Genomic DNA, 113,368 nt, shown 5'->3' on the forward strand with positions numbered 1-113,368 from the left:
CGTGCCCCGCTCGCTCAGCTGACCCTCTTGTAGTACTTCTTCGCGGTCACGAGGCACTTCTCGCGCTCCGCCGAGGTCTTGTGCGGCTCGACGGCGCACTGCCGCTTCATGTCGAAGTAGAACGCCTTGTCGACGCGCCGCTCGTGGGTCGAGCCGGCGAACTTCTTCTTGCCGATGAGCGCCTTGTAGTTGCGGTAGCCGAAGTCGTGGCGCGCGCAGGGGAGCCGGAAGTCGAAGCCGCCGGGCTTGTCCGCGAGGCGCGTGCACCAGTCGGTGTCCCAGCGGAAGTTCCACCGGTCGACCCCGGCCTTGGCGAGCTTCCGCGTCTGGCGCCAGTCCTTGAGGCTCTTGTTGGAAGAGCGCGTCAGGGCGTACAGGCGCTTCATCTTGGCCGGGCTGGGTGCCTTGGCCGCCGCGGCCGACGCCGTCACCGTGTGGCCGGACTCCGGCGCCGCCGCCGTGGCGACCGCGCCCGAGCCCGTGGCCAGGACGCCCGCCGCGGCGAGCGACGCGACGGTGATGCGCGTAGTGAGCATGTGGTGATCCCCGTTCTTCGATGTGCCTCTGATGAGGGCGCATCGAGCGTATGAACGAGCGGTCACCGGGGGGTAGTGGATCTTTGGGCACTGCCCCAAAGGGCAGTGCCCGCTCCGTTCTCTAGGCCGTGGCCCCCGCGTCCGGGCACAGCAGGTCGTGGTGGACCACGGCGACGACGACGGCGTCGAGGCGGGTGTGCAGCCCCAACTTGCCGATGATGCGCGCGACATGAGCCTTCACGGTCCGCTCCGCTATCCCGAGCCGCCGGGCGAGCACGGGGTTCGGCAGCCCCGCTCCCAGAAGCAGCAGCACCTCCCGTTCACGGACCGTCAGATCGCTGACGGCCGGGGGTGCCACGGTCGAGTGGAGTGCGGACCGGCACGGACAGTGCGCTTCCAGCGCGTCCAGCCCGTCCAGAGACTCGTTGCAGAGGTGCCCTTGCTCCGTGTCCTGAATTGTCACAGCGATTGTCACCTTTCCCCGTTCCCCGTTCCCCGTTGTATGTGCTGCAACAAGCACTGTATGGCAGGGAGTTCGCACTAGTGAGCCCACAATTCCGTCTCACGTGGCACTCGGTTACGGCATCATGTCCGGTGTGACCAGTGAGCTTTCCCGACGCCTCGTATCCGACCAACTATGGGATTTGGCACGTCCGTTGCTGCCTCCGTTCGCCGCGCGCCCCCAGGGCGGCGGCACGGCTCCGCGCGATGAGCGCGCCGTCTTGACAGCGGTGGTGTACGTGCTGACCAGCGACTGCGCCTGGCGGCAGCTCCCCTCCCTGTTCGGCGTCCCGGCCGCCACCGCACACCGCCGCTACGCCGCGTGGACCGAGGTTCACCTGTGGCGACGACTGAAGGACGCGGCCAGGAAGGCGGGAGTCGACCCCTCCTGGGCAGCGACGATCGCCGCGTCGGCGGATCGGCGGGCCTCGTCGACCACGTGAGATGAGAGCCGCATGAAACTCGTTACGCCATCAGGACGGGCCCCGGAAATCCCCGGAATCAACAACTCCACAATGTCGCGATTAGTGGCCATCTGAGGCCCGCTGCCAGGCATGTTGACTGGCTGTGGGCCAACCAACGCAGGCATTTGAGGTAGATTTGAGATAGCGGCCGGAGGCGCCCGCGAGCACCTCCGGCGACGGTCACCAGTCGGGACAAAGAGCGCAAACTCCGGCCAAAGCACCGGATTTGCTATTACGACGCGCACACAGCGAAGCTCTCATGAGCTCCCCCGCCACCGGTCCGCCCCCACTTCCCTTTGAGGCATTGCCCCTTCGGCCAATACCGAGCGCCCGTTACACGTAATACCTTGCGGCGGTCGTTCATTTCTCGCGAGATTGGGGATCCCCAAGTGGCCGGAAACCATGGGCGGATGACGGCCGTCGCCGCCCTCTCCTCCCTCGCCGTCCTCGCCGGCGGCGTCGCCCAGGCCGAGGCGGCGGGGAACCCGTCGACACAGGGCGTGACCGCGACCGCCAAGGCCAAGAAGTGCAAGCTGAAGCGGCACCTCTACCACCCGGTGCGCACCACCGTGGTGGTCGGCAACGTCTCGGTGCGCTGCTCGAAGGCGTCCAAGGTCACCAAGGTCAAGAACATCCTGACCCTGTACCGCAACGGCAAGGTGGTCGACCACCTCAACGTGAACGGCCCCAAGGGCAAGCGCTACGCGGACGCGCAGACGTCGGCGCAGATGTCGGGCAAGCACTGCCAGAAGTGGAAGCTCAAGGTCTGGACGCTCGCCTTCAACAAGAAGCACAAGCTGGTCTACGAGTTCGCCAAGACCTCCAGGGCGAAGAAGATCTGCCCCTGAGATCGCTCTGCCCCTGAGATCCCGGCGCCGGCGCGACCGCGCACGACCGCCGCAGCTCCAGGAACAGGTCCAGGAACAGACCCGGGAACAGCTCCGGGAAGAGCTCCAGGAAGGAATCATGCTCACTCGCAAGCACCGCATACGCCTCGGCGTATGCGCCGCCGCCGTGGCCGGCGCGGCGCTCACCCCGATGGCCATCGGCAGCGCGTCCGCCGCCCCGGAGGGCGCGAAGCCCGCCGCCGTGACGGCCGAGGCCAAGACGGCCAAGGCCGCCAAGGAGATGCAGGCCGCCAAGGTCAAGGGGTTCCACTCCAAGAAGGGCGTCAAGTCCTGCGCGAAGCGCGGTGAGACGGTCTTCGTCTCCATCAAGGCGGCCCTCAAGTACCGCTTCACGTGGAAGAGCCCCGGCGGCAAGCTGCACTCCCAGCACTACTGGAACGCGAGCGACGGCACCATCGGCATCCGCAAGATGCCGACCTGGCGCAAGGACGTGTACTGGAAGGTGACGTCGCTGCCGGGCAAGAACACCAAGGCCCTCGTGAAGGTGTACGCCTACTGCAGCAAGACGGGACTGTGATCCGGACATGAAGAAGCAGCTCACCACCGTCCTGCTCGCCGCCTGCGCGGCCGCCGCCCTGATCCCCGGCTCGGCGGCCCACGCCACCGAGTCCGAGAGCGGCACCAAGCGCTGCGGCAAGGGCCAGCAGGTGATCATCTCGTCCTTCGCCGGCGGCCACGTCATCCACAAGTTCAAGACCCCGGGCAAGGGCCACCACGTCTACACCCACGACTTCGGCGGCACCCAGGGCTGGCTGTTCACGGTCCGCTACACGCCGACCGGCAAGCGGGCGATCACGTACAAGATCATCGCGAAGGACACCAAGAAGGTGAAGAACGCCTTCGTACAGAAGAAGCACCTTCTGTGCAAGAAGTTCTGACGTAGCGTCAGGCGGTCTCACGAACGCGCGTCCGCGGCGGCGGACGCGACGGAGCCCCGCCGCCGGAATCCATCCGGTGGCGGGGCTCTGCCGTGTGTGCGGTGAACTCCCCCGCTACGAGGGCTACTTCACCGGCGCCATCTTGTCGACGATGTCCGGGTGGGCGTCCACCCAGGTCGCGACGCCTTCTTCCTCATGACCCGTGCCGGCCTTCTGCACGGCCTGCTCGAGGCTCATCAGGTCGTCCGGGCTCATGTGCCAGTTCTTCAGCCAGCCGTTGAGCTCCGAGTACTTCTTCGGGAAGCTCTTGTGGGCCAGCGTCTTGATCTGGTTGTTGGCACCCCAGGTCTTCTTGGGGTCCTCGAGCCGCTGGAGGTCGTACTTCTTGTAAGCCCAGTGCGGCGACCAGAGCACGACCGCGATCGGCTCCTTCTTGGAGTAGGCGCGCTCCAGTTCGGCGAGCATCGAGCTGGAGCCCGAGCTCGTCACCTCGAAGTCGTCGAGGCCGTAGGCGGGCAGGACCTTGTCCTTGAGGCGCATCATCTGCCCCGTGCCCGGCTCGATGCCGACGATCCTGCCCTTGAACTTGTCCTTGTTCTTGCGCAGGTCGTCCATCGTCTTGACGCCCTTGACGTACGACGGGACCGAGACTTCCAGCGTGGTCTTGTCGTACCAGGCCCCGACGTCGACGAGGTTCTTCTTGTACTTGTCCCAGTACTGCTTCTGCGCCACCGGCAGCCAGCCGTCGAGCTCGAAGTCGACCTGCCCGGTGGACAGGCCCGTGAACAGCGGGCCCACGTCGAGCTTGGTGGTCTTCGGCTTGTAGCCGCGCTTCTCCAGGACGTTCTTCCACAGGTACGTGGCGGCGATGCCCTCGTCCCACGCGGGGTAGCCGATGTTCGGCGCGGCACCGGCCTGCTTGCCCGGCGCGTAGCTGTCCTTGGCGACCGGGGCGAACTTGTCGACGATGCCCGGGTTCTTCTTCAGCCAGTTCTTGACGCCCTGGTCCTGGTTGCCCTTGCCGGCGTCCTGGATGGCGCCTTCGAGGGAGGTGAGCTGCGCCTCGCTGAGCTTGAAGTCCTTCAGCCACTTCGCGACCTGCGGCTCCTGCTTGGCGAAGCCCTTGCGCGCGAGGGTGTGGATGCCGTCGCCCGAACCGAAGGCGCCCTTGGGGTCCTCCAGCTTGGTCAGCTTGTACTTGTCGTACGCCCAGTGCGGCGACCACAGGGTGACCGCGATGGGCTCCTTCTTCTTGTACGCGCGGTCCAGCTGGGCCAGCATCGCCGAGGTGTTGGACTTGACCAGCTCGTACTTGCCCTTGAGGCCGTACTCGTTCTGGACCTTGTCCTCGTAGAGCTTCATCTCACCGGCACCGGGCTCGATGCCGTAGACCTTGCCCTTGAAGAGGTCGCTCTTGCCCTTGAGGTCGTCGAGCGTCTTGACGCCCTTGACGTACGACGGGACGGCGATCTCCAGGGAGGTCGGGCCGTACCAGCTGCCGTAGTCCTCGAGCTTGTCCTTGTACTTCTTCCAGTACGGGGCGTGTGTGGCCGGCAGCCAGGAGTTGGTCTGCACGTCGATGCTGCCCTGCGCCTGGCCGTTGTAGAGGGCGCCCACTTCGAGGGCCTTCACGTCGGGCTTGAAGCCGCGCTGCTCGAGGATGTTCTTCCACAGGTAGGTGGAGGCGGTGCCCTCGGGCCAGTCGATGTAGCCGAACTTGACGGTGCGGCCGTGGCCGACGTCCGCGGACACCTTGGTGCCCTCGTCGTCCTTGCCGAAGACGTTCATGCCGCCCGCGACGAGCGCGAGGACCAGGACACCGACCATGGCGACCGGCGTGGCCGGCTTCCACTGCATGATCTTCAGGCCGCCGAGCGCGGCGTTGGCCTTGGCGAGCGCGCGCCGGCCGAGCGGCGAGACCCGCTGGTTGAGGGCGCCGGTCATGCGGTCCAGGTACATCGCGAGGATGACCACAGCGATGCCGCCCTCGAAGCCGAGCGCGACGTCGACGGAGCTGATGCCGTCGTACACGGTGGAGCCGAGGCCGCCACCGCCGACCATGCCCGCGACGACGACCATCGACAGGGCCAGCATGATCGCCTGGTTGACGCCCGCCATGATCGTGGGCAGCGCCAGCGGGAGCTGGACGCGCCACAGGGTGCTGCGCGGGTGGGTGCCGAACGCCTCGGCGGCCTCGACGAGTTCCTCGTCGACCTGGCGGATGCCGAGCTCGGTCAGGCGGACGGCCGGGGGCATGGCGAACACGATGGTCGCGACCATGCCGGGCACCGGGCCGACGCCGAAGAAGAAGATGCCCGGGATCAGATAGACCATGGCGGGCATGGTCTGCATGAAGTCGAGCACCGGGCGGATCAGACCGCTGACGGTGCGGCTCTTGGCCGCCCAGATACCGATCGGCAGGGCGAACACAAAGATGATCACGCAGGAGACGAGCACCAGCGACAGCGTGTTCATCGCCGGGTCCCACTGCTCGATCGAGTCGATCAGCGCGAAGCCCGCGAAGGCGAGGACACCGGCGAGCAGACCGCGCAGCCAGAAGGCCAGCACGGCGAAGATGCCCATGAGCAGCAACGGCTCGGGCGAGGTGAGGACCGCGTTGACGCCGTCGTAGGCGTTCCCGACGACCCACTTGATGAAGTCGAAGAGCCACTCGCAGTTGTCGCGCAGCCAGTCGACGCCGCGCGCGACCCAGTCGCCTATGTGGATCCTAGGCATCGGCGATCACCTTGCTCACTTCGCTGCCGCCGTCGCTGTCCGCCTTGTCGGCGCCGCTCTGGGCCGGCAGGACGGCCGGGTCGACGTCCTGCGGCTCGCTCTCCGGCGCCATCGGCTCACCGAGCACGGCGAGCAGCCGGGAGCTCGGCACGACGCCGACGAGGGCACCGGAGGCGTCGGTCACGGCGACCGGCACGGTGCTGGTGGAGCAGGGCGTGAACAGCTCGATGATCGGCGTGTCGGCGGACACGGCCGCGGGGGCGGCGGCCAGTACGTCGTCGGCCGTGCGCAGCTCGGCGCCCTTGGCGGTCTTCGTGCCGAACGCCGTCTCCGGCTCGGCCATGATCGCGCCCGCGGTCAGCACCCGGGCGCGGTCGACGTCCTGAGTGAAGGAGGCCACGTACTCGTTGGCCGGGGTGACCAGGATGTCCTCGGCACTGCCGGTCTGGACGATGCGGCCGTCGCGCATGACGGCGATCTGGTCGCCCAGGCGCATGGCCTCGTTCAGGTCGTGCGTGATGAAGACGATGGTCTTCTTCAGCGTCTTCTGCAGCTCGAGGAGCTGGTCCTGCATGTCGCGCCGGATCAGCGGGTCGAGCGCGCTGAACGACTCGTCCATGAGGAGCAGTTCGGCGTCGGTGGCGAGCGCGCGGGCCAGGCCGACGCGCTGCTGCATGCCGCCGGACAGCTCGTCGGGCCAGGACTTCTCCCAGCCCTTGAGGCCGGCGAGCTCGAGCGCCTCGGTGGCGCGCTTCTCGCGCTCGGCGCGCGGGACGCCCTGGACCTCGAGGCCGTAGCCGGCGTTCTCGAGGACGCTGCGGTGCGGGAAGAGCGCGAAGTGCTGGAAGACCATGCTGATCTTCTTGGAGCGCACCTCGCGCAGCTCGCGCGGGCTCAGCTCGGTCAGGTCCTGACCGTCGAAGAGCACGTGCCCGGCGGTCGGCTCGGACAGTCCGTTGAGCATGCGCAGCAACGTGGACTTACCGGATCCCGACAGACCCATGACGACGAAGATCTGGCCCGGCTTCACGGAGAAGGACGCGTCGATCACCGCCGCGGTCGTGCCGGCCGCGCGCAATTCCTCCCGGTCCGCTCCGTTACGGAGCTTCTCCACAGCGTCGTCGGGTCGTCTGCCGAACACTTTGTACAAGTGCTCGGCCTGCAGCCTGGACACATACACCTCTCGGGTCGAACGAAGACGGCCCGCCTCCCCCGCCGGCGGGCCGTGGAGCGGCACGGGGTCTGCCCGCTTGCCCTGTCAAATAGTTGAATCTCGACCGGGTCCGCTCCGCGTGCGCGCCTGCCCTCGCTTACACAGGCCAAACCCAGAAGTGCCCCAGCTCACATTTGTTGCACATCCGGAAGGGTGTTTCGCGATGCGCAACGGGTCCCGTGGGCAACCTCCTGGGCGATACCGGTACCCGTGGGCAGCCTCCCAGGCGGTCACGCCCGCCCCCGGCCGGGCGCCCCGGACTGTCAGCGGGGTGCGGCATGATGCCGAACGTGACTCAGCAAACGCGACGGCTCATGCTCCTCGACACCGCCTCCCTCTATTACCGGGCGTACTTCGGAGTCCCCGAATCCGTGAAGGCACCGGACGGCACGCCGGTCAACGCCGTTCGCGGCCTCCTCGACTTCATCGCCCGCCTCGTCCAGGACCACCGCCCCGACGACCTCGTGGCCTGCATGGACGCGGACTGGCGCCCCCACTGGCGCGTCGAGCTGATCCCCTCGTACAAGGCACACCGAGTGGCGGAGGAGGTCGAGCAGGGCCCGGACGCGGAGGAGACCCCGGACACCCTCTCCCCCCAGGTCCCGGTGATCGAGGACGTCCTGGACGCCCTCGGCATCGCCCGCGTCGGCGTCGAGGGCTACGAGGCGGACGACGTCATCGGCACCTACACCGCCCGCGCCACCGGCCCGGTCGACATCGTCACCGGCGACCGCGACCTCTACCAGCTGGTCGACGACGAGCGCGGCGTCCGCGTCCTCTATCCGCTCAAGGGCGTCGGCACGCTCCAGACCACCGACGAGAGCTGGCTGCGCGAGAAGTACGGCGTGGACGGCCCCGGCTATGTCGACCTGGCCCTGCTGCGCGGCGACCCCAGCGACGGCCTGCCCGGCGTCCCCGGCATCGGCGAGAAGACGGCGGCCAAGCTCCTGGACGCGTTCGGGGACCTGGCCGGGATCATGGCCGCGGTCGACGACCCGAAGTCGAAGCTGACCCCCTCGCAGCGCAAGCGCCTGGACGAATCCCGGCCCTACGTCGCCGTCGCACCGAAGGTCGTGCGGGTCGCGAGCGACGTCCCGCTGCCCGACGCCGACCAGGCACTTCCCCGCGAACCCCGCGACCCGGCGGCCCTGGACGAGCTCGCGGCGCAGTGGGGACTCGGGGGCGCACTGCAGCGCCTCCTCTCCACTCTCACGGACTGAGGTGTTAACTTAGGCAAGCCTAAGTATCATGGATCAGGGGAGGCCGCCATGGCAGAACGTCCGGCACGCAAGGCACCGAAGGCCCACGAGGCGCAGGTCGTGCGCACCGAGCGGCTCACCCCGCACATGCAGCGCGTGACCCTCACCGGCGACGGGCTCGCGGCCTTCACGGCGGGCGACTGCACCGACCACTACGTGAAGCTGCTGTTCCCGGTCGAGGGCGTCACCTACCCCGAGCCCTTCGACATCCAGCGGATCCGCGAGGAGTTCCCGCGCGACCAGTGGCCGGTGACCCGCACCTACACGGTCCGCTCCTGGGACGCCGAGACCCGCGAGCTCGCCCTCGACTTCGTGATCCACGGGGACGCGGGTCTCGCCGGACCGTGGGCGCGCGACGTCGAGCCGGGTGCCACGATCCGCTTCCTCGGCCCCGGCGGCGGCTACGCCCCGGCGGCCGAGGCCGACTGGCACCTGCTCGCCGGCGACGAGAGCGCCCTGCCCGCGATCGCCGCCGCCCTCGAAGCGCTCCCCCGGGGTGCGCGGGCACATGCGTTCATCGAGGTCGAGGGCCCCGAGGAGGAGCAGAAGATCACGACGGACGCCGAGGTCGTCTGGCTGCACCGGGGCGGGCGCCCCGTCGGCGAGGCCCTCGTCGAGGCGGTGCGCGCCCTCGACTTCCCCGCGGGCACGCCGCAGGCGTTCGTGCACGGCGAGGCCGGGTTCGTGAAGGAGCTGCGCCGCTACCTCCGCATGGAGCGCGAGATCCCGCGCGAGCAGCTCTCCATCTCCGGCTACTGGCGCCTCGGCCACAACGAGGACGGCTGGCAGGCGTCGAAGCGGGAGTGGAACGCGCAGGTGGAGGCGGAGCAGGAGGCCGCGGCGTAGGAGAGCGCCCGAAGGGGCGCGGGGAACTGCGCGACCAACCACAGCGGACCGCCAGTTCCCCACGAACCTGCGGCAGCTAGACGGAGCGCTGATACGACCTGAACGTGCGCGTGGAGAGCCACACAGCCCCCACCGCGAGGGCAAGCAGCGCACCACCTCGGCCGGCAACGGTTCCCCAGTCCGGCTGCGAGGACATCGCCGAACGACCAGCGACCATCGCCCAGTTCAGCGGATTGAAGTCCGCGAGATGCCGCATCCACCCGGGCATCTGGGCCGGCGCCATGAACGCCGACGACAGGAACGTCAGCGGCAGCAGCAGGAACGTGTTGATCCCGATGATCGACTCCCGCTGCCGCACCAGCATGCCCACCGCGTTGGAGAAGGCCCCGAAGACGGCGCCGAGCAGCACCGCCGCGACCACGAGGACGAGGATCCCGCCCACGCCGCCGGGGTACTCGGCGCCCCCGAGCAGTCCGAGCAGCACGATGATCACGGACTGCACGGCGGTGCTGATGCCGTTGTGCACGACGTTGGCGTTCATGAGCGCGCCCCGGCTGACCGGGGTGGTCAGGAAGCGGTTGAGCGTGCCGCGTTCGATCTCCTCGAGCGTCCCCATGCCCGCCCACATGCTGGAGCTGAGCGCGCTCATCACGACGACGCCCGGAACCAGGTAGTCGAGGTAGGAGGAGGTGCCGAAGCCGCCGAGCTCGACGACCTTCTTGAAGAGGTTGCCGAAGAGGAAGAGCCAGACGACCGGCTGGATCAGGGTGATCAGCAGGTAGGCGGGCTGCCGCGCCACCGCCATCAGTTGACGCTGCGTCATGTACCAGGTCTGGGTGAGGGAGTTGCTCATCGCGCACCTCCCGCGGCGGCCAGGGCGGCCTCGGGCGCGGCGCCGGCCGCGGCATCCGCCTCGGCCTCGGCGTACCGCCGCCCCGCGTACCGCAGATAGACGTCGTCGAGCGAGGGCCGGGCGACGGTGGCCGCGGCGACCCCGACCCCGCTCCGCTCCAGCGTGGCGAGCAGGACGGGCACCGCGGCGGCCCCGTCCTCGGCGCGCACGCTGACCCGCCGCCCGTCGACGAGCACCTCGTGCACGCCGGAGAGCCCGCGGAGCGCACCGGTCAGCAGCGTGCGGCCCGCCTCCCCGACCGGCTCGGCCAGCTCCAAGTGCACCGCGTCACCGCGCAGTTCGCCCTTCAGCTCGTCGGGCGTGCCGGTGACGACGACGTGCCCCCGGTCGACGATGGCGATGCGCTCCGCGAGCCGGTCGGCCTCTTCGAGGTAGTGCGTGGTGAGGACGATGGTGAGCCCCTCGTCCCCCGCGAGCCGCCCGATCTCGTCCCACATCGCGGCGCGTGCCTCCGGGTCGAGTCCGGTCGTGGGCTCGTCGAGGAAGAGCACGGCGGGCCGGTGCACGAGACCGAGGGCGACGTCGAGGCGGCGCTGCATGCCGCCCGAGTACCCCTTCACGGGCCGCCCGGCGGCGTCGGCGAGGCTGAAGCGGTCGAGGAGTTCGGCCACCCTCCGGTTCAGCTGCTGCCCCTTCAACCCGTAGAGCCTGCCCTGGAGTTGGAGGTTCTCACGCCCGGTGGCCACCGGGTCGGCGCCGGACCGCTGCGCCACGACGCCGATCGCGCGGCGCACCCGGTCGGGGTGGCGCAGCACGTCGTGGCCCGCGACGGTGGCGGTGCCGGAGTCGGGGCGGGCGAGGGTGGTGAGGATCTTGACGGTGGTGGACTTGCCCGCGCCGTTCGGGCCGAGGAGCCCGAAGACGGTGCCTTCCTGGACGGTGATGTCCATGCCGCTCAGCGCGGTGCCACCACCCGGATAGGTCTTGGTCAGTTGCTGTGTGTGGACAGCGGTGGTCATGACGGCTGTTCTCCGTATTTGGGTACGTGCGTACCCGAGGTCTCGGGTACGTGGGTACGCCGAGCCGGATCACGTGCTGAGCGCCGGGCTATCCTTGGTGTGCCGCACCTCGATCGCCCGGCCCGCCGCACGGTGGGTCCGGTCCGGGGTTCGAGACCCTGGCGGGGCTGCTGCAACAGCACCGCCGGGGTCTTTCTCGTTCAGCGCTTCACTGCTTCACTGCTTCAGCGCTTCACTGCTTCACTGCTTCACTCGCTCTCGAGCCGCTCCCACTCCCCGGGCACGAGGCCCGACTCATGGAACCGCCGCCAGGCCGCGACGCCGTCGAGCTCACCGCTCCTGAGCTCCCTCAGGAACCCGCGGATCCACTCGGCCTGGGCCTCGGCCATGTGCAGCTGATACTCGTTCTCCACGAGGAAGACGCGCGGCAGCGTCTCGTAGAGCTTCTGCAGCACGCCGCGCCCGCTCGCCGCCTGGACGTCGAGCGAGGCGAGCCGCTCCTCGAGGAGCCGCACCACCTCGTCGGGGTGGATGATCCCGACGAGCGAGAGCGCCGTCTCGAAGATCGGATACTCCCGGGCCGGTACGGCCAGCAGGTCCGAGAGCCACTCGATGGCCTCCTCGCGCCCCGCCTCCGTGATGCCGTAGCGGGTGCGCTCGGGGCGGTTGCCCTGCCGCTCCACGTCCTTGACCTCGACGAAGCCGTGCTTCTCCAGGTTCTGGACGACCGTGTACAGGGAGCCGTAGTTGATCTTCGTGCTGGCGTCCTTGCCACGGCTGCGGAGCGTCTGGGCGATCTCGTACGGATGCATGGGCTTCTCCATCAGGAGCACCATCACCGCGAGCGCCAGCGGGTTGTTGAGCTTGCGCCGCTGGAGGGCCATCAGGTTCACCTCGCATTCGAATATCCGTAGACGAATATATTGCGAGTGCGGGCGCGGGTCAATCCGCGATGTATCGCGAATACGAAATTGCCTTCCACGCCGGCGGCCACCGCTGCCACGATGAGCCCATGCCCTTCAAGATCCCCGACGTGGTCGCCCCCGGCACCTTCGCCGCCCGGCAGCAGCCGACGATCCCCGCCCCCGGCGGCATGGTCCTGCGCCCCTGGTCGACGGCGGACGCGCCCGCCGTCCACGAGGCGTTCCAGGACCGGACCCTCCAGTACTGGCACGGCTACGCGTCGACGTCCGCGGACGAGGTCGTCGGGCTCATCGAGGGCTGGCGCGCGGAGTGGACCGAGGAGCGGGACGCGTACTGGGCGATCGCCGACGCCGGCTCGGACGCGCTGCTCGGCCGGGTCGCCCTGCGTCAGATCTCGCTGAGCGACGGCCGCGCCGAAGTGGCGTACTGGACCGTGCCGCCCGCCCGCGGCCGCGGCATCGCCCCGCGCGCGGTCACCGCCCTGACACACTGGTCCTTCCATGAAATCGGCCTGCACAGGCTGGAGTTGACGCACGCGACGGGCAACGAGGCGTCGTGCCGCGTGGCCCACAAGACCGGCTTCGTCACCGAGGGCACCAAGCAGAGCGCCCTGCTCCACGAGGACGGCTGGCACGACATGCATCTGCACGCCCGCGTGCGCGACGACGCCGCACCCCGCACCGATCGGCCCGCCCCCGTACGCTGAAGCGACCATGAGACGCAAGCCCAACGTGCCGCCGCCCCCGCTCCCCCAGCGGAGCGGCATCGACCCCCGGCGCGTCCGGCTCCCGCAGACCGGGCCCTGGGACAGCGTCCGCGACTATCTGATCGAGCGGCTCAGCGGCGCCGGGGCCGACGTCATCGACGGAATGCTGGGCGAGGGGCGGATCGTCGGCGCGGACGGGGTGCCCCTCGCGCCGGACGCCCCCTTCACGCCGGGCGCCTATGTCTGGTTCCACCGCGAACTGGCGGACGAGCCCACGGTTCCGTACCGCATCGACATCGTCTACCGGGACGCGCACATCGTCGTCGCGGACAAGCCGCACTTCCTCGCGACGACGCCGCGCGGCAGCCACATCACCCAGACCGCGCTCGCCCGGCTGCGCACCGAGCTCGGGCTGCCGACGCTCGGCGCCGCGCACCGGCTCGACCGGCTCACCGCCGGGCTCGTGCTCTTCACCGTCCGGCCCGAGGAACGCGGCGCCTACCAGCGGCTGTTCGGGGACCGGCAGGTGTACAAGGAGTACGAGGCGGTGGCCGCCCACGACCCGTCGCTCGCCCTCCCGCGCACGGTGCGCAGCCACATCCGGAAGGACCGCGGGATCATCGCCGCCTACGAGATCCCGGGCGCCGAGCCGAACAGCGAGAGCCGCGTCGAACTCGTCGAGCACAAGGGCGCGTGGGGGCGCTACCGCCTGGTGCCGCACACCGGACGCACCCATCAGCTCCGGGTCCACATGAACGCCCTCGGACTGCCGCTCCTCGGCGACCCCGTGTACCCGGTGGTGGCGGATCCGGTGGCGCCGGACGACTTCCGGCGCCCGCTCCAACTCCTCGCCCGCGTCCTGGAGTTCACCGATCCGGTGACGGGCGTCGCCCACCGCTTCGTCAGCGGCCGCGAGCTCGCCGCCTGGACCTCGTACGAGAACTGGCGGGACGCCCCCGCGCCACCGGCTCAGTAGCCGCGCCACCAGGTGACGAAGCGGCGCCAGGCGCCCTGCCGGGGCACCGGGGCGGACGCCGGGGCCGCGGGCTGCGCGGGCGGGGCCGCCTGCGGCTGCGGTACGGCCTGCGGCATGGGCGAGGACACCTGCCACTCCTGGCGCTGCGCCGGCATCGTCGCCATCGGGTGCGCCGTGACGTCCTGCTGCGGCTTCGGCGCGAACTGCACGGGCAGCGCCACCAGGTGCCGGGACAGGATCGACGACGTCCAGCGCAAGTCGGTCTCGGGGACGGACAGTTCGACGTCCGGGAGGCGCATCAGGAGCGCGTCGACTCCGGTGTCCGCGATGGCGCGCCCGATGTCCTGGCCCGGGCACTCGTGCGGACCGCTGCCGAAGGCGAGGTGCGAGCGGTTGCCCTGCATGTTGGCGGCCAGGTCGGGGCGGACGACGGGGTCGACGTTGCCCGGCGCGATGCCGAAGATCAGTCCGTCGCCCGCCTTGATCCGCTTGCCGCCGAGGTGGGTGTCCTGCTTGGCGAAGTACCCGACCATCGCGCTGAACGGCGGCTCGTCCCACAGGGACTGCTCGACCGCCTCGGGCACGGTCATCTGACCGCCGCTGAGCTGGGCGCGGAAGCGGGGGTCGGTGAGGACCATCCGCAGCACGTTGGCGATGAGGTTGGCCGTCGCCTCGTACGCGGCGATGAGGACGAGCCGCAGGTGCGCCGTGACCTCGTCGTCGGTGAGCTGGGCGGGCTGCGCGATCAGGGCGCTGGTGAAGTCCTCCTCCGGCTGGGCCCGGCGGCGCGTGCACAGGTCCGTGAGGACCTCCATGATGTACGCGTTGCTGGCGATGGCCGTCTCGGTGCCGCGGATCATGTCGCGGGCGGCCTGCACCATCCGCTCGTTGTACTGCTCCGGCATGCCGAGGACATGGCACATCACCATCATCGGCAGATGCTCGGCGAACTGGCTGACCAGCTCCGCGCGGCCGTCCTGGCAGATCTTGTTGAGCAGGGTGTTGGTGTAGCGGTTGATGTAGCGGCGGATGCCCCGGTGGTCGAGGCTGCCCATGGCGCCGGTGACCGCGCCGCGCAGCCGCTGGTGCTCGGCGCCCTCGGCGAAGGTCGCCATCGGCTGCCAGGTGAAGACGGGGGCGAGCGGGTGCTCGGGGCCCGCGGTGCCGTCCCGGACGGCCCGCCAGATCCGCGAGTCACGGCAGAACTGCGAGGGCGTGCGCACCATGTGGAGGTTCTCGCTGTGGCCGAGGACCGCCCAGATCGGCACGTCGTTGTGGAGCAGGACCGGGGCCACGGCGCCGTGCTCGGCGCGGACCTTCTCGTAGAGGCCCGCCAGGTCGGTCTCCGCCTCGGGGCCGTACAGGCGGCGCAGGCCGGTCCCGTCGAGGCCGTGGGCGGGGCAGCCGGGCGGGGGCGAGGTCAGGTCGCCGTATCCGGGGCCGGGTTGGGAGGGAGTCGTCACGGTGATCGCTCCGGAGGGGTTGCTGGGGCGCTGGTTCGACAGGTCGGGATCGACAGGTCGGCTTCGGCGGGTCGAGGGAGAGGGGGCGGATTCGTGCGGGAGGGGTCGGTCGTCAGACGCGGGCGCGGGACACGGACAGCGAGTGCAGATAGCGCATCAAGGTCATCAGGACGTCGCGGCTCTCGGCCCGGCGGCGCACGTCGCACGTCACCATGGGCACCTCCGCCTCCAGGTCGAGCGCGGTGCGCAGCACCTCCGGCGGGTAGTGCGGCGCGTCCGGGAAGTCGTTGACAGCCACAACGAAGGGGACGCCCCGCTCCTCCAGGCGCCCGATCACGTCGAAGCTGACCTCCAGGCGGCGGGTGTCGATCAGGACGACGGCGCCGAGCGCGCCCTCGAAGAGCCCGTTCCAGAGGAACCAGAAGCGCTCCTGGCCGGGGGTGCCGAACAGATACAGGACCAGCTCGTCGGAGACGCTGATCCGGCCGAAGTCCATGGCGACCGTGGTGGCCGTCTTGGTCTCGGAGCCGTAGTTGTCGTCGACGCCGATCCCGGCCTGCGTCATCGTCTCCTCGGTGGTCAGCGGTCTGATCTCGCTGACGGAGCCGACCATCGTTGTCTTTCCGACACCGAAGCCGCCCACGATGACCACCTTCACGGCGGCCGCCGCCGTGTGCGGCAGAACGTCCTCGCGGCGTGGGCCGGGGATGGTGTCAGAGCTTTTGAAGTCCATGCATCACCGCTTCGAGAAGGGAACGGTCGGGGAGCGCGGAGCGGACGAGGGGAGCGCGCGCCTGCACCAGGTCGGCGGCGAGCAGCTCGGTGAGCAGGACCGTCACGACGCTGAACGGCAGTGCCAGGTAGGCGGACAACTCGGCGACGGACAACGGGGTCTGACAGAGCCTCAGCAGCGCCGACTGCTCGGGCTGCGTGGTCGGGGTCGCCGAGCCCTGCGCGACGATGAGGGTGACGAGGTCGAGCGGTGCCCGTTCCGAGTCCTCGCCCGTGAGGATGTAGAGCCGCTCCGGGTTGTCCGGGTTGTCGGGGCTGCGCCGCTGGCGCTGGGGCGGCGGGGCCAGCGGCGCGGGTGACTCTCGGGGGGGCGGAAGTTCGCCGTGCTCAGGAGTCATACGGCCTGCCCGTCACGCCGCGGCGGGCTGGTCAGATGGGCGCCGATGCGTACGACGAGGTCCCGCATGCGGGTGCCGATGAGGCCCGCGTCGACGGTCTCGTCGGCGAGCACGGCCAGGTAGGCGCCTGCGCCCGCGGCCATCAGGTAGAAGTAGCCGCCGCTGATCTCGATGATGACCATGCGCATCTGCCCGTCGCTGTCCGGGATCTCGGTGGCCACCGCGGCCGCCAGGCTCTGCAGCCCGGCACAGGCGGCGGCCAGCCGGTCGGCGGCGTCCGGGTCGCCGCCGTAGCGCGCGATGCGCAGCCCGTCGGCGGAGAGCACGACGATCTGCCGGGTCTGCGGCACCCCGTCGGCGAGTTCCTTGAGCATCCAGTCGAAATTGGCCCGCTGCTGGATCACTTCCAGCCCCCCTCGTCAGCGTCGTCGGCGAAGTTGCCGTTGTCGGTGTTCTCGGCGCGGATCTGCGGGGACAGATGATCCGGTGTGTGGTTCTGCGATGAAGACTGCTGCTGTGCCGGGCCGTTCGGGTCGGCCTGGTCGGTGCCGCCGGAGTGGCCCGGCTCGGCACCGTTGACGCCCTTCATGAACGCCTCGATCCAGAGCCCGGGTTCGGGCTCCTCCTTCTTCTTGACCGGCTCGGGCGCGGGGGCGGCCGGCCAGGGGGACGCCTGGGCCTTCCGCTCGGCCTCGGCCTCCTGCGCATAGCGCTGGCTCAGCGGGATCTTCACCCGGGAGCGGCGCTGCGGCAGGCCGTTGGAGGTCCACTCGGTGACCTCGGGGACGTCGTCCTCCATGGACGCGGTGAGCGGCATGGCGTGCCGGGAGGCCGCGGTGATCTTGCGCGGCTTCTTGCGGCGGATGTCGCGGGCCTCCTCGATGATCTGGCCCTCGTTGTTGACGCGCGGCACCGCGGAGGCGCCGATGCCGTGGGCGAGCCCCGGTGCCGCTTCGGTGGTGAGCATGTCGTGCGGGACGATGAGCACGGCCCGTACGCCGCCGTAGGCGGACTGCCGCAGCGAGACCTGCATGTTGTACATCTGCGAGAGGCGGCCGACGACGGCCATGCCGAGCCGCGGGGTCTCGCCCAGGTCGTTGAGGTCGATCCCGGCCTGCGCCTGGGCCAGCATCCGCTCGGCCCGGGCGCGTGCCTCCTCGCTGAGGCTGACGCCGCCGTCCTCGATCTCCACGGCGATGCCGGTCTGCACCTCGACGGCGGTGACGTGGACGCGGGTCTGCGGGGGCGAGTAGCGGGTGGCGTTGTCGAGGAGCTCGGCACAGGCGTGGATGAGCGGCTCGACGGAGACGCCGTTGATGTTGACCTTGGCGATGGAGTGCAGGTCCACCCGCTGGTAGTCGAGGATCCGCGACATCGCGCCGCGCAACACGCTGAACAGCGGTACGGGCTTGGGCCACTGGCGGCCGGGGCGGGCACCGCCGAGCACCGCGATGGAGTCGGCGAGACGGCCGATCAGCGCGGTGCCGTGGTCGATGCGGAGCAGGTCGTCGAAGACCTCGGGGTTGCGGCCGTGGAACTCCTCCATGTCGCGGAGCTCAGCGGCCTGTTGGTGCACGATCGACTGGACGCGCCGCGCGATGTTGACGAAGGCCCGCTGGGCGGACTCGCGCATCGCCTCTTCACGGTCCAGGGTCTCGAGCACGTCGCGCAGCAAGCGGCGCTGCGAGTCGGGGATCTCGCGCAGTCCGTCGTCGCTGTCGAGGACGTTGCGCACGACCTCCGAGGGCGCCTCGCCCTGCCGGAGGCGGAACAGCGCCACGGGCAGGACCTGCCGGCCCAGGCGCAGGCTCTGTTCGTCGTGGAGCGCCACCCGGCGCTCGAGGTGGGCGAGCCGCTGCGTGTACTGGGTGCGCAGCTCGCGCAGGGTGCGGCCGCGGCGCACCGCCTCCGCACAGGCGGCGATCACCAGCAGGGTCGCGATGCCGCCGCACAGGGCGACGGCGTATCGGGCCGGTTCGGTCACGGCGGCGACAGCGGCGCCGGTCGCGGCCGCCATCACCATGGCGGGCAGCAACAGCACGCGTGCGTAAGGGATGTCTCGGCCACCGGGAGGCGATTGAACACTCACCATGTATGCCCTCTGAACGCTTGGCTTGGGGGATGGGGGGAACGGTCGGGGGAATGACGGGGAAGTCCGAAGTCCGGGGGGACAGGCGGCGCTTCAAGGGAGTTTGGGGACAAGCGTGCGAATCCGTCGCAACTCGCTTCAACTCGCCGCGCTCCGGGCGAGCTTAGTCCGCCCGGAACAACGCCGAGTCATATTCGGCAACCCTCTGCAGCCACCCGTCCGACGGGCATAAACTCTGCCCCATTTACACGCCGGGCTATCAATCGAACACAATGCGTGACTCGTCGAACGCCGACGGCGCATCGCTGGCACGGCGATGCCGCGGCGGCGGAAATACCCACGCCACACCCGGTGTTGGGACGTTTCATGGACGCCTGTTCCCCGGCGCGCTTGCGGCCGCAAGCGCCGCTGGTCACTCGCGACCACATCGACCTCGGTCGGGTGTGGTCGGCCTCGTGTTGCCGCTGACCGTCCCAAGTCAGCGCATTTTCACTCCAGTTCACCCCTGTTGAGACGAGGCCGCTTCACCATGCCCGTAGAGTTCCTCGGCATCGCCGCCACCAACGAAGGCTCCGAAGTCACCGCCCGTTCGGGCACGTCCTTCGACAAGGACTACACCCTCCGGCTCGCCCGCGCGCACGAGGACCACGGCTGGGACCGGGTCCTGTTCGCCTACGGCTCGGGCTCGCCCGACCCCTCCCCCGCCGCCGCGTACGTCGCCGCCCGCACGGAGAAGCTCCAGATCCTGGTGGCACACCGCCCGAACGTCTCGTACCCCACCTTCGCGGCGAAGACCTTCGCGACCCTCGACCACATCAGTGACGGCCGCCTGGCCGTGCACTTCATCACCGGCGGCAACGACCACGAGCAGCAGCGCGAGGGCGACTTCCTCACCAAGGACGAGCGGTACGCCCGCACCCGCGAGGCCATCCAGATCATCAAGAAGGCGTGGACCTCGCACGAACCGTTCGACCACGAGGGCACGCACTACCGCTTCGACGACTTCGTCAGCGACACCTTCCCCGTCCAACAGCCGCACCCGAAGGTCTCGTTCGGGGGTTCCTCACCGGCGGCGTACGCGGCCGGGGGCGCCGAGGCGGACATCTACTGCCTGTGGGGCGAGCCGCTGGACCGGACCGCGGAGCAGATCGAGTCGGTCAGGGCGGCGGCGAGGGCGGCGGGCCGCACGGACGTCCCCAGGATCCAGGTGGCCTTCCGCCCGATCATCGCACCCACCGAGGAACTGGCCTGGGAGAAGGCGTACGCGACCCTGGACCGCATCAAGGCCCGCAAGGCAGGCGCTCCCCCGTCCCGCCGCCACCCTCTCAAGAACCCCGAGAACTCGGGCTCGCAGCGCCTCCTCGAAGTGGCCGCGTCCGGCGACCGCCACGACCGCGCCCTGTGGACCCCGACGGCGGCGGAGACCGGCGGGGCGGGCAACTCCACGGCCCTGGTGGGCACTCCGGAGACCGTGGCCGAGGCCCTCCTGGACTACTACGACCTGGGCGTGGAGATCCTCTCGGCCCGCGGCTACGACCTCCTGGACGACGCGATCGACTTCGGCCGCCACGTGATCCCGCTCGTGCGCGAGGAGGTCGCGAAGCGGGACGCCGCGGCGTAGTGAACGGGTCCAGGGGCTGAGGCCCCTGGACCCGCTCGCTCAGCCCACCGAGCTGTACGCGACAACACCCCGCAACAGCTGGTCGACGGCCCGCCGCGCGTTCTTCGCGACCGTGCTGCCCTCCCGCGGCGCCGCCGCGGAGATCTGCCCCAGCACGTCGATCACCTGCTTGCACCAGCGCACGAAGTCCCCCGCGGGCATCTCCGCCTCGCGCAGCACCTCGTCGAGGCCCTTCCCGGACGCCCACATGTACGCCGCCCAGGCGAAGCCGAGATCCGGCTCGCGCTGGCCGACCCCCTCGGCCTGATTGATCTTGAACTCTTCCTCCAGGGCGTCGAGGCGCCCCCAGATCCGCACCATCTCGCCGAGCGCGGCCTTGGCGCCGCCCGACGGCAGCTTGGGCGCGAGCGCGTCGTCGCTGACCCGCGCCTCGTACACCAACGCCGAGACGCACGCGGCCAGTTCGGCCGGGCCGAGCCCTTCCCAGACCCCGGCCCGCAGGCACTCGCTCGCGAGCAGGTCCAGCTCGCCGTAGAGCCGGGCGAGCCGCTTGCCGTGCTCCGTGACCTCGTTGCCCCGCAGGTAGTCGAGCTCGGTGAGCAGGGCGACGATGCGGTCGAAGGTGCGGGCGATGGTGTTCGTGCGCCCCTCGATGCGACGCTCCAGCTGCTTGGTGTCGCGCAGCAGCCGGTGGTAGCGCTCGGCCCAGCGCGCGTGGTCCTCGCGCTCGTCGCACCCGTGGCACGGATGCGCCCTCAACTCCGCCCGCAGCCGCGCGATCTCACGGTCGTCGGCGGCGGGCGCCCGGCCCCTGCGGTGCCGCTCGGGGACGATGTGCCCGGCCTTCGTGCGCAGCGCGGAGGCGAGGTCGCGGCGGGACTGCGGCGAGCGCGCGTTGAACGACTTCGGGATGCGCATCCGCTCCAGGGCCTCGACGGGCACCGGGAAGTCCATCGAGGCGAGCCGCTTGACCTGCCGCTCGGCGGTGAGGACCAGCGGCCGCGGGCCGTCGACATGATCGAACCCGCGGTGTCCGTTGGCCCGCCCCGCCGGCAGTCCGGGGTCCAACACCAGTGCCAGACCCGCGTACTTGCCCGTCGGGACGTGGATGACGTCGCCGGGCTTCAGCTTCTCCAGGGACGCCGCCGCGGCCGCCCGGCGCTGCGCGGCGCCGTGCTTGGCCAGCTCCGTCTCGCGGTCCTTGAGCTCGCGGCGCAGCCGCGCGTACTCCTCGAAGTCGCCCAAGTGGCAGGTCATGGAGGCTTGGTAGCCCTCAAGTCCCTCCTCGTTGCGCTGCACCTGCCGCGAGATGCCGACGACGGACTTGTCCGCCTGGAACTGCGCGAAGGACGTTTCGAGCAGCTCGCGGGAGCGGTGGCGGCCGAACTGCTCGACCAGGTTCACCGCCATGTTGTACGAGGGCTTGAAGCTGGACCGCAGCGGATACGTGCGCGTACCGGCCAGGCCCGCGAGGTGCTCGGGGCTCATGGCGCGCTGCCACAGGACGACGGCGTGGCCCTCGACGTCGATGCCGCGGCGCCCGGCGCGGCCGGTGAGCTGGGTGTACTCGCCGGGGGTGATGTCGGCGTGCTGCTCCCCGTTCCACTTGACGAGCTTCTCCAGCACCACCGAGCGGGCGGGCATGTTGATGCCGAGCGCGAGGGTCTCCGTGGCGAACACGGCCTTCACCAGGCCCCGCACGAAGAGCTCCTCGACGACCTCCTTGAACGTCGGCAGCATGCCCGCGTGGTGGGCCGCGATGCCGCGCTCCAGTCCCTCCAACCACTCGTAGTAGCCGAGGACATGGAGGTCCTCGTCCGGGATCGCCGCCGTGCGGTCCTCGACGACGCGGCGGACCTCGGCGCGCGCCTCCTCGTCGTTGAGCCGCAGGCCCGCGTACAGGCACTGCTGGACGGCGGACTCGCAGCCGGCGCGGCTGAAGATGAACGTGATGGCGGGCAGCAGCCCTTCGGCGTCGAGGCGCTCGATGACCTCGGGCCGCCCCGGCGTCCAGATCCGCGATCTCTGCCGGCGCTCGCGCTCGCGGTCGGCCTCGCGGACCATCTTGCCCTTGCGGCGGTCGCGCGGGTTGTACGAGCGGGACGCCTCCATGCGGGCCATGCGCGTCAGGTCGGGGTTGACCGCCTTCTTGCTGCCCTCGCCCTCCTCGAAGAGGTCGTACATCCGCCGCCCGGCGAGGACGTGCTGGAACAGGGGCACGGGCCGGTGCTCGGAGACGATCACCTCGGTGTCGCCGCGGACGGTGTCGAGCCAGTCGCCGAACTCCTCCGCGTTCGACACCGTGGCCGACAAGGAGACCAGGGTGACCGACTCCTGGAGGTGGATGATCACTTCCTCCCAGACGGCGCCGCGGAAGCGGTCGGAGAGATAGTGCACCTCGTCCATCACGACATAGCCGAGGTTCAGGAGGGACTGCGAGCCCGCGTACAGCATGTTCCGCAGGACCTCGGTGGTCATGACGACCACCGGGGCATCGGAGTTGACGCTGTTGTCGCCGGTGAGCAGGCCGACCTTGTCGGCCCCGTAGCGCTTGGCGAGGTCGGTGTACTTCTGGTTCGACAGCGCCTTGATCGGTGTCGTGTAGAAGCACTTCCTGCCCTGGAGGAGGGCGAGATGGACGGCGAACTCGCCGACGATCGTCTTGCCCGAGCCGGTGGGCGCGGCCACCAGGACGCCCTTGCCCGCTTCGAGCGCCTCACATGCCTCGATCTGGAAGGGGTCGAGGCCGAATTCGTACATCTCGCGGAAGGAGGCGAGCGCGGTGGCCTGCTCGGCAGCGCGCTGCCGCGCTGCCGCATACCGCTCGGCCGGTGAGAGGTCCTCTGTCATCGTGCTTTCGAGACTACCGGCCACCACTGACAACAGGACGATCATTATCGGCAGGCGCCCGGACGCCCCGAATCGGCGGGAACGCCTGCCCGAGGGATCTCAGGGCGCGAGCACCCGCACCGCCCCCGGCACGCACCGGGCGGTCAGCGGCAGCTCCCCGAGCTTCTCCCCGTCCGCGTACGCGGTGGTCCCGGCGGCCGCCAGCTCCACCTTCGCGGCCCGGTGCACGGTGACCTTGGGGTGGTCGAGGTGCGTCCCCTTGTAAACCCGCGGGAAGACCTTCAGGAGGGTCGTGCGGCTGCAGTCGCCGACGACCGTGATGTCGAAGAGCCCGTCACTCAGATCCGCCCCGGCGCAGATCCGCATGCCGCCGCCGTACGAGGATCCGTTGCCCACCGCGACGAGCGTCGCGTCCACCTCGTGGACGTCCCCGTCGTCGAGCGTGATGCGGTACGGGACGGGCTTGAAGGCGGCGAGTTCGGCGACCATCGCGAGGTCGTACTTGAACCGCCCGGTGGGCCAGCGCATGCGGTTGCCCCGGTCGTTGACCCGCGAGTCGAAGCCGGAGGCGAGCACGGTCCCGAACCAGGTCTTGCCCACCTGCCCCAGGTCGACGGCGCGCGAGCGGCCCGCCGTGAGCGCGTCGGCCACCGCTGTGCCCGCGGCGCCCGGGTCCCGCACCGGCAGCCCGAGGGCCCGCGCGAAGTCGTTGCCGGTGCCGACGGCGATCACCCCGAGCGGCGTCCCGGTCCCGGCGACGGCCTGCAGCGCGAGGTTGGCCATGCCGTCCCCGCCGACGGCTATCAGCGCTCCGGTGCCGCTCTCGACGGCCTCCTGGGCCCGGCGCAGCGCGTCCGCGGCGTCCTCGCCGATGACGGTGCGCACGGAGAATCCGGCCTGCCGCAACGCCGAAGCGGCCGGCTGCGCCGCGTGGGCGCCCCGGCCGCGGCCCGCGGTGGGGTTGACGAAGAGGGTGATCTCGCTGGTCACGGCCGGACCCTACAAGGTCAGGTCACATCGTCGAAACCGTTGACCCGGTCCCGGTGGTCGGAACCCGCCTGCTCGGGGAGGGCGCGACGTGCGGTGACGGGCTCGTTGCCGCCGATGTCCTCGGGGGTGAGGTCGAGGTCGGACGCCTCGTCGTCGTCGAGCTCCGCGTCCGGGTCGTTCCTCCGCTTCCTCTTGTCGTTGAGGATCGAGACGCCGACCGCCATGAAGTAGAGCACCACGATCGGACCGGCGAGCGCGATCATCCCGAAGGGGTCGGTCGTGGGGGTCGCGACGGCGCCGAAGACGAAGACGCCCATGACGACGCCCCGCCACCAGCCGAGCATCCTGCGCCCGGTGACCATGCCCGTGAAATTGAGCATGACCAGCAACAACGGCAGCTCGAAGGCGGCACCGAAGACCAGGATCATCCGGACGATGAAGTCGAGGATCTTGTCCATCGGCAGGAAGTTCGCCGTGCCGTCCGGGGTGATGCCGAGGAGCACGCGCATGCTGATCGGCATGATCGCGTACGCGAGCCAGGCACCGCCGAAGAACAGCGGCACCGCGGCGGAGACGAACGCGTACGTGTACTTCCGCTCGTGCTTGTGCAGGCCGGGAGCGACGAAGGCCCAGAGCTGGTAGAGCCAGATCGGGCTGGAGATGATGATTCCGGCCATGAAGCTGACCTTCACCGTGGTGGTGAAGGGGGACAGCAGGTCGTTGAAGGTGACGGTCGCGCAGTTGCCGCCGCTGCCCACCTCGCCCTTGGGGCACTTCGGCACCGGGTCGCTGAGGAACTTCATCAGCTGCCGGTTGTAGAACGCTGCGATGATCGATGCGACCGTGATCGCGAGGAGACCCTTGGCGAGCCGGTTGCGGAGCTCGCGCAGGTGCTCCGCGAGGGGCATCCGCCCCTCCGGATCCCGCTCCTTCTTGCGGGCAGACTTAAGCAACCCACGTCCTCATCTCGTGCGGCAGGCCGGCGGTCGGGGCCGGCCTTGGATCAGCGCTGCGTCGTACGGTCGGTCGGCTCGGTGACGGGGCGCGAGCTGGTCACGTCACCGGGAGCGGCCTGGATGGTCTTCGGCTGCGCGGCGTCGGGCTGCGGCGGGTCGGCCGGGGCGGCCTCGTCCTTCTTGCCGTCCGACTTCATCGCCTTGGCCTCGCTCTTGAGGATGCGCGCGGACTTGCCGAGCGAACGGGCCATGTCCGGAAGCTTCTTCGCACCGAAGAGCAGGACGAGGATGACGAGGATGAGGATGATCTCGGTGGGGCCGAGCCTACCCATAGCTGTCTACCTTCTTCACCGAGGCGTCAGGGGATCCGGGGGCAGCTTCTGTCGGGACAGTCGTCCGACCACCGGGCTTGGCAGCGATCGTAACCCCCAGGAGTAAACGCAGGGCAATCCCCGTGCGTACTCCCAGTTGCGACCCGCGCCTCGCCCTTCGGGCCACTTCAGCAGCGTACCTGCCGGACATGGGCAGTTGACAGGCCGCCGGGGCAAAGGGGCTTCCGGGGGCGACCAAGAGGCACTAAAGGACGTCGCCGCCGGTGCGGGCCACGTGGGCCGCCGCCCGCTCGAGATCCTCGGCCGCAGCTCCGATCTTCTCTGTGGCCTCGGTCACTTGACGCCCCAGGCGCTGCGCCTCCACGAAGACCTTGATCGCCAGGACGCCGAGCACGGCGATCCCACAGAACCCCAGCGCCACCGCCGCCATCGCCCAAGCCATGCGCCGAGCCTAGACGGTCGAGTGCAGACGCAGCGTCCGCACCCCGCCGCCGGTGAGGAGTTCGACGATGCGCTCGCCCGCGGGCTTGCGCACCGCGGCGTGGCACTCGGGGCAGGTGAAGGAGTAGAAGGTGGTGCGGTGACTGGCGCCGATCGCCAACCGGAGCGCCCCGGCGGCCAGTTCGAAGCGGGCGCGGCAGTCCGGGCAGGCCGCCTTGAAGAGCACGGCACGTACCGGTTCCGGCAGAACGGGCTTCACAGACATCACAGCCATACCTCGCACTCTTCTCAGCTCTGCTCTTCGTACGCCGCGAGCGCGTCGCGGGCCTTCTGCCGCGCGCTGTCCGCGAGCTGGGCCGGGGAGACGATGTGCCCGTCCCGGCCGAGCCGCAGCGCGAGCCTGCGCAGCGAGGCCGGGTCCGGGGTGCGCAGCGTGATCCGCAGCCCCCCGTCGGGCAGCTCCTCCGCGCTGTCGTGCGGGTAGTACTCGGCGACCCAGCGCCCGCCGGGGCCCACCTCGACGACCACCTCGGGGTCCTCCGCGGCGGGCTGCACCAGGCTCTCGGAGAGGTCGCGCAGCTCCACCTCGGGCGGCGCCGACGGCTCGTCGAGGATCTTGATCTCGGCGACCCGGTCGAGCCGGAAGGTGCGCCGCGCCTCGGAGCGGCGGCACCACGCCTCCACGTACGTGTGCCCGACGCTCACCAGGCGGATCGGGTCGATCTCGCGCTCGGTGACCTCGTCGCGCGCGGGCGAGTAGTAGCGGATCCACAGCCGCCGCCGCTCGGAGATGGCGCGGTCGACATCGGCGAAGACGCCGCCCTCCGACTCGAAGGTCACCGAAAGGCGCGAGCTGGCGCCCGCCGCCTCGCCCGCCGCCGTCTCCAGCTTCGCGGTGGCCCGCAGCAGCGCCTGCCGGTCGCCCTCGCGCAGGCCGGGGAGCGTGGCCACCGCGCGGGCGGCCACCAGGAGCGCGGTCGCCTCGTCGGCGGCGAGCCGCAGCGGCTCGGCCGCCTCCGCCCCGAGGGCGGCCGGGTTGTGCCACCAGATGCGGTCGCCGTCGGTGTCGATGTCGAGGAGGTCGCCGCCGCGGAAGCTCGTCCCGCACAGCGGCAGCACGTCCAGGTCGGAGATCAGTTCGTCCGGGGTGATCCCGAAGGCGCGGGCAACGTCGCTGACGCGCGCGCCGGGGCGCTCCCTGAGATACGTGACCAGGGAGAGCATCCGCCTGGTCTGGTCGATGGCGTTCGCGGCCATGGTTGTCCGTGTCCCCCTCAGCCCTTGGCCACGGCACGCAGCCGGTCCACGACGTCCGCCCGCAGCTCCGCGGGCTCCATGACCACCACATCCGGCCCGAACTCCACGAGCCAGGCGTCCAGGCCGTGCCCGTACGGGATCTCCAGCTCCTCCCAGCCGTCGCCCAGGTCGCGCACCGGGCCCGTCGCCCTGGCCCGCAGCGGGTAGCCCGCGCCCGCGCGCAGCCGGATCAGGGCGCTGCGGTCGGCGGTCTCCCCCGCCCAGCTCGCGACGGTCTCGCGCACGGTGACCACGTCCGGTACGGCGGCCTTGAACTGCCCGGCGCGGGAGCGGACCTTGCCGGTGATCCGGGAGAGCCGGAAGACCCGCTCGGCCTCCCGGTCCCGGTCCCAGCCCGCGAGGTACCAGTGACCGCGCCAGCACTCCAGGGCCCACGGCTCCACATGGCGGGGCTCGGGGCGGGCGGCGGTGGCCTTGCGGTAGTCGAAGACGACGGGGCGCCGGTCCCGGCAGGCCAGCATCAGCGGCTCGAAGGCCGCCTCGTGCACGGGGATGCGGGGCTCCAGGGCGCCGTGCGCCTCGTACGGGTCGACGTCCTCCGGCAGGCCCGCGGCGCGCAGCTTCTGCAGGGCGCCGCTGGCGGCCCCGGCGAGGCGGGCCTGCTGCCAGACCTTGGCGGCGAGCCCGAGGGCCGCGGCCTCCTCGGCGTCCAGGGTGATGGGCGGCAGTCGGTTGCTGTCGCGGCGGGCGAGATAGCCGACGTCGCCGTCGAGGTTCTCCACCGTCTCGATGACCAGGCCGAGTTCCCGCAGATCGTCCTTGTCCCGCTCGAACATGCGGTTGAAGGAGTCGTCCGAACCCGCTTCCAGGTATGCCTCGATGGAGCCCCGCAGCTCGCGCTTGCTGAGCGGCCGTCGCGTCCCGAGCAGACACAGCGCAAGATTCATCAGCCGCTCGGCCTTGGCAATGGCCATCGACGCCCTTTCTCGGCCCGTCCCCTGTGCACGTGTGACAAGTGCTTCCGTAACAAGTGCTTCCGACCGATGACCGTACCGCTACGGGGTGTCGTGGCAAAAGCCGAGGGCTCTTGCCAGAGACGCCAAGGGCCCATGCCCGTTCAGGCATGGGCCCGTGCGCGAACGCGGGCGGACAGGTCCGGTCAGGACCCGTCACACACGGTGTCTCAGACGGAGACCAGGTCGCAGACGAAGATCAGCGTCTCGCCGGGGGCGATGCGGCCGCCACCGGCGCCGCGGTCGCCGTACGCGAGGTGGGCGGGGATGACCAGCTGGCGGCGGCCGCCGACCTTCATGCCCTGCACGCCCTTGTCCCAGCCGCTGATGACCTGGCCGGCACCGAGCTGGAACTCCAGCGGCGTGCCGCGGTTCCAGCTCGCGTCGAACTCCTCGCCCGTGCTGAAGGCGACGCCCACGTAGTGGACCTTGACGAAGTCGCCGGCCTTGGCCTCGGCGCCGTCGCCCTCCCAGATGTCCTTGATCTCCAGGTCCGCCGGGGGCTCGCCACCGGGGAAGTCGACCTCGGGCTTGTCGATGCTCACGTGAATGCTCCTGCTTGATACGAAATCGTCAACGCGGACAGTCTTGCATCCCCCGCGGGATCACATCGCGGCGAGGATGTCCACGGAGAAGACCAGCGTGGAGTCCTTCTTGATGCCGCTGCCCTGCGGCGGCTTGTCCCCGTAGCCCAGCTCCGGCGGGATGACGATGAGGACGCGGCTGCCGACCTTCTTGCCGGTCAGGCCCTGCGCCCAGCCCTTGACGACCTGCGCCAGCTGGAACTGGGCGAGCTGGCCGCGCTTGTACGACTCGTCGAACTCCTTGCCGGTGTCCCAGATGACGCCCTTGTACTGGCACAGGAGGGTGTTGGTCTCCTTCACCTCGGGGCCGTCGCCCTCGATGATGTAGGAGGAGACGAGCTTCTTGGGGGCGTCCGCCTTCGGCACGTCGATGGACGGGGCCTTGCCGTCGGTGTTGGTGCCGACCTTGGGCAGGTCCTTGTTGTCCTGCGCGACGTCCTTGCCCTTGGCGGAGCTCTTCGCGTTGAACGTGCCGACGATGTCGACGACGAAGACCAGGGTGTCGGTGCCCTTGATGCCCGCCTGCTTGTTGCCCTCCTTGCCGTAGCCCATCGCCGGCGGGATGGCCAGCTCGACGCGGCTGCCGATCCTCTTGCCGACCAGGCCCTGGTCCCAGCCGGGGATGACCTGGCCGACACCGATCGGGAAGACCGTGGGGGCGCCGCGATCGTAGGAGTTGTCGAAGACCTTGGCCGTGTCCCAGATCTGACCGAGGTAATTGGCCTGCAGATAGTCGCCCTTGGCGACCTCGCCGCCCTTGCCCTGGATCACGGTCTTCACGGCGAGGTCGGACGACGGCTTGCCCGAGCCCTTGGCGACGGTCGGCTTCTCGCCGAACTTGGTGCCCTTGGTGATCTCGGGGACCGGACCGCTCACGATCTTCGCGGTCGGCTCGCCCGACGACGAGTTCGAAGGGGTCGCGCTGTCTTTGGACTTGGCCTTGTCGCCCTTGTCGTCGCCACAGCCGGCGAGCGTGAGCAGGCCGGCCGGAACGGCAAGGAGCAGTGAACGTCGGCGCACGGTGGGGGCCTCGTATCGATCGAACTTGTGGGTTGGCGTGCGCGCAACTCTACGCATGGAGAAGGGCGCCGCACGAGGAACGTACGGCGCCCCGCGTTGCGTTCCCGCAACGCCACTCTGGTCACGCGGCCCTCAGGGCCACCTCACAAAGTGCTCATATCGCTTGTCACATGCCGGCGATGAGCTTCTCCACCCGGTCGTCCACCGACCGGAACGGGTCCTTGCACAGCACGGTGCGCTGCGCCTGGTCGTTGAGCTTCAGGTGCACCCAGTCCACCGTGAAGTCCCGGCGCTGCTCCTGGGCCCGGCGGATGAAGTCGCCGCGCAGCCGCGCCCGGGTGGTCTGCGGCGGCACGGACTTGCCCTCGAAGATCTTCAAGTCGTTGCAGATCCGGGCGGCTTGCCCCTTCTTCTCCAGGAGGTAGTAGAGGCCACGACGTCGGTGGATGTCGTGGTACGCGAGGTCTATCTGCGCGACCCGGGGGTGCGACATCGTCATGTTGTTCTTGGCGCGGTACCGCTCGATGAGCTTGTACTTCATGACCCAGTCGATCTCGGTGCCGATGCGGTCCAGGTCCTCCGTCTCGATCGCGTCGAGCGTGCGGCCCCACAGCTCAAGGACCTGCTCGACGGTGCCGGTGCGGATGCCGCGGCGGTCCACGAAGTCCACGGCCTTCTCGTAGTACTCGCGCTGCACCTCGAGGGCGGATGCCTCCCGGCCACTGGCCAGGCGCACCTTGCGGCGCCCGGTGATGTCGTGGCTGACCTCGCGGATGGCCCGGATCGGGTTCTCCAGGGTCAGGTCACGCATGACCGTGCCCGCCTCGATCATGCGCAGGACGAGGTCGGTGGCTCCGACCTTGAGGAGCATGGTCGTCTCGGACATGTTCGAGTCGCCCACGATGACGTGCAGGCGGCGGTAGCGCTCGGCGTCGGCGTGCGGCTCGTCCCGGGTGTTGATGATGGGCCTCGAACGCGTGGTCGCGGAGGAGACCCCCTCCCAGATGTGCTCGGCCCGCTGGCTCACGCAGTACACGGCGCCGCGCGGAGTCTGCAGCACCTTGCCCGCGCCGCACAGCAGCTGCCGGGTGACGAGGAACGGGATGAGAATGTCCGCGAGCCGCGAGAACTCCCCGTGCCGGGCCACCAGATAGTTCTCGTGGCAGCCGTACGAGTTTCCCGCCGAGTCGGTGTTGTTCTTGAAGAGGTAGACGTCGCCCGCGATTCCCTCCTCGTGCAGGCGGCGTTCGGCGTCGACGAGCAGGCCTTCCAGAATGCGCTCGCCTGCCTTGTCGTGGGTGACCAGCTCGGTCACGTTGTCACATTCGGGAGTTGCGTACTCCGGATGTGAACCCACGTCGAGATAGAGGCGGGCGCCGTTCCGCAGAAAGACATTGCTGCTGCGGCCCCATGACACGACACGGCGGAAGAGGTACCGCGCCACCTCGTCAGGAGACAGGCGGCGCTGTCCCCTGAACGTACATGTGACGCCGTACTCGTTCTCCAGCCCGAAAATGCGGCGGTCCATGACTGAACATTACGCCTGATGCCCGGTACTGAAACCGGGTTCGACAGCCTCAGTTCGATCATTTTCCGATGAACCCGCAACGACCTCACCATCGCCGGTAGCTGCGAGGACCCGCCCCGTGGCAAGCAGCACAAGCAGCGCGGCCCCGCCCGCGAGCCCCGGCACCGCGAAGCCCCACCCGATCCCGCCCCACTCGACGGCCGGTCCCCCGGCGGCCGTTCCGACCGAGGCGCCCACCGTGAAGGTCGTCACGAGCCACGAAAACGCCTCCGTGACCGTGCCCTTGGGGGCGTGCCGGTCCACCACGATGAACGCGCACGCGAGCGCGGGCGCCAGGAAGACCCCCGCGAGCCCCGTGAGCGCCACCATGCCCACCGCTCCCGGCGTCAGGAGCAGCGGCACGTAGCCGAGCGCGAGCAGCGCCACCAGGACCCGCAGCCGCCTCTCCGGCGCCCCGCTCCACTGCCGCGCCCCGTACACGGCGCCGCCGATGAGGGCGCCGAGGCCGAGGGCCGCCATCATCCAGCCGTACACCGCGTCGCCACCGTGCTCGTCGGCGTACGCCACTCCGGCCACCGTGATGGAGCCGAGCGCGGTGCCGACGAAGAGGAACGCGCCGAGGAGCGCGAGGAGTCCGGGCGAGCGCAGCGCGCCCAGCCAGTGCGCCTCACGGGGCGCGGACCGCCACGCGCGCGAGGGCTCGGAGACGACGACCGAAAGGGCACCCAGCACACCGATCACGTTGACGACGAGCAGCGCGGCCTGGGCCGACCACAGGGAGACGCAGGCCGTGACGAGCAACGGCCCGACGGTGAACATGACTTCCTGGGCCACCGCGTCCATCGCGTACGCGGTGTGGACCTCCTCCTCCTTGCCGAGCACGCTCGGCCACAGCGCCCGCAGGCCGCCCTCCAGCGGCGGTGTGGCCACGCCCGCCACGGCCACCGCCACGTACGCGGCGGCCAGCGCGTCGGGCCCGGTGAAGGCGAACGCGGCCATGCCCAGGGCGGAGACGACCGCGGCGGGCAGCTGCACCCGCGGCTGCCCGTGCAGGTCCACCAGCCGGCCGAGCAGCGGCTGACCCACGGCGGTGGCCACCCCGTACACGGCGGCGAGCCCGCCCGCGAGGCTGTAGGTGCCGCCCTCCGCGCGGATGAACAGCACGATGGCGATGGCCGCGGTGGCGTTCGGCAGCCGCCCCACGAGCGTGCCGACGAGCAGCCGCGTCGCGTACCGCGTGCGCAGGATCGCCGCGTAACCCCTCAGTCCGGCAGCCATGTTCGCGCCTCTCCCCCGCGCCGCAGCGCCCCAGGTTTTACGTATAACGTCGAGCGTCATACGTACCATGTGCGCTGTCCGTGAGTCCACCCTCGCGGCAACGACCAGGAGGTGTCCGTGGCCGGGCCACAGCAGGAAGCGGCGGGGCCGCGCCCCACCAGCCGCGACGTCGCACGCGTCGCCGGGGTCTCCCAGGCCACCGTCTCGCTCGTCCTCGGCGACAAGTGGCGCGGCCGCGTCGCCGAGCCCACCGCCGAACGCGTCCGCGCCGCCGCCCGCGAACTCGGCTACCGGCCCAACATCGCCGCCCGCAACCTCCGCCTCGGCCGCACCAGGACGGCCCTCCTGGTCGTCCCGGCCCTCACCAACGAGTTCTTCGCCCGCGTCTACACCGGCGCCGCCCGCGTCGCCGCCCGGCACGGCTTCGGCGTCGTCCTCTACCCCTCCCCCGAGGGCGTCGGCCCCGCCCGCGACCCCTTCGACTCCGCCCGCGCCTCACTGGACGGCGTCCTCGCCTCCTCCATGGCCTCCGAAGCCCTCGCCACCATCCGCGGCGACGAACTGCCCCTCGTCATGCTCGACAGCGACCCCGCGGGCAGCCGCGGCGCCGCCACCGTCAACCTCGACATCGCCGACGGCATCCGCCAGGTCACCGAGCACCTCCTCGGCCTCGGCCACCGCCGCGTCCTGCACCTCGCCGCCGACGTCGACTCCTGGACCTTCGTCGTCCGCGCCCGGGCCCTCGCCGCCGCCCTCGACGGCACCGGCACCTCGGTGCGCACCGTCGCCGCACCGCTGTCCGTCGAGAGCGCCCGCACCGTGGCCGAAACCGCCCTCACCGCGCCGGGCCCCCGCCCCACGGCGATCGTCTGCGACGACGACTTCCTGGCCGCCGGGGCCTGCAAGGCCGCCCGCCGCCTCGGCCTGCGCGTCCCCGAGGACCTCTCCGTCACCGGCTTCGACGACCTCACCCTGGCCACCGCCGTCGAACCCGAACTCACCACCGTGCAGCTGCCCGCCGAGGAGTTCGGCGAGCGCGGCATGACCTCCCTGCTGGCCGTCCTCGACGGCCACATCCCCGCGACCGAGACCCTCCCCGTCCACCTGGTCCCCCGCGGCTCCACCGGCCCGGCCCCCAGCCGCAGTTGACCCCGCGCCGCCCTCCGCACACGACAGAGCCCCGCGCCCCGGCCGTTGCGGCCGGGGCGCGGGGCGTCCATCACGTGGGGAACTACTCCGGCGCGGCGTCGTCCGACTGCTCGCCGCCCTCGCTGTCGGCGCCGACGCCACCCGCCGCGCCCTCCTCGGCCGACAGCAGACGCTCCAGCTGCCGCCCGACGATGCGCTTGAACTTGCGCTGCTGCGGACGCGTCCGGTCGAGGACCGCCACCTCCAGCCGCTCCGCGGGGATCTCCCGCTCGCTGCCGTTGGTGTCCCGGGACAGCGACGTCACCGCCAGCTTCAGCGCCTCCGCCAGCGTCATCCCGTCCTGGTGCCGCTGATCGAGGTAGGTGCTGATCTGCTCGGCATTGCCGCCCACGGCGACCGAACCGTGCTCATCAACGATCGATCCATCATGCGGAAGCCGGTAGATCTGATCGCCGTCCGGCGTCACACCGACCTCGGCGACGACCAGCTCCACCTCGTACGGCTTCTCGGCATTGCTGGAGAAAATCGTGCCCAGCGTCTGCGCGTACACATTCGCCAGGCCACGCGCCGTCACATCGTCACGGTCGTACGTGTAACCGCGCAGATCCGCATAACGGACGCCGCCGATGCGCAAATTCTCGTACTCGTTGTACTTGCCGGCGGCCGCGAAGCCGATCCGGTCATAGATCTCGCTGAACTTGTGCAGCGCACGGGACGGGTTCTCGCCGACGAACACGATGCCATCGGCGTACTGCATCACGACCAGGCTGCGACCGCGAGCGATCCCCTTACGGGCATACTCGGCCCGGTCGGCCATGGCCTGCTGGGGTGAGACATAGAACGGCGTCGACACCGGCTATCCGTCCCTTCCTTCAAAGACACTCAAGTCGACAAAACTCAAGTCAGTGGCGAATACGGATCGTTCGGATCGACTAGAGCAGCGAGGCCCGCGGGCCATCGGGCTGCTCAAGACGCCGCTCAAGGATCGACCGGGCGATCTCCGACGACTCATCGTCGGAGAGCCGCCGGAACCCCTCGTCGGAGATCACGGTGACGATCGGGAAGATCCGCCGGGCCATGTCGGGACCGCCCGTCGCCGAGTCGTCGTCGGCGGCGTCGTACAGAGCCTGCACGACGAGCGTCGTCGCCTCCTGCTCCGACAGGTCGTCCCGGAAGAGCTTCTTCATCGCTCCGCGCGCGAAGACCGAACCGGAACCGGTCGCCGCGAAGCCGTGCTCCTCGCTCCGGCCGCCCGTGACGTCGTACGAGAAGATGCGGCCCTTCTCGCGGTCCACGTCGTAGCCCGCGAAGAGCGGGACCACGGCGAGCCCCTGCATGGCCATGCCGAGGTTGGAACGGATCATCGTGGAGAGCCGGTTGGCCTTGCCCTCCAGCGAGAGCGTCGCCCCCTCGACCTTCTCGAAGTGCTCCAGCTCCAACTGGAAGAGCTTGACCATCTCGACGGCCAGACCGGCCGTACCGGCGATGCCCACCGCCGAGTACTCGTCGGCCGGGAAGACCTTCTCGATGTCGCGCTGCGCGATCACATTGCCCATCGTCGCCCGCCGGTCACCGGCGAGCACCACGCCGCCGGGATAGGTCACGGAAACGATGGTCGTGCCGTGCGGCGCCTCGATCGCGCCCTGCACCGGCAACTGCCGGTTGCCGGGAAGAATTTCGGGCTGGTGGTTCGAGAGGAAGTCCACGAAGGACGACGACCCAGGCGTCAGGAAGGCAGCTGGCAGTCGCCCGGTGCTCAAGGGTTTGGCTTCCACGAGGTTCCCTCCACGTAAGCGATGGCCCGACTCATGACGTCGGGATCGTCTCCCAACTTGCCCATGGCCGAATTGCAGTTGAAGCAACGTACGCCTCGGACCCTACCCGCCGCGTGGCATTGATCCACATGAATGGCAAGAGCCCGGAGACATTCGCGCAAGCGCGCTTCGGACGGCCCGCCCGCCCCTCGGCCGTCTCACACGGCTCGCGGAGCGGGACAGGGCCATCCGAAGCCCGCTTGCGTCGGACAAGCCGACAACAGCTCCCACACTCACCTTCGTATCGAAGGTGAGGTCACTCTCCGCCCTTCTGGACGAAGCTTCGAACGAAGTCCTCTGCGTTCTCCTCGAGGACATCGTCAATTTCGTCCAGAACCGAGTCCACGTCGTCGCTCAACTTCTCCTGGCGCTCCTTGAGATCCTCAGAAGCCTGCGCGTCCTGCGCCTGCTCCTCGACCTCCTCGGTGGAGCGCGTCGCCTTCTGCTGTCCGCCGCCGGTGTCCTTGGTCGCCATCTACCTCACCCCGCTCGGTTCGACGTTCTTGATCAGACCCTACAAGCCGGGTCCGACATCGGCCCCGCACTTCTTTCAACGTGCGGGGGCCACCCATGTGATTCCCCGGCCGTCGGCCTTTCAGCCGTGACTCAGCCTCCGGACAGGACCCTGACCAGATCCTCGGCCGTACGGCACCGGTCGAGGAGCTCCTTCACGTGGTTACGCGTTCCGCGAAGGGGTTCGAGGGTCGGGACCCGCTGGAGCGAGTCACGGCCCGGCAGGTCGAAGATCACCGAGTCCCAGGAAGCCGCCGCCACGTCGTCCGCGTACTGCTCCAGGCAGCGTCCGCGGAAGTACGCACGGGTGTCCTCCGGCGGCTTCGTACGGGCCTTCTCGACCTCTGTCTCGTCCAGGAGGCGCTTCATCTTGCCCCGGGCCACCAGACGGTTGTACAGGCCCTTCTCGGCCCGTACATCGGCGTACTGGAGGTCGACGAGGTGGAGCCTGGCGGCGTCCCAGTCGAGGCTGTCGCGGCGGCGGTAGCCCTCCATGAGCTCCCGCTTGGCGACCCAGTCGAGCTCCCCGGAGAGGCTCATGGGGTCCGACTCCAGGCGGCCCAGGACGTCCTCCCAGCGGGCCAGGACGTCCTTGGTCTGCTCGTCCGCGTCCGCGCCGAAGCGCTCCTCCACGTACTTGCGGGCCAGCTCGAAGTACTCCATCTGGAGCTGGACCGCGGAGAGTGTCCGGCCACTACGGAGCGTGACCAGCCGCTTGAGCGTCGGGTCGTGCGAGATCTGGTGCAGGGTGCGCACCGGCTGGTCGACGGCCAGGTCGACGGCGATGAAGCCGTCCTCGATCATGGCGAGGACCAGCGAGGTGGTGCCGAGCTTCAGATACGTCGAGATCTCGGAGAGGTTGGCGTCGCCGATGATGACGTGCAGGCGGCGGTACTTCTCCGCGTCGGCGTGCGGCTCGTCGCGGGTGTTGATGATGGGGCGCTTGAGGGTGGTCTCGAGGCCCACCTCGACCTCGAAGTAGTCGGCGCGCTGGCTGAGCTGGAAGCCGTGCTCGTGCCCGTCCTGGCCGATGCCGACGCGGCCGGCGCCGGTGACGACCTGGCGGGAGATGAAGAACGGCGTCAGGTGGCGCACGATGTCCGAGAAGGGGGTCTCCCGCTTCATCAGATAGTTCTCGTGCGTGCCGTAGGACGCGCCCTTGTTGTCGGTGTTGTTCTTGTACAGGTGGATCGGCTGTGCGCCGGGCAGCTGGGCGGCACGCTCGGCGGCCTCCGCCATGATGCGCTCGCCTGCCTTGTCCCACAGGACGGCGTCACGGGGGTTGGTGACCTCCGGGGCGCTGTATTCGGGGTGTGCGTGGTCGACGTACAGGCGTGCCCCGTTGGTGAGGATGACGTTGGCCAGGCCGATGTCCTCGTCGGTGAGCTGGCTGGCGTCGGCGGCCTCGCGGGCGAGGTCGAAACCCCGCGCGTCCCGCAGCGGGTTCTCCTCCTCGAAGTCCCAGCGGGCGCGTCGCGCCCGGTGCATCGCCGCGGCGTAGGCGTTGACGATCTGGGACGAGGTGAGCATGGCATTGGCGTTGGGGTGGCCGGGGACGGAGATGCCGTACTCCGTCTCGATGCCCATTACTCGCCGTACGGTCATGCGGCCCTCCTTGCCCGGCGGCGCCCCCGGGTGGGGGCGGCGCTCAAGTACCGCTGGTTCTCCGGTGCGTGTGCGGTGCCCGTCCCCGCACTGCGCGACTCGGCGGTACCGAAGAGCCTAGAACGCCTTTGCGCTGGTGGGGAGATCAATTCCGTCATTGCTCTGCTCTGTTCGTGGCCTGAAAAACAGTCGGCTGCGGGTACCCGTGAAGGGCACCCGCAGCCGCCCTGTCTTTTACAGGTACTGACCGGTGTTGGCCACTGTGTCGATGGAGCGTCCGGTGTCTGCGCCCTGCTTTCCGGTGACAAGGGTGCGGATGTACACGATCCGCTCGCCCTTCTTGCCGGAGATCCTGGCCCAGTCGTCCGGGTTGGTGGTGTTCGGCAGGTCCTCGTTCTCCTTGAACTCGTCCACGCAAGCCTGGAGGAGGTGGGAGACCCGGAGGCCCTTCTGGTTCTGTTCGAGGAATGCCTTGATGGCCATCTTCTTGGCGCGGCCGACGATGTTCTCGATCATGGCGCCGGAGTTGAAGTCCTTGAAGTACAGGACTTCCTTGTCGCCATTGGCGTACGTGACCTCGAGGAAGCGGTTCTCCTCGGACTCCGCGTACATCTGCTCGACGACCGACTGGATCATGCCGACCACGGTGGCGCGCCGGTCGGCGCTGTGCTCGGCCAGGTCGTCCGAGTGCAGCGGGAGGCGCTCGGTGAGGTACTTGGCGAAGATGTCCTTGGCCGCCTCGGCGTCCGGGCGCTCGATCTTGATCTTCACATCGAGTCGTCCGGGGCGCAGGATCGCGGGGTCGATCATGTCCTCGCGGTTGGAGGCGCCGATGACGATGACGTTCTCCAGCCCTTCCACGCCGTCGATCTCGGCGAGCAGCTGCGGGACGATGGTGTTCTCCACGTCCGAGCTGACACCGGATCCGCGGGTGCGGAAGAGGGATTCCATCTCGTCGAAGAAGACGATGACGGGGGTGCCCTCGCTCGCCTTCTCCCGGGCACGCTGGAAGACCAGGCGGATGTGGCGCTCGGTCTCACCGACGTACTTGTTGAGGAGCTCGGGGCCCTTGATGTTGAGGAAGTAGCTCTTCCCCGCGGGCTGCCCGGTCACCTCGGCGACCTTCTTGGCAAGGGAGTTGGCGACGGCCTTCGCGATCAGCGTCTTGCCGCAGCCGGGAGGCCCGTACAGCAGCACGCCCTTGGGCGGCCGCAGTTCGTGCTCCTTGAAGAGGTCGGGGTACAGGTACGGGAGCTCGACGGCGTCCCGGATCATCTCGATCTGGCCGCCGAGGCCGCCGATCTTGTCGTAGCTGATGTCCGGCACTTCTTCGAGGACGAGCTCTTCGACCTCGCTCTTGGGTACGACCTCGTAGACGTATCCGGAGCGGGGTTCGAGCAGGAGGGCGTCGCCGGGGCGGATGGTGATGTCCAGCAGGGGCTCGGCGAGCCGCACCACCCGTTCCTCGTCGGTGTGCCCCACTACCAGCGCCCGTTCGCCGTCCTCGAGGATCTCCTTGAGGGTGACGATGTCGCCGACGCTCTCGTACTCCATGGCCTCGACCACGTTGAGCGCTTCGTTGAGCATCACTTCTTGGCCGCGCCTGAGCTCTTCGAGCTCGACGCTGGGGCTGACGTTCACCCGGAGTTTGCGTCCTCCGGTGAAGATGTCGGCCGTGCCGTCCTCGTTCGCCGTGAGGAAGACTCCGAAGCCGGCCGGCGGCTGTGCGAGCCGGTCGACTTCCTCCTTGAGGGCCACGATTTGGTCGCGGGCCTCGCGGAGTGTGTTGGCGAGCCGCTCGTTCTGTGCGGACACGCCGGCCAGGTTGGTCTGCAGCTCGACGATCCGCTCTTCGAGAATCCTCGTGTGCCGCGGAGAGTCGGCGAGCTTGCGTCGCAGGACGGCGATTTCCTGCTCGAGATAGGCAACCTGACCGGCAGGGTCTTCAGACCCTCGCCCGGGCCGGATGCCGCGGTTGATGTCGTCGTCGTGGGCTGCCACGGTCCTCACCTCCTCCAAGGGGAGCTGGACGCTTCCAGACCCTACCTGGGTGGGTGTCGATTGAAACCCCTAGATCACAAAGACGATAGGGGTGTGTCCGATCTTCACCCTTGCGCTCTCCCTCACGCCAGGGGAATACCCACCCAACAACATCGGAAAGCGGGCGGTTGTATCGTCGAAGCGTTCAACACCCGTCAGGGCTGGCCCGACTTGCTGCAGAGTCGGCACGCTCGACGCAGCAAACGGCAGGAGAGATGACCGTGCGGCACGAGGCCGAGACCAGCAGTGAAGGCCATGATCTGCTGGAGGTCTGGATCGACCAGGACCTCTGCACCGGCGACGGCATCTGCGCCCAGTACGCGCCCGAAGTCTTCGAGCTGGACATCGACGGCCTCGCCTATGTGAAGAGCGCGGACGACGAGCTGCTGCAGGCCCCCGGGGCGGCAACGCCCGTACCGCTGCCGCTCCTGAGGGACGTCAAGGAGTCCGCGAAGGACTGCCCCGGCGACTGCATTCACGTGCGCCGTGTTTCGGACAGGGTCGAGGTGTACGGGCCCGACGCGGACTGAGCGGTCGGCCTTCGGGTCCGCCGCGGAATCTGTTCAACCGTCCACCGCGCAGTTGATGAGAGAAGGGCCCGTGCCCGCCGGTCTCCGGCGGGCACGGGCCCTTATTCCTTTTCCTTCGCGCCTACTTCATGTCTGACTTCTCACACGGTCCGCCGGTCGGCGCTCAGACGGAGCGGGCCCCGGCGGGGGTGCTGCGCGTGAACGTGCCGTTGTCCCATTGCCACTTGGCGGCGTCCTTCTTGTCGGGGCAGCAGCGGGGGACGTCGGGTGAGGAGTAGCCGAGGAGGGTGGCGGTGACGGCTCCGTCACGGACGGCGAAGTCCGTGACGGTCTGCCGGTCCTTGGGGTCGACGAGGGTGGCGACGACGCGGGGCTTGCCGCCGCCCTTCGGGCTCGTCAGTACGTAGACGCCGTCGGGCGGGGTGCCGGAGCCGGCGGCGCAGTGGACGACGGCGACGGTCTCGGCCCCGCCGTCCCCGTCGAGGTCGCCGGTGGCCTTCTTCTTGACGACGGATTTGGCCGTGCCGCAGTCCAGGCGGAAGCGGACGGTGGCCGGGTCGGGAGCGGGGGCCGGGGCCGCGGCGCTCTTGTTGCTTGGCTCGGGGCCCGACTGGGCGGCGGTCGCGGAGTCGGGCTGCAGGAAGGAGGAGCCCGCCACGACGGCGGCGATGGCGGCCGCGGTGGCCAGCCAGTGGATGGGGCGCGTGTGCGTGTGTGCCAGTTCCGGGACGGCCGGGTGCTGCACGAGGAGTGTCTCCTGTGGATGCTGTGCCGGTGGGGGTGGCCAGCATCGTGCCATACCTCACACTGAGGTGGAACACCTGGGTCCGGTGGGTCTGGTGTGTTGCTGCCGGTACGTCAACGAACGGGCGCCGCCGCCGAGTTCCCGCGGCGTGCGGGGAACTCGGCGGCGGCGCCGTGGTGTTGTGCGGACCGGGTCAGCGGGGGCTGCCGCCGTCGGCGTTCGGGCCCGAGTAGTCCTCGCCGTAGGCGCCCTTAGCGGGGCGGCGGCGGCGCATGGGGGGCTCCACTCCGTCGGCGAGGCGCCGGGCGGTGAGCAGGAAGCCGGTGTGGCCGATCATGCGGTGGTCCGGGCGGACGGCGAGGCCCTCGATGTGCCAGTTGCGGATCATCGACTCCCAGGCCGTCGGCTCGTTGAAGCCGCCGATCTCGCGGATGGACTCGACAGTCCGGGCGAGCTGGGTGGTGGTGGCCACGTAGCAGCAGAGGATGCCGCCGGGGACGAGGGCCTTGGAGACGGCCTCCAGGCACTCCCAGGGGGCGAGCATGTCGAGGATGACGCGGTCGACGTCGGTGTCGGACAGGTTGTCCTGGAGGTCGCCGACGGTGAGCTGCCAGGCGGGGTGGGGGCCGCCGAAGTAGCGCTCCACGTTGCCCTTGGCGATCTCGGCGAAGTCCTCGCGGCGCTCGTACGAGTGCAGCATGCCGTCGTCGCCGATGGCCCGCAGCAGGAAGCTGCTGAGCGAACCGGAGCCCACGCCCGCCTCCACGACGCGCGCGCCGGGGAAGATGTCGGCGAAGGCCAGGATCTGCCCCGCGTCCTTGGGGTAGACCACGGCGGCGCCGCGGGGCATGGACAGGACGTAGTCGGGGAGCAGGGGGCGCAGCGCGAGGTAGGCGACATTGCCCGTCGTGCGGACAACGCTGCCCTCGGGAGCGCCGATCAGCTCGTCGTGAGGAAAGGAACCCTTGTGGGTGTGGAAGTTCTTTCCCTCTTCGAGCGTGAACGTGTAGTGGCGGCCCTTGGGGTCGGTCAGCTGTACCTGGTCCCCGACCTTGAAGGGCCCGCGACGGCGGGCGGCACCGGTCGGTTCGGACATGTGACCAGCCTACCGGCCGTGGCGGAGCCCGCAGACCACGCGGGTACGCAGGGTGGGCCGGGGCCGGGGCCCGGTCAGCTGGGGCGTGCCATGGCCTTGACGAAGGCGCGCTCGACGTCGGCGGCGGACAGGACCCCGTAGATCTCGCCGGAGTCCTCGACGACCAGGTACTCGGTCGCGGGGGTGGCCCGCAGGAAGTCGAGCAGCTCCTCGCCCGCGAGCTCGGCGGAGACGCGCATGCCCTCGGTGAGGTCCTGGGCGAGGCCGCTGACGGTGACCCAGGGGCGGCGGTGCTCGGGGACGCCGACGATGGCGGTCTCGCGGACCACGGCCAGGGGGTCGCCGTCGGCGTCGACCACGACGAGGGCGCGGGCTCCGGCGGCGTTGGCGCGGCGCAGGGCCTCGGAGAGCGGGGTGTCGGTCTCGACGGGGACGGCGCGGCGGGTCAGCGTGCGGGCGCGCAGTTCGGGGAGGTGCTCGCGCAGGCGTGCCATGCGGAGGCTGTTGCCGGCGCCGGTCCAGATGATGGCGGCGAGGATCGCGGCGAGCAGGGCGTCCATGACGGTGTCCATGCCGCCGATGTCCTGGGTCTCGCCGCCGAGGGCGCCGGACTGGTTGAGCAGCGGGAGGCCGATGAGGACGGAGATGGCGAGGGCGCGGCCGACCCAGGCGGCGGCGACGGTGCCGCTCATGGGCTTGCCGGTGATCTTCCAGACGACGGCCCGGAGCATGCGGCCGCCGTCGAGCGGGAGGCCCGGCAGCAGGTTGAAGGCGGCGACGATCAGGTTCGAGATCATCAGGCCCGCGAGCAGGACGCCGGGGACGGTGCCGGGCTCGACGGCCCGCATGCCCGCGTAGAAGACGCCCGCGAGCACGAGGGAGAGCAGCGGTCCGACGAAGGCGAGGACGAACTCGCGGCCGGGGGTCTCGCTCTCCTTCTCGATCTCGGAGACGCCGCCGAAGAACTGGAGCTGGATGCGGCGCACCGGGAGCTTGAAGCGGAGGGCGGCGACGGTGTGGGCGAGCTCGTGGACGAGCACCGACGCGTAGAAGGCGACGGCGAAGAAGAGGGACACCAGGTAGCGGGCGCTGCCCAGTTCGGGCAGGACGCGGTCGAGCTGGCCGCCGAAGACCCAGGTGATGAGGGCGGCGACGAGGAACCAGCTCGGTGCCACGTAGACGGGCACGCCGAAGGGGCGGCCCATGAGGAGGCCGCCGCCGGGGCTCTTCTTCGGGGGGCTCTTGGGGTCGTGGTGCGGGCCGTGGGTGGCGCGGGTGCGGGCGGCGGCCGCGTGCTGCTCGACCTGCTGGGCGACTTCCCGGGCGACCTGTTCGTCGGTCGGCTTGTCGATGGAGACGCGGGGGGCGGGGTCATCCGCTTGGGAGGCGCGGGGGGTGGAGTCGTCCGCTTGGGAGGCGCGGGGGGCGGGGTCTGCTTCCGTCGCCGGTTGCGGCTTCGGCTCCGCCGTCGGCTCGGGCTCCGGTTCGGGCTCCGCCTGCGGCTTCGGCTCCTGCTTCGGTGCGGCGTCGCTCGGCTCGTCCTGGGGCTTCGGCTCGTCCTGGGCGCTCGGCTCGTCCGGGACGTTCCCCCCGGCCCGGTCCGCCGCCGGCCGTGTGGGCTCCACGGCGCCGTCCGTGCTCTCGGACCGCGGCCTGCCGCTCCCGCCGCTTTCGTCCACGATGTCCCCTCGTTCGAAGCGTCCCCCGCTCCCGAGTGGTGCGTGGTCCACACACGATCATGCAGGGCGGGAGGGTCTGCCGTCGATGGTATGCGGCCGTTGTCAGTGGCGGGTCGTAGGGTCTGTCCTCATGGAGAACAGCACCGACGGTGCCGTGGCGGCCGCGCGCCCGGCGTCCCTGTCCCCCTCGCGGGCCAGCGACTTCATGCAGTGTCCGCTGCTGTATCGCTTCCGGGTGATCGACAAGCTGCCCGAGAAGCCGAGCGAGGCGGCGACCCGCGGCACCCTGGTGCATGCCGTGCTTGAGCGCCTGTTCGACGCCCCGGCGGCCGAGCGCACGGCGCCGCACGCGAAGTCACTGATCCCCGGCCAGTGGGACCGGCTGCGCGAGGCCAAGCCGGAGCTGTCAGAGCTGTTCGCCGAGGTCGAGGGCGCGGAAGCCGAGGGCGGCGAGGCCACGGCCGAGCGGCTGGCCCGCTGGCTCGCGGACGCCGAGCGGCTCGTGGAGCGCTGGTTCACCCTGGAGGACCCCACCCGGCTCGAGCCCGCCGAGCGGGAGTTGTTCGTGCAGGCCGAGCTGGAGTCGGGCCTGAAGCTGCGCGGCATCATCGACCGCGTCGACGTGGCGCCGACGGGCGAGGTCCGGATCGTCGACTACAAGACCGGCAAGGCCCCGCGTCCGGAGTACGCGGAGGGCGCGCTCTTCCAGATGAAGTTCTACGCCCTCGTGGTGTGGCGCCTGAAGGGCGTCGTGCCGCGTCGGCTCCAGCTCGTCTACCTGGGCAGCGGCGATGTGATCACGTACGACCCGGTGATCGCGGACCTGGAGCGGGTCGAGCGCAAGCTGCTCGCGCTCTGGGCGGCGATCGAGGAGGCCACGGAGACGGGTGACTGGCGGCCGCGGCCGACCAAGCTCTGCGGCTGGTGCGACCACCAGGCCGTTTGTCCGGAATTCGGGGGCACTCCCCCGCCGTATCCGCTTCCGGTGAGGCCGCCCGAGTCGCGCGCTGCCGAGCAGGGCAGAATGGGCGCGGGCTAGCGAAGGAGAGTTACGTGGCCATCCGCGTCCTACTGGTCGACGACCAGCCGCTGCTGCGCACGGGTTTCCGGATGATTCTGGAGGCCGAGCAGGACATCGCGGTCGTCGGCGAGGCCGGAGACGGCCTGCAGGCTCTGGATCAGGTGCGGGCGCTGCAGCCCGATGTGGTGCTCATGGACATCCGCATGCCGCGGATGGACGGCGTCGAGGCGACCCGCCAGATCACCGGCCCCGGCCGGGACGGACCGGCGAAGGTCCTCGTCCTGACCACCTTCGACCTCGACGAGTACGTGGTGGAGGCGCTGCGCGCGGGCGCCAGCGGCTTCCTGCTCAAGGACGCCCCGGCCAATGAGCTGGTCCAGGCGATTCGGGTGGTCGCCGCGGGCGAGGCGATGCTGGCGCCGAGCATCACACGCCGCCTCCTCGACAAGTACGCGGGGCACCTGCCCTCCGGTGACGAGCCGGTCCCGGACACGCTGCACACCCTCACCGAGCGCGAGGTCGAGGTGCTGAAGCTGGTGGCCCGCGGCCTGTCGAACGCGGAGATCGCCGCCGACCTCTTCGTGAGCGAGACGACGGTGAAGACCCATGTGGGCCACGTCCTGACGAAGTTGGGGCTGCGCGACCGCGTCCAGGCGGCGGTGTACGCGTACGAGAGCGGGCTCGTCCGCCCCGGTGCGCAGTAGCCACAGCTGACACCAGCAGAAAGGGTGGCCGCTCCGAGTCAGGAGCGGCCACCCTTCGTCGTCCGCGGGGCGCGTCAGGTCACGCCTTGCTGATCTCCCAGAAGCGGAACACCGTCGAGGCGTCCAGGCAGGACTCCAGTCCGTACACGTCTCCGTTGGTCACCGCGTACTGCTTGGCCTGCCACACCGGCAGGACCGGGAGCTCGTCGGCCACGATGTGCTGGAGGTCGGCGTACTGCTTGCCGACCTTGGTGCGGTCGCGCTGGGCCGCCGTGCCGGGGATGATCCGGCCGGTGATCGCGGAGTTCTCGTAGTGGTTGTCGAGGACGTTGCCCGCGCCGAAGAACGGCTGCGTGAAGTTGTCGGGGTCCGGGTAGTCCGGCACCCAGCCCTTCACGTACACGCCGTACTTGCCGGCCTTGATGTCCTTCTCGTACTGGCCGAAGGCCACGGACTTCACCTGGGCGTCGAACAGCCCGCTGTCGTTGAGCTGCCCGGCGACGGCCTTCAGCTCCTGGTCGGTGGCCGGGCCGTAGCGGGTCGGCGTGGACCAGAGGGTGAGCTTGACCTTGCCCTTGACGCCGTCGGCGCGCAGGGCCTCGGCGGCCTTGGCGCGCTGCGGGCGGGCGCCGTAGGTGTCGAAGAACGGCGTGGTGTGGGTGCCTATCCCGGCCGGGACGATCGAGTACAGCGGGGTCGCCGTGTCCTGGTAGACCTCGCCCACCAGGGCGTCCCGGTCGATGAGGTAGGCCATGGCCCTGCGGACGCCGCGCTTGCCAGCGACCGGGTCCTTCATGTTGAAGACCAGGTGCTGCACCTCGGCGCTGCTGCCCTCGACGATGTTGATGTCCTTGCCCTGGGATCCCTTGGACGCCGTCTTCTCGATGTCGGCGATGTCCCCGGCGGCGAGCCCTCGGTAGGCCACGTCGACGTCGTGGTCGAGGAGCGCCTTCTTCAGGCCCTTCTGGTCGCCGTGGAAGAACTTGAGGGTGATGCCCTTGTTCTTGACCTTGGCGGTCCCCTTGTAGTCGGGGTTGACGGAGAAGACCGCCTTGTCCTCGCTGAAGGAGTCGAGCTTGTAGGGGCCCGAGCCGACGGCCTCGCCGTCCTCGCGCAGGGCGCCCTTGTCGTAGGCGCTGTGGTCGACGATCGAACCGGCGCCGGAGGCGATCTTGCTGGGGAAGGTGGCGTCGGGCTTCTTCAGCTTGAAGACCACGGTCCTGGCGTTCGGGGTCTCCACCCGGTCGAGCATGGGGAACATCGGTGCGGGGCCCGCCGCGTCCTTGATGGCCCGCATGCGGTCGAAGGAGTACTTGACGTCCTTCGAGGTGAGGTCGTTGCCGTTGCTGAACTTCAGGCCGTCGCGCAGGGTGCACTCGTAGACCTTGGTCGCCTTGTCCGTGAAGCCGCACTTCTCGGCGGCCTCCGGCTGTGGCTCGGTCTCCCCCTTGGGGAAGCTCAGCAGGGACTGGAAGACGTTGTTGAACAACAGCCACGAGCCCGGGTCGTAGCCGGACCCCGGGTCGGTGGCCAGGACGTCGTCCGACATCCCGATCACCACGGAGTCCTCCGCGTCCGCGGAGTCACCCGCCTCCGTGCCGCAGCCGGTCAGCAGGGCGGCGGCCAGCCCTCCCGTGAGGGGCAGGGCCAGCCACTGGTTGCGCATGTTCACGTACGTGTGCCTTTTGTTGTTGTGTCGTCGGTGCGGCGGAGGTCAGCCGCTCACACCGCGGCCGAGCTCCCACAGCTGCAGGTTCGACGAGGAGTTGAGGGCCCACTCGACACCGGTGATGTCATCGCGGGCGGCCACATACTGCTTGCCCTGCCACAGGGGGAGCACCGGGACCTCGTCGGCGACGATGTCCTGGATCTTCTGGACGCTCTTGGCGGCGGCGAGCCGGTCGGCCTCTCGGCGGGAGGCGGGGATCAGCTCGTCGTTGATGGTGCTGTTGGCGTACGGCGAGTGGAGGAAGTTGTCCTTCGCGAGGAAGGGCGCCAGGAAGTTGTCGGCGTCGGGGAAGTCGGGGAACCAGCCCATCCCGTAGACGTCGTACTTTCCGTTCAGCTCGGCGGCGCGGAACGTGTTCCACGGGTCGCCCTTGATCTCCACGTCGAACAGGCCGTTGGCGTTCAGCTGCTTCTGCAGCAGCTGGAACTCCTTCTTCGTGCCCGCGCCGTAGTGGTCGGTGGTGTAGTGCAGGGTCAGCTTGACCGGGGTGTCGATGTGGGCCTTGGCGAGGATCGTGCGGGCCTTGGCCGGGTCGGGCTTGCCGTACTTGTTGAAGAACGCGTTGGTGTGGCCCGTGATGGTGGCGGGGACCAGCGAGTAGAGCGGGTCCGCGGCCGGTCCGTACACCTGGGAGGTGAGCTGACCGCGGTCGATGACCTGCGCCATGGCCTGCCGTACGGCCTTGTTCTTGACGCTGGGGGCGCTCGTGTCGAAGCCGAGGTAGCGGGTCTCCAGGCCGGGCATCTCGACCAGGTCGATGTGCTTGTCGGTGTCCCGGTCGTACTGCTTGATCTGCTCCGGCGACATGGTGCGCGTCATCATGTCGATGTCGTTCTTCTTCAGGGCGTCGCCCATGCCCTTGTCGGTGTCGTAGAAGCGCAGCTCGACCTTGTCGCTCTTGGGCGTGAAGTTCCCCTTGTAGTGGGGGTTCTTGGAGAACACGGCCTTCACGAGCCGGTCGCCCTCGGTCTCCTGCTTGACGGTGTACGGGCCGGAGCCGTCCACCGCGAAGCCGTCGCGCAGGGCCTTCTTCGCGTAGTGGTCCTTGCTGATGATGCCGGCGGCGGGGGTGGCCAGCTTGTACGGGAACGTCGCGTCCGGGGTCTTCAGGTGGAAGACGACGCCGCGCTTGCCCTGGGTCTCGATCGTGTCGACGTTCGAGACGAGGCCCGCGACACCGCTCGCGTTCTTGGTCTTCATGTCGCGGACGCGCTCGATGGAGAACTTCACGTCGGCGGCGGTGAGTTCCGAACCGTCGGCGAACGTGAGGCCCTTGCGCAGGGTGCAGGCGAAGCGCTCGTTGCCGGTGTCGGTGAAGCCGCACTTCTCCGCGGCCTCGGGCTCCGGCTCGCCGTCGCCGCGAGGCATCGCCATCAGCGTCTGGACGGTCTGCCGCAGCACGTTCCAGGAGCCCGCGTCGTAGGCGTAGGCCGGGTCGAAGGGGGCCCGGACCTCCTTGGAGATCGCGAACCGGTCCGTGGTGCCGACGGCTATCGCCCCGCCGCCGCTGCCGCCGTCGCCCGAACCGCCGCACGCGGCGAGCACGGGGGCGAGCAGCCCCACGACGGCCGGGAGCACCAAAGTCTTACGGTTCATGCTCGACGTTCTCCAGAGCTCTTGATCCCGGGTGTCCGGCAACGACGGGGTGTGGGTTGAGGGCACGAGGGGGGGTGGGGCGATGTTCTCGCGACGAGATTAGTCCGCACCGCAGGAGCGCTGGAGGGGGCCGGAGTTGAGGGCCCATCACGGAGTGAAACCGGGCGTGGACGCACTGATAACCCAACACCGGAAGGTTTCGTGCACGGTCCCACCAATCGGGACACAACACCACGCCCACACCCCCGGACATTCCGGGCAGTGCATGGCCGGGGCCGACTGTCGACCCCCTGTGAAGTGGTGAACCTCACACGTTCGGCCGTGCGGGCGCGGCCCTGCGTCAGAGGTACATCAGGCCCTGCAGGAAAGGCAGGTTGACGTGTTCGAGGGAGGGCACGACGGTGCGTCCGGCGGCCGGGGCGATGGGCGCGACCGAGGGCACGGCGACGACCCGGCAGCCCGCGGCCTCGGCGGCGGCGACGCCGGTCGCGGTGTCCTCGATGACGGCGCATCTGGCCGGCTCCGCGCCGAGACCGGAGGCCGCGAGGAGGTAGGGGTCGGGGTGCGGCTTCGTCCGTGAGACCTCGTCGCCGGCGACGGTCAGGGCGAAGTGGTGGGCCCCGATGGACTCCAGGACCCGGTCGATGATGCGCCGGTGGGAGGCGGAGACGAGGGCCATCGGCACGTGCTGCGCGGCGAGTTCGGCGAGCAGTCGCGCGGCGCCCGGCATCAGCGGCAGGGTGCGGCTGATGCGGTTCTCGAAGCCGTCGTTGAGCAGCACGGTCAGTTCGTCGAGCGTGATGTCGGCGCCGGTCGACTCGATGAGGAAGCCCGCGCTGCGGGACATCGGGCCGCCCACCACCACGTCGCGCCAGGACTCGTCGAGGGCGTGGCCGAGCCGGGCGAAGACCTCGACCTCGGCGTCCCACCAGAAGCCCTCGGTGTCCACCAGGGTGCCGTCCATGTCGAGGAGCACGCCCTGCAGGGCGGAGCCCTCGGCCGTTCGGGTACCGAGCGCGGGGACCGTACTGGTCATCCGTCACACCTCCATGAGGGACGAGAAGGCCGGTTCCCCGAGGGGAACCGGCCTGAGCTGGACCGACCAGTGTACGACTCGTCCGCTGAAGACGCGCTTCAGTTAAACGGAGCCCTGGCGCACGGAGCCCTGGCGGGCGCCGTCAGCGGGCGTTGAAGTACTTGGCCTCCGGGTGGTGGATGACGATGGCGTCCGTGGACTGCTCGGGGTGGAGCTGGAACTCCTCGGAGAGCTGGACGCCGATCCGCTCCGGCCGCAGGAGTTCGGCGATCTTCGCGCGGTCCTCCAGGTCGGGGCAGGCGCCGTAGCCGAGCGAGAAGCGGGCGCCGCGGTACTTGAGGGCGAACATGTCCTCGACGTCCGAGGGGTCCTCGCCGCCGAAGCCCAGCTCGGCGCGCACGCGCGCGTGCCAGTACTCGGCGAGGGCCTCGGCCAACTGCACGGACAGGCCGTGCAGTTCGAGGTAGTCGCGGTAGGAGTTGGCCTCGAAGAGCTCGGCCGTGGCCTCACCGATCTTCGAGCCGACGGTGACGACCTGGAGGCCCACGACGTCGGTCTCGCCGGACTCCTCCGGGCGGAAGAAGTCCGCCAGGCACAGACGGCGGCCGCGGCGCTGGCGCGGGAAGGTGAAGCGGGTGCGCTCGGTGCCGTCCTCGTTCAGGATGACCAGGTCGTCGCCCTTGGACACGCAGGGGAAGTAGCCGTGCACGACGGCAGCTTCGAGCATGTTCTTGGTGTGCAGCTCGTCCAGCCAGCCGCGCAGCCGCGGGCGCCCCTCCGTCTCGACGAGTTCCTCGTACGAGGGTCCGTCCCCGGCGCGCGCCTGCTTGAGGCCCCACTGGCCCTTGAACAGCGCGCCCTCGTCGAGCCAGGAGGCGTACTCCTTGAGCTGGATGCCCTTGATGACGCGGGTGCCCCAGAACGGCGGGGTGGGCACGGGGTTGTCGACGGCGACGTCCGAGCGGACCGGGCCCTTGTCCTCCTCGGCCTCCAGGACCGCGGTGGTCGCCTTGGTGGGCACACGGCGCTGCTTGAGCTCGGGGAGGGTGGCGCCGGGGACGCCGCGCTTGACCGCGATGAGGGCGTCCATGAGGCGCAGGCCCTCGAACGCGTCGCGGGCGTAGCGGACTTCGCCCTCGTAGATCTCGTGCAGGTCCTGCTCCACGTAGGCGCGGGTGAGGGCGGCGCCACCGAGGATGACCGGGAAGTCGGCCGCCATCTTGCGCTGGTTGAGCTCTTCCAGGTTCTCCTTCATGATCACGGTCGACTTCACCAGGAGACCGGACATGCCGATCACGTCGGCCCGGTGCTCCTCGGCGGCCTCCAGGATCGCGGCGACGGGCTGCTTGATGCCCAGGTTGACCACGTTGTAGCCGTTGTTGGACAGGATGATGTCGACGAGGTTCTTGCCGATGTCATGGACGTCGCCGCGCACGGTGGCCAGCACGATGGTGCCCTTGCCCTCGGCGTCCGACTTCTCCATGTGCGGCTCCAGGTAGGCCACCGCGTTCTTCATGACCTCGGCGGACTGGAGCACGAACGGCAACTGCATCTGCCCGGAGCCGAAGAGCTCACCGACGACCTTCATGCCCTCCAGCAGGGTGTCGTTGACGATGTCCAGGGCGGGCCGGTCCTGCAGCGCCTCCTCCAGGTCGGCCTCCAGGCCGTTCTTCTCGCCGTCGATGATGCGCCGCTGCAGCCGCTCCTCCAGCGGCAGCGCGAGGAGTTCCTCGGCCTTGCCCGCCTTCAGCGACTTGGCGGTGGCGCCCTCGAAGAGCTCCATCAGCTTCTGCAGCGGGTCGTAGCCCTCGCGGCGCCGGTCGTAGATCAGGTCGAGGGCGGTGGTGACCTGCTCCTCGTCGAACCGGGCGATCGGCAGGATCTTGGAGGCGTGCACGATCGCCGAGTCCAGGCCCGCCTTCACGCACTCGTCCAGGAAGACCGAGTTGAGGACGATGCGGGCGGCCGGGTTGAGGCCGAAGGAGATGTTCGACAGGCCGAGTGTGGTCTGCACATCGGGGTGGCGGCGCTTCAGCTCCCGGATCGCCTCGATGGTGGCGATGCCGTCCTTGCGCGACTCTTCCTGGCCGGTGCAGATGGTGAAGGTCAGGGTGTCGATGAGGATGTCCGACTCGCGGATGCCCCAGTTCCCGGTCAGGTCGTCGATCAGCCGCTCGGCGATCTCCACCTTCTTCTCGGGGGTGCGGGCCTGGCCCTCCTCGTCGATGGTCAGCGCGATCAGCGCGGCGCCGTGCTCCTGGGCCAGCGCGGTGACCTTCGCGAAGCGCGACTCGGGGCCGTCGCCGTCCTCATAGTTCACGGAGTTGATGACCGCGCGGCCACCGAGCTTCTCCAACCCGGCCTGGATGACCGGGACTTCGGTGGAGTCCAGCACGATCGGCAGCGTGGAGGCGGTGGCGAACCGGCCCGCCAGCTCCGCCATGTCCGCCACCCCGTCACGGCCCACGTAGTCGACGCACAGGTCGAGCATGTGCGCGCCCTCGCGGATCTGGTCGCGGGCCATCTCCACGCAGTCGTCCCAGCGGCCCTCCAGCATCGCCTCACGGAACTTCTTGCTGCCGTTGGCGTTCGTCCGCTCACCGATCGCCAGATACGAGGTGTCCTGACGGAACGGCACCGTCTGATACAGCGAGGCGGCGCCGGGCTCCGGCTGCGGGGTGCGCGTGGGCGGCACCGTGCCCCGCACCCGCTCCACCACCTGGCGCAGGTGCTCGGGCGTCGAGCCGCAGCAGCCGCCGATCAGCTGGAGGCCGAAGTCGCGCACGAACGTCTCATGCGCGTCGGCCATCTCCGGCGGGGTCAGCGGGAAGTGCGCGCCGTCCTTGGTCAGGATGGGCAGGCCCGCGTTCGGCATGCACATCAGCGGCGTCGTCGAGTGCCGCGCCAGATAGCGCAAGTGCTCGCTCATCTCGGCCGGACCGGTCGAGCAGTTCAGGCCGATCAGATCGATGCCCAGCGGCTCCAGCGCCGTCAGCGCCGCGCCGATCTCCGAACCCAGCAGCATCACACCGGTCGTCTCGAAGGCCAGCGAACACACCAGCGGCACCTGCACGCCGAGCGCGTCCATCGCCCGCCGGGCGCCGATCAGGCTGGACTTGGTCTGCAGCAGGTCCTGCGTCGTCTCCACGATCAGCGCGTCCGCGCCGCCGGCGAGCAGGCCCTCGGCGTTCTGCTGGTAGCCGTCCCGGATCGTGGCGTAGTCGATGTGGCCGAGGGAGGGCAGCTTGGTGCCCGGCCCGATCGAGCCCAGCACCCACCGCTGCTGCCCGGTCTTCTCCGTGAACTCGTCGGCGACCTCGCGGGCGATCCGGGCGCCCGCCTCGGACAGCTCGACGATGCGGTCCGCGATCTCGTACTCACTGGCGGCCGTGTGGTTGGCGCCGAACGTGTTGGTCTCCACGCAGTCGACGCCGACCGCGAAGTACTCCTCGTGCACGGAGCGCACGATGTCGGGGCGCGTGACGTTCAGGATCTCGTTGCAGCCCTCGAGCTGCTGGAAGTCCTCCAGGCTCGGGTCCTGGGCCTGCAGCATGGTGCCCATCGCGCCATCGGCCACCACCACGCGGGTGGCGAGCGCTTCGCGGAGTGCGGCGGCGCGAGTCCGGCTGACGGAGTCGGCGGAAGGGGTCGGCAACGAGGCCATGAAAGAGCTCCCATAGGTGCGACGGCTGTCGGCTTTGCGGCTTCCGGTGGAAGGCGCACTCGGTCAGGGTAGCCGGGACGAAGGTCCCGGCCGAAGCGGCGTCCAGGGTGCGGACGGTCGGCCGATTCGCTGCGTTGACCCCGAATCGGACGGAAACACGACTGTCAGAGCATTAGCGGGAGGTCGACAACCACCGATAGTGTTCGTCATTGTCGAACGTGGTTGATCAATCATTGGGTCAGGGCCAAGGGGACGGAGGAAGGGGCTGCGATGGCCAAGAACATCCAGTCGCTGGAACGGGCCGCCGCGATGCTGCGGCTCCTCGCGGGCGGCGAGCGGCGGCTCGGCCTCTCCGAGATCGCCTCGGCGCTCGGACTCGCCAAGGGCACGGCCCACGGCATCCTCCGCACCCTCCAGCAAGAGGGCTTCGTGGAGCAGGAGACCGCCTCGGGCCGCTACCAGCTCGGCGCCGAACTGCTGCGGCTCGGCAACAGCTACCTGGACGTGCACGAGCTGCGCGCCCGCGCCCTGGTGTGGACCGACGACCTGGCCCGCTCCAGCGGCGAGAGCGTCTATCTCGGCGTCCTGCACCAGCAGGGCGTGCTGATCGTGCACCACGTCTTCCGGCCCGACGACAGCCGCCAGGTCCTGGAGGTCGGAGCCATGCAGCCGCTGCACTCCACCGCCCTCGGCAAGGTCCTCTCCGCGTACGACCCGGTAGCGCACAGCGAGGCCGTCGAGGCCGAGCGGCGGGCCTTCACCGATCTCACGGTGTGCGACAAGGACGGCTTCGAGGGCGTCCTCGACCTGACCCGCGCGCGGGGGTACGCCTCCGACGTCGAGGAGACCTGGGAGGGCATCGCCTCGGTGGCCGCCCCCATCCACGACCGGCGCCGGATGCCGGTCGGTGCGGTCGGCATCACCGGTGCCGTGGAGCGCGTGCGCGACAAGGAGGGCGAGCTGCGCCCCGATCTGATCGCCGCGGTACGGGACTGCGCGCGGGCCGTCTCCCGGGATCTGGGCGCCGGACGGTTCTGAGCCCCGCGCCCGGGACGCCGCCGATCCCCGTACGGCGCCCGCCTTTCTGCCCCCTGCCGCTTCGGCATGCAGGGGGCTTCGTCATGGGGCACGATCGACGGACGCCGCGCTGATCACGGGAAACGATCAATAACGATCGTGTTTTCAATAACAGAACTCTTGACGTGCAAGTAACGCCGAGGCGAGACTCGCGTCCATCGGTCGGCATTGTCGAACACCTACCGGCATTACGCGCTAGAGTGGGGCGACGCCAAGGGCCGGAAACTTCCCCTGGACGAAGGACAAAGGAGTCGCGGGTGTCCAGCTCCGACATCTTCATCGGCGAGACCATCGGTACCGCCGTGCTCATCCTGCTCGGCGGCGGTGTCAGCGCCGCCGTCACGCTCAAGCGCTCGAAGGCCAAGGACGCCGGCTGGCTCGCCATCACCTTCGGGTGGGGCTTCGCCGTGCTGACCGGTGCCTACCTGGCCGGCGGCGTCTCCGGTGCGCACCTCAACCCGGCCGTCACCGTCGGCCTCGCCATCGAGGGCGGCACCAAGTGGAGCGACGTACCGCTCTACCTGGCCTCTCAGCTCCTCGGCGCCATGATCGGTGCCGTGCTGGTCTGGATCACGTACTACGGACAGTTCCAGGCGCACCTGACGGACCCGGAGATCGTGAACTCGAAGTCGGCGCCCGACGGCATGGTCGACAAGGCGGCCGAGCCCGAGGCCGGTCCGGTGCTCGGCATCTTCTCGACGGGCCCGGAGATTCGGAACGTCGCGCAGAACATGGCGACGGAGATCATCGCCACGGTCGTCCTGGTCCTCGCGATCCTCACGCAGGGCCTGAACGACGGCGGCAACGGCCTCGGCATCCTGGGCGCCCTGATCACGGCCCTCGTCGTGGTCGGCATCGGCCTCTCGCTCGGTGGCCCCACGGGCTACGCGATCAACCCGGTCCGCGACCTCGGCCCGCGCATCGTGCACTCGGTGCTGCCGCTGCCGAACAAGGGCGGCTCGGACTGGTCGTACGCCTGGATCCCGGTCGCGGGCCCGCTCATCGGCGGTGCCATCGCCGGCGGTCTCTACAACCTCGCGTTCAAGTAGACCGACGCCGGATACCGATCACCGACTGAGACCGCCACGCAAGAACTTCTGGAGCACACCGTGACCGACGCACACACCGCGGGCCCCTTCATCGCGGCCATCGACCAGGGCACCACCTCGAGCCGCTGCATCGTCTTCGACAAGGACGGCCGGATCGTCTCCGTCGACCAGAAGGAGCACGAGCAGATCTTCCCGAAGCCGGGCTGGGTCGAGCACGACGCGACCGAGATCTGGACCAACGTCCAGGAGGTCGTCGCCGGGGCCATCACCAAGGCCGGCATCACCCGCGACGACATCAAGGCCATCGGCATCACCAACCAGCGTGAGACCACGCTGCTCTGGGACAAGAACACGGGCGAGCCGGTCCACAACGCCATCGTCTGGCAGGACACCCGCACCGACGCCCTGTGCAAGGAGCTCGGCCGCAACGTCGGCCAGGACCGCTTCCGCCGCGAGACCGGTCTGCCGCTGGCCTCCTACTTCGCCGGGCCCAAGGCCCGCTGGCTGCTCGACAACGTCGAGGGCCTCCAGGAGCGCGCCGAGAACGGCGACATCCTCTTCGGCACCATGGACTCCTGGGTCATCTGGAACCTGACCGGCGGCGTCAACGGCGGCAAGCACGTCACCGACGTCACCAACGCCTCGCGCACGATGCTGATGAACCTGCACGAGATGGCGTGGGACGAGCGCATCTGCCACTCCATCGGGGTGCCCATGCAGATGCTCCCCGAGATCCGCTCCTCCGCCGAGGTCTACGGCGAGGTCACCGGCGGCAAGCTCGGCGACCTGCTCGGCGGCATCCCGGTCGCCTCGGCGCTCGGCGACCAGCAGGCGGCCCTGTTCGGCCAGACCTGTTTCGACGAGGGCGAGGCCAAGTCCACCTACGGCACCGGCACGTTCATGCTGATGAACACCGGTGACAAGGCCATCAACTCCTACTCGGGCCTGCTGACCACGGTCGGCTACCAGATCGGCGACCAGAAGCCGGTCTACGCCCTGGAGGGTTCCATCGCCGTCACCGGTTCGCTGGTGCAGTGGATGCGCGACCAGATGGGCCTGATCAACTCCGCCGCCGAGATCGAGACGCTCGCGTCGTCGGTCGAGGACAACGGCGGCGCCTACTTCGTACCGGCCTTCTCCGGTCTGTTCGCCCCGTACTGGCGCTCCGACGCCCGCGGTGTGATCGCCGGTCTGACCCGGTACGTCACCAAGGCGCACATCGCGCGCGCCGTCCTGGAGGCCACGGCCTGGCAGACCCGTGAGATCACCGACGCCATGACGAAGGACTCCGGCGTCGAGCTCGCGGCCCTCAAGGTCGACGGCGGCATGACCTCCAACAACCTGCTGATGCAGACCCTCTCGGACTTCCTCGACGCACCCGTGGTGCGCCCGATGGTGGCCGAGACGACCTGCCTCGGCGCCGCCTACGCCGCCGGTCTCGCCGTCGGCTTCTGGTCCTCCACCGACGAGCTGCGCGCCAACTGGCGGCGGGCCGCGGAGTGGACCCCCCACATGGACGCGGACACCCGCGACCGTGAGTACAAGAGCTGGCTCAAGGCCGTGGAGCGGACCATGGGCTGGATCGAGGACGAGGAGTAAGAACCATGACCACCCTGCAGAGCGGCCCCGCCTACCCGGCACTCGGGCTGCGTCCGGCTTCCGGTTCCAACCCGAGCCGCGCCGAGACCCGGGAGCAGCTGTCCAAGGCGACGTACGACCTCCTGGTGATCGGCGGCGGGATCCTGGGCATCTCCACCGCCTGGCATGCCGCGCAGTCGGGCCTCAGGGTGGCTCTGGTGGACGCCGGTGACTTCGCCGGCGCCACCTCCTCCGCCTCCTCCAAGCTGCTCCACGGCGGTCTGCGCTACCTGCAGACCGGCGCGGTGAAGCTGGTCGCGGAGAACCACTTCGAGCGGCGTGCGGTGTCGCGTCAGGTGGCACCGCACCTCGCCAACCCGCTCACCTTCTACCTGCCCGTCTACAAGGGCGGCCCGCACGGCGCCGCCAAGCTGGGCGCGGGCGTCTTCGCCTACAGCGCGCTGTCCGCCTTCGGCGACGGCGTCGGGCACCTGCTCTCCCCCGCCAAGGCGGCGCAGGACGTGCCGGAGCTGCGCACCGACAACCTCAAGGCCGTGGCCGTGTACGGCGACGACCAGATGAACGACGCGCGCATGGCCCTGATGACGGTCCGCGCGGCCGTCGAGGCGGGCGCCGTCGTCCTCAACCACGCCGAGGTCACCGGGCTCCGCTTCACCAAGGGCCGGGTCACCGGCGCCGAGCTCAAGGACCGCCAGTCCGGCGACGAGTTCGGGGTCGACGCCCGCCTCGTGCTCAACGCGACCGGTCCGTGGGTCGACCACCTCCGCAAGCTGGAGGACCCGAACGCGGCTCCGTCCATCCGCCTCTCCAAGGGCGCGCACCTCGTCCTCAAGCGCACCGCCCCCTGGAAGGCCGCCCTGGCCACGCCGATCGACAAGTACCGCATCACGTTCGCGCTGCCGTGGGAGGACATGCTCCTGCTCGGCACGACGGACGAGGAGTTCGAGGGCGACCCGGCCGATGTCCGCGTCACCGAGGCGGACACCGCGCAGATCCTCGACGAGGCCGCGTTCTCGATCCGCGACCAGCAGCTGTCGCGCGACCTGATCACGTACTCCTTCGCCGGTCTGCGCGTCCTGCCGGGCGGCCCCGGCGACACCTCGAAGGCCAAGCGCGAGACGGTCGTCACCGAGGGCCGCGGCGGCATGCTGTCGGTCGCGGGCGGCAAGTGGACGACGTTCCGCCACATCGGCCGTACGGTCATGAAGAAGCTGGAGGCGCTGCCGGGCCACCCGCTCGGCGACGACTACGAGCCGATCTCCGAGCTGCCGAAGAAGCTGCCGCTGCCCGGCATCGCCAACCCGCGCGCGGTCGCCCACCGCCTCCTGGTGGACGGCCCGGCGCCCGGCCCGCGCATGGCCGCCGACACCGCCAAGCACCTGGCCACGCACTACGGTTCGCTGTCCTTCGACATCGCGCGCCTGGCCAACGAGAACCCGGAGCTCGCCGAGCGCGTCCACCCCGACGCCCCGGAGATCTGGGCCCAGGTCGTCTACGCCCGCGACAACGAGTGGGCCGAGACGGCGGACGACGTGCTGCGCCGCCGCACGACGCTGACGATCCGCGGCCTGGCCACGGACGACGTCCGCGCGAAGGTCGAGGACCTGCTGGGCAAGAAGGGCTGAGCCCACAGCTGTTGAGCACAGAGCTGCTGAGCCCACAGCTGCTGAGCCCACAGCTGTTGAGCCCACGGCTAGTGAGTGTTTGCGTAAGGGGCGGCCGCCATGGCGACCGCCCCTTACGCGTGCCCGGGAGCGCCTCCCCGGAGCGTGCCATGCCGCCGCCACAGCGCCGCAATGTTCGGCGCGCAGAGTTGAAGCATGAAGTTCCAGGTGCTTTCGATCATCGGCCATGCCCCGCATCCGCTCACGGGTGAACTCCCCTCCGCCGCTGCGCGGTTGGCGGACGTCGTCGAGGTGGGCGTCGCCGCCGAGGAGCTCGGCTACGACGCGTACGCCGTCGGCGAGCGGCACGCCGGGCCCTTCCTGTCGTCGAGCCCCACCGTCGTGCTCGGCGCGCTCGCGGCCCGTACCACCCGCATCAGGCTCCTGACCGGGGTGACCGTCGTCGCGATCCTCGACCCGGTGCGGGTCGCCGAGGACTACGCGACGCTCGACCAGCTCTCGCACGGCCGCGTCGAACTCGTCGTCGGCAAGGGCGCGGAGGCCGGGCACTTCGACCTCTTCGGGCTCGACGAGGAGCGGCAGTGGGAGCTGCAGAAGGAGAAGTACGAGCTGCTGCGGCGGCTGTGGAGCGAGGAGAACGTCGACTGGGAGGGCGAGTTCAGGCCCGCCCTCAAGAACGTGACGACCGTGCCCCGCCCCTACGACGGCCCGCCGCGCGTCTGGCACGGCTCCGCCACGTCGCTCAACTCCCCCGAACTCGCCGCCCTGCACGGCGATCCGCTGTTCACCGCCAACGCCGTTCAGCCGCGCGCCGCGTACGCGAAGCTGATCGACCACTACCGGGAGCGGTTCGAGGCGCACGGGCACGACCCGGCCCGTGCCCATGTCGCGGCGGGCTCGGGCGGGCTGCTCATCGCGGACAGCGCCGAACAGGCCGTGGCGCGCTACCGGGACCTGTACGAGGCGAAGGTCCGGCAGACCTTCAAGCCGCACCTGGCGGGCAGGGCGGGATACAACACGCCCTTCCGCACCATCGAGGACGCCATCGCCGACGGCCCCCAGCTCATCGGCTCCCCGCAGCAGATCATCGACAAGATCCTCGGCTACCACGCGGTGTACCGGCACGACCTCCAGTCGGTGACCGTGGACGGCTTCGGGCTCGCGCGCGGCGAGCAGGTCGAGACGCTCCAGCGGTTCGCGGAGGAGATCGCACCGGTCGTGCGCAGGGAGGCGCCGTCCACCCTGTGGGAGGGGCAGGGTGAGCCGGGATAAGGGAGGCGATGGGCTGCCGATAGGCGTTCGATAGGCGGTTGCCGGATGCTGTGGGACGCGTAGAGGCACCGGTTGACCTCGCGTTACGATCCGAATCGGCGTCCGAACCCCCGTACCACCGTGCCGACTTGCCCCCCTTCTTGGAGAGAGTCATGACCCTCCTCACGACCTGGCCGGAGTCCGGTCCCGAGACCCAGGTGCGCCGCACGTCGGACCCTGCGGAGATCGCCGCGGCCCTCGCCCCGCTCGGGGTCCGCTACGAGCAGTGGCCCGTCCGCGAGGACGTGGCGCCCGACGCGGACAGCGACACCGTCTTCGCCGCGTACGGACCCGAGATCGAGAAGCTCAACGCCGAAGAGGGCTTCCGCACCGTCGACGTGGTGGCCCTGCATCCCCCCGAGGACGCCGCCGACCCCGCGTGGCAGGAGAAGGCCAGGGCCGCCCGGCAGAAGTTCCTCGCCGAGCACACCCACGACGACGATGACGAGGTCCGCTTCTTCGTCGCCGGCGCGGGCATCTTCTACCTGCACGTGAGCGGTGAGGTGCACGCCGTGTACTGCGAGAAGGGCGACCTGCTCGGAGTGCCGCGCGGCACGACGCACTGGTTCGACATGGGCACGGCCCCTGCCTTCACGGCGATCCGGTTCTTCCACGAGGAGGACGGCTGGATCGGCACCTTCACCGGCAGCCCGATCGCGGAGCGCTTCCCCGACTTCGACACGATCCACGCGGGATACGCGGGAGACGCGGGGAACGCGGGGAACGCGGGAGACGCAGGGGTCACGGCGTGACGGTTCGTTTCGACGCCGTGGACGCCGTCGTGCTCGACATCGAGGGCACCACCAGCGCCACCGGATTCGTGGTGGACGTCCTCTACCCGTACGCCGCCGAGCGGTTCGGCGCGCTGCTCGCCGAGCGGGGCGAGGAGCCGGAGGTCGCACGGGCCGTGGCGCAGGTGCGCGCGGAGCTCGGCGAGCCCGACGCGGACGCGGCCCGGGTGGAGAAGGCGCTGCTCGGCTGGGTGGCCGAGGACCGCAAGGCGACGCCCCTGAAGACCCTGCAGGGGATTCTGTGGGCGGAGGGCTTCGCACGCGGCGACCTCGTCTCGCACTTCTACCCGGACGTCATTCCGGTGCTGCGCCGCTGGCAGGCGGACGGGCTGCGCCTGTACGTGTACTCGTCCGGCTCCGTCGCCGCGCAGCGCGCCTGGTTCGCGCACTCCCCCGAGGGTGAACTCCTCGGCCTGGTGGGCGGGTTGTTCGACACCGAGAACGCGGGGCCCAAGCAGGAGGCCGGGTCGTACCGGGTCATCGCCGAGTCGGTGGGCGTCCCGGCGGAGCGGCTGCTGTTCCTTTCCGACCGGCCCGGGGAGCTGGACGCCGCCCGGGAGGCGGGCTGGCTGACCGTGGGGGTGCGGCGGGCCGGGGAGCCGTACTTCGCCGCCGGGGTCGGTGACCATCCGGAGGCTGCGGCCTTCGACGAGATCACGCTGGTGAGGAGTGCGGGTGCATGAGTGAGACGCGTCGGACGAGTGGGGCCGGGCCGCTCGACCTGAACCTGGAGGAGGCGGGCGCCGTGCTCGCGGCCGAGGCGGCGCGGTTCGCCTCCTTCGGCTGGATGCGGGGCACGTCCGGGAACCTGTCGGTGGTCGTCTCGCGCGATCCGCTGCGGCTCGCGGTGACGGCGAGCGGGCGCGACAAGGGTGAACTGACGCCCCAGGACGTGGTGTTGGTCGACGCCGAGGGCGCCGCTCTCGGTGCCGGGCGGCCCTCCGCGGAGGCGGCGCTGCACGCGCGGGTCGCCGCGCTCACGGGGGCGGGGGCCGTGGTGCATGTGCACACGGTGGCCTCGGTCGCCATGGGGGTGCGCAAGCCCGGGGGGATCGCCTTCAGCGGCGTGGAGATGCTGAAGGGGCTGGGGCACCCCACGCATGAGGTCTCGGTGACGTTGCCGGTGATCGCCAACAGCCAGGACATGGTGGAGCTGGGGGACCGGCTCGAGGCGGCCCGGGAGAAGGGGATGCCCGCGGTCGTCGTGGCGGGGCACGGTCTCTATGTGTGGGGCGCCGAGCCCCAGGAGGCTCGGCATCGGACCGAAGTGGTGGAGTGGCTGCTGGAGTTGGAGCTGGCGCGGGGGTAGGGACGAGCCTTCGGGGGCTTCACCCTCGGACCCCCGTTCGGTCCGAGCGGCCTCGCCCTCAAACGCCGGACGGCCTCGCCTTCGAACGCCGGACGGCCTCGTCCTCAAACGCCGGACGGGGTTTGGCCCGCCGACACCTCCAGGACGCCCTTCTCCGTCACCAAGGCCGTCACCAGTGTCCCCGGCGTCACGTCGAACGCAGGGTTGTGGCCGCGCGAGGCCGCCGGGGCAGTGCGGATGCCCGCCCACTCCAACACCTCGTCCTCGCCCCGGAGTTCGATGTGAATGTCGTCGCCCGTGGGAGTCGCGAGGTCGACCGTCGTCGTGGGGGCCGCGACCATGAAGGGGATGCCCGCATGGGCACAGGCGAGGGCGATGCCGACGGTGCCCACCTTGTTCGCGGTGTCGCCGTTGGCCGCGATGCGGTCCGCGCCGACGACGGCCGCGTCCACCTCGCCGCGCAGGATGGTGCCCGCCGCCGCGCCGTCCGCCTGGACGTAGTGCGGGATGCCCTCCTGGGCCAGCTCCCAGGCCGTCAGGCGGGCGCCCTGGAGGAGCGGGCGGGTCTCGTCGGCGTACACCGTCTCCAGGCGGCCGCGGCGGTGCAGTTCGCGGATGACGCCGAGTGCCGTGCCCCAGCCCGCGGTGGCGAGGGCGCCCGTGTTGCAGTGGGTGAGGACGCGCAGGGGGCGGTCGGGGCCGGTGCGGTCGAGGAGCCAGCCGGCGCCGTGCGCGCCCATGGCGTGGTTGGCCGCCAGGTCCTCGCGCACGACGGCGTCCGCCTCCGCGAGGACGGCGGGCAGGCCCTTGTCGACGAACGGGGCCACGCGGTCCACGCACACCATGAGGTTGACCGCCGTGGGGCGGGCGGCGCGTATGCGGGCTATCTCCGTGTCCAGGCGGGCCCGGTCCCAGCCCTCGCGTTCGCCCTGCGCCATCGCGAGCGCCACCCCGTACGCCCCGGCAGCGCCGATCGCAGGGGCGCCGCGGACGACCAACCGCACGATGGCGTCCACGAGTTGGTCGACGGTGCGCGCGTCGAGGCGCTCCAGGGAGTGCGGCAGGGCCGTCTGGTCGATCAGGGACAGCGCCGGTGTGTCCGTCGACGCGAGGGCGGCCGTCCACGTCACGGCGCGCAGTTCGGTGCTGCTGCTCATGTGTTCAACTCCGGGGAAGGGTGGGGCGTTTGGGGGTCGAACCACATCTCGAGACGCCCGCGCGGCTGTCCGAAACCCGGTGTTACCCTCGCCACCAGCCAGGATGGACCATTCCACGGTGCGAGGAGGACAGCCAGCCATGAACATCATGTGTCACTGTCCCGCCGCGTGTTGTCGCCCCACCGTGCCGCAGGTCTGACGCCCCGCCTTTCGCGTCCCGCACCGCCCGCCCTCCTGCACTTCCCCGCCGCTGCCCGGGTCTCTCCTCCCGTGCACCTTCCGAGAAGGCTTTCCGCCATGTCTCCCAGCACCTCCGCGCGTGCCCGCGCCTCCCTGAGAGTCCTCACCGCCACAGCCGTCGCCGTGCTCCTGGCGGGCGGCTGCAAGTCCGCGAGCGAGAGTGACGGAGGTGGCGGCGGGGGCAAGGGCGACGGCAAGGCGTTCACGCTCGTCACGCCCGACCCGGTGGCGCAGAACGAGTTCCTCAAGCTGGCCGTCGACGGAGTGCGGTCGGCGGCGAAGGAGCACGGCGGCCGGACGCCGAAGGTGTTCCAGAGCCGGGACACCAACTCGCGCCTCCAGAACGTCCAGTCGGCCGTGGACGCGGGGCCGGACGTCATCGCGCTCGTCGGCTTCGAGTTCGCCGACATCGTCGCGCAGCAGGCCGAGGCCCACCCCAAACAGCAGTTCCTGCTCGTCGACGCGTGCACCAAGAAGGCGTACGCGAACGTGACGTGTGCCGTCTTCCGGGAACACGAGGCCGTCTATCTCGCGGGCGCCGAGGCCGGGCTGCTGACGAAGAGCGACAAGGTGGGCGCGGTGGACGTGCTCGACACCTCGCAGTTCCGGCGCTACAGCGAGCCGTTCGCGGCCGGCGCGAAGAAGGTGAACCCGAAGGTCAGGGCCGAGACCCTGTATGTGGGCGGGCAGTCGCCGTTCAACGACCCGGCACGTGCCAAGGAGCAGGCGGCGACGCTCGGTTCGTCCCGCACCGACCAGGTGATGGCGGCGGCCGCGGGCGGCAACACCGGGATCTTCCAGGCGGCGAAGGCGGCCGCGTTCCAGGCGTACGGCGTGGACGCCAACCAGTGTCCGGGCAGTGGTGGCGTCGTCGTCGACAACGTCCTGAAGAAGACGGACGTCGCCCTGGAGAAGGGCGTCGCGCAGATCCTCGGCGGCAAGGGCGGCACCACCGTGTCGTACGGCCTGAAGGAGGGCGGGATGTCGCTGACGGGCCTGGAGCCCGGACTCGCCGACTCCCAGTGCCTGATCGCGAAGGCCGGCAACGCGGACGTGCTGAAGCGCGTGCAGGCGCTGCGCGAGGACATCGTCGCGGGGAAGCTGAAGGTCGATGACCCCGCGGCCTGAGGCGGGAGCCGGCTCCCCCGACTCCCCCGGCTCCCCCGGCTCCCCCCTCGCCGCTCCCGCCGTCGAACTGCGCGGCATCACCAAGGAGTTCCCCGGCACGCTCGCCAACGACCGCGTGGACCTCTCCGTGCGCCGGGGCGAGATCCACGCGCTGATGGGCGAGAACGGCGCGGGCAAGTCCACGCTGGTCTCCGTCCTGTACGGGATGGTGCGGCCGGACGCCGGGCGGATCCTGCTCGACGGGCGCGAGGTGTCGTTCGCGCGCCCCGGCGAGGCGATCGCGGCGGGGCTCGGCATGGTGCACCAGAGCTTCAGGCTGTTCCCGTCGTTCACCGTCGCCGAGAACGTGGTGTACGCCGCCGAGCCGCGCCGGCGCGGCCTGCTGGACCGGGCCGAGGCGGTGCGCCGGGTCGCCGCGCTCGCCGAGGAGCACGGGCTCGCCGTCGATGCGGCCGCGCGCGTCGGGGACCTGCCGGTGGGGGTGCGCCAGCGCGTGGAGATCCTCAAGCTCCTCTACCGGGGCGCCCGTACGCTCATCCTCGACGAGCCGACCGCCGTGCTCACCCCGGCCGAGGCCGACGCACTCTTCGGGGTGCTCCGCTCCCTCGCTGCGGACGGCCGCACGGTGCTCCTCGTCACGCACAAGCTGCGCGAGGTGATGGAGGGCAGCGACGCGGTGACGGTCCTGCGGGACGGGCGCGTCGCGGCCCGGATGCGGACCTCGGAGACCAGCGCGGACGAGATCGCGGCGGCCATGACGGGGCGCGCCGTGGAGCTCGACCGGGTGTACCCGGCGGGCACGCCCGGCGGTGCGGCGCTGTCCGTGTCGGGGCTGAGCGCGGACGGGGTGCGCGACGTCTCGCTGTCCGTGCGCGCAGGGGAGATCGTCGGCGTCGCGGGGGTGGCGGGCAACGGTCAGTCCGAACTCGTCGAGGCCGTCGCGGGGTTGCGGCCCGTCGCGGCGGGCCGGGTCGTCGTGGGCGGCGCGGACGTCACCCACGCGACGGCGGCGGCGCGGCGCGCGGCCGGGCTCGCGTACGTCCCGGAGGACCGTGCGGCGGTGGGCACGGCGCCCGCGGCGAGCGTCGCGGAGAACCTGGCGATGGGCCACCACCGGGGCCACGGCCTGCTGCGCCCCTCCTGGCTGCGCGCGCACGCGCGGGCCCTGACCGAGCGCTTCGGCATCAAGGCGGCCTCCCCCGGCCAGCCCGCCGCCTCGCTCTCCGGCGGCAACCTCCAGAAGCTGGTCATCGGCCGCGAACTCGCCCACGACGCACCCCTGTTGATCGTCGAGCAGCCCACGCGGGGCGTCGACATCGGAGCCGTCCAGACCATCCACGAACAGCTGGTCGCCCACCGCGACGCGGGCCACGCGGTCCTCCTCGTCTCCGCCGAACTGAGCGAGATACGCGGCCTCGCGGACCGGGTCCTGGTGATGTACGAGGGCCGGGTGGCCGCGGAGTACGCGCGGGCGGAGGCGGACGAGCGGAGCCTGGGCCTCGCGATGGCGGGCGCGGCACCCGATGTGCCCGGGGCACCCGATGCGGCCACGGCGTCCGCCACGCCCGCCACGCCCGCGAAGGAGGCCCCCTGACATGGCCGTTCAACGACTCGCCGAGGGGCTTGCCCGGGGAGCCGGGGGATCCCCCCTCGCGCGGGCACTGCGCTCCCCCGCCCTGCACTCCCTCGCCGCCGCCCTCGTCGTGGGCACGGTCTTCCTCGTGGGCAACGGGGCCGACCCCCTCGGGGCGTACCGGTCCGTGGTCACGGGTGCGCTCGGGCCCGACGGGATCGGGGCGACCCTGACCACCGCCACCAGCGTGCTCGGCCTCGCCGTCGCGCTCGCCCTGCCGCTGCGCGCGGGGCTGCTCAACCTGGGCGGGGACGGGCAGTTGGTGCTCGGCGGGATCGCGGCGGCCGCCACCGGCCTGTACGTGCCGCTGCCCGCACCGCTCGCCGTGGTGGCCGCGCTGCTCGCGGGGATGCTGGCCGGGGCGGCCTACGCGGCGCTCGCCGCGTTCTGCCAGAACCGCTTCGGCGTGCCGCTCCTCATCAGCAGCCTGCTGCTGGGCTACCCGGCGATGTCGTTCGCCTCCTACCTGGCGCGGTTCCCGCTGAAGGAGCCGGGGTCGAGCCTGCCGCAGACCCGGCGCCTGCCGGACGGCGTGCACCTGCCCGCCTTCGGCTCCTCGACGGTGACGGTCGGGCTGCTGCTCGTGGTCGCGGCGGCCGCGGTGTTCGTGGTCACGGACGCCCGCACCGCCACCGGGTACGAGATCCGGATGACCGGCCTCAACCCGCGCTTCACGGCGTACGCGGGCGTGGACGGGCCCCGGCTCACGCTGCGGCTGATGGCGCTGTCCGGGGCCGTGGCCGGGCTGGTCGGCGCGATCGGGGTGCTCAGCTTCCCGTACCGCTTCATCGACGGCTCGCTGACCGCCCCCGGGCACACCTGGACGGGCCTGACGGCCGCGCTCCTGGCGTCGGCCGCGCCGCTCGGCACGGCGCTCGCCGCCGTGTTCTTCGCCGCGCTCGAGGTCGGCGGGCTGGCGATGGAGCGGGCCACCGACGTGCCGCGCGAGCTCACGCAGGTGCTGCAGGCCGTCGTCATCGTCTTCCTCGCCGCGCGGCTCCGCCTCACCTGGCGGCGGGCCGCGCCCAAGCCGGTGGCGGAGCCGACAGCTCCGGCTCCGCAGGAAGGGAGCGTCTGATGCCGCTCGACTCCGCGCTGTTCCACTCGGCGCTCCTCGCGCTCACCCCGATCCTGCTCGCCGCGCTCGGCGGTGCCGTCTGCGAACGGGCGGGCGTCTTCAACATCGGCCTCGAAGGCATGATGCTCATCGGCTGCTTCGGCGCCGTCACGGGCAGCTGGTTCACCGGGAGCGCCTGGCTCGGCGTCCTCCTCGCGGCCCTCGCCTCGGCGGCGTACTCGCTGGTCCTCGCGGTCGGCTCGATCACCCTGCGCGGGGACGCCGTCGTCCTCGGCGTCGCCCTGAACCTGCTCGCCGTCGGCCTCACGGGGTTCCTGCTGCGCACGGTCTTCGGGGTCCAGGGCACCTTCTCCGACCCGGAGCTGGCGGGCCTCGACCCGGTCGGCCTCCACCTTGGCCCCGTCCTCTCCGGACACTCCGCCCTCGTGTACGTGTCGTGGGCGGCCGTCGCCGTCGCCGCCGTGTTCCTGGCCCGGCACCCGTGGGGGCTGCGGCTCCGCGGGGTCGGCGAGGCGCCGGACGCGGCGGCGACGCTGGGGGTGAGCCCGGCGAAGTACCGGTACGCTGCGGTGCTCGCGTCCGGGGCCCTGTGCGGGCTCGCGGGCGCTCAACTCGCCCTCGGCAACGTCACGTTGTTCTCGGAGAACATGACGGCGGGACGCGGCTGGATCGCCGTGGTCGCCGTGATGCTGGGGCGCGCCGCGCCGCTCGGGGTGCTGCTCGCCGGGCTGCTCTTCGGGGTCGCGGAGGCCGTGGGCTTCCGGCTCCAGGGCAAGGGCCTGCCGCAGCAGGCCGCCGACGCCGCTCCGTACGTGGTGACCCTCGTCGCCCTCTTCCTGTCCACGGCGCGCCGGCGCCGCCGCAAGCACCCCCTGGGAGTCGCCTCATGACCGCCACCGATGTGTTCCCCGTCACCCGCGTCCCGCGCACCGGTCTGCCCCCGCACGCCGTCGTCGTGGGCGACCCGGCGCGCGCCGAGACGGTCGCGGACCTCCTGGACGACGCGAAGGAGGTCTCGTACCACCGCGAGTACCGCGTGTTCACGGGCGGCTGGCAGGGAGTTCCGGTCGTCGTCGCCTCGCACGGCGTGGGTGCGCCGGGCGCGGTGCTGCTCTTCCAGGAGCTCGCCGACGCGGGGGTGCGGACCTTCGTCCGGCTCGGCACGGCGGGTGCGATCAGGTCCGGGATCCGCGACGGGGACCTCGTCATCGCGGACGCGGCGGTGCGCGACGACGGCGTGACGCAGCAGCTGATCCCGGCCGAGTACCCGGCGGTCGCGACGCCCGAGGCGGTGCTCGCGCTGCAGCGGGCGGCGCGCTCGGCGGCGGCCCCGTACCACCGGGGCGTGGTGTGGACGCGCGCCGCGTTCCAGCCGGGCTTCCTGCCGCTGCCCGGCGAGGCGTACGAGCGGGCCGGGGTCGCCGCCATCGAGATGGAACTGTCGGCCCTGTTCGTGCTCGCCTCGACGCGCCGGCTGACGGCGGGCGGCGCGCTCGTCGTGGACGGGGCGAACGCGGACGACCTCGTGGACGAGGCGGCCACCGGCGGCTACGACCCGCACCGCGACGTGGTGGCCGACGGGGTCGCCCGCGCGGCCCGGATAACCTTGGACGCGTTGCGACTGCTCGCCGCCGAGCCTCGCTGACCATCTTCCGCGACACGGCCTGTAGGGAACGGAATTCATGCACCACCCCCTTGACCTCCTGGTCCACGGCGGCGACGTCCTGACGACGGACGCCTCCGGGACCGTCGTCACCGACGGAGCGGTCGCCGTGCGCGCGGGCGAGATCGTCGAGGTCGGCCCGGCACGGCGGCTGCGCGAGCGGTACGCGCCCGCCGAGGAGATCGACGCGCGCGGCTGTCTGGTCCTGCCGGGCCTCGTCAACACCCACACCCACCTCGCGATGACGCTGCTGCGCGGCCTCGCCGACGACGTCACGCTGCAGGGCTTCCTGGAGCGGGTGGTGCCGCGCGAGGCCGAGCTGCTCACGCCGGGGACGGTCGCCGTCGGCATGCGGGCGGCGATCGCGGAGTCCGTGCGCGCGGGCGTCACCACGGCGCTCGACATGTACTGGTTCCACGAGGCGGCCGAGGAGGTGGCCCGCGAGGCCGGGTGGCGGCTGCTGACCGGGCCGACGTTCATGGACGTGCCGGGCCCGCCGGACGGCCGCCCCTACGCCGAGCGGATCGGCTGGGCGGGCGCCCACCTCGCGGCCCGCACGCCCGCGCCCGGCACCCGCCCCGTCCTGTTCGCGCACTCCGCGTACACCCTGGCGCCCGAGCAGCTCGCGGAGATCACCGCCCTGGCCCGCGCGCACGACGCGCTGCTCCACCTGCACGCCGCCGAGAACTCCACGGAGGTGGCGACGGTCACCGAGCGGCACGGCATGCGGCCCGTGGAGCTGCTCGGCTCGCTCGGCGTGCTCGGACCGGACACGCTCCTCGCCCACGCCGTCGACCTCACCGACGAGGAGATCGCCCTGCTCGCCGCCACCGGCACGGCGGTCGCCCACTGCCCGGGGTCCAACCTCAAGCTGGGCTGCGGCATCGCCCGCGTGCCCGAGCTGCTCGCGGCGGGCGTCACCGTGGGCCTCGGCACGGACGGGGCCGTGAGCTCCAACACACTCGACGTACTCGGCGCCGTGCGGCTCGCCGCGCTGGTGCACAAGGCGGGCGGCGACCCCACGGCGGTCGGCGCCGAGCAGGCGGTGCGCATGGCCACCATCGAGTCGGCGCGCGCCCTCGGCCTGGAAGCGTCGCTCGGCTCCCTGGAGGCGGGCAAGCGGGCCGACCTGATCGTGCTCGATCTGGACCGGCCGCACCTGGCGCCCCGCCACGACCCGTACGCGACGCTCGCGTACTCCGCCGCGGCCGCCGACGTGCGGGACACCGTCGTGGACGGCCGGGTCCTGATGCGCGACCGGGTGCTCACCACCGTCGACGAACGCCAGGCCGTGCGCGCGCTCCAGGAGACCGCTGCCGCCCACCAGGAGGTGCGGGCATGACCGTCGAGGCCACCCGCGGCTTCACCGGGCGCGCCCGCGCCGCCGACCGCGACCCGCGGCTGCCGCCAGGACAGTACGACGCCCGCGACGGCTGGCCCGTCCTGTCCGCCGAGGTGACGCCCCAACTGGCCGCCGCCGACTGGACGTTCCGCGTCGACGGCCTGGTGGCCGAGGAGCGCACCTGGGGCTGGGACGAGGCGCACGCGCTGCCCGCCTCCGAGTACCGGGGCGACATCCACTGCGTGACGAGCTGGTCCAAGTTCGGGGTGCGCTTCGGCGGGGTGAGCCTGGACGCCTTCCTGGACGCCGCCGGGCCGCTGCCCTCGGCCACGCACGTCGTCGCGTACTCCCACACCGGCTACACGACGAACCTGCCGCTGGCCGATGTGACGGGCGGCCGGGCGTGGCTCGCCTGGGAGTACGACGGGGCGCCGCTGCCCCCCGAACACGGCGGCCCCGCCCGGCTGATCGTCCCCCACCTCTACTTCTGGAAGAGCGCCAAGTGGATCGCGGGCCTGCGCCTGCTCGACCACGACGAGCCGGGGTTCTGGGAACAGAACGGCTACCACCACCGGGGCGACCCGTGGCGGGAGCAGCGCTACGCGGGCGACGGAGAGGGAGACGGAATCGGAGACGGAGACCGAGAAGGCCCGGGAGGCCCCGATGCCTGAGCCCTTCGTCCCGCCGACCGCCTTCGCGGTCCCCGGCCGGATCGCCGTGAGCAACCGCGCCGCCGCCCGCTGGCAGCCCGCCCTGATCACCGGGATCCGGCGCGAGACCCCGGCGGCCTCGACCTTCCGGCTCAAGGTCCCCGACTGGCCGGGCCACCTCCCCGGGCAGCATCTGATGCTGCGGCTCACCGCCGAGGACGGCTACGTCGCCCAGCGCCACTACTCGCTCGCCTCGGCGCCGGACGGGAGCGGCGAGATCGAGCTGACCCTGGACCACGTCCCGGGCGGGGAGGTCTCCGGGCATCTGCACGGCGTCGCCCGGGTCGGTGACACCGTCGAGGTGCGCGGCCCGCTCTCCGGGTTCTTCGCGTGGCCGGGCGACCGGCCCGCGCTGCTGCTCGGCGCGGGCTCCGGCGTGGTCCCGCTGATGTCGATGATCCGCCACCACCGCAGGGCCGGGCTCACCCTGCCGCTGCGCCTGATCGTCTCGGCCCGCACCCGCGAGGACCTGATCTACGCCGAGGAGTACGGGGACGAGACCACCGTCGTCCTCACCCGCTCCGAAGGGCGCCTGCGCGCAGGGCACTTGGCGCCCTGGCTCGGCGCGGGACAGCCCGAGGGCGGCGGCTGGGAGGCGTACGTCTGCGGCTCGAACGGCTTCGCCGAGCACGCCTCGCGGCTCCTGGTGGACGGCGGCCAGCCGGTGGACCGGATCAGGATCGAGCGCTTCGGCTGAAGCCGGGGACCGCGGCGGAGTCCGGCCCCCATAATGAGCCGACACATCGGATGTCTGAATCTGCTGAGGCGAGGTCCCATGGCTGTCACCGACGAGGCCATCGAAAAGATCAAGGGCATGATCGTCTCCGGGGCGCTGCGACCGGGCGACCGGCTGCCCAAGGAGAGCGAACTCGCCGCCGAGCTCGGCCTGTCCCGCAATTCGCTGCGCGAGGCCGTGCGCGCCCTCTCCCTGATCCGCATCCTGGACGTGCGCCAGGGCGACGGCACCTATGTGACGAGCCTGGACCCGCAGCTGCTCCTGGAGGCGCTGAGCTTCGTCGTCGACTTCCACCGCGACGACACGGTCCTGGAGTTCCTCGCGGTGCGCCGCATCCTGGAGCCCGCCGCCACCGCGATGGCCAGCTTCCGCATCACCGACGCCGAACTGGACGCCCTGTCCGCCCAGTTGGACGCCCTCGGCCCGGCCCCCTCGGTGGAGGAGCTGGTCGCCGGGGACCTGGAGTTCCACCGGGGCATCGTGGCGGCGACCGGCAACTCCGTGCTGTGTTCGCTGCTCGACGGCCTCTCCGGGCCCACCACGCGCGCGCGTGTCTGGCGCGGACTGACCCAGGAGGACGCCGTCAGCCGCACCCTGCACGAACACCGGGCCATCCTCACCGCGCTGCGCGACCGGGACGCGGAGGCGGCCCGCTCCTGGGCGACGGTGCACATCGCGAGCGTGGAACAGTGGCTGCGCTCCACGCTGTGAGGCACGTCGCCCCCGCCCGTGAAGCACGTTCGTTCCCCCCTGTGAGCCAGGCGTGACAGGCAGTTGACCTGGGCAGTGATCCGTTCACTCGGCCCTGCAAGGGGGCTGCGGAGAGCCCCGGCTGACGCCGTAAGGTTGGGGCGTACGCAAGGCAACGTCGGAAGGAGCCCTGGGTGATCGAGCTCGAGGGGGTACCCGAGCTGATCGACCCGGTCATGGTGGCCGCGTTCGAGGGCTGGAACGACGCCGGTGACGCCGCCTCCACCGCGGTCGCGCATCTCGACAAGGAGTGGAAGGGCGAGGTGTTCGCGGCGCTCGACGCCGAGGACTACTACGACTTCCAGGTCAACCGCCCCACGGTCTGGCTGGACGGCGGGGTGCGAAAGATCACGTGGCCGACGACCCGGCTCTCGGTGGTCCGCGTCGGCGGCGACAAGCCGCGCGACCTGGTCCTTGTCCGGGGCATCGAGCCGTCCATGCGCTGGCGGTCGTTCTGCAACGAGCTGCTCGGCTTCGCGCACGAGCTGGGCGTCGAACTCGTCGTGATCATGGGCGCGCTGCTCGGTGACACCCCGCACACCCGGCCGGTCCCGGTCAGCGGCGTCACCTCGGACCCGGACCTGGCCCGCACCATGGACCTGGAGGAGACCAAGTACGAGGGACCGACGGGCATCGTCGGCATCCTCCAGGAGGCGTGCACGCACGCGGGCGTCCCTGCGGTCTCGCTCTGGGCGGCCGTGCCGCACTACGTCTCGCAGCCACCCAACCCGAAGGCCACGCTGGCCCTCCTGAACCGCCTGGAGGACCTGATCGACCTGCGCATCCCGCTGGGCGAGCTGCCCGAGGACGCGCGCGCCTGGCAGCTCGGCGTGGACCAGCTGGCCGCGGAGGACAGCGAGGTCGCGGAGTACGTGCAGTCGCTGGAGGAGGCGCGGGACACGGCCGAGCTCCCGGAGGCGTCGGGCGAGGCCATCGCCCGCGAGTTCGAGCGGTATCTGCGGCGGCGCGACGGGGGTGGCCCGGCCCAGGCCGGGGGTCATGCGACGGACGGCGACGGGGCGGCGTATCTGCGCGACACCCCGAGCGACCGCACCCGTCCCCCGAAGCCGAAGCCGCGCCCGGACCGCGAGCCCGACCGTGAGCCGGACCCCGAGCCCGACCGCGAGTCCGACCGTGAGCCCGGCCGCGAGGACGGCGACGATTCCGGCCCAACCGGGACAAGTGATTCCTCGGAGGACTGAGGAGAGAACAGACGAGAGGGGCGGCACCCGGTTCCGGGTGCCGCCCCTCTCGCTTGCGCGTTTGGCCTGATTGGGGCGTGACATCAACTTCGCGCCGAAATGCACGTGGATCGGCAGGGTTCCCCGTTCAACTTCTCTTCAAACCCAAGTGGGTTGAGGGGGGCTGGACGAACCATCGCGGCCGTAGCAGGGTGTGCCGAGTAGGCCCGGCCCACGGATCGAAGCACTGCGATCGACGCTCGAAGCACTGCCGAAGCATGCATTCGAAGGGAGCGGTGGAGCGATGACCGAGCAAGTACCGCCGGCGCACGGCCCCGGAGGCAGCGGCCCCGGGCCCGACGGAGCGGGATTCACCTACCGAGGAGCCGAGCAGGAGCTCATCGTCGTCGCCCGGCCCGAGGCCCGCCTGCGGGCCGGCACCGAGGGCGTCCGCTCGGCGGCGGGCTCCGACCTCTCGGCCCTGAACATGTTCCTCTCCGACGAACAGCTCGCCCTGGAGCCGCTGTTCGGCAACGAGGAGCGGGTGCAGGGCGCCGCCCCGCCCGCGGACGGCGGCGAGCCCGTGCCCGACCTCGCGCAGTTCTACCGGGTGCGCGGCGGCGCGGGCCGCGCCGAGGAGCTGCGCGCCCGGCTCGCCGCGCTGCCGGGCATCGACTCGGCGTACGTGAAGCCGGGCGCCGTACCGGCCTCGCTCGGCCCCATCGGGCAGCCCCCGCCGCCGGAGAGCTTCGGGGAGCGCGAGGAGACCCGGCGGCGCAAGGAAGGCATGCCCGTCACCCCCGACTTCACCAGCCGCCAGGGCTACTTGAGGCCCGCGCCCGAAGGCGTCGACGCCGTCTGGGCCTGGCAGCGGCTCGGCGGCTCCGGCGAGAACATCACCGTGATCGACGTCGAGGGCGCCTGGCAGCTGAGCCACGAGGACCTCACCGGCAAGCTCGCCGGGATCGTCGCGGGCACCCCGATCCAGGACGTGGCCTGGCGCAACCACGGCACGTCGGTGCTCGGCGTGATCGGCGGCGACCGCAACGAGTTCGGGATCACCGGCATCGTCCCTGAGGCCGTCACCGCGGCGGCGTCCTTCCAGGGCATCGGCACGGCCGCGGCCATCTACGCGGCGGCCGAGCGGCTCAGCCACGGCGACATCATCCTCATCGAACTGCACCGCCCCGGACCGCGGTTCGACTTCGAGCCGCGCGACGACCAGAAGGGCTACATCGCCCTGGAGTGGTGGCCGGACGACTTCGCCGCGATCCGCTGCGCCACCGCGAAGGGCATCATCGTGGTGGGCGCCGCGGGCAACGGCGCGGAGTCCCTGGACGACGCGGTCTACGAGCGCCGCCCGCACGAGTTCCCCTCCTGGTGGCGCAACCCCTTCAACCCGACCAACCCGTCCACGGGCGCCGTCCTGGTGGGCGCGGGCGCCCCGCCGCCCGGCAGCCACGGACGCGACCACGGGCCGGACCGCTCGCGCCTGGCGTTCTCCAACTACGGGGCCCGCGTGGACGCGCAGGGCTGGGGCCGGGAGACCACCACGACCGGTGGCTTCTGGAACCAGCCGGGCGATCTGCAGGGCGGCGCCGAGGAGATCGCCTGGTACACGGACACGTTCTCCGGCACCTCCTCGGCCTCCCCGATCGTGGTCGGCGCCCTCGCGGCGCTCCAGGGCATGCTGAAGGCCGCGGGCCAGGAGCTGATGACCTCGCAGCGGGCCCGGGCCGTGCTGCGGTCCACCGGCTCACCGCAGCAGGACGCTCCGGGCCGGCCCGCGTCGCAGCGCATAGGCAACCGCCCCGACATCAAGGGTGCGGTGACGAACCTGCTGCCGTCGGCAGTGGGTTCGGGGCGGGCGGAGCGGTACTGGGACGAGCTGCTCCCGTATCCGCCCGAACTCCCGCCCAGGCTCCGGCTGTTCGTCGCCGGAGAGTGGCGCAACCTGAGCAACCCGTCCCCCGACATCCGCCAGGCGGTGCACTCCGCCTTCGCGGGGGGACAGCCCGACGTACGAGTCTGGTTCTCGGACGACGAGGTCGTGGGCCTGGTCGTCACGGGCTGAAACACCACAACCATTGAGGGAAGGTGGCACCCGCATGAGCACCACCCCGCAAATGAGTCCGCTTCAGCAGCAAGGCCAGCAGTACGGCCAGCAGCAGCCGTTCGGGCAGCAGCAGCCCTTCAGCCCGCAGCAGTTCGGGCAGCAGCAGCCGTTCGGCCAGCAGCAGTTCTCTCCGCAGCAGTTCGGGCAGCAGGGCCCGAGCACCGCGCCGCCGCAGTCGCAGCAGCAGTTCGGGCAGCAGGGCGGCCAGGGCCTCATGGGCCAGCAGCAGATCCCGCAGCACCTGCAGCAGCAGCTCCAGCAGCTCGGCCAGCAGCAGCCGTTCCAGCAGCTGCTGCAGCAGATGGGCCGCGAGCAGGTCCCCGCCGCCCAGGCCCCCGAGATCTCCACCCAGGCGGTCCAGGCGGGCGTCGCGACGGCGTTCTGGGACCTCGTGCAGCCCCTGCCGGGCCAGGCCCCGATCCTGTACCTGCTCATCGACAACTCGTGGCGCGCGTACGTGAACCCGTACCCCAGCACCCACGACGAGGTCCAGGAAGCGTTCGCGTTCGGGCAGAAGGTGATCGGCTACTTCGACTCCAACAACCCGAGCATCCTGCTGGCCATCGTGGTCACCAAGTGAGCGTGACCCGCACCTGAAGTGAGACGGCGGCGCCGGGCGGAGACCACTCCCCGCCCGGCGCCGCTCCCGTGCGTCCGGACCAACTCGCCTATGAGCAGGTGAACCTGGCAGCCGCCCAGTCCCCGTGGTCACCGCTCTTGGACGCGTTGGTGTCGGTCACCTTCAGGCGCACGTGCCGCGCCCCGCTGACGTCGACGTCCACCGGCACGGTCGCCGAGGCGCCCGTCACCTTCGGCGAGGTCCACAGGACCTTCCCGTCCGCCTCGACGGAGAAGGCCACCTCCCCGTAGCCGTTGATCTCGTCGTCGATGCCCGCGTCGGCGGTGAACTTCGAGCAGCGCCCGCCGGTGTAGACCTCGACCGTGGAGTCGGCGTGGGTGCCGATGCCCTTCTCGTAGGTCTTCCCCGCGAGGGTGAGCGGATGGCCGTCGCCGGCCGCCGACTCCCCGTTGCTGCGGTCGTGTTCGGCCGGGCCGTACCCATTGGTGGCGGTGAGCCAGACCAGATCGCTCGCCCAGGTGTCGGCCGTGGGCGCGGGCGGCATGACGCCGACCGCGAGCCGGGCGGTGGCGGTGCGCTCCTGGCCCGCGGACCGGTAGCGGGCGCGGGCGGTCAGGGACCGCTCCCCCGGGTCCGCGCCCCTGGCCGGGGTGACGGCGAGCTCGACGCGCCGGGTCTGCCCCGCCGCGATCCTGTCGACCTTCGCCGCCTCGGCCGTCCAGCCCTCCGGCGCGTCCACCGCCACCTCGCCCCCGGTGGCGTCCCGGCTCCCCGCCGTGACGTCGACGGCGACCTTGCCCTCGGTCCCGGCGCCGAGCTCCTGCCCGGCGGGCGCGCCCACCGCTGCGGCCGCGTCCGGCCGGGCCCCGCCGACCGCGCTGGTGTCGTCGAGCGCGAGCGCGAACCCCCGGTCGGTGCGGATGGCCGGCGTCTTGACCTTGATGACGCCGCCCCGGTCGTCCCGGTCGTAGAACCAGCCCGTGGCGGCCTTCTCGTACGCGTCCTTCGAGGTCAGCCGCGGCAGCGTGCCCCCGTCGAGGCGCACGCGGCTCGGCGCGTCCCCGGTGTGCACGGTGAAGGCGTACGGGCGCTCGGTCTGCTTGCCCGCGAACTCGCCCTTGGACGGGCCGACCTGGACGCGCACGTCACCGGCGCCGGAGCGGGGCGCCGAGACGTCGGCGCGCTGCGTGGCGTACTTGCCGTCGCGGTGCCGGCGGGTCACGCCGTCGTCCTCGTACAGCTGGAAGGAGCTCTTCCCCTGCGGGTAGACGTCCCAGGCCAGCGGCGAGTCGGCGGTCCGGTCCTTGTAGGAGCGGATCCCGGGCCACATGGGCACGCTCGCCCCGCCCTTCACGAACAGCGGCAGCGTGTCGAGGGGCGCGCTGTAGCCGTCGATCGTGGTCGGCCCCTGGTAGGTGCGCCCGGTCCAGTAGTCGGTCCACGTCCCCTTGGGCAGATAGATGCCGTCGCGGGTCGTCGTGTCCTTGTACACGGGCGCGACGAGGAAGTCCTCGCCGGTCAGGAACTCGTACTTGGCGGCGTCCGTGGCGGCCTTCGGGTCGTCCGGGTACTCCAGGGCCAGCGGCCGCACGGCGCCCACGCCGGTCTTCGTCGCCTCGTGCGCGTACGAGTAGAGGTACGGCAGCAGTGACTCGTGGAGCTTGAGGTACTTCCTGTTGATGGAGGTGTAGGGCTCCCCGTAGCGGAAGGGCTGCTTGTCACTGGCGGCCCAGCCGTCCATCGTCATCGTGACGGGCAGGAAGGACTTCCACTGCAGGTCCCGCGCGTACGTCTTGGGGCTGCCGCCGAAGATGCCGTCCACGTCACCTGTCGTATAGGCGAGTCCGGACATCGTCGCACCCGCGTACGTAGGGATCTGCCAGCGGATGTACTCCCAGCTGCCGCTCTGGTCGCCGGACCACTGCACGCCGCAGCGCTGCGCGCCCGACCAGCTCTCCGGTGCCCAGGTGAAGCCCCGCGCATCACTGTTGTCCTCGATGCCCTTGTAGGCGTCCTTGCAGCCGTCGAGCGCCTTCTTGTAGCCGTCTCCGACCCAGGCCACGTCGAGCTTGGCGACGCGCTGGCCCGCCTTCACCTGCTCGGCGATCTTGTCGATGCCGTCCTCGGTCCACAGCCCCATTTCGGCCTTGCGGTCGTTGAGCCCCTTGCCGGTCTCGGCGAGGTTCTCGTAGCCGCAGCCGTAGCCGTCGTTGACGAGCATCCAGCCGAGCGGCATGTCGTTCTTCAGGTAGTCGTCGGCAACCTTGAGCGAGTCCAGGGTGTGGCGCTCGCCGCGGTTGGCGTTGTGCAGGTAGCAGTCGGCGTCGCCGATCTCCATGCCGTACACGGGCGGCATGAAGGGCTTGCCGGTGAGTTTCGTGTACTGGCCGATGACGTCCTTCGCGCTGTCGGAGCCGCTGCCCGCGAAGTAGTAGGCGTCGAAGCGCTGTTCCTTGGCGGTGGCCGTCACCGGCTCCGCGAAGTCATAGGTGTTCGGGGCGTACGTGTTGCGGAAGACGCCGTAGCCCGCCGAAGAGAGGTAGAACGGGACGGAGTTGGGGTGGCCGCCGTCGTCCCAGTTGTAGTCGACGCTCACCTCGACCTTCTTGCCGCGGTGCGAGGTGTTGCCGCGCCCGTTCTGCATCCCGGCGCCGTAGAACTGCTCGCTGCCGCCGCGCGCGAGGGACTGTGTGGTGGCGTCCTTGGTCCAGGAGAGCCCCTTGGACTCGGCCCAGACCTGGCTGCCGTCGGCGCGGTGGAGGGCGAAGCGCAGCGGCGACTTGTAGGCGCGCAGCGTCACCTGGGCGGTGCTGAGCTCGTAACGGTCGCCCTTGTCCGCCCAGGTGGTCTTCGGGGGCGCGCCCTGCGGCAGGACGAGGTCGCCGCCCGCCGGGTCGGTGAACTTTCCGTCCGGGGCGAGTTCGAGCCGGAAGGTCTCGCCGGAGACGAAGCTGACGCGGGCCTCGGCCTTGCCCGCGGTCAGGTGGTAGACGGGGCCGTCGGCCCGGAAGCCGGTCACGTCCCCGACCGTGGTCGCGGGGTCATCGGCGGCGTGCGCGGCGCCGCCGCCGGGCCCGGCGAAGGCCGCGAGGAGGCCCAGGAGTGCGGCGACGACCGCAGATCTGAGGCGCGTGGGAGATCTCATGGCCGGTGTCTAGCGCGCCAACCGCCGCCGGGGCCATGGACTTTGATGGGCCGCTCCTGGATTTCCGGAGCGGCCCATTCGGTGCGGCGGTCGTCTACAGGGCTACGCCGAGAAGGGCGTCCACGGCACGCGACACGACACCGGGCGCACCCTCGTCGGTCCCGCCCTCGGCGTCCTGGCGGGCGGCCCAGGCGTCCACCGCGGCGAGCGCGGCCGGGGCGTCCAGGTCGTTCGCGAGGGCCTCGCGGACCTCTTCGACCAGGGCTTCGGCTGCCGGTCCGTCCGGGCGGGAGACGGCGGCGCGCCAGCGGCCGAGGCGCTCGACGGCCTCGCGCAGGACGTCGTCGGTCCACTCCCAGTCGGCGCGGTAGTGGTGGGCGAGGAGCGCGAGCCGGATGGCCGCCGGGTCCACGCCGTCCCGCCGCAGCTTGGAGACGAAGACGAGGTTGCCCTTGGACTTCGACATCTTCTCGCCGTCCAGGGCGACCATGCCCGCGTGCACGTACGCCTTGGCGAAGGGGAACTCGCCGGTGAGCGCCTGGGCGTGCGAGGCGCCCATCTCGTGGTGCGGGAAGGCGAGGTCGGAGCCGCCGCCCTGCACGTCGAAGCCCATGCCCAGGTGGTCCAGGGCGATGGCCACGCACTCGATGTGCCAGCCGGGGCGGCCGCGGCCGAGGGAGGCGCCGTCCCAGCTGGGCTCGCCCTCGCGGGCGGCCATCCACAGCATCGGGTCGAGCGGGTCCTTCTTGCCGGGGCGGTCCGGGTCGCCGCCGCGCTCTGCGGAGAGCAGCTTCATGGCGGCGCGGTCCAGGTTCGAGACCGACCCGAAGTGGGTGTCGGACTCGACGGAGAAGTAGATGTCGCCGTCGAGTTCATAGGCGGCGCCCATGTCCCGCAGGCGCTCGACGAGCGGCACGATGCCGGGTATCGACTCGACGGCTCCCACGTAGTGCTGCGGAGGCAGCAGGCGCAGCGCCGTCATGTCCTCGCGGAACAGCGCGGTCTCTCCCTCGGCGAGGGCGACCCAGTCCTTGCCGTCGCGGTTGGCGCGCTCCAGGAGCGGGTCGTCCACGTCGGTCACGTTCTGGACATAGTGAACCTGCCGCTTGGTGTCGAGCCACACGCGCTGAACGAGGTCGAACGCGTTGTAGGTCGCCGCGTGACCCATGTGGGTCGCGTCGTACGGGGTGATGCCGCAGACGTAGATACGGGCGACGGGACCGGGGTCGAGGGTGACGAGGCCACCGGTCGCGGTGTCGTGGATCCGGAGGTCGCGGCCCTTGCCGGGAAGGGCGGGGACCTCAGAAGCGGGCCAGGCATGCATGTCTTGAGCCTAACCGGACGTAGGTTCCGTAGACGAACCGGATTCCGTTGGAACGGCCGTGAACTGGCCGGGGAGGCACTCTTGCGGATCACGGTGAAACATGCAGGGGCCATCGACGGCGCGATCCGGACAGGCGGGCCGGGGTTCAGACCGGCGGCCACGGAATCGCGGGCCACTCCCCACCGGGCACGGGATGCACCCCGGACTCCAGAAGGGCCAGCACCCGCGCGCGCGTGGCCCCCACCTCGGCAGGGGTGATCAGGGCCCCGAGCCGCTCGGCCAGCGGCGCCCCGTCCTTCAGCCCGTCCCGCAGGGACCCCAGCACGGCCACCGCCTCCTCGGTGAGCGGCTCCCCCGCCCACCCCCACAGCAGCGTCCGCAGCTTGTCCTCGGTGTTGAAGGTGACGCCGTGGTCGATGCCGTAGAGGCGGTCACCGGCCGGGAGCAGATGGCCGCCCTTGCGGTCCGCGTTGTTGATCACGGCGTCGAGGACGGCGAGGCGCCGCAGCCGGGGGTCGTCGGCGTGCACCAGGAGGGCCGGATCGCCCTCCTCCGCGTCCACGAACCCGATGGCCTTCCAGCCCTCCCCCGGCTCCTCCCCCGCCACGACGGCGAGCAGCCCGTCCGCGTCCTCCTGGGAGCCCTCGATCCAGAGCTGCACCATGCCTTCGCCGTACGGCCCGTCCCGCAGCACCGTCGGCGGCACCAGGCCCCAGCCCATCGCCTCGGAGACCTCGTAGGCCGCGACCTCGCGCTGGGCGAGCGTCCCGTCGGGGAAGTCCCACAGCGGGCGCTCCCCCGCGACCGGCTTGTAGACGCAGGCCGCCTCCCTGCCCCCGTACGCCACGGTGCAGTAGAGGACCGCGTTCGAAGCCTCCCGGATGCGCCCGCGCGCGGTGAGCTCGCCCCGGGTGAGGAGCTCCGTGTCGGCGGGCCCGGCGGCTGCGGTGCTCACGCTCCTCGCCGGTATCCGTTCTGGCGCGGGCATACGTGTCCTTCCGGGTCGAGCGGCAGGCTGCACAGCGGGCACGGCGGCCGCCCCGCGTTCACCACGTCGAGGGCGCGCTTGGCGAAGGCGCGGGCCTGGGCGCCGGTGAGCCGGACGCGGAGCATCGGCGGGCCGTTCTCCTCGTCCTGCAGGAGCCTTTCCTCTGCTTCGGCGAGGTCCTCCTCGGACTCGGCGTCCAGCTCCACCAGGGCCTGCGCCTCGACGATCATCCGCTCCTCGTCGCCGTCCCAGGCCAATGCCATGGTGCCGACGCGGAACTCCTCCTCGACGGGCGAGTCCAGGGGGGCGCTGTCGTCGTTCTCCGCGGGCGCCACGGCCGGGACGGCGGCGCTGCCGCCGCTGCGCCGCACGACTTCGTCGAGGAGCTCGTCCATGCGCTCGGCGAGGGCGGCCACCTGGGTCTTCTCCAGGGCGACGCTGGTCACGCGCACGCCGGCGGACGCCTGGAGGAAGAAGGTACGCCGCCCGGGGAGCCCGACGGTTCCGGCCACGAAGCGTTCCGGCGGGTCGTAGAGGAACACCTGACGGGACACGTCCTGTCTCCCTTGGGATCGACTGCAACTGTTCAACTGCTGCCGCCTGGGCGGCCACCGCTTGACGCGGCCGCTTCACCCTACTGCGGCCGACGATCACGGTGCGCCCGCGCCACCACCCACGGTCGCGTCGCCGTCGGTGGCTTCGGGCCGGGGCGCGAGGGAGCCGAAGTCGCCGGTGTCTCCCAGGCGTACGAGGAAGGGGCGCAGCCGCGTGTACCGGATGGCGGTCACGGAGCAGGGCTCCACGGAGATGCGCTGGAACAGGTCCAGATGGAGCCCGAGGGCGTCCGCGACAAGGGACTTGATGATGTCGCCGTGCGAGCACATCAGGTACACGGCGTCGGGGCCGTGCTGCTCCGCCACGCGCGCGTTCCACTCCCGTACCGCCTCGGCGGCGCGGGTCTGCATGGCCCGCATGGACTCGCCGCCGGGGAAGGCCGCCGCGGAGGGGTGCCGCTGCACGACCTCCATCAGTGGCTCCTCGGTGAGCTCGGCGAGCTTGCGGCCCGACCAGTCGCCGTAGTCGCACTCGCCGATGCGCGCCTCGGCGTGCGCGGTGAGCCCGGGGCGGGCGGCGAGCAGCGGGGCGAGGGTCTCCTGGCAGCGCTGCAGCGGGCTGGTGACGACCTCGGACAGCGGCAGCCCGGCGAGCCGCCCCGGCAGCGCGGCGGCCTGCTCGGCCCCCCGCTCGTCGAGGGCCACGCCGGGGGTCCACCCGGCGAGCAGTCCCGCGGTGTTGGCCGTGGAGCGTCCGTGCCGGACGAGGATCAGCGTGGGCATGCGGGTCAGCCTAAGTGTTGGCGTCAAGGGCACCCGGGTCGCGGAAGGGGTCACAGAAGAGGCCGTCGGTGCGGGTGCGCTCACGGCTCGGGTTCGGGAGAATGCGGCACGTGATCGTCGACTGCGCCATCTACCGCGAGGGGCGTCGTACGGAAGGTCCGGCGGACCTGTCCGACGCCCTCGATGAGGCGCGTGCCGCGGGCGACGCGTTCGTCTGGATCGGGCTGCACGAGCCGACCATGCAGGAGTTCGACCAGGTCGCCGCCGAGTTCGGGCTGCACCGGCTGGCCGTGGAGGACGCCCTGAAGGCCCATCAGCGGCCGAAGCTGGAGGTCTTCGACGACTCGCTGTTCGTGGTCCTGAAGCCAGTGGTGTACGAGCCGGAGCACGACGTGGTGTCGTCCGGCGAGGTCATGGTCTTCATCGGGGACTCGTTCGTGGTGACGGTCCGGCACGGCGAGGGCGCCCCGCTGCACGACGTGCGCCTGCGCATGGAGGCGGAGCCGGAGATGCTCAAGCACGGCCCGACGGCCGTCCTGTACGCGATCTCGGACGCCGTCGTCGACCACTACCTGGAGGTCGCCGACGAGCTGCAGACCGACTTGGAGGAGCTGGAGGCGCAGGTCTTCACGCCGCGCGGCTCCCGCGACACCGCAGCCCGCATCTACACCTTCAAGCGGCAGGTCCTCGAATTCCGGCGTGCCACCTGGCCGTTGGCGATGCCGATCGCCCGGCTCGCGGGTGCGGGCCCGTTCGCCCCGAAGGTGCCCTTCGTGGAAGCCTCGGCACAGCCGTTCTTCCGCGACGTCAGCGACCACCTGACGCGGGTCAACGAGTCGGTGGAGGGCCTGGACCGGCTGGTGTCGGACATCCTCTCGGCGGATCTGGCGCAGACGAGCGTGCGGCAGAACGACGACATGCGGAAGATCTCCGCGTGGGCCGCGATGGCCGCCGTGCCCACGATGATCGCGGGCATCTACGGCATGAACTTCGACCACATGCCCGAGCTCCACTGGGTCTGGACGTACCCGGGCGTGATCGTCCTGATGGTGGCCCTGGAGTTCCTCCTGTACCGCCTCTTCAAGCACCGCGGCTGGCTCTGAGCCCTCCGGGACGGCACGAACTCCCTTCAGGACTACGCGAATTCGGGCGCCGTGACCGCCGGTCCGCCCAGCGCGTCGCGCCGCTCGGGCATCTCCAGGGTCACCATCCGCCGCCAGCCCACGGCCCGTTCGTACGCGTGGACGGCGTGGATCCCCGCCGCGAGCACTCTTGCCTTGGCGGCCGGCCAGCCGAGGATGCGGCCCATGTGGTCCATCACGGCGAGGCTGACGTCCCGGTAGACGCGGATCTCGGCGAGCGCGCACTCGCGCAGCGCCCGCTGGATGGCGCGGCCGTGCCCGGCGTACGCGAAGCGCAGCAACTCCTCGTGGCAGTAGGCGAGATGGTTGTCCTCGTCGTTCGAGATCATCTTGACCGCGCGGCCGATGTCGGGGTGGTCGGCGAAGTGCTTGCGCAGCAGCCGCATCTGCTCGGAGGCGCGCTGTTCGGTGACGCGGCTGTGCGCGAGGTAGGTGACGAGGTCCGCGACGGTGAGCGGCTCGTCGGACTTCAGCTGCTCGTGCGCGAGGCCGATGCCGCGCTTCTCCAGGAGCATCGTGTAGTCGGTCTCGCGCGGCACCTCGACGGGGGTGAGGCCGCGCTTGCGCAGCAGGGCGTTGAAGATCCGCCCGTGCTTGTCCTCGTCCGCGCCGTGCCGTGCCACCTTGGGCGCGAGGGCGCGCTCGCTCGCCGGTACGAGGGCCGCGATCCGGCCGTTCTCCCAGCCGCCCTGGGCCTCGCCGCCCGCGGCGATGGAGCAGAAGAGCCGGAAGGACTCGTCGTGGTCGAGGATCTCTTCGAAAAGACTCCTGGCCGAAAGCATCGCTGGCACCTCCGTGGCCTCCGCGCGTGGTCCCACCGAGACCGAGTCAAATGCGGGCTGCGACAAGCGGCAACAGGTGTACAGGACAGCTCGGCCGAACGGAGGACTCCGGCGCCCGATCGGGGCCGTAACCGCGGGCGTGCTGACGCGTTGTTCCTCGTGACGGCCGTGGCGGGGAAGACCCCCGAGCCCCCACCACGGCCGCAGAACTTCCCTCCCCCGCGTTACGCCAGTCCGGCGTGCTCCAGCGCCTCGGTGCCCGCCCGCAGCGCGGTGATCCGCTCGTCGAGCGTGAAGCCCGCGGGGGCGAGGGTGAGGGTCGTGACCCCGGCGTCGGCATAGGCCCGCATGCGGTCGGCGATGCGCTCCACGGAACCGAGCAGCGTGGTGGAGTCGATGAGCCGGGTCGGGATCGCCGCGGCCGCGCCCTCCTTGTCGCCGGCCAGGTACTTGTCCTGGATCTCGGCGGCCTCCTTCTCGTAGCCCATGCGCTGGGCCAGCTGGTTGTAGAAGTTCTGCTTGCGGCTGCCCATGCCGCCCACATAGAGGGCGGTGTACGGCCGGAACATGTCGGCGAGGGCGTTCACGTCGTCGCCGACGGCGAGCGGGAGGGTCGGCACGATGTCGAAGCCGTCCATCGACTTGCCCGCCTTCTCGCGGCCCGCGCGCAGGTGGCGGACCGCGGTCTCCTCCAGGTGCTCGGCCGCGGGGAAGATCAGCAGGGCGCCGTCGGCGATCTCACCGGTCTGCTCCAGGTTCTTGGGGCCGATCGCGGCGATGTACAGCGGGATGTGCTCGCGCTGCGGGTGCACGGTGAGCTTGAGGGGCTTGCCGGGGCCGTCCGGCAGCGGCAGGGTCCAGTGCGCGCCCTCGTACGAGAGGCGCTCACGGGTCATGGCCTTGCGCACGATCTCGACGTACTCGCGGGTGCGGGCGAGCGGCTTGTCGAACTTCACGCCGTACCAGCCCTCGGAGACCTGCGGTCCGGAGACTCCGAGGCCGAGCCGGAAGCGGCCGCCCGACAGCGAGTCCAGGGTGGCGGCGGTCATCGCGGTCATCGCGGGCTGGCGGGCCGGGATCTGGAAGATGGCCGAGCCGATGTCGATCCGCTCGGTCTGGGCCGCGACCCAGGACAGCACGGTGGCCGCGTCCGAGCCGTACGCCTCGGCGGCCCAGCAGACCGCGTACCCGAGCCGGTCGGCCTCCTTCGCGACGGCGAGATTGTCCGCGTCCATTCCCGCGCCCCAGTAGCCGAGGTTGATCCCGAGCTGCATGGCCAGATCCCCTTACCCATCAGTAACGTGCCGGTGTCGCCGATCCTCGCCCTCCCACCATGGGTTTGTCCACAGGCCCACGCGCCACGGGGGTACGGCCAGTAATCTCAGCGCCCATGGAGCAGAGGCATCTCGGCCGGACCGGCCTGCGCGTGTCCCGGATCGGGCTCGGCACCCTCACGTGGGGCCGCGACATCGACGAGAACGACGCCGCGGACCTGGTGAAGGTCTTCTGGGAAGCGGGCGGCACCCTCGTCGACACGGCCGATGTGTACGGCGACGGGGAGGCGGAGTACCTCCTCGGCCGTCTCGTCGAGCGCCTCGTGCCCCGCCGCGACCTGGTCATCTCCACGAAGGCGGGAAGCGTGCCCGACCCGGAGCGCCGCTTCGACGGCTCGCGCGGACATCTGCTCGCCGCCCTCGACGCCTCCCTGGCCCGCCTCGGCACGGACTACGTGGACCTGTGGCAGGTGCACGCCTTCGACCCGGACACGCCCCTGGACGAGACGCTGCAGGCCCTCGACCTCGCGGTCAGCAGCGGCCGGGCCCGCTACGCCGGGGTCTCCAACTTCTGCGGCTGGCAGCTGGGGAAGGCGGCCACCTGGCAGCTGGCCGCGCCCGGGACGCGCACCCGCCTTGCCAGTACGCAGATGGAGTACTCCCTGCTCCAGCGCGGCGTCGAGCGCGAGGTGCTGCCCGCCGCGCTCGACCTGGGCATCGGGCTGCTGCCGTCGTCGCCGCTCGGCCGGGGCGTCCTGACGGGCAAGTACCGGGGCGACGCCACCCCGGCCGACTCCCGGGGCGCCTGTGACCACTTGGCCCCGTTCGTCGCGCCCTATCTCGACGACGCCGCGAGCCGCATCGTCGACGCCGTCGCGATAGCGGCCGACGGCCTGGCGGCGACCCCGCTGCAGGTCGCTCTCGCGTGGGTCCGCGACCGCCCCGGAGTGACCGCCCCCATCGTCGGCTCGCGCAACGCGCAGCAGCTCACGGCTGCATTGTCAGTGGAGACCCTTAGTCTTCCTGACGAGATCTGCCAGGCGCTCGACGATGTGTCGGCGCCCGTGCACCGCTATCCCGATCACGACTGGAGCACGCTGTGAGCACGGAGCCCGCTGCCGCGGAGGAAACCGAGCCGGGGACGCCGGAGGCCGGGCCGACGGCTGCCGCCCCGGACACCGAGACGGGCAGGGCGGACGAGGGGGCGGAGTCGTCGGACGGGGACGGCGCGGAGGCCACTGCAGACAGCGCGGGGCCAGATGCCGGGAGCACGGACGTGGCCGCGGAGGATGCGGAGGCTGCCGCCGAGCGTGCGGGGTTGGACGCCGAGGGTGCGGACGGGACCGACGAGAGCGCGCGGCCGGGCGCCGAAGGCGCGGAGGCGACGGCCGACGGCGCGGAGGGCGCCCCCGGGCGTACGGAGTCGGACGGAGACGGCGCGGACGAGGCCGCCGGAAGCGCGCAGCCGGGCGCCGACGGCGCGGACGGTGCCGCTCAGCCGTCCGAGGCCGAAGCCGAGTTGGCCGCTCAGCGGGAGCTGCGGGAGCGGATCGAGCGGCGCAAGGCCGATCGGGAGGAGCCCATCGACAGCGGTGCCAAGCTGAGCGGGACCGCCGCCGACCTGCTGGCGGCCGTGCGTGCCGTGGAGAGCGGCGAGAAGCCCGCCACCGGAGTCTTCGACCGGCCCTCGGCCGAGCCCGCCCCGCGCAGGCCCGCCCCCGAGCCGGAGCGCCGCCCCCAGCCCCTGCTGCCCGCCCCTGCCGGACCCGCGGCGCCCGCCCCCGAGACCGTCGCGACCGTCGAGGCGGTCCTCGGTGAGGGCGGGGCGCCCGCCGCGCTCGCCCCCCGCGTGGCGGAGGCGCTCGGCGAGGGCGCCGACGGGCAACTGCGCGCGGACCCCTGGCAGTTGCTGCGCGTGAGCGGGGTCCGCCCCGAGCAGGCCGACGGCTTCGCCCGCGCGCTCCTCGGCCCCGAGTGCGGCCCGGACGACGAGCGCAGAGGGTGCGCCCTCACCGTATGGCTCCTGGAGCAGGCCGCCCTCGCGGGGCACACCGCCCTGGACGCGGCGGCGCTCACCGAGGCGCTCGGGCAGCGCGGGGTGCCGGACCCGGACGCGGCGGTGCAGAGCGCCATCGCGGAGGCCGACGTCCTCGTGTTCCAGGACGCGATCGAGACCCCCGGGGTGCCCGCCCCGGCCGCCCCCGTCGAGGACGCGGCGGAGGAGGGCGACGGCGAGGCCGAAGCGGCGCCGGTCCGCGTCCTGTTCGGCCTCGAGCGGTACGCGCTGGCCGAGGAGAGCCTGGCGGACGGCCTGGCCCGGCTGGTCAACTCCCTTCCCAAGGAGGAGGGTTCGGGCCCCGGCGCCGCCGAGTGGCAGGCCGCCGCCGAGCAGACCTCCGGGTCGGCCGCCGAGCTGATCCGCGCCGCTGGCGGTCACGCCCTCGTGCTGCACTCCGGCGGCGAGGCCGCGCGCGCGGAGCCCGCCGCCCTGGCCGCCGCCGCGCTCGGCCTCGGCCTGCGCGTCTGCGCCGCCGTGCACGCCCCCGAGGGGCGCCGCCGTCTCGCCGAGGCCCTGGGCGAGGAGCACGCCGCGGCCGCCGTGACGGTGCGCGACCTGCTCTCGGGCGCACGGGGCCCGGGCCGGGACGCGGACGGCGCCCTCGCCGTGGACGTCCTGGTCGTCCTGGACGCCCCGCAGCTGGACGTGGAGAGCGCGGCGATGCTCGTGGAGTCGCTGCCCGACGGCGCCCGCCTGGTGCTCAGCGGCGACCCGGGCGTGCTGGGCTCGGTCGGGCCCGGCCGGGTCTTCGCGGACCTGCTCGCCGCCCGCTGCTGCCCGCAGGTGGTCTCGCGCACCCCGGACCCGGGCCCCCTCGGTGAGCTGGTGTCCGGGATCGGCGTCGGCGAACTGGCCGAGGTCGAGGCGCCCGGCAAGGAGATCGTGATCGTCCCGGTGCGGGACGCGGGCGAGGCGGTGCACCGCACGGTGCAGCTCGTCGCGGACTCGGTGCCCCGGGCCATCGGCGTGCCCGCGCGGGACACCCAGGTCATCACCCCCGGCCACGGCGGCGCCGCGGGCACCCGCGTGCTGAACGCGGCGCTGAAGGAGCGGCTCAACCCCGGCCCCGGCCGCTTCGGCGGCTTCGACCCCGGGGACCGCGTCGCCCACACCCCGGCGGCTGGCCGCACGACGCTCGGGCACGTGGTCCGCGCCGACGCGGAGGGGCTGCACCTGGAGTGCGACGGCGCCCCCGTCGTCGTCCGCAAGGAGCTGGTGGAGCGCACCGTCCGGCACGCGTGGGCGCTCACCGCGCACCAGGCGGCGGGGCTGCGCTGGCCGGCGGCGGTCGTGGTGCTGCCCGGCGACGCGGCGCGGTCGCTGAACCGCCCCTGGGTCTATACGGCGTTCAGCCGCGGCGAGCGCCATCTGTCCGTCGTCCAGGGCGCGGAGCAGGCGCTGCCGCGCGCGGTGGCGGAGGTCCTCCCGAAGCCCCGCACCACGCGCCTGCAGACGCTGCTGCGCCCGCAGATCCCGGTGACGGCGTCCTCCTAGGTCCCTGATCCCTCAGGGCGTCCCGGCCTGGATGCGCCAAGATCCAGGCGCCCTGAGGGATCCAAGGGAACGTCTCTCCTAAGGGTGGGCCGCGCCCCGGCCCCGCGCTCCGTCGGGCTCGTCCAGGTCGTCGAGCGCGACCACTTCGACCCCGTCGTCCGCCACGTCGGCCACATCGGACTCGTCGGCTTCGTCGGCCTCGTCGATGTCTTCCACGTCGTCGAGGTCGTCGAGCGGCCCGGGCGCGAAGCCGACGCCGTCGTCCAGGTCGTCGTCGAAGACCGCACTGACGTCGAAGCGGCACACGACGCGGGCCGGGTCGGCCTGCTCGAAGGGGGCGTCGAGCCACTCGCCCGGATCCGCGGGCTCGTCCGCCGCGGTCACCCAGAGCGTGGAGTCGCCCTCCTCCAGGCCGAACTCCTTGTGCCGGGAGGCGATTTCGTCCGGCTCGAACTCGCCGAAGAGCACCCCGAGCGCCGCGTGCGCGTTGCTGCCCGCCGCGCCCTCGACCCCCTCCTCCGTCTCCGCGTCCAGGTCCGCGACCCGCTGGGCCTGGGCGAGGAGCCGCTGCTGGTCCACCACCGCGTAGTCGCGACGGATCAGCACGCTGAGCGCGTTCGGCTCCGCGGGGCCCTGGTACGGCGGCAGCGTCTCGTCGGAGCCGGGGATCTCGAACGGGGTGACCTCGTCGTAGCGGTCGTAGAGGAGCTCGTCGTACTCCTCGGCCGCGACGGCCAGCTCGTTGAACGCCTCGTAGACGGCCGGGTCGTCCTCCCCCGACCTGCGTTCGACCGCCGCGAGATGGCGGTCGAGCGCGGTCTTGATCGCCTCGGCGGCGGCGCGTACCTCGGCAGCGGTGGGCTGCGCAGCATCAGACATAGTGCAGACGCTATCCGTACCGGGCCCGTGCCCGCACAATAGATGCGATGCCGGAATACGAATTTGTCGACGTGTATGTGCCGCGCGGGGTCTCCCGCAAGGAAACCACGCGTCTGCTGACGGACCACGCAGAGTACGGACACTGGGAGTTGGACCGCCTGAGTCTGCACCCGGACGGCAGCCGCAGGGTGCGGCTGCGCCGACGGATCATCCGCCAGGTGCGCGCCACCTGGTGACGCGCACCTGACCGACGCGCGACGGAGCGGGCCCCGCACCGGCGGGGCCCGCTCCGTTCTACGCGCGGCTCAGCGCCACTGTCCGGCTCAGACGCCCGCCCTGGACCTGCGGTACAGCACCGTGCCCGCGAGCAGCGCGCTCGCGCCCACCGGCAGCGCCACCCCGAGCGGCAGCGAGCTGCCCGTCTCGGCGAGCATCGACCGGTCCGCCGGCGGCGCGACGACCTGCGTCGACGGCTGGTTCGGCTTGGCCGGGTGCTGCGGGGTGTGCCCGCCCGGCTTCGTGGGCTGCTCCGGCTTGCCCGGGTGGTCGGGCTTGCCCGGGTGGTCCGGCTTACCAGGTTGGTCCGGCTTGCCCGGGTGATGGGGCTTGCCGGGGTGGTCGGGCTTGCCGGGGTGGTGCGGCTTCGACGGCGGCTTCCCGTTGCTCGGCGGCTTGGCCTCGTGGTTGGCGCATTCGTTGCCCATGGCCGCGTTGCCGAGCCCGCCGATGGTGACGCTGTTGCCGCAGACGTTCACCGGTGCGTTGACCGGCAGTTGAACGTCGTTGCCCGAGGCGACGCCGGGTGAGTCACTGGTGTGCCCCGAGGCCGTGGCCCCGCCGCCGGTGGGCTTGTGCGAGCCGCCTCCCTTGCCGGAGGTGTTCTCGCAGTTGTTGCCCATGGCGGGGTTGAGAACCCCGATGACGTTCACGGTGTTGCCGCACACGTTGACCGGAGCGTCAACGGGGAGCTGAACCGAGTTGCCCGAGAGCACGCCCGGGGAGTCCGAACTGCCGCCCTTGGCGCCGGAGTCGGCGTGCGCGTAGCCACCCGTCACGGCGAGCACGCCGGTCGCGGCCGCCACGGTGATCAGGCCCTTGCGCGTGACCTGTCGCATAGCTTTTCCCTGCCTTATACCTTCCGGAAAGCGCACGCGCCTGCTGACGTGTGCGCGGAATGCCCGACGGCCCCGGAGTGCATGGCTCGCACTCCGGGGCCGAAGGACTCAGACCCTCATGGGGTGAGGCACAACAACGTCAGCTGTTGGTGCAGGTGTTGCCGAAAGTGGGGTTCAGCAGCCCGACCACGGAGATGGTGTTGCCGCAGACGTTCACCGGGACGTGCACGGGCGCCTGAACAACGTTGCCCGAGAGCACGCCGGGAGACTTCACGGCGGCACCCTGGGCACCGGCGTCGGCAGCGGCGATGCCCGCACCCGCGAGCACGAGACCACCAGTGGCAGCCGCAGCGGCGACGACCTTCTTGATCATTATTCCTCCTTGTTGGCAATGCGGTCCCAGCCGCGGACCGCACCACCTGTAACGAGGGGGAAGTTATGGGGCTACGAGCCTATGGTTCCTTTCACTCTTTTCAGTCAAGTACGCACGCGCTGACGATTATTGGAGTGTCGTTTCAGCGTCCGAACCGACCGAAGCGGGCGATTGCCGTCAGGAAGCGTCGATGAACCGGTCGAGCACCCGGACCCCGAACTTCAGGCCGTCCACCGGGACCCGCTCGTCGACACCGTGGAACATGCCCGCGAAGTCCAGCTCCGGCGGCAGCTTCAGCGGCGCGAAGCCGAAGCCCCGGATGCCCAGGTCGTCGAAGGACTTGGCGTCGGTGCCGCCGGAGAGCATGTACGGCACGGCGCGCGCGATCGGGTCCTCGGCCTGCAGCGCCGACTGCATGGCGTCGACGAGCGAGCCGTCGAAGCTCGTCTCCAGGGCCTTGTCCGCGTGCACGTCCTCGCGCTTCACGTTCGGTCCGAGGATGCGGTCGAGGTCGGCGAGGAACTCCTCCTCGTAGCCGGGCAGGAAGCGCCCGTCGACGTGCGCGGTCGCCTGCCCCGGGATCACGTTGACCTTGTAACCGGCGCCCAGCTGCGTGGGGTTGGCGGTGTTGGAGAGCGTGGCGCCGATGAGCTTGGCGATGCCGCCGAGCTTGGCGAGCGTCTCGTCCATGTCCTCGGGGTCCAGCTCGGTGCCGAGGGCGTCCCCGAGCTCGTCCAGGAAGTGCCGCAGCGTCTTGGTGACGCGCACCGGGAACTTGTGCCGGCCCAACCGCCCGACCGCCTCGGAGAGTTCGGTGATGGCGTTGTCCTTGTGGATCATCGAACCGTGACCGGCGGTGCCGTCCACGGTCAGCTTCATCCAGTGCATGCCCTTCTGCGCCGTCTCGACGAGGTAGAGCCGCAGCTGCTCGTTGACCGTGAACGAGAAGCCGCCGACCTCGCTGATGGCCTCCGTGCAGCCCTCGAAGAGGTCCGGGTGCTTGTCGACGAGGTGCCTGGCCCCGTACGTCCCGCCCGCCTCCTCGTCCGCGAGGAAGGCGAGGACGATGTCGCGCGGGGGCTTGCGGCCGCTGCGCAGCCGGTCACGGACGACCGCGAGGGTCATCGCGTCCATGTCCTTCATGTCGACGGCGCCCCGGCCCCAGAGGCAGCCGTCCGCGATCTCCCCGGAGAAGGGGTGGTGCGTCCAGTCCGCCGCGTTGGCCGGCACGACGTCGGTGTGGCCGTGGATCAGCAGGGCGGGCCGCGAGCGGTCCTCGCCCTCGATGCGGGCGACCGTGGAGGCGCGCCCCGGGTGGGACTCGAAGATCCGCGGCTCCAGGCCCACCTCGGCGAGCTTCTCGGCCACGTACTCGGCCGCCTTGCGCTCGCCGGGGCCCGAGTGGTCGCCGTAGTTGCTGGTGTCGATGCGGATCAGGTCGCGACAGAGATCGACTACCTCGTCCTCGCCGGTGACAGTCCTGGCCGCGCTGGACTCGCTCACTCTTGTTCCTTCCGCTGTCGCTGCTGGTGGTCCCCCTCATCCTCCCGCGCGCACCCCTCCCCACCCAAGGCCGGGCAACTGCTGACATGCGTCGTTCACGCAGCTGGGACGACAGATGCCCGTGTGATCAGGGACCCCTGAATGTTTGCTATGGTTTTCCACGTCGCCGCGGGAAACCGCGACAGACCACCGGTCCGGGTGGCGGAATGGCAGACGCGCTAGCTTGAGGTGCTAGTGCCCTTTATCGGGCGTGGGGGTTCAAGTCCCCCCTCGGACACCAGCAACACCAGACGGTGCTGGCCGAATCTCGGCCGGCACCGTCTGCGTTTACCCGGTTCTCACGGCTTTCACGGCGCGCTGCGCGTGCCCGCGTGACTCAGCGCGAGCCGGAGCCCTTGAAGCCGTAGTGGACCAGGTCCCTGCCGTCGTTGTTCCAGTTGAGCTTCAGGGCGCCGTCGGCGTACGCGCTCTTGCTGCCCACGTACTTCTTGGCCGTGCCGGTGGACCAGGAGCCGTTGCCGCTGCCGTTCATGGCCGCCAGGTTGTCCTGGATGTAAAACGTCTTGTGGGCCAGGACGGAGTCGGCGCCGCCGTCGGCGTGCTTCACGTACAGCCGGAAGTACGCGGCGTCGAAGGTGTTGGACAGGTCGGTGCCGGAGTACCACGGCGGAGCGTCCCAGCTCACGGTGGCCTTCGAGTAGATGTAACCGCCCGACCGGGCCACGCAGTTCTTGACCGTGAAGTCCCAGTTGTCGCCCCACGGGCCGGAGTAGCCCGCGTCGTCGATGGTGCGGGAGCTGCTGTTGCACTTCCAGCTCAGCGCCGACGCCGGAGCGGCGGTCAGCACCGACGCGCCGGCGACGGCGGCGCCCACGAGCGCGACCGACACGGCCTTCTTGCCCGCGGACGAGCGGGAAAGAGGCGATATGCGACGCAAGTTGAGTTTCATGGATTCCCTCGTTGATGGTGAATGAGCGATCACCGTAACGTCGCTTTCCGGCCAGTCATGGTTCACACAGAACAACTCCTCAGACTCTCCTCGGCCCACTGCCGTGGCGCCTGGTGCGAGCGCCCGCCCGTGGCCGGATCGTGGGCTGCCCCGGAGCTTCCCGCGCCCCGACACTGGCAGCCCGTACGTCGAGCAGAGGCGGATCGCCATGCCGAACGGAGCGCAGCACCTCATCAACGCACTGGTGGACGGCGGCGTCGACGTGTGCTTCGCCAATCCCGGGACCTCCGAGATGCACTTCGTCGCCGCGCTCGACGACGTGCCGCGGATGCGGGCCGTGCTGTGCCTCTTCGAGGGGGTCGCCACCGGGGCCGCCGACGGGTACGGGCGGATGACCGGGTGGCCCGCGTGTGCGCTGCTGCACCTCGGGCCCGGGCTCTCGGGCGGGCTCGCCAATCTGCACAACGCGCGGCGGGCCGGTACGCCCGTGGTGGTCGTCGTCGGGGACCACGCGCTGTCGCACAAGCGGCTCGACGCCCCGCTGGAGTCCGACATCACGGCGCTGGCCCGCACGGTCTCGGGGTGGACGCGGCGGACGTACCAGGCGGGCGATCTGGCCGGGGACGTCGCGCAGGCCGTGGGCGCCGCGGCCGGGCCGCCGGGGGCCATCGCGACGCTCGTGGTGCCTGCCGACGTCTCCTGGTCGGACGCGGGCAAGTCCGGGACGCCCGTGCGGGTTCCGGCCGCGGGGCGGGGCGGTCTCGTCTCCGCCGACGCCGTCGCCGAGGCGGCCGACGCGCTGCGCGGCGGGGAGTCCGCGGCGCTGCTGCTCGGCGGTGCGGCCACGCGGGGTCCCGCGCTGCGGGCCGCCGGGCGGATCGCGGCGGCCACGGGGGCGCGGCTGCTGTGCGAGACCTTTCCCGCGCGTCTGGAGCGGGGCGCGGGGGTGCCCGCCGTGGAGCGGCTCGGGTACCGGGCCGCGGACGCGGTGGGGCAGCTCGGCGGGGTCCGGCACCTGGTCCTCGCCGGGGCCGCGGCGCCGGTGGCCTTCTTCGCGTATCCGGGGCAGAGCGGGGAGCTCGTGCCGGAGGGGTGTGCGGTGCACGCGCTGGCCGCGGGGGCGGAGGACGTCGCGGGTGCGCTCGGCGCGCTCGCCGAGGCCGTGGACGTGACAGGGGACGCAACCTCCGTGCCTGCGAAGGGGGTTCGGCCGGAGCTGCCGTCCGGTGAGCTCACCGGGGAGTCCGCCGCCGCGGCCATCGGGGCGCTGCTGCCCGAGGGCGCCGTCGTCGTGGACGAGGCCAACACCTCAGGGCTGTGGCTGCCCGGCGCCACGGCGGGGGCGCCGCCGCACGACTGGCTGACGCTGACCGGTGGGTCGATGGGGCAGGGGCTGCCCTGTGCGACGGGGGCGGCGGTGGCCTGTCCGGAGCGGCCGGTGGTGGCGCTGGTCGCGGACGGGGCCGCGATGTACACGGTGCAGGCGCTGTGGACGCAGGCGCGGGAGGGGCTGAACGTGACGACGGTGGTCTTCGACAACCGGTCGTACGCGGTCCTGAACCTGGAGTTGCAGATGGTGGGCGCGGGCGTCGGCGGGGCCCGGGCGCGGGAGCTGCTCGACCTGTCCCGGCCCGAGCTGGACTTCGTCGCCCTCGCGCGCGGGATGGGCGTGCCCGCCGAACGGGCCACGACGGCCGAGGAGTTCGCCCGGCTCCTGGAGCGGGGGCTCGCGGAGCCGGGGCCGTTCCTCGTGGACTGTGTGGTGCCCGCGCTCGCGTGAGGCGGGCCCGCTACGCGTTGCCGGAGTGCCACCGTGACGCGTGTCCGCGGTGTGCTTCCGTCAGGCCCGCCGTGAAGAAGCGGCCGTAGTACTCCTCCTCCACGTGGTGGGCCTGGAGCCAGACGCCGGGGACGTGGATCGCGTCCGTGTGGGCGGGGAAGCGGCCGTGGGTGGCGTGGATGTAGGCGCAGACGTCGCGCGCGCACTCCACCACCCGCTCGTCGTACTCGCTGGCCTCGGCGAGGTAGCGCTGGCCGTAGTCCTCCCTGTAGATGCGGGCGAAGACGTCCTTGTCGCCGTAGGTGCCGCCGGGGCCGAACTTGGCGCGGACGACGGCGTCCACGGCGTCCGCCATGGTCTTGTACGCGGGCGGGCAGGCCGCCGTGATGAGCGGCTCGCCGTCGCGGGAGGTGAGGCCCACCGGGTGGGAGCGCAGCGTCGCGTACTTGGGCAGCGGGACGTGCCAGCGCCACAGGTCGGCCAGGCGCCAGCGCGGGGTGACGAAGGTGAAGCCGAGCATGCGCCCGTAGGCGCGCGAGAACTTCGGGTCGCCCAGGGCGACTTGGGGGTTGAGGCTCGCGTGGATCCAGGCGCCGAGGCCCATGGCGTCCGCCACCAGCATGAGGTTCTGCAGGAGGAGGTCCGCCTCGATCTGGGTGCGCATGGGGCCGAGGGCGCCGAGCGGGAGCTTCAGGGCGGGGTTGAGGAAGCCGTTGCGGAGCCACTTCTTCACGCCCGCCGGGCGGTAGAGGTTGCGGTCGTCCACGAAGGCGGGGCGGGCGCCGTCGGGCTGTGTGAGGAGGTACATCAGGGCGTTGATGTACTGGTGGGAGAGGTCGACCACCGGGAAGAAGACGGTGGTTCCGGGGAGGTTGGACAGGAAGCGGTTCGAGTCCAGGTAGGCCGGGAAGTCGCGCATGCCCTCCGCGACGTCGAGGCGGTGGTCCAGGACGCGGACCTTGGACTCGGCCGCGCGGGCCACGAGGGTGGCCGGCGTGAAGGGTTCGCCGGGAGCGGGCGGGAGCTTGCGCAGGTAGTACGTGCCCGTGTCGTTGATCATGAAGAAGTGGGTGCCCTGCGCGTTGTCGGGGCTGCCCGCCGTGCGCCCGTACATCGTCAGGTTGGGCTTGGCCATGATGGGCTTGCCGTCGCGCGGGTCCTCGAAGGGGCGGTCGGGCATGGTCAGGCCGGTGCAGCCGGTGAGGGCGATCAGGACGGCCTCTTCGAGATCGCTCAGCGGCTTCGGCTCGTGCGGCGAGCGGTAACTCATCGAGCCCGCGGGGACGTTGGCGCCGCGGCTCACCCGGTGGGTGCGGCGGCGCCAGACCGCCGGAACCAGGGGGCGGGTCAGGAGGTCGTCGAGACCCGCCCCCTCGTGGGGTGCGAAGAGGCCGTCAGCCGGTGCCACGGTCCGCTCCGGTGTCCTTCGTCGGCGGTACCTGGCGCCAGGGAGCGAACGCGGTCGCACCGCGCGGCAGCAGCCCCGCGAGGTCCGGGCAGTGGCGCGCGATCACCGAGTTCATGCCGCCCTTCTCGACCCAGTCCATGCCGAGCGGGGTGTAGATCTCCGGGCGGTAGTCGACGGTCAGGAAGCGGTCGCTCTGCAGGCGCCGGGTCGCCATGAGGATGAAGATGCGGAACGCGGTGTCGCTGAAGCCGAAGCCGGTGGGCGGGTTCTCCGCGAACAGGCCCACCACCGTGTCGATCTCGTCGACCGAGCGGTAGACGTCCTTCAGACGGGCGAGGGTCTCCGGTTCCCGGGTGAGGTCCTCGAAGCTGCGCAGGCGCTGCTTGTGCAGGCCGGCCCGGAAGTCGTTGTAGCGGGGCACGCCGCGGCGCCGGGTGCGTACCAGGTCCACGACCGAGAGGTCGATGATCTCGCCGTCGCGCTCGAACTGCTGCAGTGCGCGCGGGAAGTTGTGCAGCGTGATCGCGCCGGGGTGGGCGATGCCGAAGGAGTAGAGCGTGTCGGCGAGGCCCGTCTTGCGGATCGCGGCCTCGGCCGCGGCGCCCTGGATGTCCATGAACCCGAGGGTCTCCAGGCGCTGCCCGAAGTGGTGCTCGCGCATCTCGAAGTCGTCGGGGATCAGCGGGTGCATGCGGTAGACGGTGACGAAGTCCTCGGTGAGCGAGTACGGCGTTCCGTGGTGCTCGGGCAGCGTCTTCGGGATGCCGGTGAGGGAGTGCGCCTCCAGGAGCCAGAGGCCGAGCTTGGACAGCCATTTGTCGGGCGGGCCCTGCCAGTTGGTGTGCATGCCGACGTCGAGGGCCTCGGTGGCGAGGATCGCGGGGGTCCACTCCACCGTGTGGATCTTGGCGATGAGGGCGGAGACCACGAGGCGCGCCGTGTGGTAGATCCGCTCCTGGCTCATCGTCGGGTACTCGTGGTGCAGCGCGTCGCAGACCGCGTTGTGCTCGCGGGCGAAGAGGGTGTGCATGGCGCCGAGCCCGAGCCACCAGCTCTCGTTGAAGCCGGTGAGCGGGATACCGCCGGGGCCGCCGGGCAAGTACCCCTCGTCCAGGCGGAGTTTGGCGCCGCCGTCCGGCTCCCGCAGGAAGCGCGCGGTGTGCTCGTCGGCCCCGTACACCTCGGAGCCGTCCCACCAGTGCGAGGCGGAGTTGCCGAAGAGGATCGGCGGCCGCCCGGCCGGGAGCGGGATGCCCTCGTTCTCGGCGAACCGCATCACGGTCTCCTCGGGGCCGCCCGGGGTGTTGTGCCAGGTGGAGCCGGACGGCATGGGGACCTCGACGGCGCGCTCACCGGTCTTGAAGCGGCGGTGGTTGACCCAGTCGTGGACCTGGAACTGGATCCAGGCGGCGGCCAGGATGTTGAGGCTGGTGGCGGGCACGAAGGTGTCGCGGTACAGCAGCCTGCGGCTGACGGTGACCGGGTTCGGGGTGTCGAAGAGCTCGGGCCGGTAGTCGGGCTTCAGGTTGCGCCCGAAGGCCGCGCCGACGGAGCCCATGCGCGGCTCGGACAGGTCGTTGTACGTGCCGTCGTACGACCGTGCCGTGCGCAGTTCCTCGGCGACGGGGGCCGGGACGGGGCCCGCCTTCGGGGGCGCCTCGTGCAGGTCGGTGTCGATGAGGTTGAGGCGGCGCAGCGCCTTGCGCAGGAAGACCAGGTTCAACAGGGCGGCGTCCAGGGGCAGTTTGTGCCACGGGACGACGCGGTTGAGGGCGTCGAAGGCGGCGCCCACCGGGGGGCCGAGGATCCGGTTGCGCAGCGGTTCGGGGGTGAGGAAGCGCAGGCCCTTGCGGTGCGCGGCGCTCGCCTCGTACGCGATCTTCCGGGCCCGGTTGAGGTTGCCGAGGGGGCGGAAGTCGTCGGTGGTGTACCAGGGGTTGAAGCTCAGCTCCTCCACCCGCTGGGCGGCCGCGCGGGCCTCGGCGGTGGTCAGGTCCTGGCTCGGGATGGTGAGCCGGGCGACGGGCACCGGCGGGGTGACGGCCTCCTTCCACTCGACGGCGCCGTTCTCGACGGGGGTGCGCCGGTCGTCGACGTAGCGCTGCAGGCACAGCTCGAAGCCGACGTCGGTGGTGGCGAGGCGGCGGGCCAGGTCGCGGCGGAGGAAGTCCGGGTCGTGCCGGTCGGCGTCGCCCGCCTTGGCCGCGGCGGCCCCGGCGGCCGGGCGCAGCAGGAAGCGCACGGGCCCGGCCTCGCCCCACAGCACCGCGCCCCGGCTGTAGTACGTCTCCCCCGCGAGGCTGCTCACGGTGTGCCGGGCGGCGGCCTGCACGTTGCGGCGCATCCGGGTCGCGGCGGTGAGGCCGACGGCGAGCGGCAGCTTCACGAAGAGCCCGAACGCCTTCTGTACGGGGGTGCGGGCGCCCGCCATGGCCTTGGCGAAGGCCACGAACTCGCGGGCGTCGCGGGCGTGCGAGACCGGGTGGTTGGTGGCGAGCAGGTCGTGGCTCTCCTCGGCCGAGACGGCGACGCGGACGGCGGCGCCGCGCAGGTCGGGGGTGCCGTCGGGCTGCGCGATGCCGCTCGCGTTGGAGAGCCGCACGGTGGCCTGGTACTCGGCGCCGGGCTGGGCGTAGCCGGTGCGCAGGGCGTCGGGCAGCTCGTCGTGGAAGCGCAGGCGCGCGTTCTCCACGCCGAGGGCGGACTTGGCGTGGAAGGTGCGGGCCAGGTGCGTCTTGCCGCTGCGGTTCTTCGCCTGGACCTTCATCAGCTCCCGCGCCAGGCGCAGGAAGATCTTCCGCTCCGTTTCCGGGCTGCCGCCCACGTAGCGCTCGTGGGTCTGTTCGTTCTGCGCGGTCTGCGGGGTCTGCTCGGTGTCGGCCATCGGGCGCTTCCTTCGTACGGATGCGTACGGGACGGGGCAGCGACGCTACTGGCGCCCGCGGGGCCCCCGCAGCGACGGTTCCCGCCTATGTGTCCACCGGCGCCCCGGACCTCGACTCACCTGCGTACGGCGGCATTTGGGCCCGTCGGCGGGGCCTCGGGCACGGGCGGGCCCGGGGCGGTGATCCGGTGTTCGACCCGTACGGCCCTCGGCTGCTCAGCAGCCCCAGGAGCGCCCGTCGCCGGTTGGCCGGGTTGCATCGGCCAACTCACCACGCGTAGCTGCTGGTTGACGGAGCGACATCCCGGACCGCGGCCTTGCTCGAGTCAGTCGATGAAGGTGCCGTCCACGTACACCCAGGCGCCGTCGACCCGCTCGAAGGTGCTCCGCTCGTGCAGCGCGTCCGGGCGGCCGCCGTCGGTGTAGCGGGCCCGGAAGGTCACGGTGCCCGTGGCGTGGAAGGCGGTGCCTTCGGTGGTGTCCAGGATCTCCAGGCCGACCCAGCACATCGCCGGGTCGAAGTCGATGCGGGGCGGGCGGGTCCCGGGGTGCCAGGTGCGCAGCAGATACGCCTCGTCGCGCCGCGCGAAGGCGCTGTAGCGGGAGCGCATGAGCTGCTCGGGGGTGGCGGCCGCGGTCTCGCCCCGGTGCAGGGGGCCGCAGCACTTCTCGTACGGGGCGGGGGCGCCGCACGGGCAGGTGGCGGGGCGGGCGGTGCGGGGGCTGCTGGTGCTGCGTCGGGCCATGCGGACATTGTCCCCGAAGCGCCTTCGGCCGATGGCCACGGCCACGGCCACGTCCACGTCCACGTCCACGGCTACGGCGCGAGCACGTCCAGCTCCTGGAGCGCGCCCACCGCGATCTCCCGCGTCAGCGCCTCCGCCCGCGCGGCGTCCCGCTCGCGCACCGCCTCGGCGACCCGGACGTGCAGGGTCACGGCCGGCGGGTCCGGGTCCTCGAACATCACCTGGTGCTCGGTGCGGCCGGTGAGGACCTCGGCGACGACGTCCCCGAGGCGCGCGAACATCTCGTTGCCGGAGGCGTTGAGGATGACCCGGTGGAAGGCGACGTCGTGCTTCAGGTAGCCCTCCAGCTGGTGGCCGCGGGAGTGGGCGACCATGCCGAGGGCGCACTCGGTGAGCTCGGCGCACTGCTCGGCGGTGGCGTTGACGGCGGCGAGTCCGGCGGCGACCGGTTCGATGGCCGAGCGCAGGACGGTCAGCGAGCGCAGCTGGCGCGGCCGGTCGACGCCCGCGAGACGCCACCGGATGACCTGCGGGTCGTACACGTTCCACTGCGCGAGCGGCCGTACGGTGACGCCGACCCGGCGCCGCGACTCGACCAGGCGCATGGACTCCAGGACCCGTACCGCCTCGCGCATGACCGAGCGCGAGACCTCGAAGCGCTGGGCCAGCTCGTCGGTGCGCAGCACGCTGCCGGGCGGATACTCGCCCGCGGTGATGGCGGGCCCGAGCGATTCCAGTACGCGGGCGTGGAGGCCACGGGCCTGAGCGGTCATGGAGTCAGCCTACGAGGAGAGGCCCCTCAGCAATAAGTCAGACTTTTACGTCACAGAGGCTTGAATTCGTCTGACCTAATGGGTTTCCCTGAGGCGAACAGCGATGTCGATGAAGACAGCGAGGCAGCAGCGATGAGCACCCCCCACGTCGTCGTGGTGATGGGCGTGGCAGGAACCGGCAAGACCACGATCGGCCCCCTGCTCGCGGCCCGGCTCGGCGTTCCGTACGCCGAGGGCGACGACTTCCACCCCCCGGCGAACATCGCCAAGATGTCGGCCGGGACACCGCTGACCGACGAGGACCGCCGGCCCTGGCTCGACGCCATCGGCGCCTGGGCGCACGGCCGTGCCGCCGCCGGGCTCGGCGGGGTCGTGAGCAGCTCGGCGCTGAAGCGCGGCTACCGCGACCGGCTGCGGGCGGCCGCGCCCGGCAGCCTCGTCTTCGTCCACCTCACCGGTGACCGGAAGCTCATCGAGGACCGGATGGCGCACCGACAGGGGCACTTCATGCCTGCGGCGCTCCTCGATTCGCAGTTCGCGACGCTCGAGCCGCTCGGTGCGGACGAGGCGGGTGTCGACGTCGATGTGGCGGGCGGCCCCGACGAGATCGCGGACCGGGCCGTCGCGGCTCTCGCTCGGCTCGGCTGAGCCCCCTCCCCTCCACGCAGTAACCCACCCCCTCGTACAAGGAAAAGACCGTGACCCATCTCAGCGTCGAGATGCTGGCAGCGGACGCCGTCGAGCCGATCACCTCCGCGGGCCATGCCCAGCTCGGAATCGCCGTCCTCGCGGGCATCGCCGTCATCGTCCTGCTCATCACGAAGTTCAAGGTCCACGCCTTTCTGGCGCTGACCATCGGCTCCCTCGCGCTCGGCGCGTTCGCGGGCGCCCCGCTCGACAAGGCCATCGCCAGCTTCACGACCGGGCTCGGTTCGACCGTCGCCGGCGTGGGCGTGCTCATCGCGCTCGGCGCGATCCTCGGCAAGCTGCTCGCGGACTCGGGCGGCGCGGACCAGATCGTCGACACGATCCTGGCGCGGGCCGGCGGGCGGGCCATGCCGTGGGCGATGGTCCTGATCGCCAGCGTCATCGGGCTTCCGCTCTTCTTCGAGGTCGGCATCGTGCTGCTGATCCCGGTCGTCCTGATGGTCGCCCGGCGCGGCAACTACTCGCTGATGCGGATCGGCATCCCGGCGCTCGCCGGTCTGTCCGTGATGCACGGCCTCATCCCGCCGCACCCCGGGCCGCTCGTCGCGATCGACGCGGTCCACGCCAACCTGGGGATCACGCTGGCGCTCGGTGTGCTGGTCGCCGTCCCCACGGTGGTCATCGCCGGGCCGGTCTTCTCGAAGTTCGCCGCGCGGTGGGTGGACGTGCCCGCTCCTGACCGGATGATTCCAGCGCGGGCCTCGGAGGAGCTGGAGAAGCGGCCGAGCTTCGGAGCCTCGGTGGCGACCATTCTGCTGCCGGTCGTCATGATGCTCTCCAAGGCGCTGGTCGACATCGTCGTCGACGATCCCGAGGACACCGTGCAGCGGGTCTTCGACGTCGTCGGGTCGCCGCTGATCGCGCTGCTCGCGGCGGTCGTGGTGGGCATGTTCACGCTGGGGCGGGCCGCCGGGTTCACGAAGGGGCGGCTGCAGTCGACCGTCGAGAAGTCGCTCGCGCCGATCGCGGGCGTGCTGCTGATCGTCGGTGCCGGCGGCGGGTTCAAGCAGACGCTGATCGACTCCGGTGTGGGGCAGATGGTCCTGGACATCTCCAAGGACTGGTCGATCCCCACGCTGCTGCTCGCGTGGCTGATCGCTGTCGTGATCCGGCTCGCCACGGGGTCGGCGACGGTCGCCACCGTGTCGGCGGCGGGGCTCGTCGCGCCGCTGGCCGCCGGGATGACCGACACGCACCTCGCCCTGCTGGTACTGGCTATCGGGGCCGGGTCGCTGTTCTTCAGCCACGTCAACGACGCGGGGTTCTGGCTCGTGAAGGAGTACTTCGGGCTGAGCGTCGGGCAGACCGTGAAGACGTGGTCCGTGATGGAGACGATCATCTCGGTGGTGGCGGGCGGGCTGGTGCTGTTGCTGTCGTTGGTCATCTAGCGGCGGGTGGGGGCGGGGTTTCCTTTCCCCGGTCCCGCCCCTTCCCGAGTACCGCGACTCCGTCGCCCTGGGGCACCCTTCCTGGGGCTTCGCCCCTGGGCCCCCGGTCGGCCTGAACGGCCTCGTCCTCAAACGCCGGACGGGCTGAAGGGCCCCCGGAGCGTGCTGATCGCACCCACAACTCGTGTTCCCGCGCAGCCCATTCGCGGTCGACCCTCCCCGTCCGCATCCCCCTCCTCGCCTCCGGGTCCCGCACCGCCATCCCCACATGGCCCGCGATCACCACCCCCAGGGTCAGGGCCAGCCAGTCGTGGACGAAGGTGCTGCTCGTGCGCCACACCAGCGGGGCGAGGTGGGTGAACCACATCAGCAGGCCCGTGCCGAGCATCACCAGGACCGCGCCCGCCAGCCACGCCGCGTACAGCTTCTGGCCCGCGTTGAACTTGCCCGCCCGGCCCCGGCCCCTGCGGCGCAGCCACTGCCAGTCGTGGGGGCCGTAGCGGTTGAGGAGGCGGAGGTCGCCGCGGAAGGCGCGGGAGGCCAGGCCCAGGAGGAAGGGGGCGGGCAGGAGGAGGCCCGACCACTCGTGGACGGTCACCACCAGGGCTCTGCGGCCCACCAGTTGGGCGAGCTGGGGCAGGTAGAGGCAGGCCGCGCTCGCCACGCAGACCGCCATGAGCGCGGCCGTCGCGCGGTGCACCCAGCGCTCGGCGCGGGTGAACCTCCGCACCCGGTGCGGCAGTTGTGTGCTCACGTCACTGCGTAGGGGCATCGTCGCGTCCGTTCGACCGGCCCACCCAGGCGTCCACGTCGTAGCCGCGGCGCTCCCAGTAGCCCTCTTCCACCTCGTCGGTGAGCGTGATGCCGGAGAGCCACTTCGCGGATTTGTAGAAGTACATGGGGGCGACGTAGAGGCGGACCGGGCCGCCGTGCGAGTGGGGCAGGTCCTTGTCCTGCATCCGCAGGGCCACCAACACGTCGGCGCGGCGGGCCTGCGGGAGCGTGAGGCTCTCGCTGTACGTGCCGTCGAAGCAGGTGAAGCGGACGGCCCGGGCGTCGGGACGCACGCCCGCCGTGTCCAGGAGGCGGGAGAGGCGCACGCCCTCGAAGGGGGTGTGCGGGACCCGCCAGCCCGTCACGCACTGGACGTCCCGTACCAGGCGGGTCCGGGGCAGGGAGCGGAGGTCGGCGAGGGTGTAGGCGGTGGGGTGCTCCACCAGGCCGTCGATCTTCAATCTGTACGACGTCTCGCTCTTGCGCGGGACCGACGCCGCCACCGAGTAGTAGCGGAAGCCGCCGCCGTTGGGCAGCAGGTCGGTGAGGCCCGTGGGGTCCTTGTCGGAGGCGGCGCCGAGGAAGGACTCCAGGCCGCGCTGGAGCGGGGGCGCGGCCGCGACGCCCAGGGCGCCGAGGCCGAGCATGCCGAGGACGAGGCGGCGGCCGGCGGGGGCGCCGCCGCCGTCCGGTTGTTCCGTGGTCACGCTCCGATTGGAGCACCCCGCCGCCCGCACGGCCAGGGACGGCGCCCTCGCGTCAGCGTTCCGTCACAACTGCCGCCTCAGCCCACCGCCTTGGCCGCCGCCCTGCCCGCCGTACGGCCGGAGAACAGGCAGCCGCCGAGGAACGTGCCCTCCAGGGAGCGGTAGCCGTGCACTCCGCCGCCGCCGAACCCGGCCGCCTCCCCTGCCGCGTACACGCCCTCCAGCAGGTCGCCGCCCTCGGTCAACACCCGTGAGGACAGGTCGGTCTCGAGGCCGCCGAGGGTCTTGCGGGTGAGGATGTTCAGGCGTACGGCGATGAGCGGGCCCGCCTTCGGGTCCAGGATGCGGTGCGGGGCCGCGGCCCTGATGAGGCGATCGCCGAGGAACTTGCGGGCGCCTCGGATGGCCGTGACCTGGAGGTCCTTGGTGAAGGGGTGGGCGATCTCGCGGTCGCGCGCGGCGAGCGTGCGGCGCAGTCCGGCCTCCTCGATGAGCGGCTCCTTGGTGAGCGCGTTCATGCCGCGCACCAGGGAGGCCAGGTCCTTCTCCACGACGAAGTCGACGCCGTTGTCCATGAACGCCTTGACGGGGCCCGGGACGTCGGCGCGCGCCCGGTCGATGACGCCGCGCACCGACTTGCCGGTCAGATCGGGGTTCTGCTCGCTGCCGCTGAGCGTGAACTCCTTGCCGATGATGCGCTGGTTGAGCACGAACCACGTGTACTCGTACCCGGTGCGCATGATGTGTTCGAGGGTGCCGAGCGTGTCGAAGCCGGGGAAGAGCGGCACCGGGAGGCGGTTGCCGCGCGCGTCCAGCCAGAGCGAGGAGGGGCCGGGCAGGATGCGGATGCCGTGGTTGTCCCAGATGGGGTTCCAGTTCTGGATGCCCTCGGTGTAGTGCCACATGCGGTCGCGGTTGATGAGGTGCGCCCCGGCGCCCTCGGCGATGCCGAGCATCTTGCCGTCGACGTGCGCGGGCACCCCGGAGACCATCCGCTCCGGCGGGGTGCCGAGCCGCTCCGGCCAGTTGGCGCGGACGAGGTCGTGGTTGCCGCCGATGCCGCCGGACGTGACGATCACGGCCTGGGCCGTGAACGCGAAGGAGCCCGTCACCTCACGGCTGCTGGCCTTGCCCCGCTCCACGTCCGAGGGCTCCAGGACGTCGCCGCTCACGGTGTCGACGGCGCCCGCGCTGCGCCCGAGGCCGGTGACGCGGTGCCGGAACCTGAGCTGGACGAGGCCGCGCGCCACCCCTTCCCGCACCCGCCGCACAAAGGGTTCGAGCAGGCCGGGTCCGGTCCCCCAGGTGATGTGGAAGCGCGGCACCGAGTTGCCGTGGCCCTGCGCGTCGTAGCCCCCGCGCTCCGCCCAGCCGACGACCGGGAAGAAGCGCACGCCCTGGCCGTGCAGCCAGGACCGCTTCTCGCCCGCCGCGAAGTCCACGTACGCCTCCGCCCACTTGCGCGGCCAGTGGTCCTCGGGCCGGTCGAAGGCGGCCGTGCCCAGCCAGTCCTGGAGGGCCAGGGCGTGGCTGTCCTTGATGCGCAGGCGGCGCTGCTCGGGCGAGTCGACGAAGAAGAGACCGCCGAACGACCAGTGCGCCTGGCCGCCGATGCACTGTTCCGGTTCCTGGTCCAGGAGGATCACGCGCCGGCCCGCGTCGACCAGCTCCGCGGTCGCCGCGAGCCCGGCGAGCCCCGCCCCGATCACGATCACATCTGCGTCGTACGCCATGGGGTCCGCGCCTCCGGTTGCTGGTCAGACGGAATGGTTACTGGTGGGTCAGATCCTGGGTACCGGAGGGGCGGACGTCAACCGGCTCGTTCGGGGCACTCGCGCGGCGAGGTGGCCCTCAGGGCGCTATCGTCGGCCGGGTACCCACCCAAGTACCCCTCTGCTGGCCCGCCTTGAGTCTTGAGGTACCCGACGTGTCGGTTCTGGTTCTCACCCTCGCCGTCGGCGCGGCCTGCTGTCTGGGCGTCGGATTCGTGCTCCAGCAGAACGCCGCCGAGCGGGCCCCGCTGGGCGACTTCCTCTCGCCGCGGCTGCTGCTCGACCTGGTGCGGGTGCCGCGCTGGCTCGGCGGGATCGGGCTGATGGTGGCCGGGATGGTGCTCGGCGCGATCGCGCTCGGGCAGGGCGAGGTGTCGCTGGTCGAGCCGCTGCTCGCGACGAACCTGCTGTTCGCGCTCGTCCTGTCGCGGCGCCAGACGAAGCAGCCGCTGGGCCGGCAGGGCTGGGCGGGGCTCGCGCTGCTCGCGGGCGGGGTCACGGCGTTCATCGTCGCGGGTGAGCCGAAGGGCGGCACGGCGGTCTCCGATCCGGTACGGCACTGGGTGATCGTCGGGGTGATGGCCGGCGGTGCGCTGCTGCTCACGGCGTACGCGAAGAAGTCCCGGCTGAGCGCGGCGCCGGTGCTGCTCGCGGTGGCGGCGGGGCTGCTGTACGGGCTGCAGGACGCGCTCACCCGGGTCAGCGGGCAGCGGCTTTCGGACGGCGGCTGGGTCACGCTCCTCACGGGGTGGCAGCCGTACGGGGTGCTCGCCCTCGGTGTGACCGGGCTCGTGCTGGTGCAGAGCGCTTTCGAGACGGGGCCGCTGCGGATGTCGCTGCCCGCGCTCACCGCGGCGCAGCCGTTGGCGGGAATCGCTTGTGGGGTGGGGTTCCTCGGGGACCGGCTGCGGACCGACGCGGGGGCGTTGGCGTGGGAGGTCGTGGGGTTGGCGGGGGTGGTGGTGGGGGTGGTGCTGCTGGGGCTGCATCCCGCCATGCCGGATGCCTCCCGGCAAGGGGGGCGGGAACCGGTTGGGGTGGGGCGCCCTTAGCGCTGTTGGTGCCCCGGTGGGTGGGGCGCCCTCGTCCTGGGGCTTCGCCCCTTGCCCCCATCGGCGCTTCGCGCCTCGTCCTCAAACGCCGGACGGGCTGAAATTCCCCCGGCCGTAGCCGCGTCCCGCGACATATTAATGGTGAGCATTACCATGGGCCCATGCCCCGTACATCCGGTCCCGCCACCCGCGAGAAGCTGATCCAGGCAGGCGAAGAGGTCTTCGCCGCTCAGGGGGTTCACGGAGCCCAGCTCCGGGACGTCGTGCGGCTCGCGGGGCAGAGCAATCCGTCCGCCGTCCAGTACCACTTCGGCTCCCGCCAGGGGCTGCTCGACGCCGTGATGGCGGGGCGCCAGGAGCGGACGGAGCAGGTGCTCGCCGACGCGCTCGGGGACGCCGACGAGAGCGATCTGCACGCGCTGCTCGGCGCCCTCGTCGCCGCCGAGGCCACCGAGCTCCGCACCCTCCGCGGCCGCCGCTGCCTCCTCGTCTCCGCGCAGCTCAGCCACGAGAGCGGCGTCCGGGCCAGGACCCCGCACCCCACCCTCGAAGGCACCGTCTACTGGCGGCTCATCGAGTGCGTCGAGGAGTGCCTCACCCGGCTCGGGCTGCCCGAGGCCGTGCGGCTCGAACGGATCGACCTCGCGCTCACCCTCGTCGGCGCCGCCCTGAGCGACCGGGCCCGCCAGTACCTGGACGGCGCCGCGCCCCTCACCGGCGAGGAGCTCTTTCTCGCCGATCTCGTCCAGACCACCGCGGCCCTGCTCGGGGCCCCGGAACCCACCATCAGGAGCGAGCAGTGAACACGCATGACCTGACCGGCAAGACCGTCATCGTCACCGGTGCCGCCCGCGGGCTCGGCGCCGAGGCCGCGCGGCAGGCCGTCGAGGCCGGAGCGAACGTCGTCCTCACCGATGTCCTCGAGGAGGAGGGGAAGGCCACCGCGGCCGCGCTCGGTGAGCGGGCGCGGTTCGTGCGGCACGACGTGACCTCCGAGGAGGAGTGGCAGCGCGTCGCCGCGTTCGCCATCGCCGAGTTCGGCGCGGTCCACGGGCTCGTGAACAACGCCGGGATATCCACCGGCCAGTTCCTCGAGTCGGAGTCCGTCGAGCACTTCCGCAAGGTCCTCGACATCAACCTCACCGGGGTCTTCGCCGGGATGAAGAGCGTCATTCCGGCCATGAAGGAGGCCGGGGGCGGCTCCATCGTCAACATCTCGTCCGCCGCCGGGCTGATGGGGCTCGGGCTCACCGCCGGGTACGGGGCCTCCAAGTGGGGCGTGCGCGGACTCACCAAGATCGGGGCGGTGGAGCTGGGCACGGCCAGGATCCGCGTCAACTCGGTCCACCCGGGCATGACGTACACCCCGATGACCGCCCAGGTCGGCATCGAGCAGGGCGAGGGCAAGTACCCCAACACCCCGATGGGCCGGGTCGGCGAGCCGGAGGAGATCGCGGGCGCCGTGGTCTTCCTGCTCTCGGACGCCGCCTCGTACGTGACCGGCGCCGAGCTCGCCGTCGACGGCGGCTGGACCGCCGGGCCCACCGTCAAGTACGTCATGGGGCAGTGAGGTCGGGCCGTGATGTCGGGCCGTGATGTTGGATGGGTGGCATGACTGACGAAGCCGCCGCCACCCCGCCCACGGGGCCCGAGGATCCCGCACGCGAAGTCATCACCGTCGTCGACGAGGACGACAACGTCGTCGACGAGGTCCCGCGCGGCGAGGCGTACGCACGGGGCCTGCGCCACCGCTGTGTCTTCGTCCAGGCCCGGGACGCCGAGGGGCGTGTCTTCGTGCACCGCCGCACGGCCACCAAGCTGGTCTTCCCCTCGATGTACGACATGTTCGTGGGGGGCGTGGTCGGGGCGGGCGAGTCCTATGACCGTGCGGCGCTGCGGGAGGCCGAGGAGGAGCTGGGGGTGCGCGGACTGCCGCTCCCCACGCCGCTGTTCAAGTTCCTCTACGACGACGGCGCCGGGAAGACCTGGTTCTCGTATCTGTACGAGGTGCGCTGCGAGCTGCCGGTGCGGCCGCAGGTCGAGGAGGTCGCCTGGCACGCGTTCCTGACGGACGAGGAGCTGGAGCGGCGGCTCGGCGAGTGGGAGTGGGTGCCGGACGGGCTCGACGCGTACCGGCGGCTGCGGGCGTTCCGGTCGGCCTGATGGCCTGACGGGCGGATTCCGTAGGGTGCGGGCGTGAGCAACTTTGCAGACAACCTCCGGCTGTGGTTCGCGCCCGCGCGGATCCGCGACGAGGGCGCCACCCCCGACTACCGCTTCTCGCTCGCCAACGAACGCACCTTCCTCGCCTGGCTGCGCACCGCCATGGCGCTGATCGGCGGGGGTTTCGCGGTCGATCAGTTCCTGCCCGACCTGCGCTGGGGGTGGCGCGTCGGGCTCGCCCTCGCGCTGCTCGCGGCGGGCGTGCTGTGCTCCCTGCGCGCCGTCAACCACTGGGTGCGCTGCGAGCGGGCCATGCGGCGCGGCGAGGACCTGCCCGCCTCGCGCTTCCCGGCCCTGCTCGGCCTGACCGTCGCCGTCGTCGCGGTGGCCATGGTCGTGGTGGTGCTCTTCGGGTGGGAGGGGTGAGCGGGGCGGACCCCGTGACCCAGGACCGGGACCCGGGGCTCCAGCCCGAGCGGACCCGGCTCGCGTGGCGGCGCACGACCCTGTCGGGCACCGTCGCGGCCGTGCTCGCCGTGAAGACCCTGCTGAGCGGCGGGGTGTCCGTCGTCGGCGCCCTCGGCTGCGCCCTCTGTCTGCTGCTGTGGCTCGGCTTCCTCACGGTGGCGCACCGCAGGATGCTCGCCCTCGCCGCCGCCCGCCCCGCCCCGCTCGCGCCCCGGGCAGCGACGGCGGCCGCGCTGTGCGCCGTCGCCCTCGCCCTCTGCGCGGTGGCCCTGGTCGTCTGACGGCCACAGCCGCCACGGGCACACGGGCACACGGGCACACGGGCACACGGGCACACGGGCACACGGGCACACGGGCACACGGGCACAGTGAACTCACGGGCACAGTGAACTCACGGCGGCCGCGGACGGCTTCAGTCCGTCGGCGCCGCCGCCGTCGCCTCGTCGTCCCGCTCCGCCTCCCAGTCCACCGTGACCACGATCTTGCCGCGGGTGCGGCCCTCCGCGTTCAGCCGGTGGGCCTCGGCCGCACGCTCCAGCGGGAACGTGTCGGAGACGTGCACCGTGACCACGTCCGCCTCCGCGAGCTCCGAGAGGCGGCGCAGGTCGGCCGCGTCGGGGCGGACGAAGCAGTAGCGGCCGCCGAGCCCGATCACGGAGCCGTCGGCGATGGACGCCAGCCGGCCGCCGGGCGCGAGGAGTTCGGCGGACGCCTTGAGGGTGTCGCCGCCCACGGTGTCGAAGGCCGCGTCCACCCCCTCGGGCACCAGCTCGCGCACCCGCCCGACAAGCCCGTCCCCGTACGCGACCGGTTCGGCGCCCAGCTCCCGCAGGTAGTCGTGGTTGCGCTCGCTCGCCGTGCCGATGACGCGGGCGCCCTTGTGCCGGGCCAGCTGGACCGCGAGGGAGCCGACGCCGCCCGCCGCCGCGTGCACCAGCACCACGTCGCCCTCGGTGACCCGCAGCGCGTCCTCGATCACCTGGTACGCGGTGAGCCCGGCCAGCGGCAGCCCCGCGGCCTCCTCGAAGCTGAGGTTGCGCGGCTTGCGGGCGAGGGTGCGCACGGGTGCCGCGACGTACTCGGCGAAGGTGCCGCGGCAGAGGAAGTCCTCGCGCACGTATCCGATCACCTCGTCGCCGACGGCGAACTCCGTGACGGCGGCGCCCGGTTGGACGACGACGCCCGCGACGTCCCAGCCGGGGATCACGGGGAAGACGGGGTCCAGGATGCCGTCGAGGTGACCCTCGCGGCACTTCCAGTCGACGGGGTTGACGGCCGCGGCCCTGACCTTCACCAGGACGCTGTCCGGTCCGACCTTGGGGTCGCGCACCTCGCCGTACTCGAGGACGTCGGGTCCGCCGTACTGGCGGTAGCTGATCGCCTTCATGGGCTGGCCTTCTTTGAGGAGTCTCGGAGTAGGTGGTGCAAATATCAACAAGGGTTGCATAAGGGAGATAAGGGGGCATTCAGGGCTAGCCTGGGAGGGTCAATCCACCCCCTCCCGCACGTCCGGAAGTGAGCACGTCATGACCGCACGGCACCACGAACACCCCGTCCACGAGCACATCCACGGCCCCGCCTGCGGACACCCGGAGGTCCCGCACGGCGACCACGTCGACTACGCCCACGACGGCCACATGCACCGGCTGCACACCGACCACTGGGACGAGTGCGAGCCGAGCGGCCACGTCCGGCACGACGCGCACGACCACACGCACGGCGAAGGCTGCGGACACGCGGCCGTGGCCCACGGCGATCACGTGGACTACGCCCACGACGGGCACCGGCACGCCGCGCACGACGGACACTGGGACGACCACTGAGCCACCGCTGGGCCCAGCCCCGGCCGTGCGGGCCGGGGGCGCGATACTGATCACGTTTCCGGCCCGCTCTGGACGGCATACCGACTGGTCGGCATCATGAGGGTCCGTACGCCGTGACGACCTCGCCTCTGTCGTGACGGCACCGCCTCTTCCGATCAGGAGCGAAGATGAGTGCAGGCAAGGCGCCCGGG

The 113,368-nt window shown here is 71.2% G+C and carries 103 protein-coding genes, 1 tRNA gene and 3 pseudogenes (1 of these 107 only partly in view); 49 read left to right on the plus strand and 58 right to left on the minus strand.

From position 1 onward, the window contains the following. Positions 1-14: 14 nt before the first annotated feature. Complete coding sequence (locus tag ACQB60_RS17255) at positions 15-536, minus strand: phospholipase A2 (RefSeq protein WP_496926863.1); 522 nt, start codon at positions 534-536, stop codon at positions 15-17. A gap of 121 nt (positions 537-657) precedes the next feature. Continuing rightward, positions 658-999 carry a helix-turn-helix domain-containing protein gene (locus ACQB60_RS17260; RefSeq protein WP_384849911.1) on the minus strand — a complete coding sequence of 114 codons (342 nt, stop codon included), beginning with the start codon at positions 997-999 and terminating at the stop codon, positions 658-660. Positions 1,000-1,132: 133 nt separating this feature from the next. On the opposite strand from ACQB60_RS17260, the pseudogene ACQB60_RS17265 reads away from it, so the two are divergent. The 4 genes and pseudogenes from ACQB60_RS17265 to ACQB60_RS17280 all read left to right on the plus strand — a co-directional run. Beyond that, a pseudogene (locus ACQB60_RS17265) lies at positions 1,133-1,390 on the plus strand (transposase); the annotation flags it as partial. Between the two features lie 521 nt (positions 1,391-1,911). After that, entirely contained in the window at positions 1,912-2,349 is a 438-nt protein-coding gene (locus ACQB60_RS17270) for a hypothetical protein (RefSeq protein ID WP_496926864.1), read from the plus strand. Positions 2,350-2,467: 118 nt separating this feature from the next. After that, positions 2,468-2,926: a hypothetical protein gene (locus ACQB60_RS17275; RefSeq protein WP_496926865.1), complete on the plus strand. Its 459-nt coding sequence runs from the start codon at positions 2,468-2,470 to the stop codon at positions 2,924-2,926. 7 nt (positions 2,927-2,933) lie between these two features. Then, the gene (locus tag ACQB60_RS17280; protein ID WP_384849902.1) at positions 2,934-3,287 is read left to right on the plus strand and encodes a hypothetical protein; all 354 of its coding nucleotides are present in this window, start codon (positions 2,934-2,936) and stop codon (positions 3,285-3,287) included. A gap of 123 nt (positions 3,288-3,410) precedes the next feature. Here the strand turns inward: ACQB60_RS17280 and ACQB60_RS17285 are convergent, their stop codons facing one another. Then, positions 3,411-6,023 (minus strand): ABC transporter permease/substrate binding protein, encoded by a 2,613-nt coding sequence (locus ACQB60_RS17285; RefSeq protein ID WP_496926866.1) that lies wholly within the window; start codon positions 6,021-6,023, stop codon positions 3,411-3,413. Next, complete coding sequence (locus ACQB60_RS17290) at positions 6,016-7,197, minus strand: quaternary amine ABC transporter ATP-binding protein (RefSeq protein WP_496926867.1); 1,182 nt, start codon at positions 7,195-7,197, stop codon at positions 6,016-6,018. Before ACQB60_RS17290 ends, ACQB60_RS17285 begins: the two co-directional genes overlap by 8 nt. A gap of 320 nt (positions 7,198-7,517) precedes the next feature. On the opposite strand from ACQB60_RS17290, the gene ACQB60_RS17295 reads away from it, so the two are divergent. Next, on the plus strand, positions 7,518-8,456 hold the full coding sequence (locus ACQB60_RS17295) for a 5'-3' exonuclease (RefSeq protein WP_496926868.1): 939 nt from the start codon (positions 7,518-7,520) through the stop codon (positions 8,454-8,456). Positions 8,457-8,504: 48 nt separating this feature from the next. Then, positions 8,505-9,341, plus strand: coding sequence for a siderophore-interacting protein (locus tag ACQB60_RS17300; protein WP_496926869.1), 837 nt, complete (start codon positions 8,505-8,507; stop codon positions 9,339-9,341). A gap of 76 nt (positions 9,342-9,417) precedes the next feature. Here the strand turns inward: ACQB60_RS17300 and ACQB60_RS17305 are convergent, their stop codons facing one another. From ACQB60_RS17305 to ACQB60_RS17315, 3 genes are all read right to left on the minus strand, one after another. Then, on the minus strand, positions 9,418-10,194 hold the full coding sequence (locus ACQB60_RS17305) for an ABC transporter permease (RefSeq protein ID WP_496926870.1): 777 nt from the start codon (positions 10,192-10,194) through the stop codon (positions 9,418-9,420). Then, complete coding sequence (locus tag ACQB60_RS17310) at positions 10,191-11,213, minus strand: ATP-binding cassette domain-containing protein (RefSeq protein WP_496926871.1); 1,023 nt, start codon at positions 11,211-11,213, stop codon at positions 10,191-10,193. Before ACQB60_RS17310 ends, ACQB60_RS17305 begins: the two co-directional genes overlap by 4 nt. A 248-nt stretch (positions 11,214-11,461) precedes the next feature. Beyond that, positions 11,462-12,097, minus strand: a complete 636-nt coding sequence (locus tag ACQB60_RS17315; protein WP_496926872.1) for a PadR family transcriptional regulator — start codon at positions 12,095-12,097, stop codon at positions 11,462-11,464. 128 nt (positions 12,098-12,225) lie between these two features. Between ACQB60_RS17315 and ACQB60_RS17320 the strand changes: the two genes are divergently transcribed. Both ACQB60_RS17320 and ACQB60_RS17325 read left to right on the plus strand, forming a co-directional pair. Further along, positions 12,226-12,843 carry a GNAT family N-acetyltransferase gene (locus ACQB60_RS17320; RefSeq protein WP_496926873.1) on the plus strand — a complete coding sequence of 206 codons (618 nt, stop codon included), beginning with the start codon at positions 12,226-12,228 and terminating at the stop codon, positions 12,841-12,843. Positions 12,844-12,850: 7 nt separating this feature from the next. Next, positions 12,851-13,819, plus strand: coding sequence for an RluA family pseudouridine synthase (locus ACQB60_RS17325; RefSeq protein WP_496926874.1), 969 nt, complete (start codon positions 12,851-12,853; stop codon positions 13,817-13,819). On the opposite strand, the gene ACQB60_RS17330 is transcribed toward ACQB60_RS17325, so the two are convergent. The 5 genes from ACQB60_RS17330 to ACQB60_RS17350 form a co-directional block, all read right to left on the minus strand. Next, positions 13,813-15,282, minus strand: coding sequence for a cytochrome P450 (locus tag ACQB60_RS17330; RefSeq protein ID WP_496926875.1), 1,470 nt, complete (start codon positions 15,280-15,282; stop codon positions 13,813-13,815). The genes ACQB60_RS17325 and ACQB60_RS17330 overlap by 7 nt on opposite strands. 112 nt (positions 15,283-15,394) lie before the next feature. Then, the gene (locus ACQB60_RS17335) at positions 15,395-16,015 is read right to left on the minus strand and encodes a GTP-binding protein (protein ID WP_496926876.1); all 621 of its coding nucleotides are present in this window, start codon (positions 16,013-16,015) and stop codon (positions 15,395-15,397) included. Continuing rightward, positions 15,996-16,412, minus strand: coding sequence for a DUF742 domain-containing protein (locus ACQB60_RS17340; protein ID WP_496926877.1), 417 nt, complete (start codon positions 16,410-16,412; stop codon positions 15,996-15,998). Before ACQB60_RS17340 ends, ACQB60_RS17335 begins: the two co-directional genes overlap by 20 nt. Beyond that, complete coding sequence (locus ACQB60_RS17345) at positions 16,409-16,816, minus strand: roadblock/LC7 domain-containing protein (protein WP_496926878.1); 408 nt, start codon at positions 16,814-16,816, stop codon at positions 16,409-16,411. Before ACQB60_RS17345 ends, ACQB60_RS17340 begins: the two co-directional genes overlap by 4 nt. After that, positions 16,813-18,504: an ATP-binding protein gene (locus ACQB60_RS17350; protein WP_496926879.1), complete on the minus strand. Its 1,692-nt coding sequence runs from the start codon at positions 18,502-18,504 to the stop codon at positions 16,813-16,815. Before ACQB60_RS17350 ends, ACQB60_RS17345 begins: the two co-directional genes overlap by 4 nt. Positions 18,505-19,030: 526 nt before the next feature. Here ACQB60_RS17350 and ACQB60_RS17355 point away from each other — a divergent pair. Continuing rightward, positions 19,031-20,122: an LLM class flavin-dependent oxidoreductase gene (locus ACQB60_RS17355; RefSeq protein WP_496926880.1), complete on the plus strand. Its 1,092-nt coding sequence runs from the start codon at positions 19,031-19,033 to the stop codon at positions 20,120-20,122. Between the two features lie 39 nt (positions 20,123-20,161). Here the strand turns inward: ACQB60_RS17355 and ACQB60_RS17360 are convergent, their stop codons facing one another. The 12 genes from ACQB60_RS17360 to ACQB60_RS17415 all read right to left on the minus strand — a co-directional run bounded on the left by ACQB60_RS17360 (position 20,162) and on the right by ACQB60_RS17415 (position 32,371). Continuing rightward, positions 20,162-23,017 carry a DEAD/DEAH box helicase gene (locus ACQB60_RS17360; RefSeq protein WP_496926881.1) on the minus strand — a complete coding sequence of 952 codons (2,856 nt, stop codon included), beginning with the start codon at positions 23,015-23,017 and terminating at the stop codon, positions 20,162-20,164. A gap of 54 nt (positions 23,018-23,071) precedes the next feature. After that, entirely contained in the window at positions 23,072-23,962 is an 891-nt protein-coding gene (locus ACQB60_RS17365) for a diacylglycerol kinase (protein WP_496926882.1), read from the minus strand. A gap of 17 nt (positions 23,963-23,979) precedes the next feature. Next, positions 23,980-24,870 carry a twin-arginine translocase subunit TatC gene (gene tatC, locus ACQB60_RS17370; RefSeq protein ID WP_496927103.1) on the minus strand — a complete coding sequence of 297 codons (891 nt, stop codon included), beginning with the start codon at positions 24,868-24,870 and terminating at the stop codon, positions 23,980-23,982. A 95-nt stretch (positions 24,871-24,965) separates the two neighbouring features. Then, positions 24,966-25,250, minus strand: coding sequence for a Sec-independent protein translocase subunit TatA (gene tatA / locus ACQB60_RS17375; RefSeq protein ID WP_496926883.1), 285 nt, complete (start codon positions 25,248-25,250; stop codon positions 24,966-24,968). A gap of 244 nt (positions 25,251-25,494) precedes the next feature. Then, positions 25,495-25,692, minus strand: a complete 198-nt coding sequence (locus tag ACQB60_RS17380; protein WP_496926884.1) for a hypothetical protein — start codon at positions 25,690-25,692, stop codon at positions 25,495-25,497. Positions 25,693-25,701: 9 nt separating this feature from the next. Beyond that, positions 25,702-25,965: a hypothetical protein gene (locus ACQB60_RS17385; RefSeq protein WP_384849845.1), complete on the minus strand. Its 264-nt coding sequence runs from the start codon at positions 25,963-25,965 to the stop codon at positions 25,702-25,704. A gap of 14 nt (positions 25,966-25,979) precedes the next feature. Further along, a complete protein-coding gene (locus tag ACQB60_RS17390; protein ID WP_496926885.1) occupies positions 25,980-26,948 on the minus strand; it encodes a helix-turn-helix transcriptional regulator in 969 nt (322 codons plus the stop codon). A 17-nt stretch (positions 26,949-26,965) separates the two neighbouring features. Further along, complete coding sequence (locus ACQB60_RS17395) at positions 26,966-27,922, minus strand: helix-turn-helix transcriptional regulator (protein WP_496926886.1); 957 nt, start codon at positions 27,920-27,922, stop codon at positions 26,966-26,968. 209 nt (positions 27,923-28,131) lie between these two features. Continuing rightward, positions 28,132-28,506, minus strand: a complete 375-nt coding sequence (locus ACQB60_RS17400) for an FKBP-type peptidyl-prolyl cis-trans isomerase (protein WP_496926887.1) — start codon at positions 28,504-28,506, stop codon at positions 28,132-28,134. Between the two features lie 60 nt (positions 28,507-28,566). Continuing rightward, positions 28,567-29,565, minus strand: coding sequence for an FKBP-type peptidyl-prolyl cis-trans isomerase (locus ACQB60_RS17405; RefSeq protein ID WP_496926888.1), 999 nt, complete (start codon positions 29,563-29,565; stop codon positions 28,567-28,569). 166 nt (positions 29,566-29,731) lie between these two features. Further along, on the minus strand, positions 29,732-31,093 hold the full coding sequence (gene pafA / locus ACQB60_RS17410) for a Pup--protein ligase (RefSeq protein WP_355810318.1): 1,362 nt from the start codon (positions 31,091-31,093) through the stop codon (positions 29,732-29,734). Positions 31,094-31,102: 9 nt separating this feature from the next. Beyond that, on the minus strand, positions 31,103-32,371 hold the full coding sequence (locus ACQB60_RS17415; protein WP_496926889.1) for an MFS transporter: 1,269 nt from the start codon (positions 32,369-32,371) through the stop codon (positions 31,103-31,105). A 117-nt stretch (positions 32,372-32,488) separates the two neighbouring features. Between ACQB60_RS17415 and ACQB60_RS17420 the strand changes: the two genes are divergently transcribed. Beyond that, a complete protein-coding gene (locus ACQB60_RS17420) occupies positions 32,489-33,520 on the plus strand; it encodes a LacI family DNA-binding transcriptional regulator (RefSeq protein ID WP_496926890.1) in 1,032 nt (343 codons plus the stop codon). 82 nt (positions 33,521-33,602) lie between these two features. On the opposite strand, the gene prcA is transcribed toward ACQB60_RS17420, so the two are convergent. The 6 genes from prcA to arc all read right to left on the minus strand — a co-directional run bounded on the left by prcA (position 33,603) and on the right by arc (position 39,453). Continuing rightward, positions 33,603-34,373 (minus strand): proteasome subunit alpha, encoded by a 771-nt coding sequence (prcA, locus tag ACQB60_RS17425; protein WP_496926891.1) that lies wholly within the window; start codon positions 34,371-34,373, stop codon positions 33,603-33,605. Between the two features lie 79 nt (positions 34,374-34,452). Beyond that, positions 34,453-35,295 (minus strand): proteasome subunit beta, encoded by an 843-nt coding sequence (prcB, locus tag ACQB60_RS17430; protein ID WP_496926892.1) that lies wholly within the window; start codon positions 35,293-35,295, stop codon positions 34,453-34,455. Further along, positions 35,277-35,423, minus strand: coding sequence for an endonuclease domain-containing protein (locus tag ACQB60_RS17435; protein ID WP_496927104.1), 147 nt, complete (start codon positions 35,421-35,423; stop codon positions 35,277-35,279). Before ACQB60_RS17435 ends, prcB begins: the two co-directional genes overlap by 19 nt. Before the next feature lie 167 nt (positions 35,424-35,590). After that, entirely contained in the window at positions 35,591-35,809 is a 219-nt protein-coding gene (locus ACQB60_RS17440) for a ubiquitin-like protein Pup (RefSeq protein WP_011027899.1), read from the minus strand. Positions 35,810-35,940: 131 nt separating this feature from the next. Beyond that, positions 35,941-37,452, minus strand: coding sequence for a depupylase/deamidase Dop (gene dop, locus ACQB60_RS17445; RefSeq protein WP_496926893.1), 1,512 nt, complete (start codon positions 37,450-37,452; stop codon positions 35,941-35,943). A 234-nt stretch (positions 37,453-37,686) separates the two neighbouring features. After that, the gene (gene arc, locus ACQB60_RS17450; protein WP_384849809.1) at positions 37,687-39,453 is read right to left on the minus strand and encodes a proteasome ATPase; all 1,767 of its coding nucleotides are present in this window, start codon (positions 39,451-39,453) and stop codon (positions 37,687-37,689) included. Between the two features lie 254 nt (positions 39,454-39,707). On the opposite strand from arc, the gene ACQB60_RS17455 reads away from it, so the two are divergent. Then, positions 39,708-40,022 (plus strand): ferredoxin, encoded by a 315-nt coding sequence (locus ACQB60_RS17455; RefSeq protein ID WP_496926894.1) that lies wholly within the window; start codon positions 39,708-39,710, stop codon positions 40,020-40,022. A 163-nt stretch (positions 40,023-40,185) separates the two neighbouring features. Here the strand turns inward: ACQB60_RS17455 and ACQB60_RS17460 are convergent, their stop codons facing one another. The 3 genes from ACQB60_RS17460 to ACQB60_RS17470 form a co-directional block, all read right to left on the minus strand. Continuing rightward, the gene (locus tag ACQB60_RS17460) at positions 40,186-40,767 is read right to left on the minus strand and encodes a hypothetical protein (protein WP_496926895.1); all 582 of its coding nucleotides are present in this window, start codon (positions 40,765-40,767) and stop codon (positions 40,186-40,188) included. A gap of 193 nt (positions 40,768-40,960) precedes the next feature. Beyond that, positions 40,961-41,863 carry a tRNA (adenine-N1)-methyltransferase gene (locus tag ACQB60_RS17465; RefSeq protein WP_496926896.1) on the minus strand — a complete coding sequence of 301 codons (903 nt, stop codon included), beginning with the start codon at positions 41,861-41,863 and terminating at the stop codon, positions 40,961-40,963. 74 nt (positions 41,864-41,937) lie between these two features. Next, positions 41,938-43,542 carry a site-2 protease family protein gene (locus ACQB60_RS17470; protein WP_496926897.1) on the minus strand — a complete coding sequence of 535 codons (1,605 nt, stop codon included), beginning with the start codon at positions 43,540-43,542 and terminating at the stop codon, positions 41,938-41,940. A gap of 130 nt (positions 43,543-43,672) precedes the next feature. On the opposite strand from ACQB60_RS17470, the gene ACQB60_RS17475 reads away from it, so the two are divergent. After that, positions 43,673-44,581 carry a RecB family exonuclease gene (locus ACQB60_RS17475; protein WP_496926898.1) on the plus strand — a complete coding sequence of 303 codons (909 nt, stop codon included), beginning with the start codon at positions 43,673-43,675 and terminating at the stop codon, positions 44,579-44,581. A gap of 14 nt (positions 44,582-44,595) precedes the next feature. Next, positions 44,596-45,267 (plus strand): response regulator, encoded by a 672-nt coding sequence (locus ACQB60_RS17480; RefSeq protein ID WP_016639462.1) that lies wholly within the window; start codon positions 44,596-44,598, stop codon positions 45,265-45,267. A 79-nt stretch (positions 45,268-45,346) separates the two neighbouring features. Here ACQB60_RS17480 and ACQB60_RS17485 read toward each other — a convergent pair whose 3' ends face one another. The 4 genes from ACQB60_RS17485 to metH form a co-directional block, all read right to left on the minus strand. After that, on the minus strand, positions 45,347-46,939 hold the full coding sequence (locus ACQB60_RS17485; protein ID WP_496926899.1) for an ABC transporter substrate-binding protein: 1,593 nt from the start codon (positions 46,937-46,939) through the stop codon (positions 45,347-45,349). 42 nt (positions 46,940-46,981) lie between these two features. Beyond that, entirely contained in the window at positions 46,982-48,592 is a 1,611-nt protein-coding gene (locus ACQB60_RS17490) for an ABC transporter substrate-binding protein (RefSeq protein ID WP_496926900.1), read from the minus strand. 340 nt (positions 48,593-48,932) lie between these two features. After that, positions 48,933-49,628, minus strand: a complete 696-nt coding sequence (locus ACQB60_RS17495) for an HAD family hydrolase (protein ID WP_496926901.1) — start codon at positions 49,626-49,628, stop codon at positions 48,933-48,935. 142 nt (positions 49,629-49,770) lie between these two features. After that, a complete protein-coding gene (gene metH / locus ACQB60_RS17500; protein WP_496926902.1) occupies positions 49,771-53,292 on the minus strand; it encodes a methionine synthase in 3,522 nt (1,173 codons plus the stop codon). A 270-nt stretch (positions 53,293-53,562) separates the two neighbouring features. Here metH and ACQB60_RS17505 point away from each other — a divergent pair, with 270 nt between their 5' ends. The 8 genes from ACQB60_RS17505 to mtnB all read left to right on the plus strand — a co-directional run bounded on the left by ACQB60_RS17505 (position 53,563) and on the right by mtnB (position 62,053). Beyond that, a complete protein-coding gene (locus tag ACQB60_RS17505; RefSeq protein ID WP_384845359.1) occupies positions 53,563-54,330 on the plus strand; it encodes an IclR family transcriptional regulator in 768 nt (255 codons plus the stop codon). Positions 54,331-54,626: 296 nt separating this feature from the next. Next, entirely contained in the window at positions 54,627-55,418 is a 792-nt protein-coding gene (locus ACQB60_RS17510) for an MIP/aquaporin family protein (RefSeq protein WP_496926903.1), read from the plus strand. A 60-nt stretch (positions 55,419-55,478) separates the two neighbouring features. Then, a complete protein-coding gene (glpK, locus tag ACQB60_RS17515) occupies positions 55,479-57,017 on the plus strand; it encodes a glycerol kinase GlpK (RefSeq protein ID WP_496926904.1) in 1,539 nt (512 codons plus the stop codon). A gap of 5 nt (positions 57,018-57,022) precedes the next feature. Beyond that, positions 57,023-58,642: a glycerol-3-phosphate dehydrogenase/oxidase gene (locus ACQB60_RS17520; protein WP_496926905.1), complete on the plus strand. Its 1,620-nt coding sequence runs from the start codon at positions 57,023-57,025 to the stop codon at positions 58,640-58,642. Between the two features lie 195 nt (positions 58,643-58,837). Next, positions 58,838-59,914: an LLM class flavin-dependent oxidoreductase gene (locus ACQB60_RS17525; protein WP_496926906.1), complete on the plus strand. Its 1,077-nt coding sequence runs from the start codon at positions 58,838-58,840 to the stop codon at positions 59,912-59,914. 152 nt (positions 59,915-60,066) lie between these two features. Continuing rightward, complete coding sequence (locus ACQB60_RS17530; protein WP_496926907.1) at positions 60,067-60,705, plus strand: 1,2-dihydroxy-3-keto-5-methylthiopentene dioxygenase; 639 nt, start codon at positions 60,067-60,069, stop codon at positions 60,703-60,705. After that, the gene (mtnC, locus tag ACQB60_RS17535) at positions 60,702-61,427 is read left to right on the plus strand and encodes an acireductone synthase (RefSeq protein WP_496926908.1); all 726 of its coding nucleotides are present in this window, start codon (positions 60,702-60,704) and stop codon (positions 61,425-61,427) included. Before ACQB60_RS17530 ends, mtnC begins: the two co-directional genes overlap by 4 nt. Then, the gene (gene mtnB / locus ACQB60_RS17540; protein ID WP_496926909.1) at positions 61,424-62,053 is read left to right on the plus strand and encodes a methylthioribulose 1-phosphate dehydratase; all 630 of its coding nucleotides are present in this window, start codon (positions 61,424-61,426) and stop codon (positions 62,051-62,053) included. Before mtnC ends, mtnB begins: the two co-directional genes overlap by 4 nt. A gap of 104 nt (positions 62,054-62,157) precedes the next feature. Here mtnB and mtnA read toward each other — a convergent pair whose 3' ends face one another. Then, positions 62,158-63,210 carry an S-methyl-5-thioribose-1-phosphate isomerase gene (gene mtnA, locus ACQB60_RS17545; RefSeq protein WP_496926910.1) on the minus strand — a complete coding sequence of 351 codons (1,053 nt, stop codon included), beginning with the start codon at positions 63,208-63,210 and terminating at the stop codon, positions 62,158-62,160. A gap of 297 nt (positions 63,211-63,507) precedes the next feature. Between mtnA and ACQB60_RS17550 the strand changes: the two genes are divergently transcribed. The 12 genes and pseudogenes from ACQB60_RS17550 (at position 63,508) to ACQB60_RS17605 (ending at position 76,367) form a co-directional block, all read left to right on the plus strand. After that, positions 63,508-64,578, plus strand: a complete 1,071-nt coding sequence (locus tag ACQB60_RS17550; protein WP_496926911.1) for a BMP family ABC transporter substrate-binding protein — start codon at positions 63,508-63,510, stop codon at positions 64,576-64,578. Beyond that, complete coding sequence (locus ACQB60_RS17555) at positions 64,562-66,172, plus strand: ABC transporter ATP-binding protein (RefSeq protein ID WP_496926912.1); 1,611 nt, start codon at positions 64,562-64,564, stop codon at positions 66,170-66,172. Before ACQB60_RS17550 ends, ACQB60_RS17555 begins: the two co-directional genes overlap by 17 nt. 1 nt (position 66,173) lies before the next feature. Beyond that, complete coding sequence (locus tag ACQB60_RS17560) at positions 66,174-67,289, plus strand: ABC transporter permease (RefSeq protein ID WP_496926913.1); 1,116 nt, start codon at positions 66,174-66,176, stop codon at positions 67,287-67,289. Further along, a complete protein-coding gene (locus ACQB60_RS17565; protein ID WP_496926914.1) occupies positions 67,289-68,179 on the plus strand; it encodes an ABC transporter permease in 891 nt (296 codons plus the stop codon). The genes ACQB60_RS17560 and ACQB60_RS17565 overlap by 1 nt, the downstream gene beginning before the upstream one ends. Beyond that, positions 68,176-68,934 carry a nucleoside phosphorylase gene (locus ACQB60_RS17570; RefSeq protein WP_496926915.1) on the plus strand — a complete coding sequence of 253 codons (759 nt, stop codon included), beginning with the start codon at positions 68,176-68,178 and terminating at the stop codon, positions 68,932-68,934. The genes ACQB60_RS17565 and ACQB60_RS17570 overlap by 4 nt, the downstream gene beginning before the upstream one ends. A 37-nt stretch (positions 68,935-68,971) precedes the next feature. Then, complete coding sequence (locus ACQB60_RS17575) at positions 68,972-70,294, plus strand: amidohydrolase (protein WP_496926916.1); 1,323 nt, start codon at positions 68,972-68,974, stop codon at positions 70,292-70,294. Next, positions 70,291-70,905 (plus strand): annotated as a pseudogene (locus ACQB60_RS17580) (sulfite oxidase-like oxidoreductase); the annotation flags it as partial. The gene ACQB60_RS17575 and the pseudogene ACQB60_RS17580, both read left to right, overlap by 4 nt. Before the next feature lie 52 nt (positions 70,906-70,957). Further along, on the plus strand, positions 70,958-71,701 hold the full coding sequence (locus ACQB60_RS17585; protein ID WP_496926917.1) for a ferredoxin reductase: 744 nt from the start codon (positions 70,958-70,960) through the stop codon (positions 71,699-71,701). A gap of 78 nt (positions 71,702-71,779) precedes the next feature. Next, positions 71,780-72,451 carry a FadR/GntR family transcriptional regulator gene (locus ACQB60_RS17590; protein ID WP_496926918.1) on the plus strand — a complete coding sequence of 224 codons (672 nt, stop codon included), beginning with the start codon at positions 71,780-71,782 and terminating at the stop codon, positions 72,449-72,451. Positions 72,452-72,624: 173 nt separating this feature from the next. Beyond that, the gene (locus ACQB60_RS17595; protein ID WP_496926919.1) at positions 72,625-73,692 is read left to right on the plus strand and encodes a PAC2 family protein; all 1,068 of its coding nucleotides are present in this window, start codon (positions 72,625-72,627) and stop codon (positions 73,690-73,692) included. 283 nt (positions 73,693-73,975) lie between these two features. Beyond that, positions 73,976-75,745, plus strand: coding sequence for a S8 family peptidase (locus tag ACQB60_RS17600; RefSeq protein WP_496926920.1), 1,770 nt, complete (start codon positions 73,976-73,978; stop codon positions 75,743-75,745). A 34-nt stretch (positions 75,746-75,779) separates the two neighbouring features. After that, positions 75,780-76,367 carry a hypothetical protein gene (locus tag ACQB60_RS17605; protein WP_496926921.1) on the plus strand — a complete coding sequence of 196 codons (588 nt, stop codon included), beginning with the start codon at positions 75,780-75,782 and terminating at the stop codon, positions 76,365-76,367. An 88-nt stretch (positions 76,368-76,455) separates the two neighbouring features. Here the strand turns inward: ACQB60_RS17605 and ACQB60_RS17610 are convergent, their stop codons facing one another. The 5 genes from ACQB60_RS17610 to ACQB60_RS17630 form a co-directional block, all read right to left on the minus strand. Then, complete coding sequence (locus ACQB60_RS17610) at positions 76,456-79,512, minus strand: NPCBM/NEW2 domain-containing protein (protein WP_496926922.1); 3,057 nt, start codon at positions 79,510-79,512, stop codon at positions 76,456-76,458. A 94-nt stretch (positions 79,513-79,606) separates the two neighbouring features. Next, entirely contained in the window at positions 79,607-80,836 is a 1,230-nt protein-coding gene (gene mshC, locus ACQB60_RS17615; protein ID WP_496926923.1) for a cysteine--1-D-myo-inosityl 2-amino-2-deoxy-alpha-D-glucopyranoside ligase, read from the minus strand. 145 nt (positions 80,837-80,981) lie between these two features. Continuing rightward, on the minus strand, positions 80,982-81,824 hold the full coding sequence (locus ACQB60_RS17620) for an SCO1664 family protein (RefSeq protein ID WP_496926924.1): 843 nt from the start codon (positions 81,822-81,824) through the stop codon (positions 80,982-80,984). Further along, the gene (locus ACQB60_RS17625) at positions 81,788-82,378 is read right to left on the minus strand and encodes a DUF3090 domain-containing protein (protein WP_496926925.1); all 591 of its coding nucleotides are present in this window, start codon (positions 82,376-82,378) and stop codon (positions 81,788-81,790) included. Before ACQB60_RS17625 ends, ACQB60_RS17620 begins: the two co-directional genes overlap by 37 nt. A gap of 96 nt (positions 82,379-82,474) precedes the next feature. Then, positions 82,475-83,161, minus strand: a complete 687-nt coding sequence (locus ACQB60_RS17630) for a histidine phosphatase family protein (RefSeq protein WP_384845416.1) — start codon at positions 83,159-83,161, stop codon at positions 82,475-82,477. A gap of 110 nt (positions 83,162-83,271) precedes the next feature. Here ACQB60_RS17630 and corA point away from each other — a divergent pair, with 110 nt between their 5' ends. Next, positions 83,272-84,264, plus strand: coding sequence for a magnesium/cobalt transporter CorA (corA, locus tag ACQB60_RS17635; protein WP_496926926.1), 993 nt, complete (start codon positions 83,272-83,274; stop codon positions 84,262-84,264). Between the two features lie 32 nt (positions 84,265-84,296). Here corA and ACQB60_RS17640 read toward each other — a convergent pair whose 3' ends face one another. After that, a complete protein-coding gene (locus ACQB60_RS17640; RefSeq protein WP_496926927.1) occupies positions 84,297-85,085 on the minus strand; it encodes a ferritin-like domain-containing protein in 789 nt (262 codons plus the stop codon). 224 nt (positions 85,086-85,309) lie between these two features. Next, entirely contained in the window at positions 85,310-86,359 is a 1,050-nt protein-coding gene (locus ACQB60_RS17645; protein ID WP_496926928.1) for an LLM class F420-dependent oxidoreductase, read from the minus strand. Between the two features lie 116 nt (positions 86,360-86,475). Here ACQB60_RS17645 and ACQB60_RS17650 point away from each other — a divergent pair, with 116 nt between their 5' ends. Further along, positions 86,476-87,462 (plus strand): aldo/keto reductase, encoded by a 987-nt coding sequence (locus tag ACQB60_RS17650; RefSeq protein WP_496926929.1) that lies wholly within the window; start codon positions 86,476-86,478, stop codon positions 87,460-87,462. Then, positions 87,459-89,912: a helix-hairpin-helix domain-containing protein gene (locus ACQB60_RS17655; RefSeq protein ID WP_496926930.1), complete on the plus strand. Its 2,454-nt coding sequence runs from the start codon at positions 87,459-87,461 to the stop codon at positions 89,910-89,912. The genes ACQB60_RS17650 and ACQB60_RS17655 overlap by 4 nt, the downstream gene beginning before the upstream one ends. Positions 89,913-89,990: 78 nt before the next feature. Here the strand turns inward: ACQB60_RS17655 and ACQB60_RS17660 are convergent, their stop codons facing one another. Further along, positions 89,991-90,791 (minus strand): hypothetical protein, encoded by an 801-nt coding sequence (locus ACQB60_RS17660; RefSeq protein ID WP_496926931.1) that lies wholly within the window; start codon positions 90,789-90,791, stop codon positions 89,991-89,993. 47 nt (positions 90,792-90,838) lie between these two features. On the opposite strand from ACQB60_RS17660, the gene ACQB60_RS17665 reads away from it, so the two are divergent. Next, complete coding sequence (locus ACQB60_RS17665; protein WP_033323315.1) at positions 90,839-91,027, plus strand: DUF5703 family protein; 189 nt, start codon at positions 90,839-90,841, stop codon at positions 91,025-91,027. 87 nt (positions 91,028-91,114) lie between these two features. On the opposite strand, the gene ACQB60_RS17670 is transcribed toward ACQB60_RS17665, so the two are convergent. The 3 genes from ACQB60_RS17670 to ACQB60_RS17680 all read right to left on the minus strand — a co-directional run bounded on the left by ACQB60_RS17670 (position 91,115) and on the right by ACQB60_RS17680 (position 93,782). Then, complete coding sequence (locus tag ACQB60_RS17670) at positions 91,115-91,906, minus strand: chaplin (protein WP_496926932.1); 792 nt, start codon at positions 91,904-91,906, stop codon at positions 91,115-91,117. A gap of 139 nt (positions 91,907-92,045) precedes the next feature. Continuing rightward, positions 92,046-92,279: a chaplin ChpH gene (gene chpH, locus ACQB60_RS17675; protein WP_496926933.1), complete on the minus strand. Its 234-nt coding sequence runs from the start codon at positions 92,277-92,279 to the stop codon at positions 92,046-92,048. 177 nt (positions 92,280-92,456) lie between these two features. Continuing rightward, positions 92,457-93,782 carry a M20/M25/M40 family metallo-hydrolase gene (locus ACQB60_RS17680; protein WP_496926934.1) on the minus strand — a complete coding sequence of 442 codons (1,326 nt, stop codon included), beginning with the start codon at positions 93,780-93,782 and terminating at the stop codon, positions 92,457-92,459. Between the two features lie 192 nt (positions 93,783-93,974). On the opposite strand from ACQB60_RS17680, the gene ACQB60_RS17685 reads away from it, so the two are divergent. After that, positions 93,975-94,062, plus strand: a tRNA-Leu gene (locus tag ACQB60_RS17685). Between the two features lie 96 nt (positions 94,063-94,158). Here the strand turns inward: ACQB60_RS17685 and ACQB60_RS17690 are convergent. Then, positions 94,159-94,731, minus strand: a complete 573-nt coding sequence (locus ACQB60_RS17690) for a hypothetical protein (protein ID WP_496926935.1) — start codon at positions 94,729-94,731, stop codon at positions 94,159-94,161. A gap of 208 nt (positions 94,732-94,939) precedes the next feature. Here ACQB60_RS17690 and ACQB60_RS17695 point away from each other — a divergent pair, with 208 nt between their 5' ends. Then, complete coding sequence (locus ACQB60_RS17695; RefSeq protein WP_496926936.1) at positions 94,940-96,511, plus strand: acetolactate synthase large subunit; 1,572 nt, start codon at positions 94,940-94,942, stop codon at positions 96,509-96,511. A 10-nt stretch (positions 96,512-96,521) separates the two neighbouring features. Here the strand turns inward: ACQB60_RS17695 and ACQB60_RS17700 are convergent, their stop codons facing one another. The 4 genes from ACQB60_RS17700 to ACQB60_RS17715 all read right to left on the minus strand — a co-directional run bounded on the left by ACQB60_RS17700 (position 96,522) and on the right by ACQB60_RS17715 (position 102,322). Further along, entirely contained in the window at positions 96,522-97,919 is a 1,398-nt protein-coding gene (locus ACQB60_RS17700) for a hypothetical protein (protein ID WP_496926937.1), read from the minus strand. Further along, positions 97,906-100,803 carry a peroxidase family protein gene (locus ACQB60_RS17705; RefSeq protein ID WP_496926938.1) on the minus strand — a complete coding sequence of 966 codons (2,898 nt, stop codon included), beginning with the start codon at positions 100,801-100,803 and terminating at the stop codon, positions 97,906-97,908. The genes ACQB60_RS17700 and ACQB60_RS17705 overlap by 14 nt, the downstream gene beginning before the upstream one ends. A gap of 326 nt (positions 100,804-101,129) precedes the next feature. Next, entirely contained in the window at positions 101,130-101,549 is a 420-nt protein-coding gene (locus tag ACQB60_RS17710) for a YchJ family protein (protein WP_496926939.1), read from the minus strand. 71 nt (positions 101,550-101,620) lie between these two features. Continuing rightward, the gene (locus ACQB60_RS17715; protein ID WP_496926940.1) at positions 101,621-102,322 is read right to left on the minus strand and encodes a FadR/GntR family transcriptional regulator; all 702 of its coding nucleotides are present in this window, start codon (positions 102,320-102,322) and stop codon (positions 101,621-101,623) included. Between the two features lie 132 nt (positions 102,323-102,454). Between ACQB60_RS17715 and ACQB60_RS17720 the strand changes: the two genes are divergently transcribed. Then, entirely contained in the window at positions 102,455-102,970 is a 516-nt protein-coding gene (locus tag ACQB60_RS17720) for a gluconokinase (RefSeq protein WP_496926941.1), read from the plus strand. Positions 102,971-103,020: 50 nt separating this feature from the next. Further along, complete coding sequence (locus ACQB60_RS17725; RefSeq protein ID WP_496926942.1) at positions 103,021-104,418, plus strand: GntT/GntP/DsdX family permease; 1,398 nt, start codon at positions 103,021-103,023, stop codon at positions 104,416-104,418. 175 nt (positions 104,419-104,593) lie between these two features. Here ACQB60_RS17725 and ACQB60_RS17730 read toward each other — a convergent pair. From ACQB60_RS17730 to ACQB60_RS17740, 3 genes and pseudogenes are all read right to left on the minus strand, one after another. Further along, positions 104,594-105,190, minus strand: a pseudogene (locus tag ACQB60_RS17730) (cytochrome b/b6 domain-containing protein); the annotation flags it as partial. Next, positions 105,174-105,839 carry a molybdopterin-dependent oxidoreductase gene (locus ACQB60_RS17735; RefSeq protein WP_496927105.1) on the minus strand — a complete coding sequence of 222 codons (666 nt, stop codon included), beginning with the start codon at positions 105,837-105,839 and terminating at the stop codon, positions 105,174-105,176. The pseudogene ACQB60_RS17730 and the gene ACQB60_RS17735, both read right to left, overlap by 17 nt. 137 nt (positions 105,840-105,976) lie before the next feature. Next, complete coding sequence (locus tag ACQB60_RS17740; RefSeq protein WP_496926943.1) at positions 105,977-107,632, minus strand: FAD-binding dehydrogenase; 1,656 nt, start codon at positions 107,630-107,632, stop codon at positions 105,977-105,979. A gap of 194 nt (positions 107,633-107,826) precedes the next feature. Between ACQB60_RS17740 and ACQB60_RS17745 the strand changes: the two genes are divergently transcribed. The 6 genes from ACQB60_RS17745 (at position 107,827) to ACQB60_RS17770 (ending at position 111,635) form a co-directional block, all read left to right on the plus strand. After that, on the plus strand, positions 107,827-108,723 hold the full coding sequence (locus tag ACQB60_RS17745) for a DMT family transporter (protein WP_496926944.1): 897 nt from the start codon (positions 107,827-107,829) through the stop codon (positions 108,721-108,723). 161 nt (positions 108,724-108,884) lie between these two features. Beyond that, a complete protein-coding gene (locus ACQB60_RS17750) occupies positions 108,885-109,526 on the plus strand; it encodes a TetR/AcrR family transcriptional regulator (protein ID WP_496926945.1) in 642 nt (213 codons plus the stop codon). Further along, on the plus strand, positions 109,523-110,293 hold the full coding sequence (locus ACQB60_RS17755; RefSeq protein WP_496926946.1) for an SDR family oxidoreductase: 771 nt from the start codon (positions 109,523-109,525) through the stop codon (positions 110,291-110,293). The genes ACQB60_RS17750 and ACQB60_RS17755 overlap by 4 nt, the downstream gene beginning before the upstream one ends. 41 nt (positions 110,294-110,334) lie before the next feature. Beyond that, positions 110,335-110,886 carry an NUDIX hydrolase gene (locus tag ACQB60_RS17760; protein ID WP_496926947.1) on the plus strand — a complete coding sequence of 184 codons (552 nt, stop codon included), beginning with the start codon at positions 110,335-110,337 and terminating at the stop codon, positions 110,884-110,886. 33 nt (positions 110,887-110,919) lie between these two features. Further along, entirely contained in the window at positions 110,920-111,312 is a 393-nt protein-coding gene (locus ACQB60_RS17765; protein WP_496926948.1) for a YidH family protein, read from the plus strand. A gap of 14 nt (positions 111,313-111,326) precedes the next feature. After that, on the plus strand, positions 111,327-111,635 hold the full coding sequence (locus ACQB60_RS17770; RefSeq protein WP_496926949.1) for a DUF202 domain-containing protein: 309 nt from the start codon (positions 111,327-111,329) through the stop codon (positions 111,633-111,635). Positions 111,636-111,766: 131 nt separating this feature from the next. Here the strand turns inward: ACQB60_RS17770 and ACQB60_RS17775 are convergent, their stop codons facing one another. Next, entirely contained in the window at positions 111,767-112,741 is a 975-nt protein-coding gene (locus ACQB60_RS17775) for an NADP-dependent oxidoreductase (RefSeq protein ID WP_496926950.1), read from the minus strand. 139 nt (positions 112,742-112,880) lie between these two features. Here ACQB60_RS17775 and ACQB60_RS17780 point away from each other — a divergent pair, with 139 nt between their 5' ends. Beyond that, positions 112,881-113,177 (plus strand): hypothetical protein, encoded by a 297-nt coding sequence (locus tag ACQB60_RS17780; RefSeq protein WP_496926951.1) that lies wholly within the window; start codon positions 112,881-112,883, stop codon positions 113,175-113,177. Positions 113,178-113,344: 167 nt separating this feature from the next. Beyond that, on the plus strand, positions 113,345-113,368 hold the 5' portion of the coding sequence (locus tag ACQB60_RS17785) for a phosphotransferase family protein (RefSeq protein ID WP_496926952.1). Its footprint extends 1,023 nt past the window's final position; 24 of the gene's 1,047 nt are visible here — the first part of the coding sequence; its start codon is at positions 113,345-113,347; the stop codon falls past the right edge of the window.

Origin of the sequence: Streptomyces odontotermitis (genome assembly GCF_050510915.1) — a bacterium.
Taxonomy (GTDB): domain Bacteria; phylum Actinomycetota; class Actinomycetes; order Streptomycetales; family Streptomycetaceae; genus Streptomyces.

Excerpts from the sequence above, each read along its gene's own strand:
- ACQB60_RS17780 (WP_496926951.1), top strand. The coding sequence starts at position 112,881 with ATGACCGCACGGCACCACGAACACCCCGTCCACGAGCACATCCACGGC.
- ACQB60_RS17385 (WP_384849845.1), bottom strand. The coding sequence starts at position 25,965 with ATGGCTGTGATGTCTGTGAAGCCCGTTCTGCCGGAACCGGTACGTGCC.
- ACQB60_RS17530 (WP_496926907.1), top strand. The coding sequence starts at position 60,067 with ATGACCCTCCTCACGACCTGGCCGGAGTCCGGTCCCGAGACCCAGGTG.
- ACQB60_RS17560 (WP_496926913.1), top strand. The coding sequence starts at position 66,174 with ATGGCCGTTCAACGACTCGCCGAGGGGCTTGCCCGGGGAGCCGGGGGA.
- ACQB60_RS17645 (WP_496926928.1), bottom strand. The coding sequence starts at position 86,359 with ATGCAGCTCGGGATCAACCTCGGCTACTGGGGCGCGGGAATGGACGCG.
- ACQB60_RS17380 (WP_496926884.1), bottom strand. The coding sequence starts at position 25,692 with ATGGCTTGGGCGATGGCGGCGGTGGCGCTGGGGTTCTGTGGGATCGCC.
- ACQB60_RS17740 (WP_496926943.1), bottom strand. The coding sequence starts at position 107,632 with ATGGCGTACGACGCAGATGTGATCGTGATCGGGGCGGGGCTCGCCGGG.
- ACQB60_RS17475 (WP_496926898.1), top strand. The coding sequence starts at position 43,673 with ATGGAGAACAGCACCGACGGTGCCGTGGCGGCCGCGCGCCCGGCGTCC.
- ACQB60_RS17710 (WP_496926939.1), bottom strand. The coding sequence starts at position 101,549 with ATGGCCCGACGCAGCACCAGCAGCCCCCGCACCGCCCGCCCCGCCACC.
- ACQB60_RS17695 (WP_496926936.1), top strand. The coding sequence starts at position 94,940 with ATGCCGAACGGAGCGCAGCACCTCATCAACGCACTGGTGGACGGCGGC.
- ACQB60_RS17280 (WP_384849902.1), top strand. The coding sequence starts at position 2,934 with ATGAAGAAGCAGCTCACCACCGTCCTGCTCGCCGCCTGCGCGGCCGCC.
- ACQB60_RS17665 (WP_033323315.1), top strand. The coding sequence starts at position 90,839 with ATGCCGGAATACGAATTTGTCGACGTGTATGTGCCGCGCGGGGTCTCC.
- ACQB60_RS17505 (WP_384845359.1), top strand. The coding sequence starts at position 53,563 with ATGGCCAAGAACATCCAGTCGCTGGAACGGGCCGCCGCGATGCTGCGG.
- pafA (WP_355810318.1), bottom strand. The coding sequence starts at position 31,093 with ATGGACCGCCGCATTTTCGGGCTGGAGAACGAGTACGGCGTCACATGT.
- ACQB60_RS17760 (WP_496926947.1), top strand. The coding sequence starts at position 110,335 with ATGACTGACGAAGCCGCCGCCACCCCGCCCACGGGGCCCGAGGATCCC.
- ACQB60_RS17690 (WP_496926935.1), bottom strand. The coding sequence starts at position 94,731 with ATGAAACTCAACTTGCGTCGCATATCGCCTCTTTCCCGCTCGTCCGCG.
- ACQB60_RS17440 (WP_011027899.1), bottom strand. The coding sequence starts at position 35,809 with ATGGCGACCAAGGACACCGGCGGCGGACAGCAGAAGGCGACGCGCTCC.
- ACQB60_RS17340 (WP_496926877.1), bottom strand. The coding sequence starts at position 16,412 with ATGACTCCTGAGCACGGCGAACTTCCGCCCCCCCGAGAGTCACCCGCG.
- ACQB60_RS17575 (WP_496926916.1), top strand. The coding sequence starts at position 68,972 with ATGCACCACCCCCTTGACCTCCTGGTCCACGGCGGCGACGTCCTGACG.
- ACQB60_RS17660 (WP_496926931.1), bottom strand. The coding sequence starts at position 90,791 with ATGTCTGATGCTGCGCAGCCCACCGCTGCCGAGGTACGCGCCGCCGCC.
- mshC (WP_496926923.1), bottom strand. The coding sequence starts at position 80,836 with ATGCATGCCTGGCCCGCTTCTGAGGTCCCCGCCCTTCCCGGCAAGGGC.
- ACQB60_RS17670 (WP_496926932.1), bottom strand. The coding sequence starts at position 91,906 with ATGCGACAGGTCACGCGCAAGGGCCTGATCACCGTGGCGGCCGCGACC.
- ACQB60_RS17525 (WP_496926906.1), top strand. The coding sequence starts at position 58,838 with ATGAAGTTCCAGGTGCTTTCGATCATCGGCCATGCCCCGCATCCGCTC.
- ACQB60_RS17590 (WP_496926918.1), top strand. The coding sequence starts at position 71,780 with ATGGCTGTCACCGACGAGGCCATCGAAAAGATCAAGGGCATGATCGTC.
- ACQB60_RS17520 (WP_496926905.1), top strand. The coding sequence starts at position 57,023 with ATGACCACCCTGCAGAGCGGCCCCGCCTACCCGGCACTCGGGCTGCGT.
- ACQB60_RS17550 (WP_496926911.1), top strand. The coding sequence starts at position 63,508 with ATGTCTCCCAGCACCTCCGCGCGTGCCCGCGCCTCCCTGAGAGTCCTC.
- ACQB60_RS17735 (WP_496927105.1), bottom strand. The coding sequence starts at position 105,839 with ATGCTCGGCCTCGGCGCCCTGGGCGTCGCGGCCGCGCCCCCGCTCCAG.
- metH (WP_496926902.1), bottom strand. The coding sequence starts at position 53,292 with ATGGCCTCGTTGCCGACCCCTTCCGCCGACTCCGTCAGCCGGACTCGC.
- ACQB60_RS17495 (WP_496926901.1), bottom strand. The coding sequence starts at position 49,628 with ATGACCAGTACGGTCCCCGCGCTCGGTACCCGAACGGCCGAGGGCTCC.
- ACQB60_RS17315 (WP_496926872.1), bottom strand. The coding sequence starts at position 12,097 with ATGGCCCTCCAGCGGCGCAAGCTCAACAACCCGCTGGCGCTCGCGGTG.
- ACQB60_RS17320 (WP_496926873.1), top strand. The coding sequence starts at position 12,226 with ATGCCCTTCAAGATCCCCGACGTGGTCGCCCCCGGCACCTTCGCCGCC.
- ACQB60_RS17605 (WP_496926921.1), top strand. The coding sequence starts at position 75,780 with ATGAGCACCACCCCGCAAATGAGTCCGCTTCAGCAGCAAGGCCAGCAG.
- ACQB60_RS17395 (WP_496926886.1), bottom strand. The coding sequence starts at position 27,922 with ATGGCCATTGCCAAGGCCGAGCGGCTGATGAATCTTGCGCTGTGTCTG.
- ACQB60_RS17705 (WP_496926938.1), bottom strand. The coding sequence starts at position 100,803 with ATGGCCGACACCGAGCAGACCCCGCAGACCGCGCAGAACGAACAGACC.
- ACQB60_RS17360 (WP_496926881.1), bottom strand. The coding sequence starts at position 23,017 with ATGATCGTCCTGTTGTCAGTGGTGGCCGGTAGTCTCGAAAGCACGATG.
- ACQB60_RS17570 (WP_496926915.1), top strand. The coding sequence starts at position 68,176 with ATGACCGCCACCGATGTGTTCCCCGTCACCCGCGTCCCGCGCACCGGT.
- ACQB60_RS17325 (WP_496926874.1), top strand. The coding sequence starts at position 12,851 with ATGAGACGCAAGCCCAACGTGCCGCCGCCCCCGCTCCCCCAGCGGAGC.
- ACQB60_RS17285 (WP_496926866.1), bottom strand. The coding sequence starts at position 6,023 with ATGCCTAGGATCCACATAGGCGACTGGGTCGCGCGCGGCGTCGACTGG.
- tatA (WP_496926883.1), bottom strand. The coding sequence starts at position 25,250 with ATGGGTAGGCTCGGCCCCACCGAGATCATCCTCATCCTCGTCATCCTC.
- ACQB60_RS17275 (WP_496926865.1), top strand. The coding sequence starts at position 2,468 with ATGCTCACTCGCAAGCACCGCATACGCCTCGGCGTATGCGCCGCCGCC.
- ACQB60_RS17490 (WP_496926900.1), bottom strand. The coding sequence starts at position 48,592 with ATGAACCGTAAGACTTTGGTGCTCCCGGCCGTCGTGGGGCTGCTCGCC.
- ACQB60_RS17270 (WP_496926864.1), top strand. The coding sequence starts at position 1,912 with ATGACGGCCGTCGCCGCCCTCTCCTCCCTCGCCGTCCTCGCCGGCGGC.
- mtnB (WP_496926909.1), top strand. The coding sequence starts at position 61,424 with ATGAGTGAGACGCGTCGGACGAGTGGGGCCGGGCCGCTCGACCTGAAC.
- ACQB60_RS17620 (WP_496926924.1), bottom strand. The coding sequence starts at position 81,824 with ATGCCCGCGCCAGAACGGATACCGGCGAGGAGCGTGAGCACCGCAGCC.
- ACQB60_RS17355 (WP_496926880.1), top strand. The coding sequence starts at position 19,031 with ATGCCCGTAGAGTTCCTCGGCATCGCCGCCACCAACGAAGGCTCCGAA.
- ACQB60_RS17630 (WP_384845416.1), bottom strand. The coding sequence starts at position 83,161 with ATGCCCACGCTGATCCTCGTCCGGCACGGACGCTCCACGGCCAACACC.
- ACQB60_RS17390 (WP_496926885.1), bottom strand. The coding sequence starts at position 26,948 with ATGGCCGCGAACGCCATCGACCAGACCAGGCGGATGCTCTCCCTGGTC.
- ACQB60_RS17640 (WP_496926927.1), bottom strand. The coding sequence starts at position 85,085 with ATGCTTTCGGCCAGGAGTCTTTTCGAAGAGATCCTCGACCACGACGAG.
- ACQB60_RS17600 (WP_496926920.1), top strand. The coding sequence starts at position 73,976 with ATGACCGAGCAAGTACCGCCGGCGCACGGCCCCGGAGGCAGCGGCCCC.
- ACQB60_RS17610 (WP_496926922.1), bottom strand. The coding sequence starts at position 79,512 with ATGAGATCTCCCACGCGCCTCAGATCTGCGGTCGTCGCCGCACTCCTG.
- ACQB60_RS17715 (WP_496926940.1), bottom strand. The coding sequence starts at position 102,322 with ATGACCGCTCAGGCCCGTGGCCTCCACGCCCGCGTACTGGAATCGCTC.
- ACQB60_RS17585 (WP_496926917.1), top strand. The coding sequence starts at position 70,958 with ATGCCTGAGCCCTTCGTCCCGCCGACCGCCTTCGCGGTCCCCGGCCGG.
- tatC (WP_496927103.1), bottom strand. The coding sequence starts at position 24,870 with ATGCCCCTCGCGGAGCACCTGCGCGAGCTCCGCAACCGGCTCGCCAAG.
- ACQB60_RS17305 (WP_496926870.1), bottom strand. The coding sequence starts at position 10,194 with ATGAGCAACTCCCTCACCCAGACCTGGTACATGACGCAGCGTCAACTG.
- ACQB60_RS17415 (WP_496926889.1), bottom strand. The coding sequence starts at position 32,371 with ATGGCTGCCGGACTGAGGGGTTACGCGGCGATCCTGCGCACGCGGTAC.
- ACQB60_RS17350 (WP_496926879.1), bottom strand. The coding sequence starts at position 18,504 with ATGGTGAGTGTTCAATCGCCTCCCGGTGGCCGAGACATCCCTTACGCA.
- ACQB60_RS17455 (WP_496926894.1), top strand. The coding sequence starts at position 39,708 with ATGACCGTGCGGCACGAGGCCGAGACCAGCAGTGAAGGCCATGATCTG.
- ACQB60_RS17720 (WP_496926941.1), top strand. The coding sequence starts at position 102,455 with ATGAGCACCCCCCACGTCGTCGTGGTGATGGGCGTGGCAGGAACCGGC.
- ACQB60_RS17650 (WP_496926929.1), top strand. The coding sequence starts at position 86,476 with ATGGAGCAGAGGCATCTCGGCCGGACCGGCCTGCGCGTGTCCCGGATC.
- chpH (WP_496926933.1), bottom strand. The coding sequence starts at position 92,279 with ATGATCAAGAAGGTCGTCGCCGCTGCGGCTGCCACTGGTGGTCTCGTG.
- ACQB60_RS17555 (WP_496926912.1), top strand. The coding sequence starts at position 64,562 with ATGACCCCGCGGCCTGAGGCGGGAGCCGGCTCCCCCGACTCCCCCGGC.
- ACQB60_RS17300 (WP_496926869.1), top strand. The coding sequence starts at position 8,505 with ATGGCAGAACGTCCGGCACGCAAGGCACCGAAGGCCCACGAGGCGCAG.
- ACQB60_RS17255 (WP_496926863.1), bottom strand. The coding sequence starts at position 536 with ATGCTCACTACGCGCATCACCGTCGCGTCGCTCGCCGCGGCGGGCGTC.
- dop (WP_496926893.1), bottom strand. The coding sequence starts at position 37,452 with ATGACCGTACGGCGAGTAATGGGCATCGAGACGGAGTACGGCATCTCC.
- ACQB60_RS17310 (WP_496926871.1), bottom strand. The coding sequence starts at position 11,213 with ATGACCACCGCTGTCCACACACAGCAACTGACCAAGACCTATCCGGGT.
- ACQB60_RS17750 (WP_496926945.1), top strand. The coding sequence starts at position 108,885 with ATGCCCCGTACATCCGGTCCCGCCACCCGCGAGAAGCTGATCCAGGCA.
- mtnA (WP_496926910.1), bottom strand. The coding sequence starts at position 63,210 with ATGAGCAGCAGCACCGAACTGCGCGCCGTGACGTGGACGGCCGCCCTC.
- ACQB60_RS17565 (WP_496926914.1), top strand. The coding sequence starts at position 67,289 with ATGCCGCTCGACTCCGCGCTGTTCCACTCGGCGCTCCTCGCGCTCACC.
- ACQB60_RS17295 (WP_496926868.1), top strand. The coding sequence starts at position 7,518 with ATGCCGAACGTGACTCAGCAAACGCGACGGCTCATGCTCCTCGACACC.
- ACQB60_RS17775 (WP_496926950.1), bottom strand. The coding sequence starts at position 112,741 with ATGAAGGCGATCAGCTACCGCCAGTACGGCGGACCCGACGTCCTCGAG.
- ACQB60_RS17335 (WP_496926876.1), bottom strand. The coding sequence starts at position 16,015 with ATGGACTTCAAAAGCTCTGACACCATCCCCGGCCCACGCCGCGAGGAC.
- ACQB60_RS17465 (WP_496926896.1), bottom strand. The coding sequence starts at position 41,863 with ATGTCCGAACCGACCGGTGCCGCCCGCCGTCGCGGGCCCTTCAAGGTC.